Here is a 115,343-nt window from a genome sequence, read left to right on the forward strand (position 1 = left end):
CGCTTCGCCGCAGCTGTCGAAGCGGTCAACCCCGCTGCATACGTATACGGATACAGCGACATGTAGTAGTGCGGCTGACGCATCCAAGTCAGCTCAGCGCCCTCGTCCATGATGGCCGAGTCGCCCCAGAAGCCGCTTAAGATGTCCCCTTTCAAGCGGGACAGCAGCTTGGCGGTGATTGGCTCGCCCTTCGAGGCAAGATCATATACCTGGCGCTGCAGCTCGCCTTCCAGCAGATGCGTCACGAAGTTGTGGTAATACGTGTTCAACAGCTGTGAGATGACCCAGCGGCGCATGCGCGGATCTTCGGACTTGCGGAACAGATGATCAGCAAGCAGCATCTCATTCATCGTCGAAGGCGCTTCGATGAAGAACAGCGACGGACGCATGCTCGTGAGGCGCTGGTTGCGTCCAGCCAGCATGAAGTGTCCGGCATGGCCTAGCTCATGCGCTAAAGTAAACGCACCGCGCATACTGTTCGTCCATGTCATCAGGATGTAGGAATGAGAGCCAAAGATGGACGAACAGAACGCGCCTGTCGACTTGCCGACATTATCGGCATAGTCGATCCAGCGTTCACTGAACGCTTCGCGCATAATCGCCGCATATTCAGGACCCATCACCTGCAGCGATTCTTCTACGATCTTAGCTGCATCCTCAAACGAGATCTCTGGATCGTACTCCGGATCAAACGGAGCCTTCAGGTCGCTGAAGCGAAGCTCATCAAGACCGAGGACTCGCTGTTTAAGCTTGGCCCATTTTCGCATATGAGGTGCTAATTCTGTCTGAATCGTATCTAATATCGCTTCATACATCTCATGAGTAACCTGCTGCGGATGGAGCAGCATCGATGTGACATTGTCATAGCCGCGCAGCTTGGCCAGCACGACCTGCTTCTTCACTTCAGCGGCATAGGTCTCGGCAACGCCGTTTTGATGCGCCCTTAACGTATTCGCGAACGATTTGAAAGCATCTCTGCGCAAATAAGTATCCTTAGACTGTATGTATCGATTCTCGTACAGCGCAAAAGATACAGGATGCGTATTGCCTTGAAGATCGACAACAGACTGGAAGGACATATCCGCAAGCTTGGTCTGCTGATAGATCTGGTATGGCGAAGCGAGCACCCCGCCTAATGCCGCCAATGCGGCTTCCGTTTCCGAATTCAAGCGATAAGGCTTTGAACTCATAATCTGATCTAGGAATGGCTGGAATTCACGGAGCTTAGGCTCCTCTGACAGAAAATGCTGCAAATTATCGTCACTCATCAAGCTAATCTCTGCGGAAATAAAGGACAACGCCGTCGATATACTGGAAGTCATATCTAACGCGCGGCTGTTGTTCGCTTGATTGGTCGCATTGGTGCTGTCCTCAGATATCTTCAGTCTTGAGTAAGCGGAGCAGATCATAGCTCTCTGTTGTATAACTTCCATCGCTTCCAGGCAGCTGAGCAAGATGGATGGTCCTTCGTACAGCTTACCTTTATAGCTTGTAACAGTACCCAGATCAGCCAATATCGACTCCATTTCATGACGCCATGCGGTTTCATGTTCAAACAGATCCTCTAATCGCCAGGTCGCCTCAATCGGCACTTCTGAACGAAGCAAGCGTTGTGACATGTGAATATCCCCTCTCTTCCTAATTTAACCAACTTCTATCATAATCGGAAATGACCAAAAAGGACAACCTATCCTACATAAAATTGCACATGAATGACCACAATAACCATGATATTCATGCTGTCGAGACAATACAGCCCCAAGGAGTACATCAGATGAACCGAATGATTCTAACTATAATTCTCATCGTTGCGATGACGATGGTAACAGGAGTCCAGCCAACAGATGCAAACGGAGGCACTTATCACTTCGGCTTCAAGAAGAGCCGCAATGGACAGCTTCCCTCCATTGATGATGAAGGCTTTAAGCCGATCATCGAGAAATACGGCGCCATCTTTATGGGGGACAATCAGCAGAAGAAACTGTTTCTTACATTTGACAATGGATATGAAAATGGCTTCACCTCCACGATTCTGGACACGTTAAGAGACAAGAAAGTGCCTGCTATCTTCTTCGTAACAGGTCACTATGCCAAGACGCAGCATGACCTGCTGAAACGAATGAAGTCAGAGGGACACCTGATTGGCAACCATTCCTGGAGTCATCCAGATATGACGACCGTATCAGATGAGCGAATGAAAGAGGAATTGGATAAAGTAACCGTTGAAGTTTCTCAGATAACAGGGGAGAAGCAAATGAAATATTTGCGTCCGCCGAGAGGAATATTCAGTGCACGAACGCTTGATGTCAGCAGCAAGTTAGGTTATACGAATGTATTCTGGTCCTTAGCTTACAAGGATTGGGATGTTCATGATCAGAAAGGCTGGAAGTATGCGTACGACAACGTGGTGGCGCAGTTTCATCCCGGCGCGGTCATTCTGCTTCACTCGATCTCAAAGGATAATACACTCGCCCTCGGAGCCATCATTGATGAAGCGCATAAGCAGGGCTATGAGTTCGCCTCTCTAGATCAACTGACTGCCAACCAGCCTCAAACTCCATCTACTCCTTAAAATGAAGTTCAAACCAAGAAACGGATGATACCGCAGCCTTGATGGCTAGGTCAATCATCCGTTTCGTCATGTGATGCTGCTTAATACGTCTCTAATAATCGACGCTCACGTGTTCCGTCAGTCACGATGGCTTCGCTATAGGAATAACTAATCTCAAGCATATCGGATATCCGTTCAGGTTTCTGGTTAGATTGAACTGGTATGTTGACTGGAATATGCAGCCACTGATCCCCAGGCATCACTTGCTGTTGATCTAGTGTCACCTTTTCCAGGTCAGACCTCTGGGAATCCCTCGTTTGCATTACAAGCGTGATCTGCATATCGACTGGCTTGTTGCTATAGTTCTTCACACTCATTGAGCATTCTCCCAACCACGCGGAATCAGCTTCTGAATACTTATACTGACAGGAAGCAATCTGTTTTTCAAAGCTTAACGCGTTAATACCAGATGCGAAATTCGCTTGATATGCGGTCACGAGCTGTGCCGGAAGGTTCATGATGACTAGAAATGCTAGGAATGTGACCAGACCTCGACTGCGATCCAATGACTGATACAGCATGCGTAGAAACACAATGATCCCAATGAGTATGGGTAGTCCAGTCAGCATGATCTGCCCATTTCCAATATCAAATACAGTCTTTATCCCTAATACCTGATACACCATTTCCAGCCAAGAATATCCGTGCGGAAAGCGAATCATTAAGATCATCAGCACCGTAATCCCGATCAGCGCATTTCTGAACTTTCGCTTGTCGCGAATAAATGTCTGTTTACGGGGTATTAAAGATTCAGGATAATGATTCATCATATAGCGATTCTCCTTTCTTAAGGATAAAGTGCCATGTAATCAGCAAAATGTTGTATTGAATACAACAATACTTACAATGATCCGCGATAATAGGAATTATGTTGTAAGTTATACAACATAGTTGATCATATAGTATTACAATTACATACTGCTTGGAGAAACGAAAGTTATGCATTAATTAACAAATATCAATTTAATTTTTTCAAACTGTCATATGGCTGATCGATGTGAAGTTATGTTTTTTACGAAATGGCTATGTTAAATTCTAATGTTGATATTTGACCATAAGAAAACCGCCTTCGTTGAAAGGCGGTTTATTGCTATCGTGTCCCGTTAGCGCAACGACTTACTCTGTTGAATTTCGTGTTCCTCAACATAAAGCGGCATCAGAGAAGGCGGATCGTACCTTATCGCGGCCTTTAAACGACAAAATGGTGCCAATAGCCATAGCCCCATAGCCGCAACGAAATAATGAGCCTAATCCGACAGTGCCCGCATGATGTTGGATTTCGCCTCTGCCGCAATCGCTTCATTCCCGTCATCGACCGCTTGCATTAAGATCAGTACGGGGATGTATACCGCGATCAGCCGCGCCAGCAGCTTCGTTTCCTCGTCCGCTCCCCCGTACGTTTCGAAAAACACGCCGCGAGCGTAAGGTGGTAAAAAGCTATAAGCAACGCTCAAATCGCAAGCCGGATGGCCTACGCTCAGATCGCCCCAATCAATGATGCCGGAAACGATCCCGTTCTCATTCACAAGCATATTTTTGAAATGAAGATCGCCATGTAGCAGTGCATTCACCGCCTCGACACGGTCCTTTTGCAGCCTGCTAATATACGCTTCGATCACACCGGACTCCTCCGGCGACATGTGTTCAACCACCTTCGATAGAAAGCCCTCCAATTTCACTTTGCGCGATGCTATGTCCGTCAAGTTTCGATGATCTTGCTGAACTCCGCACTTCAGCGCCGCCTGCACCGGAAACTCATGCAATCTCCGCAAAAATTTCGCCAGCGTCTCTGCCGATAAAGCCCGGCGTTCTTCCGTCAAACCGATTGGGAAATCTCCTGGCACGTAGGCATAGCCAAGAAATGGTGCCGGGTATTCGTCACTTGCTTCGCCATAAAACAACGGTTTCGGATAGGGGATGGTCATATATGCCTCCAGCTTCGGCAGCAGCTTCCCTTCCATACGAATCGAGCCAACTGCAATCGTTCTTCTTGGAAACCGGAACACGTACTCGTCACCGATGAGAAAAACCGTATTGTCCCAGCCCCAGCCCAATCGCTTCACTTGCTTCGATGACAGCTGAGGGAATTGTCTGCCGATCAGCGTCCGCGCCTGCTCTTCGTTAACCTCCCACTCCGCATCCCATACATTCGTTCCTCCCATGAACTGTCTGCCTCCTCGTTCCTTACGTTATTTAGATGTTTACATTCCCTGGAAGTTACGCATAACTGCCCGTTAGCTTAACAAGAATAAGCAGAAAGCCGAAGTTTGGTGTTCGTGTCGGTCACAGTAAACAAGCACGATTTGACCAACATATTTTTCTTATTCGATGCGGTATTCTCATATTCCTTGCTGTCTAAGTAACGAAGCCACGCCAAGTAATTCTGCAAATACTTTGTTGCAACACCATTGAAGCGATCCATCCATTTCTTCAAGCGGCTGTGGTAGCTGTTTACGTTTTGGATATTGTACACGCCTTTCACACGTTGTTTTCCGTCGGATTTGAATCGGTAATGAGTCATGCCTTTTGAATTCGTATAGGAGCTAAATGCCCTCCATGAATCAGTGCATAACACGTTTGAGTCAGATAGATGACCACCAATCGCTTCGTCTAATTTTGTAGTCCGAATACGTCCACGCCCAAGTACGCCAGAGTAAGCCATTTTCTGACGGTCACGGGCAACCAGCACGCACACTTGATCTTGGCTAATACCACGATATTTCGCTTTGCCGCCACGTTTACGTGGCTTGCGTTCGGCAATATTCCGCTTACCCTTTTCCGAGTAAAGAAAGTAGGTCTCGTCCATTTCAACAATATCTTGAAATGCTTCGGTTAGAATCTGCTTCAGAGCGGAAAGAATCTTATGCCGCCAGTAAAACAAGGTGACCTGCGTGACTTCATCGTTTAACTGCTCTGCACATTTTCTCAGAGAAAAGCCCTCAATCATGCATTCGATAAAACGAAACCACATATGAGGTCGCCTCGTTCGTTGCAGAGGGGTGTTCGTAAGGTCATTGAATGTTTGGCGACAGGACTTACAACGGTAACGTTGACGTTTAACCTCCCCAGTGCGTGTTCTTACAGTGTACTTTCCAAATCGAACAACAGAATGGTTTTTGCAATGCGGGCAAACAAGTCCATCTTTATGCTTCTGCTCTTGAATTTCATCAATCGCTCGAACTGGAAGTGCCACTCCCTTGGTTCGGGACTGCAAAAAGTAGATAAGTTCTCGCTTACCATTATCGTCCAGCGTATCAGCAAGCTTTTTCAGTTCCTTTAAATCCATGGGCAAATCATCTCCGAACAGTTATATTGCCCTTATTATAGAACGCTTGTTCGTAATTATCAAATATTAAACAACAAAGTTTAACATAGCCTACGAAATAAGAGTTGTTGACACACCCAGAACGTATTACACTCGAACTTAACAGCATGTCAGTCAAGCGTTAGATACGAAGCTCTAATCTCGTAGTTCGACCACTACATAGAATTGTACTATTATTGCGAAGGGATGGTATGTTAATTGAATCAAGATGCATTAGCTTATCTCAAGCGAATTGGATATACGGGACCGGTCGACAACAGTATCGCTGCACTGCAACAACTTCAAGAACGTCATGTGCAGACCGTGCCGTATGAGAATTTTGATATCTTAAATCGTGTCCCGCTTTCACTTGAAATCACTGATCTATTGAACAAGATTGTCGTTCGCGGCCGCGGCGGATACTGCTTCGAGCTGAATGCCCTCTTTGGATGGCTGCTGCAGGAGCTTGGCTTCAAGGTAACGAATTATTTCGCGCGATTCTGGCGTGATGAACCGAATACACCTCCTAAACGTAGACACCATGTACTCCAGGTTGAAGCAGAAGGACAACTGTTTCTATGTGACGTAGGCGTAGGCGGAGTTGTTCCGCGCAGACCGATCCAATTGACCGAGCGTCTCGTTCATAAACAGGGCGATGAGCTGTACCAAATGGAACGCGATGATTACTTCGGATGGGTACTGTGTGAGTATAAACATGACGAATGGAAATGGCTCTACTCCTTTACAGAAGAGCCGCAGCTCCCGAAGGATTACATCATGGCATCCTATTGGTGCGAAAACGCGCCGGATTCGATATTTACGATGGACGCGATGACAGCGATTCGCACACCAGATGGAAGAAAGTCGTTGGCAGGACGCGAGTTTCGTCTATTTACGACTGAGGGAGTGCACGTGTTTACACCGGAGACAGAGGAAGAATACCAGGAAGCTTTACGTGAACATTTTGGCATCATTTTATAATAACGATAATAAGCCAATCTATCTGCTCTACTAACGAGATGGATTGGCTTATCTTGTGTCTAGCATATTCTAATTGCAGTTGGACACTCGTCTACCCACGATAACAAGATCACGCTCGATCCCGTCTAACACCGCTACGCGAGGCAGTAACCCCCACTGCTCGAATCCAAACTTCGCAAGCAGCGCTAAGCTCGGTTCATTATGTCCAAACACGAAGCCCAGCATCGTCTGTATACCGATTCGCGGACATTCCTCCAGAGCATGACGCATTAACATGCTGCCGATCCCTAATCCGCGATGATGTTCGCTAATGTATATGCTGATCTCCGCGGTCGCATTATAGGCTGGTCGTCCGTAAAATGGCTGATAGCTGAACCACGCCGCAATCACTCCATTCGACTCCACCACCCACAGCGGGTGCTTGTCCGGCGAATGCGCATCAAACCACGCTAAGCGATCACTCGTCGTGATCGGTTCTAGATCAGCCGTTACCATACGACTTGCAATCGTAGAATTATAGATCTCGACGATTGCAGGCAGGTCGTCAATCACAGCGTCTCGTATAACAAGCTTGTCTGTCATGTCAAGCAATCCCTTCCGATTTTTAGCATTATGCATTAGTCATTTACTCGAATCTATCGTATTCCCACTATCTCAACCTTAATCCGATCTGGATCCTCGAAGAATACAGCATAATGCCCTTCACCTCCAGCATGAGGATATCGGTCTTGATATAACAGTGTTACACCTCTAGCTTCAAGCTTCTTCGCGATAGTGTCTACCTGCTCCTTGGATTCCACTTGAAAGGCCAGATGATTGAGCCCTGCTCGTTTGCGGTGATACGGAATGTCTAGGTATTCGCTCTCGGTCTGAACAAACACAATATAGGTACTGCCGTACTTCCAGCTTACCCCTTGAGGCCACTGCTGGTAAGAGGTATAACCGAGCTCTGAAAGCAACCATCCCCAGAACTCAGTTGTACACTGCAGGTCTGATACGTTAATCTCAACATGATGTAGCATTGCTCCCCAACTTTCCTGTGTCATTCTTTTTGGTGCAATCCTATTCTCCGCGATCTTGTGAATCGCTACATCTATCTCATCGACTTCCATCACGCCCTGTATCGGGTGCTTGTCCGGCGAATGTGCGTCAAACCACGCGTTACACACTAATTAAAATACTGCATTCATCCCCTGCTTGTAGATCGATACTGAAAATTTCACCTACCGGACAGATGGTTTCATATGTACGTTCTCCAATGATCATTAACAGTTCTTCGGAGCCAAAATCGTTTTGGACTCGGAATGAACCGTCCCTCTCTGCCCGCAGTTTGATGTATTCTAGCTTATGTTCACTTACCCTAGCCGATACGAGTACACCCATCTCGCCTCTGAAATCGCGGAACTCCACTGTACGATCTGCCCATGCCGCCGGGATCGCTGGAAATACGCAGATCGTTCCGTCATCCACCTGGAGCAGCATATCTTGCAGAGCACATATAGCTGCGAAGTTGCCTTCTAGCGTAAATGGACGGTAATGGGACGCGCACACACCTGCATGCTTATAATCGCCATTTAAATGGAACCCGTTCGGTGAACATGTATATCGCCACATTTGCTGCAAATGGTAGAGTGCGGCTTCCCCATTTCCTTGCCATGCGTACATAGCTGCCGCCCATGCAAATGAATAACCTACCCATTGTCCTTTGCCGAGTTCCTCCACATTGGAGATCGTCTTATCTGCAATCTCGCGATCCCGCTTCGAACCTTTCCGATCGAACAGCTTCAACGGATAAATAGCCATCATATGTGAAAAATGACGGTGGCTTGCGCTAAGAGCTTCCTTTGGGTTAACCATCAGTACGCCATCTTTGGATACAGCGAGGTCCGGAAGCTTCTCTATCACATTCGCCCATTGCTCTGCTTCAGCTATGTATCCAAGACGTTTAGCCATATTATGCAGACGTCGGAACAGATACATAAGCAAGGACAAATCAAAGTCACTGATCGGGTCGAGCCATGCTTTCAGGCTATTATCATGGAACTCAGGCGAGCTTGAAAGCGGAAGCTTGAGCTTGCCGTCCTCCCCTGGCTTAAGCCAATGCTGAACGCATTCCGCTGTTTCCTTAAAGTATACATAAGCTTTATCACGAAGAAATTCAGGATCTCCCGTACTGAGCCAGTAATGGTCGAATGCCTGGCACAACCATATCTGATTCGTGATGCTCAAGCTGTACATCGGCCATCCACCCATGGCTCCGCCAGCAATCGTCATCACCGATGGGAGATTGATGCCTGGCGCATCATAGAAGCGTTCCGCAAAACGTTTCGCTTCAGGACGTAAATTCCAGAGGAAATCGATGAAGCTCTCCCCTTCTTCAAGATGGTTTGCTTTCGAATAATGCCAATAGCTGAGCTGGGTATTTAGGTCATGATGGTAATCACCCTTCCATGGCGGGAGCTCCCCTTCATCAGCAGTCCACACGCCTTGGAGGGGCATCGGCGGTGCTCCTTTTCGTGAACAAGAACCGAACAGATAGTTGTTCAGTACCCACATGTTCTCTGCTTCCGCATCCGGAAGCGTGATCGAGCTCTTGCTCCAGTAGCGAGCCCACCAAGCGGCATGCTCTTCGAACGCTGTGTCATACCCTGCCTCCAAGGCGGATACAACCTTCCGTTTCGCCCTCTCAAGCCAATCATCTCCATCATGATTGGCAGCAATGGTAAACACGATAGTGCGTTCCCCTGCTGTCGCGTTGCACTCAGCAACCACGATCGCATATTCAAGCTCGTGAACCGTTCGCTGATGGAACCATCGCACGTGCCCGTCAGAATGCATGGTGGCAGCCGGATAGCCCAGACGAGTGAGACTCGAATGAAATACGGGATTACCGTCGTCATCCTTCTGCTCTCCAGCATAATTCGGAGGTGTAATATCAAGCCTTCCGGCGGCATCCGAATCGCCAACAATCCGAATATAGCCAAGGCCGTTCATGGCATGCATATAGCTGAATACCTTCACATTGCGATCCCCGAACTTCAACTCGATGTGCGCACATGCTTCCTTTAGAGAAAGACGGCTTACCAACCGATCAGCGGATTGTCCAAAGTTCAGCTCTAACCTTCCAGCAGGCAGTTTAGTCGGGTATGGATATTTCTGATAGATGTCGTCAAATCGATTCAAGAGCCCTTCTTGATCGCCACGCTTCACGCAATCGATCATCTCTGCATACGTAAAACTATCATCCAGCACCTCCGGAGCTAACCGGAGATCCCATAGATCGCCGCGGTCTAGACTGAAGCGCAATGGCAAGCCGTTCCCCCATAACAGACACCCGGTGAATCCGTTTCCAAGCGGTAGTGCCTCGTCCCATCTTCCAATCGGTTGATCGAATAGAAGATCATATTTGTTGTCCATTCGTATATCCCCCGCATCCGTCTTAATAGCAGAAAAGGGCAAACCATCCCAAAAATATTAGGAGGCGCCCGTTCCGCATGTTATAGCGTTTCAATCCATAACTATCATTGTGTTATTTTATCATTCGTACAATATTCTTGTCTTCCGACAATTATATGTTCTTTATTTACAACTTCTTCGCTTTCGCCCCAGGTCGTCACTCTGACGCTGACTAGAGGCTTTGGATCACCTTCGAACTTGCAGCTGAACGATAGCTGGTGTCCACCAGTCCGCAAGATGGGTGCATCGGCAGAAGCCTGAACGGTTTTTAGTAGATTCCAGTTCTGATCGTAAATTTTACCGATGCTGCCGCTGTCACAAACGAGATACTGATTCGCAAAGACTTCCGTATCAAATGTCATATATACACCGTTCGTATAGAACGTAGGTCTTATAATTGAAGCTTCGTCGTTGCCATACGAAGGAATGACGCGCAGCGTAAACTTTAGGGGTTGATCCGCATATCGGTTAAAATACGTCCAATCTGCCCCCCCTGGTTGCCCTGGTTGCAGCTCAGCTGGGTTGCATACGAGCGGTTTAGAAATATGAACTGGATATAAGCTCCACTTATCTTCACCCGTTGATTCCAAATGCCAGTCGCCTTTCGGATCCTTAAGCTGTTCCCGCTGCTCTGGTGTGAAGGCGCCTAATTGTCTAGCTCTTTCCCACTCGCGCACGGCCGAAAATATTGACTCGATGTTTCCATTCCGCTTCAGCACAGCCATATCGGCAACTAAAGCAAAGCCTGCATTAAATCCTGCCGCTTTGGATAATACCCATTCGATTTCGTCCGGAGATGTCGCCTCGAACTGATCAGAAGCAGAACGAACAAGAAACCAACCAAGCATAGGCGGAATGAAGTTTCTGGCAAAATATCGTTGGTTACTAAGCCTCCATTCAAGCTGCCCTTCCCGTGTTGCGGCACCCCAAGGCTCACCCCAATTAAACCTTGTGAATACATGCCACAGGAAATTGGGAACAACGATACTAGCATCATTAATGACTTCTTCGCCCCAGCCGTCATAGCACATTTTCACAAAACGATTAACTCCGTAACCGTCATGCCCTGTTGCATAGCAGCCTTCTAATCCATCGAATGATATCTGCTTCAAGCCCGTTGTCGTGAACAGATCGCTAATGCGTGCACAATATTCGTCCTGCAGCTCGATGTTCGGGAAGAATACATCGTATGGGTGATCCCATAGCCGACCTATGATCGTTCCCGCTTCATGCACTGCTATGGGCGTTCCATTAACACCACGCTTAACTCCGGTCAGTATCCAAGGAGCATGATCTGTAACCGCACTATATTCAATTAGCTCACTGCCGAGTTGTGCAGTATGTCGGAATAAATTGAACTTGAACGGTGCCGGGTCGTCGACCTCAATACAATCTGCTTCTAAGTTGACTGTTGCAACTAATCGCGACGTGCCCGCAAACTGCAGTCTAGCATCCGGTTCCGGTGTTACATATAAATCATTCCGGGTCGTAAAGTTAGACAATGTATGAACACCGACATGAACGCCCTCTCTCTCTGCCATTGCCACAGAAGACTTTAACCCTTCATCCCCGTTCGGGAAGCTCTTCGGTTTTAGGGTGAAATGTCCCCAATTGCTGAAAGGATCGGGATGATACACGTATTTAAGACCAGCCATTTTTGTATAACGTATAGCTTCTGACATGGTGGCTTCGGAGAAATCCGTAATCAAATAGGATTGGTTCGCTGCAGGAGATATTTTACCCCAAATTCCTTCGATCATCGGGTGAGGCAATCCCTCTCCAAGCTCGATCGCTTCAATAGTCTCAAGCACTTGCTGAAATTCACAGCCGAACAAGGCAATGCGTGATCCAACGATATTAGCGTCTTCCCCACGAATTGGTTCTACATCCACGACCGGTAAGTTCCATACTGGACGACGTGAACTTTTCGACCGATTTCTAGCAAATGCCTGCAGCATGCTTCCTTCGCTTGTCGGCCACGCCGCACAAACATCATATTCGAACTTATTGTCGGATATTTGCTGTTTGTCAGGATCAGGTTTTACGTTCTCATTGCCTGAAAAACTTTGCTGTACACCATCCAATCGATCGAGCTCGATTGGCCAGCCTCCTATAGTCTTGATGTTCAATGCCTGAAGACCGATCGCGAACTGTCCGTTATGCACGACACCAACCGATTCGCCGACTGAACCAACAACTGATGTGAAATAAGGCCCCCATATGATCGCATCCACATGATCGCCCGCAATACTTTGAATCTCAAAAGTCGCATACTGCGACTTTTCTTTCACCAACACATCGACTATAGCACCGCTTTCAGAAAATTCGAAAGTTAATAGACCCTCAGCCGCATTGTACGATACTTTCGAAGGCTCCTCCATTCGACCTTCGATAACAGTGCGAATAAGCACTGTAGTGTATGTCGATGATGCATAATTATAGTTGCTGCTATCATTCATCCCCATGATGTGACCTTTATCGTTCAATTGTATCTTCAAGGCTCCAGCATTTATGGTATACATGGTTTTCCTCTCCCTGTCACATATTTTCTCACTAAAGTGTACCTCTATGATTGATATGCTTCTTTTCAACAAAACCACACTATTTACTAGATAAATTCAAACATCCTTTCCAATTCCAATAAAATCGGGAAGGATGTTTGCTCAAGTCAACTGATTATTACTTTAAATTTTTATCATATATTTGTTGTGCTTCGTCTAGCACTTTATCCCCGCCCATTTTCTTCCACTCTACAACAAAACTATCAAATTCGTCCAGAGGCTTGCGACCCGTAATAAAATCTATATAGTTTTGCAATGTATATTGTTTCAGCTTATCTTGTGTTTCATTGTAGATTGGTTTGTTGAATGGCGCTAAAATATCAATGTTTCTCGTTCCCTTGGCACGGGTATCTTTCGCTAACTGACGCAGGCTTCCTTCTGATGTATACGATGTTTGGAAATCGTAATCATTAAACGAGCCTGCCATCGAGTAACCGCCAATCCCCACTTTTTTGCGTTCTTTCTCGTCCGTATATGGAGGAATGAATTCAATCGTTCCTTTATCGCTCTTATTCCAATGGACACCTTTCTCTCCAAAGTTCAATTTTTCATAAAATTCAGGATCAAATTGGGTAGCTTCGAATATTTGCATGTATTTGATCATTTTGTCGTGATCCTCTTCTAATTGCTTCCCAAACATGACCCCCGAAGCATAGGCTGGGTTGTACTGCGACATTCCATATTTACCATCTGGCCCCTTTATGCCGCCTTCGATTGCAAAATTAAAGCCTGGGTGCTTCTTCGCCAGCTTGTCGTACCACTGTTCTCCACCAAGAAATGCATTACCCGGCAAGAACGCCCACCAGTAAAACTCGATAGCTCCGATTTTGTCCGTAAGTACTTTATCTTCCACGTTCGCTCCCTTATTGACGACAAATTCAGGGTCGATCAATTCGTTTTTGTACCAACGGTTCAGAACTTCAAGCGCTTGCTTCGCGCCTGGTTCAATTTCTCCACGGACGATTTTACCATCTTTCTCACGGAAAATATTCGGATAGGCGTCATATGCGCCAAACACAGAGCTGAACAAGTTTTCGATATTATCACCTGATGCAGTGATTCCATATGTATCTTTTTGACCATTACCGTCAGGATCCTCATTCCGGAATTTCGTCAAGGCAGCTTCCATCTCTTCAAGCGTTTCCGGAGTTTTGGTGATCCCTACTTTTTTCAACCAATCTTCCCGAAAAGCGAGCTGCATCCCATCGATACCGATATCCCAGATGACAGGTAAGCCGTAGATCTTCCCATCTCTTCTAATATACTTAAATGGGTCCTCGCCAAGATATCGTTTAAGCCATTCCATATATTTCGGCATATTTTGTTCAATTAACTCTTGTGGAATTTCTGCTGCAACGTCCTGTTCGAGGAATTTATTATATTCTGTGAACGATGGCTCTTTCCACCAATCTGGAATATCACCCGAGGAAATGAGAAGATTCAGTTTTTCTTTCATAGCTTCCCTGGATGTCGCGGTAAATTCCAGATCGACGCCGAACTTCTCTTTCAGTGCATTTAGCCCGACAGAGTCCTCCGTTTGATTTTCATCTAAGTTCCAAAACTTCAATTTCATTTTTGGTTTCGATGCTTTTCCATTGTCTGTCGATTGTTTCTTCCCATTCTCGGCCTGACTACTTGAGGAATTGCTGCTGCTACATCCCGCCATGATCGACATCAGCATGACTGAAGACAGCACTCCAAGCAATATACGCTTTTTCATCATTTCAACCATCCCTCTCTATTTTTGAACAATTTTCTATTATGGGGGGTTACCCTTTAATAGCACCGACCATAACACCTTTGACAAAATACTTCTGAATGAATGGATAGACGATTAACATTGGTATGATCGAGAACATGACAACCGTGGCTTGCAGCTGTCTTCCAGAAAACACTGTTTTATTGCCGATATTTTGAATGACGCTGTTGATGTCCGCCATGCTGTTCTGAATAATAATTTTGCGTAAAACAATCTGCAGTACTTGTTTATTAGGATCTGAAATGTAGATCATGCTGTCAAACCATGCGTTCCAGTGGCCCACACCTACCCATAGAGCAATCGTAGCTAGCACCGGCTTCGATATTGGAATGACGATCAACGTGAATATCCGCAAGTAACCTGCCCCATCAACCCGGGCCGAGTCTTCCAGCTCCTCAGGAATCGAACGAAAAAAGTTGCGCATAATCAATACGTTAAACGCACCAATCATACCTGGAATAACAAGTGACCACATCGTGTTTAGCATATGCAGTTCCTTAATAAGCAGATACGAAGGGATCGTCCCCCCAGCAAACAGCATCGTGAACAAAATCATGCTCGTAAACGTCCGATTGAAAGGTAAGTCTTTTTTTGATAGCGGATAGGCGGTTATTGCCGTGAAAAATATAGAAATGATAACACCAATCACCGTTCTCATAATGGTATTCCCGTATCCCGTCCATAGAGCGTCAAACTTGAAGGCCAGCTTATAGCTCTCGAACGTGAGCTGCGTTGGGAACAATATGATCCCTGATGAATAGGCAGCACTGTCAGCTCCTGCACCATCTAATGAAATAACGACCTGCGTCCAAAAGGGATACAACGTAATAACGACAACACCCAGTAGAATGAGATATAAAAAGACATCGATTATTTTGTCACCCGTTGATTTTTTTACGTTAATCATCTTTCTCACTCCTTCGTCCACCTAGGCGAATTACCATATTGCATGTTCCTTGCCGCCGATCCATTTCACAATCTGATTAACGACAACGATCAGGATCAGAGCAACCACCGATTTGAACAATCCAACAGCCGTCGCATAGCTATAGTTCATCTCAATCAAACCTTTGCGATACACATAGGTATCAATAATGTCTGCGACATTATAGACTTTAACATTGTACATATTGAATATTTGATCGAATCCCGCGTCCAATATACCGGACATTGATAGAATTAGCATAATGGCTATAACGGGGGCAAGCATCGGGATAGATATATATAACATCCGTTTAAACCTGCCCGCTCCATCGAGTACAGCGGCTTCATACAACTGCGGATCGATACTCGAAATGGCCGCAAAGTAGATAATTGAACCCCACCCGAAGCCTTGGAAAATACTCGTCACCACGAGAATGGTTCGGAAGTACCGATCGTCAGCTAGAAATAACATCGGGTCGCCGTCAAATAGTTTGACAATACCATTGATTGGACCGTCTAGAGACAATAACGTAAAGAATATCCCAGCCAAGACAACCCACGATATAAAATGCGGTAAATACGATACCGTCTGAACCATTTTCTTGAATTTCACATTCGAAATTTCGCTCAGTAACAGCGCAAAAATGATGGGTACTGGGAAACCAAACACCAGCTTGCTTAGACTGATAATTATCGTATTTTTCAATACGGTGTAGAAATATGTGTCGTTTATGATTTTTTCGAAATGATGAAGTCCAACCCAAGGACTATTGAGGATGCCCTGTGTAATTTTAAAATCTTTGAACGCCAACAGTACGCCATACATCGGGAGGTAATGAAAAATAATGTAATAAATTAATGCAGGTATTAACATAATCAGCAGCACGCGGTATTGTTTAAACTTTTTACTCCTTTCCCCTCTCAGCGCATGTTTCGTGTTAACTTCCATCATCCTATCGCTCATAGCTCCATTCCTCTCCTATCTGTAAACGCTTTCTTTCTGATATAGAAACTATATCACAGGGAACTCATGGAATAATTATCAAATATTTTAGAAATGATTCGATTTTTTACGAAGTTGAAAAAGCCCGTCCGGCTAACCGGCGGGCGAAGTTGAGCATCGGAACATAAGTTGCTTTTGATGCGAAACTATTCAAGATTCTGCGGAATAACGAGGGTCATAACCGTACCATATCCAAGTCGGCTTTGGATCGAGATGCCGTACTTAGCCCCAAACCGCAATTGCAGCCGCTCGTTGACATTTTTGAGACCATAACCGGCCGATTGCATCGTAAGGATCATATCGATTGTCTCCTGCATCATACCTGGACCATTGTCTTCGATTGCGAAATTGACCGTCCCTTTATCAAGCCAGGCGCTAACCCGCAGAAGACCCCTTCCCGCCTCCCTCTGTTTGATACCATGCTTGATTGCATTTTCTGCGAGCGGTTGAAGAATTAAATTAATGGTTGAGTAATCGTAAACCTCTTCATTGATCTGATAATCGACATCGAAGCTATACTCGTCCATAACCTGAATAATCTCAATATATGATTTAATATTCTCCAATTCCTTACGCACGGTAATAATATTATTGCCTTGATTAAGAGCCGTCCGATAAAATTTCGACATCGATGTAACCACATGACTAATTTCAAGCGCATCGTTTTTAAGTGCGTTCCAATTGATAAACGAGAGAGTATTGTATAGGAAGTGAGGATTGATCTGGGATTGCAGCGCTTTGAGCTCTGCCTCTTTCTGAATGATTTTACTGCGATAGGATTCATCAATCTGCTCATTGAGTCGATTAAGCATTTTTCCGAACCGATTGGTCAGTTCGCCGATTTCATCTCTGGACTCACTTCGAACCTGTAAATCCAACTCGCCCCTTTCAACCCGCTTCATCATTGCATTGAGTGAGTATATTCGCTTGATAAACGTTTTGGAAAAGATCGAAATAATGATCAGCAGACTGACAATACAAGCAAGGATCACGATAAACGTTGCATTAATGATTGAACCCGCGTTCGGGGATAAATGCGATGTAGGTACGAAACAGTAGATCGTCCAATTAGCCTGTGGTATCTCCTTCTTGACAAGGAACATCTTCGTCTGACCTATACGGACCGTCCCCTCATCGAATTTCATAATTTGCTTGGAGTCGAAAGCGGTCCGCATTGCACTTTGATTCGCGTATATGATCCGGTTATTTACATCCGAGATGACGACACCATACTCATGCGTGAGATCAGTAATACTATTGAAGAAACTGCTCTCATTTATTTGCAAATAGACTATATTCGTGTAGGGCTCTTTTATAAAGCTTGGAAATTTGTAAGTGACGAACAGTTTGTTGTCTTCATAGTGCCATAGCGGTTCTATCTCTTTGATCGCTTCGTTATACCATGGCTCCTCATAAACACGTTTGTATGAGACTACTGAATCGCCGAATTCCGGGACAGTGCTTTGCGTGTAGAAAGTTATTTTCTGAATTTCCTTGTCTAGGTTCCTCATCATGATGAAATACGGATCTAAGTAATCTTTCAAATCTCGTGAAAGATTGACTAAATCGATATAATCATTTCTTACGATCTTCTGGAACATCTTATTGTATACAATGGATCGAACCAAATGATTGTAGCGTTCAACCGATTGGTCAATGCTCTCAGTAACTGTATTCACATTCTTATCTATTCCCTGCAGTCCCTGCATATTGAGCATTTCCTTTGATTGATTGTACGCGTATATGCCAAGCACCATAATCGGGATGATAATAACGATTAAATAGGATAGAAATAGCTTTTGATTGAACCTCAAACGATTAAACAGTCCATAGATTAGCCGTTTCATCATTTATGTCTCTTCTCTGAATTGAGATGGCGTGCGACCGAAATGATTTTTGAATAACGAGCTGAAGTACGGAAAGTTGCTATAGCCAACATCTTGTCCGATATCGATAATTTTACGGTTTGTTTTGATAAGCAACTCCTTCGCCTTTTCCATTCGGTGCAAGGTCATGAATTTATTAATACTTATCCCTTTCTGTTTCTTGAATAGATGGCTCAAATAACTAGGAGATAAATATACCCGCTTCGCCAATATTTCCAATGACAAGTCAGTCTGATATTCATTCTCGATCATTCGGACGACTTCTTCGATAGCTCTGGGCAGCGCTTCTGTATTAGTTTCGCCGGAGGTCTCGTTAACCTTCAAAATGCTCAATACGACTGCTCGCAAATCACTCAGCTTCACAGTTTTATATATGGCTTCCAAATGCAACTTGAAGCTATCATTATCCTTTTTCTTAGAGTTATTGAATATGGATTTGACAATTTCGGTGCATACGAATTTTACATAGGTAACTGTAAAGTGCTCGTAATTTTGTAAAACGTCAAACAGTTGCTCGACATGCAGCTGCGCGATATCATATCGGTTGTGCTGGATATTCTGTGTTAGCTCCGTTAGCACCTCATTCACTGCTACAGTCTTATCACCCACAACGAAAGACGTGCGGTTCGCCAGCAGCACTGTGCCTTCATCGAAAAAAAATTTGTTTTCCAGCATCGTTTCCATCTCGTGAAATTCTCTGTAGAGCTGCTTCGCATCGTCCACCAATTTGCTGACCACAACACAGATATCACTACCGTACATTTCTTTGAATATCCGGACCAAATGCTGGCCAAGCTCATATATATCCTCCAGCGATTCGTCAGGAAAGGTTTCCAAGAGCAACAACCCTTGAAATTCATTCAAATGAATTAGATCGACGTTGCGATGAATTAATTCTCCGAGATGCTGTTCGAAGTCCAGATCAAGCCGATCGAAAAAGCGCTTGCGGGAATCCAGCATCAGCATCCGCATGTAGGGATAACTACAATATCCACTGATAGGCAACTTCTGATCTAGTTCTTCCTCCGTCACATCTGTCTTGCTGAATATGATGTCGGTCAGCTGCTTCTGCTTTTCGTATCTGACTTCCTTCAAATAGGCAGCTTTCAGCCTTTCCTGCTGAACCTTCAATTTCTGAGCTTCCTCACACAGCTGGATGACCTCGTTCATATTCTTAATAAACTCGCTAACCTGCACTGGTTTTAATATATAGTGGATCGCCTTCAAATCGATTGCCCTTTGTGCATATTCGAACTCACCATAAGCGCTCATAAACATCATTTTGATAGGCTTACCAAGCTCACGAACCTTCTCAGCGAGCTGTAATCCGTCCATTCCATTCATCCGGATGTCGGAGAGCAAGATGTCTACATCATGGTTTTTGATAAATGAGAGAGCGTTTTCACCACTGTCAGCTTCAAAGATCTCCAAATTCAATCCATATTTATCGACGAGAAACTTTACTCCATCCCGTTCGAACTTATCATCATCGACGACAAGCATTTTTAACATCGAACCTCACCGCCTTCCGCCAGAAATGTATTCATAAAGTGAGTCTATCATAAACTAAATTGTGGTAAAAAGCGTCATATCGCAATAGGAGATCGTGGAACAAGAACCCTAAGACTCCCTTCAATATGCAACAAGCCTCCTTTACATTACCACTATACGAAGACTTGGGATCCCCTAGTCCTCTTGCAGTAGCATGTTGGAGGCTTATTATTATTATGATTAGGCTATTTCTTCTGTTGAGTCAGTCCGAATCCGATTCCAACTGGATCTACCAGATAAGCTAGATAGAATGTATCGAATTCCATCTTGTCACGGACGATCATCGCCCCATTCTCCACACTCTTGTGAATCGCTGCATCCATATCATCGACTTCCATCACGACTCTTGTGCCATGCGGGAAATCATGTGGCGCTTGCGCGATACCGCCATTGATGCCGGGCTGTTCGTCTGCTCCCGTAGTCACAGGATGATAACCCCAGTTCGACTCCGCAAAGGTCCATCCAAATACCTCAGAATAGAAACTCTTAGCGCGTTCAGGATCTGAGCTGTTCATTTCAAACAATACGACTCTTCCCATCATACAGCCTCCACTAAATTTGGTATTAGTTACCTTTTTATTATAACGAATGTATGTTCCTATCGTCAACTAGCAGCTGCTTCTGTGAGTTAGGTTATTTAGCTCTGGCCTCTCCATCCCTACAGTGCCTTGTCTCTGTAACACGGTTTTTCCCCGTTATCTCACCTAAACTGCGAGTCTAGCCCGCTGTAACGGGGAAAAAACCTGTTATCTCGCTCTGGCATCTCCACCCCCGCAATGTCTCGTCTCTGTAACACGGTTTTTCCCCGTTATCTCACCTAAACTGCGTGTCTAGCCCGCTGTAACGGGGTAAAAACCTGTTATCTCGCTCTGGCATCTCCATCCCCGCAATGTCTCGTCTCTGTAACACGGTTTTTCCCCGTTATCTCACCTAAACTGCGAGTCTAGCCCGCCTTAACGGGGGGAAAACTATAAATGCTAGCTTAAAGATGTACACTGAAAGTGAATGGCGTTTGTTCGGTCAAAACTGTACATTTGGATTCAATCATTTACAATTGAGTATTGTCGATCTGGGGGGTCTTGTGCCATAAAAAAGGGACAAACTGTTAGTTTGCCCCTTTTTATATCAAATCTCTTGTAAGACGAAGAGGAGACTTCTGAAATCCCCCTCTAAATGTGGAATAGAGAGTCCGAAATACATCAATTCATCTCCTCTGTACACCTTGCCGTTATGCTGGAGACGATACGACTTATTCGGGTCGAGTCCTGTCAGACGTAATCTACGTAATGGTGCATTCGGCTCGGCAAGGACCTTAAAGTAAGCAGCGAAGGCTTCTTTTCTATCCTCAGATACAAACATCCACGCCGTCTCATTCCCTTCAAAAGGACTGAGCAACCGATAGAAATCTCCATAATGGATTAGCTTTCGGAGTTCTTTGTACTGGGCAACCTGCTGCCGCATGTCTTCTAATTCGGATTCGCTTAGCTTTGTCAGATCCAGCTGATATCCAAAATTTCCAGACATCGCGACATGACCTCGCGTTTCCAAAGGGGTATTGCGGTGTACCTGGTGATTTGGAATGGCTGAGACATTAGACCCCATTGAGCTTGCGGGATACACTATACTTGTTCCATATTGAATCTTCAATCTTTCAACCGCATCCGTATTATCGCTCGTCCAGGTCTGAGGCATATAGTACAGCATACCCGGATCAAATCGTCCGCCACCGCCGGAACAACTCTCGAATAAAATATGTGGGAAACCAGAGACAATTCGCTCCATCACTTCATAAAGTCCAAGGATGTAACGGTGCTCCGTTTCGCGTTGACGTTCTGGAGGGAGTTGGGCGGAACCAATCTCCGTCATATTCCGGTTCATATCCCATTTTACATAAGTGATTGGCGCCGATGACAGCACGGAACTGACCGAATCCACAATATAATCCTGTACATCCTGGCGCGATAAATCGAGAATCAACTGGTGCCTAGCTAATGTTCGTGTATGTCCTGGCACATGCAAACACCAGTCCGGATGTTCACGGTACAGATTACTGTCTGGAGATACCATTTCCGGCTCAAACCAGAGGCCAAATCGCATCCCCATTGCTGTGATATCCTCTCCCAGCTTACCGAGTCCTTCTGGAAGCTTGCGTTGATCCTCAACCCAATCTCCTAATGAGCAATTGTCATTGTCACGCTTCCCAAACCAGCCATCATCCAAGACAAACAGCTCCAAACCAAGTTCTTTGCCTGCATGAGCAATTTCTTTTAATTTGTCTGCGTTAAAATTAAAGTAAGTCGCTTCCCAATTATTAATGAGAATCGGTCTTTGCTGATCACGGAATTTACCTCTGCTTAAACGGGTTTGATATAGCTTGTGATAGGTTCGTGACATTCCACCTAATCCTTCAGCCGACCGTACAAGTACGGCTTCTGGAGCCTGAAATGTATCTCCAGGTTCTAACAGCCACTGAAAATTAAATGGCTGAATACCCATGCCAACTCTGGTCATCCCATATTGATCCGCTTCCGCCTGCGCTAGAAAACTACCACTGTATACAAGACTGAACCCGTATACTTCACCATGATTCTCCGTCGCATCTTTAGCCAGCAAGGCAATAAACGGATTTTGCTGATGACTGCTGGAGCCACGTTTGCTGTCAATCCGATGAATCCCAGGTACAAGCGGTCTCTTGTGCATATGGCGTTCTCTTACCCATGTACCTGACAACTGCAGCATATCATAATCAGAATGATGGAAATCAATATTAGCGCTTAATACTCGGTTCAGTATAATCTTGTCCTGTCCTAAGTTCTCGATATGTACGGAACGTGTGATTGCGTCAAATTTGTTAAATACGGAGTACAAAAGAGTCGCCTTTAGTCCACTTTTCGCATCTCGCAGAACAATTTCCAGCGTATCCGCTTCATCATCACTCTCAACATATGTGGAGGGTAGGCCCTGCAAACGCGGTTTACCTTTGCTGATCGTATAACCTTCATAACGGAAATCGGTAACTGTTGTACCATCCTGCAAGTGGACCTCAAGCGCTGGCTCCCGGAAATCACCATTGCCGTACGACGGAAATTCGTTTGGAAGAGTATCCAAAGAGTAGGCTTTATCCTCTAGCAGAAAATTTGGACTGAATGAGCATCTTTCTACTAAATCTAATGAAGGCTGAAATTGGATCCCTCCCAGTTTCGGACCCCAATAGAGATGGGCTGGAACTTCACCCTTAACGATTTGAATAATATAGCTGGAGTTACTGGATCGTAAATGAAACACTCGATTGCTATTATCATAGTAAATTGACATGATATCCTCCTAATCTATACTAGATTTACATATTTCCTCTGAACTGAGCTGACGGCTACCGATTCCAATCTTTGAGAACTATTTTAGAGGTATTTGAAAACGGATTCAATCTAAATATAACAATATCTAGTAGTAAAATAATAATTAAGACTCATCTGTGAACGTTCATTCCATTTCCAAGATCTCTGCAATGGTATTTAATGCATTATCATTATAACGAATGTATGTTCCCGTCGTTAACTAGCATCTTTTTCTCTTCTCATATGTTCTGTTAGACAGAGTTCAGCAGGTTAAAATTATATATGCTCTTCCACTTCTCTAATCAGCAGCCACTTATCGTCTCGCAGTTCCCAATTCTCAATTGTGAACATCCGCGCCAGCACTTTATCCCCTTGCTCGATGATTTGTTCAAAGTACACGATAGCGTGCTGATCATCCTTCAATCGTACGATTCGATTATCGAACCGTTTTACAGCTCCCTTGAGCTGATCAACAGACTGCTTCATACCTTCGATTGCTTCCTCATAGCTAAAGAACATCGGCTTGTCCTTACCATGCATGAAAAAGGTTACATAATATTCAGGTGCCATTACCTCCACTCCCGAAGTATCACCGGTGAGCATTGCATGCTGCCAATTGGATATATACGTGTCATGCCACTTCACAAAAGATTCCTCAGCCTGGTTTAACTGCTTATTTTGTGGTGGAACTTCTGCTCGTGCTTGCTCTTGATTTGTCATCGTTACATCGCTCCCTCATTCATGATTAACTCATATTAACACTCTCTCATTCACACGAGAGTATCATCTATTTCTCTTATCCGCTCTACGTCTCCTCATAACTAACCACAAGAGCGCACTGATAAGCAGCAGTAGAATGACCATGGCTAGAATCCAAATTGGCTCAATAAACCTCCATTCGAGGTTCACTTCTATTGTTGGAGGCTGACCTGCTCCCAGCTGCGCCAGATCTTGATCTGCCTGAGCGATCTCCGTGCTTCTTCCACAATTAAATACCTTCTGTACTCCTTTATGCTCATAGGTGTAGAGTAGGTATTGAACTCCCTGCTCGAATTCAAACATACAGCTGCTCCAGTCTGTATATACGATCATCTGTGAGCTTTCATTCCCTTTCCAAGATCTCTGCACGTCCAATAACACCGCGTTATGTGCCTCTCCAATAGGAAATGACTTTTTTATCTTCAATACAGTTCCTTGAACAACCGCACTCGCTTGCTCTTTACCCGCTATTGCATCTTCAGGCACGATACAAGAGCACGCAGCCGCTCGTTCAGACGGTACCAGCATGAATATGATGCATGCCAGCAGTACCATGCCTACTATTTTTCGCATCAGATCACCTCGAATCATTAAGATCATAGAATGCAATGGCTATAATTCACGGATCCAGAACAGCACTTCTCGGCTGCAGCGTAAATGTCGAAGTACGCTGTTCACTCGCTGAAATTTCCTGACTGACCACATAGCCTTCGCCATTGATCTTACAGCTATAGTCGATTAAGGAGCAGAGCAGCATCACATCTCGCAGTGATTTCCCTTCCATAGACGGAAGCTCCGTCTCCGATGGATTGTCTGTAAACAGATACAGCGGTTCGCCAGTATACACCTTCTCTTCATCATATGCTGGGTATTGAGACAGAACTTTATTACCGCTGCCCAATACGACATATAGCGTACCAGTTTCCGATAGTTTCGTTTTAACCTCTTGAATCGACGAGCCTACTAATTGTGGGATTCTCTGCTGAACCGTCTGCTTTTCGCTTGAGGGTTCAACATCGTGTGTCGGTACTCGCATATATTGCAGCGACTTCTTCATAATCGCTTTGAACAATTCTGAACTTAACCGGCTTCCGCCTGCATAATGCTTCGGATTGTCTATTATCACGTATGTAATCAGCTTAGGATCATCCACGGGAGCGTATCCAATGAAAGAATACATGTTAATGTCTTCATCATACTTTCCGTTAGCTGCTTTAATCGTCGTTCCTGTCTTGCCTGCTACTCGATAACCTTCCATATAGGCATATCTCCCAGTACCTATTTCCTGATCGGAAACCACTTGCTCTAGATATTCACTTACCTTTCTGGAAGTATCCTTAGATATCACTTGACGTAAACTTTCTGTTGGGGTGATGCTCTCTTCACCTGTGGCAGGATCTACTGTTTTGTGAAGCAAGTTCGCTCTGAATAGCTGGCCACCGTTCGCAACCGCCGCAACCCCTGTTGTTTGCTGTATCGGAGTAATCCATATCTGACCGTGACCATATGACGCTGCAGCGTAATCCGCAGGATATCGCAATTGGATCTGCTTTACCGTCTCTCCAGGGAGCTGAATGCCTGTTGCTTGACCGAATCCAAAGCTGCGAATATAGTTCTCCAGCCGTTCTTCTCCCAACAGCTCATATCCCAGCTTCACGAACCCTACATTGCTCGAACGCTTTAGCCCATCCAGATAAGAGATCGGACCCCATCCATCTCGCTTAATATCGTGTATCGTCTCCCCTCCAACCGTGATCTTCCCCGACTGGAAAGAATCATTCGGTTGAAACACCTGCTCTTGAACGGCAGCCGCAAGCGTGATGATCTTAAATGTAGAGCCCGGCTCATAGACAGATTTAATCGCATGATTATATAGCGCCCCTATGTCATCAATCTCCCAATAACGATTAGGATCATAGTCTGGTAGATTCGCCATCGCGAGCACATCACCAGAGTTCGGATCCATCGTAATAACGGTCATACTATCAGGTGTATACTCTTTATATACTTGCCTCATCGACTCCTCTACAATCGCTTGGAGATTCGCGTCTATGGTTAGATACACATCCTGACCATCCCTCGGCGGCTCGTATATTGGTGTGGAATTCGGCAATTTGGTGCCTTTGCGGTCTTTATCATATTGAATCCAGCCGTCACTGCCGTTAAGTAATGTATCAAAATAAGCTTCGGCCCCAGTAACAGCTTGGCCATCACGATCTATGTAGCCTAGAATATGAGATGCTAGATTGCCGTTCGGATAATACCGCTTCGTATCATCTATCAGATAGACGCCGATATCCTTCAATTCTGTCTTTGCTTTGATCCTGTTCACTAACAATTTCAATTCATCGCCAAGCTCGAAGTCTGTTTTGTACCCTTCACTTCTAACTTCGCGGTACGTATAATACTCTCCGTTGCTCCGCTTGTCCGACACGATCTTATACAGCTCGTCCTTAGGCTTCTGTAAAATAGTGGATATTCCTTCGACGATGTCCTTCTCCACATTGATTCGTTTTTCGACTAAGTCATTACTTTTTTTCAGCTGTTGAATCAACGCCGGATTAACGACAACCGTGTAGGCGGCGCCTTCTATAGCTAATAGAGTGCCATTACGGTCGTATATTTTACCTCTGCTGGCTGGGAGGTCCTTCTTAGTTGACCATGTCTTGAGCGCTTCGTTCATCCAAAATGGTTGATTGATCACCTGATACCATACGAGACGCGAGAGCAGAACGATAAATAAAAACAAGAATAGACTCATTATCGTTATCGTTCTGACTTTAATACGTTTCTCCATACTCAACCCTCTTACCTTTCAGAGATAATGGAATCCGTAGTCAAAGCTAATGTTAAATTTAAATACTAGTGAGGGTCTATGAAGTTGAGGTTCGATGCGCCTATAGAACTGTTGCTGTGAGGTTACTCTTGATGAGCTCTTAATGGGGTTATCATGAAAATTCCAAGACCTAATTTAAAAATATATAGATGATTACATAGGCATCCTACCTTTATTTCCTAGTTATGTCAATTACATCGAAAAATCAATAGTTAAATACCATCTAATGTTACATACAGAAAATGATCATTTCTTCCCTTTCTGTTTATTGATCTCATCCTTAAGGAAAAAGCACTCCTCAAGATTGATCTCATATACGTTAGCTAACGCTAAAGTATAATATAAGACGTCTGCAATCTCTTCCTCGATTGTCCCTTTAATCGTCTTGGATCTCGATAATCTCTTGTCCTTACGGACCACATCCGCCAATTCTCCAACTTCCTCCACTAATTTCAGAAAATAAGCTGTCTTCTCGTGCGGACGATAATCTGTCTGCTTAATGTAGCTCTGCAATTGCGCCAATGTTAATCCATTATTCATCTGTCTTCCCCCCGGGATGCTGACTTGTTACGCTTATGTGCTCATCTTATGCTCTAGATTGGAATGATTCAGATCCTCATTCATGCCATTATATGATGTAATCGTGAATACGACCTTAACTTGGGCGATTAATCTTCTATGGTATCGACTACTTTACCATATTTTAAAGAAATAAGTACAGGCTGCCAGAAGGCAGCCTGTACTCGGTACTCACTATCACTTATACTTATTCCAATCCATCTTGCTATTCTCAAGCAGGTACTCAAAGTCGTTTTCTCGACGCTTCTGTTCCGCTTTGCGTTCTGCCTCTGCTTGCAATCTCTCTTGTTCCTTCCGCTGATCTTCCGCAGCCTGAAGCTCATTAGCTTGAGCCTTCAGCTTGCTCAACACATCTGCACCGAGCAGATCCTTCAGCGTAGCAGGTTTATCTGTCGCAGCTTGTGGAGCAGGTGCGGAATGTCTCTTCTTCGCCATGATGATCACCTCAATTTCCCCATCATTATAGCAGGAATAGCCATTATTCGCTATATAAGCTACGTTAAATCATCCACGATAATCGCGTATACCACTCCCGGTCCGTGTACACCAATAGTAAGATCATTCTCGATATCCGCGGATCGGCTTGGACCTGAAATGAAATGTACCCCTGCAGGCAGCTGATTCAGCGGGAGCGCATCCAATGGGCGCAGCACTTCACCAAGGCGAGTCAGCAAGCGCTCAGCGGGAATCAGGATGACGAGCGCAGTCGGCAGCAAGCTGACCGTGCGACCTTGACGGGATGCAGACATCGTCACGACTGAGCCTGTATAAGCGACAGCCTGCTCAGCAACGATGAATCCGATATCAGCCCCTGCGGCCACTGCCTGGAGCTGTTCTCTGCCATATTCATCGATATCCGCCACATCCCAATATGTTGATTCCACGTCTGCACATGTTTCTACTGCTAATTGATGCAGCAATGCATGGTCATGCAGCAGCAAATGGGTCGCTTGCAGTTCCACGATCAGCTGTTGTACATATTCCTTAGCGGCCTGCATATGAGGAACTCGCACGGAATGACCGCCGGCCAGCTTCCAATTGTTCATGAACAATTCTGCTCGTTCCGCAAGCGATAAATCGAATTCATTCCAATACGCAGGAGCTCCCTTTACCGCTCTGGAAGGAGGCGCTGCAAGAGGCTCTTTCCGACCTAATCGAGCCGCAATGTTAAGCATGAACTGATCCTGCTTAGCCAAGGCTTGTCGGTGCATCTGTTCCAGATCATTCATTGTCTGCTCACTCATGCACACTGCCCCCCTTCTGCCGTCGTTCATCCAAGATCCTCTCCATTCGCCGCAGTTGCTCCGCTTGCATTGGTTTGATCTCTTGCCTTATATCCGCCATCTGTTCCTTCCACGCTTCCCTGAACGTCTGCTGCGGTAGACTCGGCAGATGGCGATAGGCGTTCCAGCCCTTTAACGGGCCGATTCTCGCCTTGATCACACCTTGGCGCACAACCACTCGCTGCCCAAGACGACCCAATCTCACGAGCTTGCTCATGCGGCCAGCGCTTCCCATCGCATATCCGAACATGGACATGCCGAGCTGCTCCAGCTTATCGGAATGTCCATGTTTCACCTTACGGTGGCGCAGATGAACGAGCATATCGTGCAGCGGTATCTTGACCGGGCACGCTTCATAGCAGGCGCCGCATAAGCTTGATGCATTGGCGATGTCGTCCCATTCCGCGACATTGCGGTTCAGCGCCGGCGTCAACACCGCGCCGATCGGGCCGCTGTACACACCGCCATACGCATGACCGCCGATGTGGCGGTACACGGGACAAGCATTCAAGCAGGCGCCGCAGCGTATGCAATTCAGCAGCTCTTGGAATTGAGGGTCGCCCAGCTGCTCGGAGCGCCCGTTGTCCAATATGATGATGTGCATCTCTTCTGGTCCATCGCCGTCCTGTGTCCGGCGTGGCCCCGAGATGATGGACATGTATACCGTCAGCTTCTGTCCGGTCGCTGACCTTGGCAGCAGCGTCGCCATCACCTCTAGATCATCCAATGTCGGGATGATTCGTTCCATTCCCATGAACGTAATCTGCGTCTTCGGAACAGTGCTGACCATACGGGCGTTGCCTTCATTTTCGAACAATACCATAGATCCTGTCTCTGCAATCGCGAAGTTGCACCCCGTCATCCCGATATCGGCCTCCAGAAACTCCTCGCGCAGCTTTCTACGCACGAAGCCAGCCAATATACCCGTATCCGGCGGCAGCGTCTCACCCGCTTCCTTCGACAGCAGCTCAGCGATCTGATGCCTATTCTTATGAATAGCCGGAATAATAATGTGCGAAGGCGCTTCCCCCGCAAGCTGAATAATATATTCGCCTAGATCCGTTTCGATCGTTTCGATATCGGCTTGTTCAAGCGCATGATTGATATGCAGCTCTTCGGACACCATCGACTTCGATTTCACTACACTCATAGCTCGCTTCTGCTCGGCTATAGACAATGCGATCTGAACCGCCTCGGCACCAGTGGCAGCAAAGTGAACATGCGTCCCATGGCTCCTCGCATTTTCAGCAAATACGCTCAAGTAATAATCCAGATGTGCAATCGTGTGAAGTCGAATCTGACGCCCCCGCTCTCTCCACTCTTCCCAATGCCCATGCTCCTCAGCTGCAGTGAGCTTCCCGTTCTTCAAGCGCTCAGTTGTGTATTTGACGGCTTGGCGAAGAAAGTCGTTATTGAGCGCGATATCCGCACGTTTCTTCACTGATTGCTTATGTTCAGACACGCTCATACTTGCCGCTCACTCCTTCCGCCAGAAGCTCTGCCAGATGCATGACGCGAAGCTTCTGTCCGCGATGCATCAGATTGCCTGAGATGTTCATCAGGCAGCCAAGATCCAAGCCAACCAGCACTTCAGCTTCTGTCTCCAGCACATGATCCGCCTTCTCCGTGACCATCGCTCCCGAGATCGCGGCCATCTTAACGGCGAACGTGCCGCCGAAGCCGCAGCAATCCTCCGCATGCGGGAGCGGCACCAGCTCTATTCCTCGCACATGCCGCAACAGCAGCTGAGGCTCCTGCTGTATGCCTACCAGCCTGCTGCCGTGGCAGGATGGATGATACGCAACTTTATGCGGAAATGTTGCTCCCATATCCGTCACGCCTAATACATGAACCATGAACTGTGTGAATTCATAGGTCTTAGATTGCAATCGTTCCGCCTTGCTCAGCCATTCAGGTTCATCCTTAAACAGCTCAGGATAATAGTGAAGAATCATCCCAGCACAAGAACCGGAAGGAGTCACGACGTAATCGCTTTCATCAAATGCCGTAAGCAGGGTCTTCGCCGACTGACGCGCCTCCTTCCAGTATCCGCTGTTGAATGCAGGCTGGCCGCAGCATGTTTGAACTTCCGGAACATCCAGTTCGATGCCGTACCGAGCTAATATACGCGCAACGGCTATCCCTACCTGCGGATACATGATGTCGCTTAGACAAGTTATAAAGTAAGAAACCTTCAACATGACACCCGCTTTCATCGTCAACTTTTCGTATGAAACATGAATTAGAACGAAGCCATACTCTCTCTTCATAAAAATAAAAGGGGCAATCGATAACTCACCACTGGGCATATATGAATCAAAATAGAGAAACAAACAATAACTTTGCACTGATGTTTAAGCACCATTAGCAAATTATGTTACTAAAATACATGATCTATCGGTAACTCTAATTCCATGCTATTTATGCACATTGTACATTCATCACCCAATATATGACAATACGCAAGATAATATTTTTGGTGTTTAGCGGCAATAAATTTGCTAATTTCTGCTCGTGAACTACTTTATTAATAAAAGGTATGGTGCTATATTCATCTACGTATAGGAATATTTAACACTTGGAGGTGCATTCCACATGAATCAAACTCAGAATAATATTGAACTAGCTCAGGTCTATCTGAATTCTGTTGTAAGCAAATTTAAGGAACTTAAGGTGCTTGCTGAGAAAGGCATGAAGCAATTAGAGCGAGACGAGGATTGGCATTGGATACCTGAACCGGAATCCAACAGTATCGCGGTTATCGTGAAGCATATGAGCGGCAATATGATCTCGAGATGGACGGACTTTCTAACTACGGACGGAGAGAAGAGCTCGCGGCAACGAGACGAAGAGTTTGAGGACAATATGAGCGCGCCTGAACACATCTGGAGCATATGGGAGCAAGGGTGGGACGTATTTCTAACTTCCTTGAATGAATTGAAGCCCGACGATCTGATGCGCACGGTTACTATTCGCCAGGAGCCGCATCTCGTGGTCGATGCTATTGAACGTCAGATGTCACATTATTCTTATCATGTCGGACAAATTGTGTATCTTGCCAAATGCATCACCTCCTCATCCTGGACGTCACTTTCGATACCAAAACGCAAATCAATCTAGTATTTGTAGCTGCATAATATAAGCCCGCCTTCCCTTGCAAGAGAAGAGCGGGCTATAGGATATGTATCTAATGTGATCATGCCCATTTGTTTTCTGAAGTCGTTACGTTTTTCGTAAAATAGAGATTCAGATCATCATCTACCCTTACCATACTGCCCGGTTCAACAGATTGGTGTTGATAGATGAGACCTTTGCCGTCTAATATATACCCTCTGCGGCAGTATATGCGCTGCGCTCGCCCATAGTCAGCATACAATCCAACGCCAATCCCGACTTCTGAACTGAATGCCGCGGCAGCTTCCTCTAACTGTCGGATTAATTCGTTGGCAATCCCTTGTCGCCGATATTGCGGGAACACGACAAGGTCGTTGATCTCCGGTATCCCTCTCTCCCGAAAATGCGGATAGTCCGATAGCAGCTTTAGATGGGTGCAGCCTGCTATTTGTTGATCCACAAGCGCTACGACTGTGATTCGAGTTCCATTTAAATTTTGTTCCAAGCAATCAGCGAAGTAGCTCTCTGCTCGAATCGACCCTTCACGCCTGTAAGTATCCTCCAACTGATGCTGGAGTTCCTTCGTCAGCAATCGCTCGTATATGACCCTCACGTGTCCGCCTCCTCTCATTTCTCACAATCAACATACAGCAAAGCATAGTTCATATCCTAGTAAATAATTGAGCCAGATCTTGCACAGTAGCCGCATAATATGTCGGTCGGCTGCTCTCCAATTCTTCCTCGCTTCCATAACCAAACCCTACTGCGATCGAGTCAATCTCATTTTTACGCGCACCAATTATATCATGCTTGCGGTCGCCTATCATAAGGACTGACGAGAGGTCACAAGGATAAGTATCTAATATATGTTTAATGACATGAGCCTTGTCTGATCGAGTACCATCGAGCTCACTGCCGACAATCTCGTCAAAGTATTGGTCAATCTGAAAATGCTTTAATATCGGTTCAGCAAATACGGTTGGCTTAGAAGTCGCTACGAATAATTTACGTTTCTGTTGTTTTAATAGAACTAGCAGCTCTCGAATTCCAGGATAGATCTCATTTTCCAACATACCGCGTTCTCTAAAATACTCACGATACGCCTCGATCGCGCGAGTACTTTCCGCTTCATTGAAATTGTAATAGATCTTAAAGGATTCCATTAGCGGTGGTCCGATAAACGGTTCAAGCTGATCGAGATCCTCGACGTGAATGTCAAACTTTCGTAATGCATGCTGTACGGACTTTGTTATTCCTATTTTAGGATCTGTTAAAGTTCCGTCTAGATCAAAGCAAATCGTTGAGTATCGCATCGTTGTCATCCTTTCTATACTTTATTATTGAACCCTTCCGGGCAAAGGAGCCGCATTCGCGAAGCGATGCATGCTGCAGCCTTGAAATGTTGAGTTAAGTATAGCATCACTCACGATCGACAAAAAGAACAATAGACCGCAGATCTCTGCACAGTCTATTGTTCTTCTAGATGTGTGTAGCATGGAATCGTTCGTCTACAAGTTACGCTTAACGGGTCACGATCTTATCGATGAGGCCGTAAGCAAGCGCATCCTCCGCGTTCATAAAGAAATCCCGGTCGCTATCCTTGGCGATGCGCTCTAGGGACTGCCCTGTGCGATCAGCTAACAACTGATTGATCTTCTCACGGGTCTTCAGAATCCACTCCGCATGTATACGGATGTCTGAAGCTTGCCCGCGCGCTCCGCCCAGAGGTTGGTGAATCATAACCTCACAATTAGGAAGCCCGAGGCGCTTCCCTTTAGCTCCACCAGCCAACAATATCGCGCCAAAGCTTGCAGCCATCCCGATGCAGATCGTGGAGATGTCCGGCTTAATATGCTGCATCGTATCGTAGATTGCGAAGCCTGCTGTTACCGAGCCGCCTGGTGAATTAATGTACATCTGTATGTCCCGTTCCGAATCGTCAGCGGCTAGAAATAGCAGCTGGGCGATAATGGAGTTGGCTAACGCATCATCAATCTCATCTCCGACCATAATGATTCGATCCTTCAATAAGCGTGAGTATATATCGTAGCTCCGCTCGCCGCCCTTCGTCTGTTCGATGACATAAGGAATAACATTCATCTCATCATTAACCTCCCTTTAAGCTGCAGCATAATGGCATTTCAGAAGTAATTGCGATGCACCTTTTGACGCTCTACGCGCTGGCGTTTGGGCAGCCAACACATGCAATTGGCTGATCGCTTGAACTTGATCGATCGAATCTGTCTGCAGTAAACGAACTACTGCTGCTGCATCGCCAATACGCAGCGCCTGCGCATATTGAAGCAGAGCATGCTTGTCGTCTTCGCTGAGCTGCTCAGAGTGACTATGCTGCTCAACAGCCCCGCTCACCGCCTTGCGCGCGCGATTTAGCACCGACTTGACTGCGCCTTCAGTCGTCTGAAGAAGCCGCGCGACATCAGCATTAGAGAAGTTAAAGCCTTCTCGCAGCAAGAACACCGTGCGTTGAAGCGGAGATAAGCATGTGATAAGCAGTCGGAGCGCTTCATCGAGCTCTACACCTTGTTCAATCGATACAGTGACTGTTTGCTGCAATTCCATCACCTTATGTCTGGCAGTTTCTTCACGCCTCTTCTGATCCAGCCACCTATTTTTGGCGATGCGGAACATGAATGCTTGTGGTGCAGGATGCTGTTCCCACTCCTGCTGCATCGGCAGCAGTCTGAGAATCGTATCCTGTGCCAAGTCTTCCGCGTCCCAACGAGTATGTGTCAAGCTTGCGCAATATTGTATGAGGTCGATGCGTACTTCTTCCCATACGAAGCCCGCTCGCCGAGATGCTGAGAGATGTTCGTTAAGCTGTTGTTTGGCCATATAGTGCCTCCTCTTGCTGATCTTTCATTAGATAAACGAATGAGCGCTCCGAAAGGATACGATGTTTCTTTACTCAAAATCGTAATTCCATGCCTTACCTGCTAGTTCATTAGTAATCTTTAATGCCTCTTCTCTATTGGTCGCAGGCGCCGAGATCATAAAGCCGTCATCACTGCCCCAGCCTCCACCGCTTCCATCGCTGTATTCCATAGGCTTTGTGATCGTGATTTTACTGAAATCATCATCAATGAAAAGTTCACCGTACACAGATCCATGAAAATCATTAGGATCAAAATAGTGATAGAATAGGACTGCACTCCATACTGAGTTATTTTTTTGAAACTTAAGCTCAACTTTCGCTCGCTCTTTTGGAATATGGAAGTCTTTATCATTTATATACACAATTCCTTCATAAGTTTTCTTTCCCAGAATATCCGTGTACAGCTTACCGTCAAAGTGAACTTCAATAGGTGCTAAAAAATCTTTATTCTTCTCGCCTAACTGATACAGTATCCCCTCAAATTTATGATTGTAATGTTTAAATCTTGGAACGCTGATGGGAGTTACCGCAACAATTAAGATAAGTATTACCATAATAACTGTTGTTACCATCCACTTTTTTTTCAACTTTTCACCGTCCTTCGTAAAAAGCCCTATATCAGATTGCAAACTTAAAACGAAAGCCGCACCTGCGTGGAAGTGCAAGATGCGGCCTGACGATAATATGTATTCTTCGCCTATTTTATGGTAATTAACGCATGATGTAAAGTTCAACTCTTCTTTCCCTCATATATAGATGAAACTCGAATCCCCTAATGAAAGCATAAGAATGCATAGGAATACAAGCTAGCTTTCAAGAAGGGATTATCGAGTTTAGATCATACGAATAGGCTCACCAAATAGACAAGGAAGCATATAGTAATAGCATATTACCAGAACTTTTTGCTAGGTGCAGGTATCATCATAGGTTTCTTGGCTTGTTGAACATTTCTTCTGTTGGGATAATCGGCCGATACCTTTCGTGGTCCATTGTTCCACCAAGTCATGTTTGGTTTTTTGGCATTAGCTTCTTTATCAGAACGGCAGAAACACATTGTACATCACCTCCTATCGAATGATCTGTTACTAGTATATGAAATAATCGCTAGTAGGATTGGACGAACATAGGGGGTGTACAAATAGGTATGCTTCTGTCATATAAAAGGAGGAATCATACAATGGAGAACTTCACTTGGCTCTACTTCATCATGCTGGCGTTTGCTAGCTTTCGCCTAACTCATTTGCTAGTCTATGACGATATCACGGATAGGCTGCGACATATCTTTATAGAAAGAACAGAACAATATGATGATGAACAGCAATTAGTCGTCATGCACGAAGCACGCGGCACTGGGCTGCGCAGATGGATCGGACTCATCTTGATGTGCCATTGGTGCACAGGTATATGGTCTTCCATATTCTTGACCGTCTTATTTCTGCTCGTTCCAGGTGCAATATGGCTTATCGTCATATTGGCAGCTGCCGGTGTGGCTGCAATAATCGAATCAATCGCACTTCGCTTATAGCCTATTTCCGATTTATGTACGCAGCAGTTCCGTTTGACGTTTGTTAATTAGATCTTCGAATACCGGTCGTTGAACGGTGCTGATGTCTTGAAGATCAATTGACATCAAGTCTTTAAATACAAGCTGCTGCGTCTCATTCTCGGATTCTTGATGAATTAAAGTAACACCATCCTGCTCAACTCTACCGTTTAGATCTGCTTCTGCTTCAAACAGAAACATGACGAACACAACTTCGTTGCCATCAGGATATTGATACTGCATCCGAGGACCCGAATAAATCGAATATAAGTGATATTGAGATACGTTTAATCCCGTCTCTTCATAGACTTCCCTCAGCATTGTCTCTTCGATCGTCTCACCGGGCTCCATGCCGCCGCCCGGAAGTCCCCAATTTCCATAATCAGATCGTTTTTGCAGCAGCACTCTGCCGCGCCTGTCCCGAATGATCGCTCCGCCTGTTACGATTATCGTTTGTTTCATTACGAGTTCTCCTTTTCTGTGGCTGCAATATCTACTCCCTTAGTTATTCAAACATCTAAATGTGCTTGGATAACCTTCGAAAGCTCCTGCTTGCAGCGATCGCGATCATATTCAGAATTATTGACTTTAACCTTAGGAATTGTCAATTGATCATAGATGTTCATTTCTACTTGATATCGTTCCTTCAAAATCTGTAAGGTACCTTCAATCCCTTCATATTTGCGGCTTTGACCATACCATTGATTCGTATAGTACTGGATGAAGCCTTCAGACCATTCCTTAGGCCGCTCTATCACAGCCTTCTTGAAAGATCCCTCCAAATCATCTTGATCGATATAAATGACTAATGGATTCAGCTTGATGATGGTGCTAGCCAATTGATTTACATACTGAGTGACGGTCTTTTCGGAAGCTCCATACTTGATCATCGCAATCGTTACCGGGTTTTGAATAAAACAGCAATCAAAAATGTACGTCTTCTGCTCCAGAAGCGCACGCTCTGCAAATTGCTGCCAACGGCTTGTTATAAGCTGCATATTCTGATATAGGAGCAGTTCGTAAACATCATACTCAGCGATCTGCTTATACAAGTCATCAGGGAAGTCGGACCCATATTTCTGGATCATTTTACGATAAGGAAGCAAATAATGCTCACCTTGTTGGATTACGCTGCTCATGATGAGTGAAAGAAGATCACTGTCCTTCACATCAAGATGAAACAACTGTTCCTTTGTAAAATAAGCAACACCATCATAGTCTGCCGGATGATCAAGGTCCCCTTCCAACACTAATTCAGGTTGCGCATTTATCTCTTCCAATACCTCGCTTACTAGCCGCGCTGCAGTAGATTTCCCGAAGCCTGGCAAGCCTTCGACTAGAATCAATTTCGAATTCATGGAGCATCCTTCCTTTATATCAAGGTTGTCATAAGCATAACATAGCACGTTTAGGAGCGTGTATCACATTTTACATACAAAATATTCGCAAAAAAACAAAAACACCATCCGATTGCTCAGACAGTGTCGTATTAGTTTAGTGATCTGCTTCCTTTACCATCTTTCGAATATCTTTTATGTAAAGCCTATGATTTCAAAGACTCCAAGAACATAGAACAGCACGATCACCCCGATTGCAAACAGCAGCAAGGCAGTTCCCCTTCCCCGTTTGTCAGGGTCATCATTAAATACGTAAATACCGCCTACGATTAAGCCAATTAGAGGGATAAAAAGGGTTACAATATACAGCAAAATGACGCCAAACCCAATTCCTTCTTCTTCAACGGGGTAGTAGTACCGAGTGTCAGTGGTTTGTTTAACCAATGTGCTGCCACAATATTTGCACTTGATCGCATCGCGGTCAGATAGCTCTTTGCAGTGCCAACAAGCGATCTTCGTTTGAGCTCCGTTAAGCAAGGTATATTCTTTGCTGTCGTTAGGTGTTCCTTCTGCCTGAACATCTCGTAATGAGCTGCTGCAAACGGTACATACAAGAGCATGCTCCGTATTGGACTCACCACAATGTTTGCATGTTTTTACCGCCATTAAGCAATAGCACCTCCGCAGGTTCACACTTAATTCGTGACGTTAATGATCATATCTATCACTTTATCGATCGCTTGATCATGATCGTTATGCGACATCTTCTCAATCATGGAGTCTTTATGCCCTTCTAGCTGTCTAATTGCTTCTAATAGAGAGGAATCCGTCAAATGTTCTTCCAGCAGCACATCACAGTAACCTGCCGCCTTGAAGGATTCAGCATTTAAGATCTGATCCCCTCTACTTGCTTCACGCGACAATGGAATGAGCAGCATCGGCTTGCGCAGTGACAGAAACTCGAAGATTGAATTGGAACCCGCTCTTGATATCACCATTTCTGTAATCGCCAGCAAGTCTGGAAGCTCATCCTGAATATACTCGACCTGCAAGTAACCATATCGTTGAATAGCTGTATCCATCTGTCCTTTTCCGCAAATGTGGATGATCTGATAATTCTGTAATAAATGATCTAGATTATTCCGAATCGCCTGATTAATGCGCTGTGCTCCCAAGCTTCCGCCCATGATGAGAATAACAGGCTTGCTGCTCGTGAATCCGCAATAAGCATATCCTCTGCTTGTTTGTCCATGACGGAGCTGCTCACGGATAATAGCCCCTACATGAACGGCCTTATTCTTATGTATAGACGCGGCAACCTCTGGAAAAGTAGCGCACACTTTGGCAGCAAACGGAATGGAGATTCGATTCGCAAGCCCCGGTGTAATATCCGACTCGTGAATAATGACAGGTATTCGGTTTAACCATGCTCCCAGCACGACAGGTACGGAGACGAATCCACCCTTTGAAAATACGACATCAGGCTGAATTGCCCTTATATGGCGATAAGCCTCCATGATCCCCTTCATGACGCGAAATGGATCTTTGATATTCTCCATATCTTTATATCTGCGCCATTTTCCTGTTGATATCCCGACATATCTAACCTGCTCCTGCTGCTTCATTAATTGAGCTTCGATCCCTTGGTGGGAACCCATATAATTGACCTGCCAGCCTCTATGTATAAAATGAGGAATGAGTGCCTGATTCACCGTCACGTGACCCGCAGATCCGCCCCCTGTAAACAGAATGCGCTTCGTCAATTCGTCTTCCTCCGTTCAAACGATTGATGTCATATTTACCTATTATATATAATAATTCATTTTTGGGTATCTATGTTAATCGCAAAAAAGAAGGAGCCTTAGCGGCTCCCCCTGAACTCAACTTCTATTCCGTCCTAATCTGAACATAATGCTCTTCAACTGGCATTGGATCATAATAATGATGCAGCAGCGCTTTCCATTCCTCATACTCCGGTGATTGCCCGAAGCCAACTTTATGATCCTTGATGGAATTCCATTTGACGAGAAGAATGTACTTTAGATCCTCCTGAACACATTTATACAGCTCGTGGTGGATATATCCCCTCATGCCGGCTAAGATCTTCGACGCCTTTCTGAAGCTGCTCTCAAATTCATTTATCGAACCGGGCTTTACCCTCAAGACAGCAACCTCAAGAATCATATACCTCAACTCCGTATTCGTTTTACTCTAATATCTATGAATATCTACTTAACAAATGCCGAGGTTGATACAAGATTCTTACTCATTAAGATGTCGTTCATCCAACCAGCAATTCGATTTAAGCGCTCTACGCGCAGTTCAGGATGACCGCTGCGAGACAGATCATGGCTAGCGCCAGGGAATCGAACGAACTGAGTTTTCTTGCCTTGACGTTTTAACGCTATAAATAATTGCTCTCCTTGCTCGATCGGACAACGCAGGTCTTCTTCTCCATGCAAGATGAGCAGCGGTGTTTCGATTTGGTTCACATAGGCCAATGGTGAATGCTTCCACAGCCTCTCTAGATCATCCCACGCATTTCCGCCGATCTGATCCTCTGTGAAGAAATAGCCGATATCGCTTACACCATAGAAAGAAATCCAGTTGCTGATCGAACGCTGCGTCACAGCCGCCTTAAAACGATTGGTATGACCAACTATCCAGTTTGTCATAAATCCGCCGTAGCTGCCGCCCGTTACGCCAAGCTTATCTGTATCTATATAATGGTAGTGAGCTGTTACATAATCCACGAGCTCCATTACATCCATGTAATCGCGACCGCCATAATCACCGCGGCATGCATTCACGAATTGTTGACCGTAGCCATGGCTGCCACGTGGATTGCAGTACATGACTGCATATCCTTGTGCCGCAAGTAATTGGAATTCGTGCATAAACGAATTCACGTACATCGCATGCGGACCGCCATGAATTTCGACTATCGCAGGCACTTTATCTCCCGGCTGCAGACCTACAGGCGGAATGATCCACCCCTGAACCTTGCCGCCATCCGAAGCTTCAAACCAGAACGATTCCGGCTTGCTGAGCTCTAGCTCATCCCATAACAGAGCATTGGCTTTCGTTAATTGAACCTCGTCCAAGCTTGCGGTATCGAGCCGATACAGTTCACCTGGCATTAGATCATTGGCTGCAACCAAGATCATTTCTTGATCATTATTTGTCTTAGCGAACTGGATGACTTCACGTCCGCCAGTTGTGATCACCTCACAGCCGCCCTCGATACTGAACTTACCTATATGTACGCTGCCTTCTGTCGTTATTAGGCTGTATATGGAAGCTCCATCGCTGCTGAACACCGGTGACGCAGAAGGACCCATCTTCATATCCGTAACAGCGGAATTGCCGAGATGCAGATCTAATTCGCCCATCAGGCATGCCACTTCACCGGTATTGCAATTTACCGTATATAGTTTGGTTGTAGTTGCATTGAAATAGCTGTGATCGCTTGCTAAGAAAGCAATCTTGCTGCCATCAGGCGAATAAACCGGCTTACCTATAGAATATTGCGAATTGGTAACTCGACGATGCTTATTACCATCACGATCAACGATGAACAGATCATTTTTCAAGGTCAAGTCCGGATCAACCGTTTCATCATCTACCAGCTTGGTTGTATATGCAATCGATGCACAGTCTGGAGACCATGCGAAGTCCGTCACATCATATTCGCCTGAAGTGATGGACGTTGTGCATCCATTACCGATCTCATATACGAACAAATGCGACCGCAGCGTGCTATCCAGTAAACCAGCTCCATCAGCCTTAGAGCGGAGACGATCCACAACTACTGCCTGTTTGCCAGGCTTAGCTGGCTGTTCTTGTTCCTCCGTGTCAGTAGCAGAGGTTGACTCGCCAAGCTTTACCTTTGAAGAATAGAGCAGCATCCCTCCATCCGGCGACCAAGCATATGAATTTACACCTTGCTCTGCAGAAGTAACCGCACAGGCCTCACCGCCGTCCGCTGGAATAAACCACACTTGATTCTTCTGATCCACTTTCCGCAGAAATGCCAGCTTGCTGCCATCTGGTGACCAGCTCGGAGCGGAATCCTGCTCACCTTGTGTAAAAGCAGTATGGCTGCTGCCGCTTACCTCCGTTACATAAATGCGAGATTGGTACCCACTCTTATCACTCTTCACTGTTCTGGATACGTAGGCAATACGATCATTAACCGGATTAACTGTTGGATCGCTAATCCAGGTGAAACGATACAGATCTTCAGCTGTGATACGTCTTTTGCTCATGCGATACTGCCTCCTAATTATGAAATGAGTTTCGTAACCCATATATTACCACGATTAATTGGACAGTGGTTAGAAGAAGTTGAGCACTGTTCATTTTCAAACGTCACATACTTGAGTTATGTCAGGATTTCTTCTCTAAGTATACTATTTCTTTTCCCATTAGATGGGCGAATTCTATTTCTCTTTGCGTACTCTCTCCTATGTATCCACCTGGATTGACTACATATATAGCATCAGACATGTTGATCTTATGAAAATGAAGTCTGCCAAATAACTCAACCTGCTCATCCGTAACCAATATACCTTCACTCTTCTCAAAGAATGCTAGACTTAATACGATATTCCCCTGCAACGTCAACATCTTATTGGCCTCCTCGAACTGAGACTTGAATCGGGTTGAGCCGCATAAGGTTATCACTTTCGGTTTAGGTCCTGCCAGCATATTGCCTTCACTCTCCTGATACATGAAATAGACCTCCAAGCTAAGTTGAAGGTCTGTTTATTCCTATTATACTAGATCCATCTTAGAAATGGTCGATTGCTTATCTTAACTTGATTCAGATTCGCCCATTGACGAAGCGCCTTTAGTGCATCATCCTCACGCTCCAAGAATCGGCAGCATTGATTGGAAGAAAGGATCTTAGTGCCTTTCAAGCGGATTCCAACCACAGGCTTCCAATATCCTTGAATGATAATCTCGTCAATATTTTCAACTGGAACGATTCTATCCATTAGTGTAATTGTGTTATGTCCTAACCTGATATCCCCAGGCTTCTTGAGGGTGCGCAATCCAGCAATGAGCAACACGATAACATTAATAATCGTTAAGCCTATGAACAAGTACGTCATGCCGCGAAATAGACCATGCAATGAGATATAGGTGTACATAATCATTAGCACGCCTAGATAAGCGAAATAGACAAGACCTGATGGACCTTTGACTTTAAATATGGATTGAGTTTTCATCAAAATGTACTCCTCTCAGTTTGATATGACCATATAGGCGGTCTCGCCATAACACTCGCCACATATTCGCCATATTTGCAATCGCTTACATGAATAACGGTTATGTATATACGTAAGTTAGAAGCTTCGCCTCCATAATTCTGCCGTGCTAAACACTTGATTTTGTACCATTATATACCATTCTATTCTTAATTGCCACATATTGTTCTTATTTTTGATGATATTTTGTCAAATTTATTATTAAAATAATATTGACTTTATACTCAATAAATGAATCTTACCGTGAATTAAACTGCAATCCTGATCAAGACCTCTTCAATGTGCGCGAACATAAAGAAGGGGCCGTCCCAGAAGTCATTTTTCACATGACTTTTGGGACAACCCCTTGATTGTTAACGGTAATAAATTGACAAACTTGAACTCGCCATCTTGGAACGGTCTATATCAGTTGAAACGTTAAAAAACTACATCTCAGCTCCAAAATCAGCCCGAAAAAGGGCTGAGATGCACAAAATTGACGTCTCAGAGGGCAGAAACGCCTCGGCGAGCCGGAAAACATAGCTGAGACGTCGAAAAACTACATCTCAGCTCCAAAATCAGCCCGAAAAAGGACTGAGATGCACAAAATTGACGTCTCAGACGGCAGAAACGCCTCAGCGAGCCGGAAAACATAGCTGAGACGTCGAAAAACTACATCTCAGCTCCAAAATCAGCCCGAAAATGGGCTGAGATGCACAAAATTGACGTCTCAGCTTTCCTAACCGTCTCCCGAGCTTAAAACAGGGGCTTTCCCATATACTAATGAGTCAGCCCCTTATATCTGAACTAAGTCTATCTGCACATCATTGGCACGAAATTCGTACATGTTGCTCAGCGGAGAGCCTTACAGCATCCAAGACCTGCTGAACTCGATGTCCATCCTCAAATGTCGCCAATCCAGGCATATTCGTTCCATTCGTGATTGACGCATGGAGTGCGTTCATCATTTGGTGGAATCCGTTGAAATAATCCTTGGCTGGAGAGTTCAATGCCGATGGCGGCTCTATATTCTCCACTTCAATAGCTTGAAACTCACCTCCATAGCTAACCTTTATCTCTCGATCATTTGTCATGATTAGCGTCCCTTGTGTTCCATAAATTTCAAGCAGCCAACCAGTTCCTCGAACCGCGGGATTATAGAGTTCAGTTGAAAACGAAGCACCCTCTGCAAAATGTCCCACTACATGAAATGCATCATCTGCATCTCTCACTTCTGCATTGAGTTCTCCTATCCGATGAGGTACTTTCGTTTCCATCAACGAGTACACATTGCGAATCGGTTGGTCCATCCACCACATCAATGAATCAAGCATATGAGATCCAACGGCGAACAGCATCCCTCCGCCTTGATCTTTCCTGCCTTCCCATCCAAGATGAGTTGACGTTAAGGCTTGATATCCCGAGAAGCTTCCTTGATAACGAATATGTTGAACGGTTCCTAGCCGCTTCTGATCTAGTATCGATCTGATCGCTTGCCTTACAGGAAGCCATCTCCATTGAAAATTAACGAAGCCAAGCTTATTGGCATGCCTCAGTGATTCAAGCATTCGACTGGATTCATCGCCATTATATGCCATCGGTTTCTCACATAGGACATGCAGCCCTTTTGATAGCGCATATAGCGCCATATCATGATGAAGCACCGGCAGAGAAGTAATCGTTACAAGGTCTAGATCTTCATGATCAAGCATCTCTTTCCAATCACTATATATGCGAGCTTCCGCGAACGTGTTTGACTCCATCAACTTATCTTTTCGATACACGCTAGCAATTGCACGTACTTCAAATCCTTCATGGTGATTGAATAGCGGAGCATGGACTGACAATCCAAACCCCGTGCCTATGATTCCAACTCGAACAATTGACATTGTGCAGCACCTCTATTAGATTAATAGGTTAAATCCGTCCATGTCGCACGCACGTATCCGATCCTCATCCCGACATGCTCCATATTGCGATGGCTCTGAGTCGAGAGAGCACATTGACTGACAACCATCACGCAATGATGTCGATAAGCCTCCTCAATTCTTCGCATTAATAACCGCCGCTGCAATCCATTATTACGGTATTGGGGCAGCGTTGCCGCAGATGTTAAGGATGCAATTCCATTGTTTATGTACATAACGCCAACCGCAGCAGGCTCACCGTTCCATTCCGCGACATAATACTTCCATTGATCTTGAAGAAACAGCACGATATTGTTCTGTGCGACGCTAGCGATACCGTCATCCCCCAGCCCGAACCCTCTGCAATGTATCGCTGCGTATAGCTCAAGCTCATCCTCTTGCAATTCTCGAACCGTAATATGTTCATTCGGCTCTAGTGAGAATTCGATTGGCTCTCTATATAAAGACGCGTGATATCCAGATTGGTAAAATCCTCGGTCCGCAAGCGACTTTAGTACATGATGATCAGCAAGACCCGGTACAAGCTCAAATTGAATCTTTCGATTACGTGAACGATAGAATTCTATGATCGAATCCAAATGCTCCAGATCCGCACTACACAGCCCTTTGACCGTATTAAATGCCGGCCAGGGCATCGTTCTACTGTATAAACAGATCGTATGCCCGAATCGTGCAACTTCAACACCTTCTGGGTTGCCATTTCGATTCATAATGGCAAGCATGCGATTGTTCATATAGTCAATCTCAGAATCTTCAATATGTTGAAGCAGTCGTATTGAAGGGATCAATTCACTCATAAAGCACCTCGATATGCTGGATGATGTTCGATCCATTTTCGTAAGATCGCGGTATGACGAGGAAATGCAAACTCCGCGAACGGGATGTGCTCCAACGAGAACCACGCTAGTTCAATCGACTCTTCAGACTTTCGAATGCTGCCGCCGACAACTCTAGCCTCATACCCTACGATACAGGCTTGCATACCCCCAAGTACATCCAGCAAAGAAATAACTTCGATCTGCAATCCTGTTTCCTCATAGACTTCACGGATGATGCATCTCTCAATCGATTCTCCTTGCTCAGCCATACCTCCCGGCAATCCCCATAAGCCATATCCCGGCTCTATGCCTCTGCGCTCTAATAAGATCTTGCCATCGTGATGTACAACTCCGACTGCACCAACTACTTGATTCGGATAATACGTATAATGACCTGAAGGACAGTGTCTGTAACTCTTTCCTATTACATAAGTGCCTATCAGCTTATCACCACACAAAGGACAGAATATATATGATTCCACAAGCGTACGCCTCCCTAGCTGCTATATGAATCTGATTGATCCTTATCGAATGTACATCGGATGATCTGCAGGCAACACATATTGAATCGCTCTTAACGCTTCAATAGAAGCGTGTACGCGGTGCCATTCGCCATCGGCACTATCCCAGTATCCTGACTCGGCTTGCATCGAAATTAATAAGTCAACAGCTCTATGTAACAATAGATCATCTGGAGGAAATCCTGCTATGATCATCGTACTCGCCATCCAAGCTAACTGATCAGCCGATAATTCATGGATCACTTTAGACATATAGTCTGTCAGCAGCCCTGCTTCCTCTTCCCAGCCGATCAGTTTAAACAGTCCAGCACTCAGCCAGTTGGTATGCATGTATGAAGATAAATATCCTTCATTATTCAGCCTATCCCGTATATATAACGCTCCTCGCTCTGCGTATACAGATTGTGGACGATACCTGCTAATCCAGAATGAACAGTTTGCAGTCAAGTACAGTTGGGCTTGAAGATTACCTGGCGCAGCCCATGGCGGGCAGCGATCTCCAACACTTCGATCTTCTTCAAACGATCCATCGGGGCTCTGTCTCAGCTCCATGAATGATATTGTCTCGTCTATTATCGGACAAGATACAACCCCAGTTTGTTCAAGTTGAGCTAATTTGAAGCATGAAGCATCCAACGAACTATAGTTCACATCCCAGAATGGCGCCCAGCCGCCATCGCTTCTTTGATTATTGAAGAAATCAGCTAGCTCCTGTTCTGAGATTGGATGATCCTGGGCTATATATTTTAAACGTGCACGCTCTATGTTATTACCGTGTGTTTCAATATAGCGTATTGCGTTCTGGTACCATTTCATAAGTACACCTCTATCCAACAGAGTAATAGCTCAGGCTTCATCGATTATACGAATCATTTAATCCTTTTCCATCGAGAATTTGTTGTAAACAATTTCCATACCTTGACTCTCGAGCTTTGGATTGTATCAACAGTCGAGTTTAACGTAGCCTTTGGAAAAAGTCATTATATATCAAAACGATTTCTCGCATAACCAGTAAGGAGTGACTGACGGTATCAACCTCCAACGCGTGTGAAGCTTCCCGAATCGGAAATACTTCAATATCCTGAAGACCCTTGATTGTACGAATGCTGTCCTCACTGAATGAGTCATCTTTCGTGCCGTAAATTACAGCCCCTCGATTGTTCTGGATGTACGGAACGGATGCATTAATCGGTGTTAAAAACAGATGACTAACGGGTACATGATCAATAGCAGCGGCAACTTCACCCGCCACAAGTGTGCCCAAGCTCTTGCTCACAAATATGAGCTGCTCATATGAGGAGGCTGTCTGCAAGATCGCCTCCTTGCATTCCTGAATGACCTGACCTAGTTGATCTTGGTTAAACGATACTCTTGCACTTTGATAGCCATACTCCAGCAATAATGCGTCGTGATTACTTTCCATTGCGCTCTTCGCAGCATAATACAATACTGGCAGATCGCATGAATAGCTAAGCCCAGGAAAACAAACCACAAGAGAAGATGAACCATTGGAAATGTGTCGATGCTTCACATCTCTCCCCCATGTTGAAGGGAGTGTAATAGAATTAATGTTCATAACTCATCATCCTTTCCTGTATACAGCAAGACCCAGCCATCGATATTTGCGATTCTAGGCCGGGTCATATGCGGTCGTTGTATTATATTTATAGGAACGGTTCCCTAGTTGTTATAAGATTTCGATGGTATGAAGTCGATCCATTAAGGAAGCTGACGCTTCCAATAAAGTCTTGCGCACACCCATCACATCGTTAAGGACATCATACCTTAAGTTATCGGGTATCATAAGCCAGGCTACAACGATCTGCTCCTGTACCGTGATGTCACTTGACAACAGCTCATGGTAACTGAACGGAAATTGGCTGGTTGCTAATAATCGTTCTACACGCAGGGCCACACATAAGGGCTTAATGACCCAATGACGCAATCTTCCATCTGTAAGCAGTCCCGCAGGTTCAATATAGGATAAGTGATTGCGGAGATTCATCACAGAATCTGCAAGCAATCTCTTACTGAAGCTCAAGAGGGCTTGGTTAGAGGGTTGTACAAGCAGCTCAAGACCATAGATGAGCTGACCTTCATAATATAATAATGGACTGATATAACGATTGAACCCAAGATTCATATACTCGTTTAACGTCAGGCACTTTAGATTCAGTTCAAATTTGCTATCAGAATCGTTTATGCCGTTAATAACCTTACCCACAATCGACAGGTTTTCGATCGACAGTGAATGAAAGAAGCAGATTACATCTACATCCGAGTCTGCTGTCTGCTCACCTCTGACAAAACTTCCAGTCAGATATATCGAGAGAAGATTATTACCGCAATGTACTACCATTTCCTCAGTGAAGCGATTCATTAACTTGCGGACCATTCACGACACGTCTCCTTAACAGCATTCTATAAGTATAACAGCGTTGCTTACTCTCAGGAGAGAAATACTGCACCCAATACTCAGCAAGCGGCATGGCTTAATGTCGGACATCTGATTGCAATAATGAATATAAACTCATTGTTACATAAGTGCTGGGCAAGTCGCAAGCTATTATCTATGAATAGCTTGACCCAGAGGATTCTGTACTGCGGACAATAAATAAGAGACATCTATATATGCTGTAACCTATGAGAACTCCCAACGTATTCAGAATGATATCGTCGATATCAAAGCTGCCTCGTCTGCTTAGCATCTGTAGTACTTCCATGATCGTAATGCTTGTCATAAACAACAGAATGAATTTCCATAGGCGTACCTTGATTATGATCGGGATCAATACACCAAACGGAACGAAGACTCCGATATTGCCAACTATATTAATGAACCAGATCATGAAGTTAAAGTTGTCCACTTGAAGAAACTGCTTGATCGTTACAAAAGGGATCAGGTTATACCTTAATTCCTCGCCTTGAATATTAGACCTTCCAAAGCCAAACAGCATCAAGTAAAGCACACATAGTGAATACAAGATGATGACTGTTGTTGCTGAATAGCGAATCCATTTTATGCCCTTCATCGCATCTGTCCCCTATACCATCTTGATTTCCTTCAGGATACTAACTGCAGCAGACTCTAATTGCGCTAACTGCTCAACGGAGCGCGGCTTAAAACCAAGATCGTTCATCGCAGCTTGTATAGAAGCAGGCAACTGTTGTATATGCTGTTCCAAGGTCATGCCTTCTTTCGCTATAGAAAGGTAGCACCAGAACGCCTCACCTGCAATTTGCCAATGGATATTGTGCCAGTCCCCATTCTGTATAAAGCGAGCGACTTTTCGTCTGACAAGAGAATCTTGGATGCTATCTAATGCGAAGTTAGTTCCATATTGATCGCGCACATGGGTACTGTACATACTCAAAGCTTCAAGCCATCGATCGATCTCTGACGGCTGTGAGCATCCTAGAAACACGAGCTGTTTCAGCAGTTCGAGAGAATCAAGTGCGCTCAGACATTTTAACAATCCCCCTGTAGACACCTCTCCCGCTGTAAAATAAGCGTATGCAAACGCCGCGTCGATGACGGCAGAATGCGCAGCCAGCCCCGCGGTTATCCACTGCTCATCTTGTATGCTGTGATGCAGCCATTGAATTCGAGACTGCACAACTTCACTAGCCTGCTTTAGTATAAGCTGACGGCCCTCACACGAGTTCAGATAAGATATCGCTTCTTCACGCAATTGTTCGAACTTGCCGGCAGGATCATATATAACCTTTGCTTCCAGCATAAATCGATAATCCCAGGGGTTCTGTTCGATATCTGATCGTTGAGGCATCGTATGAATATCCAATTGGATCGCCTGATTGTTGTATATAATATTGGTGCTGTCACTTCTATTCGATTCTAATACATAATAAATCAGATCCAGATCACTGTACTCATCCGCTTCTCCTCGGCCTACTGAACCCCCAGCAAATGCACATACTAGATCTGCCGGCATAGAATCCTGCAAGTAGTCAGCTCCTAATTGCAATAATATCTCATTATAGTTCATCGATTCACACCTTCTTCTATGTACGATTGAACGGTCTAACATATATGTAGAAGTTTAACATCTATCAATAGTTTTGTGAAATTGTAAGAAAAACCCGTCAAATAAACAAAAAAATAACCGGCCTTCGTCCTGAATTCCACAGGATTAAGGTCGGTGGGCTCAAATTTTTTATAAAATCGAACGTAATACATCTACTGCCTTAGAAATATCTACTATATGCTCACACGGATTAATGTCATACCAATGTTTACCTTTTCTTTACATGCATAGAGAAATGCGGTATTTCATTGCCGTTAGTTATTATTATTTCTTCCACTTTAGAACCCCACCCCTTCCCCGCTAAATTGCAACCCCCTCATACGATTCGCACAACAATAAATATCAATTGGTCGAACAGCTTCAAACCATGACTCCATTTTATAATTGAATGATGAACCAACATCACCTATTTCTAAGAAACACATAGTTTGTGAAAAAGACGGCGCAGCCTTTCGGCTACACCGTCCCCTGTAATCATCATATTCTACTAAGCGCCTACATCCTCGTGGCGAGCGACGCCTGAAGTGCACGCGGCATGAATGACAGCCTCTTTTACTTTTTCCGCAACATGAGGATTGAACACACTCGGAATAATATTATACTCGTTCAATTCATCTTCGGTAATGACGGATGCGATCGCTTTAGCAACTGCAAGCTTCATCTCTTCTGTAATCTGCGATGCTCGGCAATCGAGCAGGCCACGGAATAAACCCGGGAAGCAGAGTACATTGTTAATCTGGTTCGGATAGTCCGAGCGACCAGTTGCCATAACGCGTACAAGCCCTTCTGCTTCTTCTGGGAGTATCTCAGGTGTAGGATTAGCCATCGCGAACACGATAGGATCCTTCGCCATCTTGCTAATATGCTCGCGTTTCAATACGCCAGGACCGGAAACACCGATGAAGATGTCTGCACCTTCAATGACCTCGGACAATGATCCAGTCTCACGCTCCGGATTCGTATTCTCCGCATACCATTGCCAAGTTTCATTTTCATAGTTCTGACCTTGGACCAAAGCTCCCTTGCGGTCCACTCCGATAATACGCGTAACGCCCGCTGCAAGCAATATTTTGGTACAAGCTGTTCCCGCAGCGCCGATACCGCAAAGTACTACCTTGCAGTCTTCGAGACGCTTACCTACTACTTTCACCGCATTATATAATCCTGCAAGCAGGACAACCGCTGTTCCATGCTGATCATCATGGAATACAGGAATGTCAATTTCTTCACTCAGTCTCTTCTCGATTTCAAAGCATCGAGGCGATGAGATATCTTCAAGATTGATCCCGCCGAAGGCTGGAGCAATCCGTTTAATCGTTTCAATAATTTCTTCCGTATCTTGAGTATTCAAGCATATAGGGAAAGCATCAACATCAGCAAACTGCTTGAATAACATCGCCTTGCCTTCCATAACAGGCATTGCTGCAAGAGGGCCAATATCACCTAAGCCCAATACTGCTGTACCATCGGAAACGACAGCAATGGTGTTGCGCTTAATCGTTAACGTATGAGCTTTATTCGGATCTTCGTGAATAGACATGCATACGTTGGCTACACCAGGCGTGTAGACGCGTGATAGATCATCACGAGACTTAATGGCCACTTTCGGAGTAACTTCAATCTTCCCGCCTAAGTGCATAAAGAAGGTTTGATCCGACACTTGTAGAACCTTAACACCATTAAGCTTATTCAACTGCTCCGCAATGAGGTTTTTTCCATTCGCATCATTCAAATTAACCGTAATATCACGAATTGTTGTGTTCTGATCAGATTTACCGACATCTATTGCCACGATATCGCCGCCTGCTTCACCGATAGCAGTAGCTACTCGTCCAAATGCTTCTGTATCTTTGATCATTTCTACGCGAATTACAATTTTAGTTCTAGATGTTTTTGGCAACTCCACCATAGTCACTCTCCTATATTTCTCTACTTGCCAACCTTTAATATTACGGGATTATGACTCCTTTGACTATGATGGTAATCATGGGAAATTTGCTACTTTTGGTCATTTTAGTTTCTTCAATATCCAATCATCATACAATTCTGATGCAGGGTGAGCGTTATGCCCAAGCTGGTCACTTTTACAAACAATGCGTCATCTAACTCGAACAGCTCTACACCAGGATAATACGAGTAGTGGCTATGTAGAATAACCGATGCTCTCTCGGGGAAAGCGAAGGTGTATTCGTTAATATCAATAGCCATGTATTCATGGAATAGACTGGCGCGAATGTACTGCTCCCCTTCTAATAGAACCAGTGGATACTCTTTCCTATCACCCGAATACAGCTTCAGATCATTGGAGATAAATTGATATCGCGTGGAGTGCCTAATTATTGTTCTTACCTGCTGCTTACTAAGCGGCAATTCCAGTGAATGACGATTCCTCATATCTTCGAAGATATCGACAAATTGGCCTAGCGCCATCAGCACACATCCACCTAATATACTTACAATTACTGTGATGGGTTCTGCCACATTCACACCCAGCATAGTTCCCCATCCAATCATGACAATCCCAATGACTTTCAAAAACAATCCCATACCTTCACCTCTCGTTCCATTACATATTCCTTATTATTCCATTTTATTAAACGAGACAGACAGTAAGCAACAATTATACGTTTTAAAATTTAAACACTTGACTTCACCAACTAACTAATGGTAAGTTATAAACGAAATATCATTTGACCCATCTAGGAGGAAATCATCTGTGTCACATTTAGAAAAAATTATGCATGAACGTCAATCGGTTCGTGTCTACGACCCTGCATTCACAATAGATCAAGAAGAAATTAAGGATATGCTGAAGCAAGCCACTTCTGCTCCATCTTCCAGCAATCTGCAGCCATGGCGCTTTCTTGTCATTCAGGATCAAGAAGTGAAGAAGGAACTGCGCGCGATTGCTAACAATCAAGCTCAAGTAGAAACTTGTTCAGCTATTATTGCGGTAATTGGCGATTATGAAATGTATAAAAAAGTCGATCAAATCTATTCTCAAAATGTGGCGGAAGGCTTCATGGATGAGGTTAGTAAAGAGCGTATGATTACTTCTACGAACGCAATCTATCCAAATGCGCCACAAGCGGTATTGCGCAACATCGCCAGCTTTGATGCAGGATTAATCTCCATGCAGTTGATGCTGATTGCAAAAGATCGCGGCTACGATACAGTAACGATGGGCGGATTCGATAAAGTGAAGTTTGCACAGCGCTTCGAGCTGCCAGATCATCACTTCCCTGTCGTTTTAATAGCACTAGGCAAAGCAGCAGCCCCTGCATACGGTTCTTCCCGACTTCCAGTGGATGAGATAGCTTCATTTATGTAATCCACATAAACTACAAAACGTCCAAATGGTGTGCGGTAATCACAGCCATTTGGACGTTTTCATGTTAATGCTTCAGCTTCTCGGCTACAGATTGAAGCTTCTGAGCTCTAGAGCTTGGCTTATCTCGACGATCGTCAATCTTGATGGAAGTCGATACACGGCCGACTCCTTGCTCAAACGGTACTTCATGCAAGATGCGAATAACCTCAAACAGACGGTCAATCGGACCTTCTATGATCGTGCTCATTGGTGTAAGCTCATGAGTAACTCCTTCTAGTCCCGCTAACACATTTTCAATGCGAGCAACATACTCACTAACACTCGTTGAACCTGTCCCAAGTGGGATGATCGTAATCTCGGCAATCGCCATAATCGTAATCTCCTTTCAATTTGCACATATTCACTGTAACTTTCATGAGAATCGATTATACATACATCAACAGCTCGGATAGCTTGCTAATTTCGTAATTCGGAACGATTGTAGTTGGATTGGCATTCTGCTGCGGGTTATACCAGCACGTATCGATCCCATAATTGATTCCACCCTGAATATCAGAGCTAAGTGAATCGCCTACCATCAGAACCCCCTGCTTATCCCGTATACCCATTTTGTCGAACGCATAATCAAAAATGCCGGTCTGCGGCTTCTGATAACCCGTCACTTCAGAAATGATGATGTGCTCGAACGTATGTTGAAGCTGGGATCTGCCGATTCTGCCTAGTTGAACTTCCTTAATACCATTTGTAATGATCGACAGACGGTAACCAGCGCTTAATAATTGCTCGCATAGCTCAACCGCGCCGTCAATTAAGAACGCACCCTCAGCCAAATATTTAATATAAGAAGAGCTAACTCCTCCAGCATCGAACTCCGATTGCCAATTGTGGGCGGCAAACCATCTTCTGAACCTTTCCGTTCTCAACACTTGAGACGTGATAAGCCCTTTCTCCAGCTCATTCCACAACTGCTTGTTAATGCTCTTATAACTTGCTATCTGCTCTTCGTCGCATACGATTCCGATCTCTTTGCACGTCTGCGTTAAAGCGAATGATTCTGTAGCAGCGAAGTCAAACAAGGTTTCATCAGCGTCAAATAATATAATAGGGTATTTCATGTCAATCCTCCTAAGCCTCTAAACGAAAAGAAACCTCGATAAATACGTTCCCTTCTGGACTCTATTTTCAATAAACTTATTCATGTTGAGCTAAATATTGATAGATGGTCGTGAATAACAAACTCTTCTCTGTACCCCGAATATTGTGGCCCGAATGTGCAAACTCCTGTACGGTAAGGTGCTGAATCATATTCCTATACTGGCAGAGATCGGCATCGCTAATTAAGGATCCTGGCAGCAAGCCTCTCATAATAAGTACGGGAAGCTCCAGCTTGCGTGCGAGGTCAATCTGAGTGGAGTCTGCCTGTATTCCTCTGACGGCGTCCTCTCGTATATGGTGTTCACGATGAAAAGGAATTAAATAATCTAGTATATATTCATCTGCCCATTCAAGCGGCATTTGCTTATGCTCCGCCGGATAATCCTCCAGCAATAGCGATCGGATGCTGTCCGCATGCTTATGAGCGAAACCGAGAGCATACGATGCCCCTCGAGAATACCCGAGGAGATGGAATTGCTCAATTCCAATATCAGATCGCACACATTCGATATCTGTAATATGCTCCTCAAGATCGTAGCCTCTCAAAGGAGTGCTGCTATTGCCTCTTCCCCTAAATGATAGCACCACGCATCTTCTCGGCAACAAATATTCAAGTACGTCCACATATTCTTCTGCCGTTTCAGACAGGCCTGGACAGATGATTAATGGAACAAGTGCTGGATCCGCATACGTTGCGGAATCTAGGTAGTGTATGGATACACCATTATTGTTCACATACTTTGACTCGAATCTCATATCTATCACCCCTTAGCAGCAGCTCACATAGCAGATTCCCCTGGCTCTTAACTAGCATAAATTTTACACATCCAATTTACAACCCTAATATTGATTGTACGACCTATTCATACCTATGAAAAATGCACGCCACCCATCATGGGAGAGTGCATCATCACGGTTTCTTATTCGAATCTGATCGAGTTCCAGTCATTCATTTCCGAAAAAGGCAGGAGGGTACTTCAACTCGCCCGAAATTCGCTCAAGCGCGTGCTCTTGCAGTTCATACACCATAAACACCTCATCTGGCACTTGGAACTGGCGCAGCTCTAAGCCATGCGCTCTCGCCGGTACAAAGCCAAACTTCGGATAATAGGTCGGATGCCCAATCAGCAGCACGAGGGAGTATCCCAGCTCCTTGCACCTCTTCAACCCTACCTCAATCAAAAGCTTGCCGATCCCTTCTCGCTGACGGTCTGGCATAACAGCAATCGGCGCAAGCGCAATCACCTTATGATGCTGATCGCCCTCCGTCACTTCTGCTTCACTAAGCATCAAATGACCCACGATCTCCCCGTCATCTTCCGCTATGATCGACAGCATTGGCACATAGTATAAGGATTGGCGAATTCGATCCACAAGATCAGCTTCATCATTCCGGTTGTCGAAGGCTGCTATATTCACATCTCGGATTGCTTGATGATCTTCATGTTGTTCAGTACGTACACGTATTGTCATTACATCACTCCGTTCTCATTCGCTCTAGTTGCTGTGATACTTGTATGTTCATAAAGATCGTTCTTATTCCTCTCTAGATTGTGTGTCACGAGCTAAGTGATCTAACAATATTGATGACTTCATGTGGCTATTGAGTCGGCTTACCAGGCAGCTTCAATAAGAGCTGGTTGATTGATTCTTCCTCTTTCCATTCGACTCGGATAACTGAATTGCTTATGAAGTCATTCACATCATCCATATTGCTGAATGTATAGTAGCGATACATCCGGAAATTCTCACCTTGATCCAAGTATCCATGCCCTGGTCCATCCGTCCCGCTTCCGTGTGTATATCGATACGGTACTGCTTCATTAAATGTATAATGAATAGAATCCGCGCGCATCTCGCCTCTATTCATCAGATCCACCATGATATTGATCAGGATCGAGCCTGGCTCAGCCGACGGCTCTACTTGTTCAATCAGATTTTCGTCTGTAATTAACTCATAATGAATGGAGCTCCATATGTCGACCCTCTTTGCTGAATTCTCGAATGAGTCTATTAGCGGTTGGCTGATTGATTCCGAACTGCAGCCTACTAAAATGATGGCACAGATAACAGCATAAGCAAACTTACCTATCGCTTTCATCGCTATCTCCTTTTCCATGCTTAGTTCATATTTACATATGATCATCATATTGATGTCTACATGTTACCATATAATGCATTCGATTTAATACATATTTCCCTTATATTACTAATATACTCTTGAGATAATCGACTGAATGATCTATACTAAACGACTCATTTTATCTATATTAGTTATATGTTGGTAGTTTTGTTTATTGAAGCATTGCACTATTCCGTAAAGGAGCATGAATCATGGAACCGTTCTCAAACGAATTGCTGAAGGATAAAGTTGTCCTGATCACCGGAGGAGCAACTGGTCTGGGACGCGCTATGGGAGAGAAGTTTCTTAAGCTTGGCGCACGCTTAGCCATCACGAGCCGACGTGAAGAAGTGTTGAAGAAAGCTTCTGAGGAAATGAGCATCAGCGACAATACCGTGTTCTATAAGCCATGCGATGTTCGAGACCCCGTTCAGATTCAAGATCTAGTTGAAGCTGTTGAACAGCATTTCGGACGTATCGATGTGCTGATTAACAATGCGGCAGGCAATTTCATCAGCCCGACAGAGCGGCTGTCCCCGCGCGCCGTAGACGCAGTGCTCAACATCGTGCTTCATGGTACATTTTATACGACATTAGAAGTTGGCAAACGTTGGATCGAGAACGGGCATTCCGGTACGATGCTGAACATTGTGACTACATATGCATCGACAGGCTCAGGATTTGTCGTACCGTCAGCAGCAGCGAAAGCCGGTGTACTGGCGCTTACCCGATCCCTCGCAGTAGAATGGTCGAGACATGGAATACGCCAGGTTGCGATTGCACCGGGACCATTTCCGACGGATGGAGCTTGGTCGCGGCTCATGCCTACGCCAGAATTAGAGCAGCGGATGATGGACCGCATCCCGATGCGGCGTGTCGGCGATAAAGAAGAGCTGGCTAATCTTGCAGCCTACCTCATATCTGACTACGCCAGCTATATTAATGGCGAAGTGATCACGATTGACGGCGGCGAGTGGCTGCAGGGCGCCGGTCAATTCAATGACCTGCTCGAGGTTAACGACGAGCAGTGGGATATGCTGGCGCAATTGACCCGCAAGGGCAAGTAGTCGCAGCCACAACAAAACAGGCTGCCGCAGCAGCCTGTTTTGTTAGCTCGTATACGATTTCAATATTTCCTGCAGCTTTAAGGCAAGCCCTACCTTGCCATCAACCTTGAGCGTGCGCATCATGAACGCCATCGTGGTATTAAGCTCATCCTTCAACAGCTTACGCAGATTGTCAGCTGAAAGAGTCAGCGTACAATCCGCTGTCAAAGCATCCCCGTCGATAACTTCGACATTCCCTTCGCGAAACTTGACCTGATAGATCTCGCTATCTCCCAGATTGAACTGGTATACAGCATTCAGCGAACGTATGGCTTCCGGCTCCGCGTGCATCAGATCTGCTAATTGCTGCAATTCATCGAGTATGGCCATCGGTATCACCTCCGCTGTCGGATGAAGTAACCGGTCTATCGATGACTCGGAATGTTCCGGTACCGGTAGCGCACAGCTCACCGTTCTCTTTGCGCGCAGATGCCTGCGCCGTCATCATCTTCCGTGAACTATGTACCAGTTCTGCGGTTACATAGATGCGGCCCTCAGACATCGGTGCTAAATAGTTCAAATTTAAGTTTGTGGTTACTACACTTTCATTCGGACGAACAAGCATCACGATCAGCCCCATAGCGGAGTCAATCATCGTAGCATGTACGCCGCCATGCAGAATGCCGATCAAGTTCAGATGATGCTGCTTAATATCCAGAGACACGACGACATGCTTGTCACTTATTTCCTCGATATTGCAGCCAAGATATTCCCAGAACGTATTTTTAGCTGCAGATGCGAGTTTAGAATAATACGGATGGTTCATAATAGCTTCCAATTCCATGGCAGACGCTCCCCTGTTCCTGATGTGTGATATCTACCCGTATTCACTTACCGTTTACCTGTACTGGCGGGTCCGTCTTCTGCTGCTTGCTCATCTTCTCAGCATCTTCTTCGATTAGCTTGCGGCGAAGCACTTTACCAACCAAAGTCTTCGGCAGTGACTCACGGTATTCGTAGACTTGCGGTACTTTATATGCCGCTAATCTTTCCTTGCACCAGCGCTTCAATCCATCCGGATCCTGCTTACACCCATTTTTCAGCACGATATACGCCTTAACGGTCTCACCGCGATATTGATCATAGATGCCGGCAACAACAGCTTCCTCGATATCAGGATGCTCGAACAGCACCTCTTCAATTTCTCGCGGATAGATATTATAGCCGCTTGCGATGATCAGATCCTTGCGACGATCTAAAATGTACACATAGCCCTCATTATCGACTTTACCCAGATCACCCGTAAACAGCCAGCCGTCCCGCATCGCCTGAGACGTTTCTTCAGGTCTCTGCCAGTACCCCTTCATCACCTGCGGTCCGCGAATCACGAGTTCTCCTATTTCCCCAAGAGGCAATTCCTCGCCTGTTTCTGGATTCACGATGCGGGATTCGGTATCCGGAATTGGAATGCCAATCGAGCCGCTCTTTCGTTTCTCCCATATGTTATTCACATGTGTAACAGGAGACGCCTCGGTGAGTCCATAGCCTTCAATCAGCTTACCGCCAGTAATCAGTTCAAACTGCTCCTGTACCTCTAACGGCAGCGGCGCAGCTCCGCTAATACAGATATTGACTGAGGATAAATCGTACTTCTTCACATCCGGGTGATTAATTAAGCCAATGTACATGGTCGGTGCACCTGGAAATACGGACGGCTTCTGCTTATCAATAACCTTCAGCACTTGACTCGCATCAAAGCGCGGCAGCAGAATCAAGGTTCCCGCCAAGTAGACAGCTTGATTCAGCAGCACCGTCATTCCAAATACATGGAAGAAAGGAAGCGCCGCCAAATATTTTTCTTCGCCGACCCTAGCACGGTAGAACCATAGCCTTGTCTGAATCGTGTTGGCAATCATATTGTGATGCGTGAGCATGACACCCTTGGCATAGCCTGTTGTACCGCCAGTATACTGAATCAGCGCCAGATCTTCCTCTGAATCAACAGGTACGGATATCGGCTGAGCCGTTGAATCCTTGAGAAAATGGACAAAGGATCGAACTTTCTCGTCATACGAAACGGTAGCTGCCATGCCGTCTTTTTTAGCTTTGATCGGATACAGCAAGTTTTTTGGAAAAGGTAAATAATCCTGAATCGATGTAACCAAGATGTAATCCAACGGTGAGGATTCCGTCGATTTCTTCACGCGAGCGACGAGTGCGTCGAGCGTCACAATGATGCGAGCGCCGGCATCCTTCAACTGGTGCTCCAGCTCACGCGGCATGTAGAGCGGATTCGTCATCACGACTGTACAGCCTGCTAGCAGCGTGCCATAATAAGCGATCACGCACTGCGGGCTGTTCGGCAGCATGACGGCAACTCGGTCACCCTTGCGAATGCCAAGCCGAAGCAAGGCATTCGCAAAACGGTAAGCCGAATCTAGCAAGGTTTGATAGGATAACTTCTTCCCCATAAAGTCTAAAGCTGTCTTATGGGGATACTTTGTTGCTGTGTCAATTAACAGTTGCGCCAAATTATGCTTAGGATATGGATATTCCGCAGGGACCTCGACTGGATAACTCTCTAACCAAGGTTTATTGGGCATGACTACAGCTCCAATCTCGAGACATGATTTAGACTACATATTTTTCTGCTTCGATAACCTTGGCAGCGATTTGACGTTTCAAAACAATGGTATTCTCTGTTGTTCTTCTTGCAAGCTTCTTCAAGATCGAGAGTTGAGTGCGAAGTGTATCCCCTGACTCCATATGTGCAAGAACCTCTTTTGCCCATTGTTCGATCTTCTCAAACTCATCATGAATGAACACAATCGTCATATCGATCGCATTCTGCGACTTCGCTTCACCTGCACGATCAATCATCTTGCGAGTACGCAGCAAAGCGCTTTCCATCGCAAACACCGAGATCATCATATCAGCCAGATGGCTCAGCACTTCTTGTTCCTGCTCAAGCTTCATTTGATATTTCTGTACGGCTTGCGCGCCAGCCATCAAGAAGATCTTCTTCGCCATCGACAGCAGATGAGTTTCCTGTGCAAGCGTACCCTCGAATAATTGACCTGGCATGAAGCTCAGAAGCTCTGACTGCAGCGACATGGCCTTCTGCATCAATGGCAGCTCGCCCTTCATCGCGCGCTTGATCAATGAGCCCGGAATCAGCAAGCGGTTAATTTCGTTTGTGCCTTCGAATATACGGTTGATGCGAGAATCTCTATAATTGCGCTCGACGCGATACTCTTGAATGAACCCGTAACCACCGTGAATCTGTACAGCTTCGTCTACGATGAAATCTAGCGTTTCGGAGCCAAATACTTTGTTGATAGAGCATTCTAACTGGTACTCAGCTATTGCCTTGGCTGATTGATAGCCGACATTCGGACTTCCATGATCCACTTCAGCCAAGCCGACATCGAATAAACCAGCCGTACGATAAACCATGCTTTCCAGCACATATGACTTTATATTCATTTCAGCAAGCTTCTTCCCGATTAGCGGGAAGGATGAGATCTTGCGTCCGAATTGAGTGCGCTCATTCGCGTACTTAGCAGCATATTCGATCGAATCCTTGGAGCCGCCGACACAGCCTGCCGCCAGCTTAAAACGGCCGATGTTCAAGATGTTGAATGCGATCAGGTGACCCTTGCCAACCTCCCACAGCAGGTTCTCCACCGGCACCTTCACGTCTTCCAGAATCAATGGACAAGTGGATGAACCCTTGATGCCCATCTTCTTCTCTTCTGGTCCGATGCTGACACCTTCCATCGTACGCTCTACGATGAATGTGCTGAAGTCGGTTCCATTTACCTTGGCGTATACAATAAAGATGTCCGCAAATCCGGCATTCGTAATAAATTGCTTCGTGCCATTCAGCACATAATGGGAACCGTCCTCTGTAAGAACTGCAGTCGTCTTCGCGCCTTGCGCATCAGAGCCGGATGATGGCTCAGTCAAGCAGTAAGCGGCGATCTTCTCGCCTGTTACGAGCGTTGGAAGGTACTTCTGCTTCTGCTCTTCTGTACCAAAGTAGACGATTGGCAGTGTGCCGATGCCGACATGAGCGCCGACAGAAAGCGCAAAGGCAGATGCTTTGGTCAGATTCTCGTTGATCAGCGTTGAGCTGACCTTATCAAGCCCTAAGCCGCCATATGCTTCAGGAACATCGGCACCGAGCAGTCCCAATTCTCCCGCTTTACGCATCAGATCAACCGTCAATTCGTAATTCAGCTTCTCGATCGCTTCATCATGCGGAGCAACATCACCCGCAACGAAATCTGCTGTTGTCTCCGCGATCATGCGATGCTCTTCCGTGAAATCCTCTGGAGTTACTACATTTTGATATTCTACATCTTCAATAATAAAGCTCCCGCCCAACACCTTGCTCATCGTTTGACTCATACTTTTCCTCTCCTTTGTTATTAGGAATGAACCTCAAACACGCCTGCCGCACCCATACCGCCGCCGATACACATAGATACAACTCCATAGCCGCCCCCGCGTCGGCGAAGTTCGTTGATCAATGTCGTCGTAAGCTTGGTGCCTGTGCAGCCCAGCGGATGTCCTAGTGCGATCGCTCCGCCATTCACATTCACCTTCTCTTCATCAATGCCGAGCTCGCGAATGACATGCACACATTGGGAGGCGAACGCTTCATTTATTTCAAATAGGCTAACGTCATCAAGCGTGATCCCTGCCATCTGCAGCGCCTTCGGAATCGCCTTAACAGGACCAACTCCCATAATCTCAGGCTCTACGCCTGCAAGTGCAAAAGAACGGAACGTGGCAAGCGGCTTCAAGCCGAGCTCTTCGGCTTTCTCCTTGCTCATGATCACGACCGCTGCTGCGCCGTCGCTAGTCTGCGACGCGTTGCCAGCGGTCACACTGCCGCCCAGCTTAAACGCCGGCTTCAGCTTGGCAAGTCCTTCGAGCGAAGTGTCGGCGCGTACGCCTTCATCCGTGTCAAATATGAACGATTTCGTATTCACCTTGCCATCATCCGAGACGCTCTTCATCTCCACTTGGAATGGCACGATCTCATCAACGAACTTGCCTTCAGCAATGGCTTGTGCCGCTAAACGATGCGAGCGAACCGCAAAACGGTCTTGATCCTCGCGAGATACACCGAAGCGCTCAGCGACATGCTCCGCTGTATGCCCCATCCCGATGTAGACTTCCGGCATACTCTCAACGATCTTCGTATTAGGCGATATCTTAAAGCCCGTCATCGGAACGTGACTCATGCTCTCTACGCCGCCTGCGACCAGCACCTCGGCATGGCCGAGCATGATGCGCTCAGCTGCAAATGCGATCGCCTGCAATCCCGAGGAGCAGAAGCGATTAATCGTCAGCGCCGGCACTGTAACCGGGAAGCCAGCATACAGCGACATGATGCGCGCGAAGTTCAAGCCTTGCTCGCCCTCCGGCATAGCGCAGCCGATGATTATATCCTCTACATCTTCTTTTTTGAGTCCAGGCGCTCGTTCGATTACGGCTTCCAACACGATCTTGCCCAAGTCGTCGGCACGAGTCTGTGCGAGGCTGCCTTTCTTGGCTTTACCGATTGCGGTGCGCGCCATGGATACGATCACAGCTTCTTTCATTAAATCTCACTCTCCCCTGGGGTGTTAGTTTCGAAGTGGTTTGCCTTTGGACAACATATGCTGCATACGCTGCTGTGTCTTCGGCTCACCGCACAAGCTAAGGAACGCTTCGCGCTCCAGATCAAGCATATATTGCTCGCTCACAAGAGTTCCGGCTGGCACATCGCCGCCCGCCAGCACGTGAGCCAGCTTCTTCGCGATCAGCAGATCGTGATCGCTGATATATCCGCTTTCCTTCATGCCGATAGCGCCTAGCTGCAATATCGCTTTGCCTTCGGATCCAACGACGCGAATCTTCTCCTGCGGAATCGGCTCATATCCTGCATTCGCCATGCGAAGCACGGCCTGCTTAGCTTCATAGATGAGATGATCCTGATTCGCCAGAATCCGATCCGTTGGCCGCAGATAACCTAGACGCTTAGCATCATGCCCGCTCGTCGATACCTTCGCCATGCCGACCGTTTCGAATATCTGATTGATCATCGGCTGCAGATCGACTTCAGGGTGACGCAGACTTTGACTTGCGCGCAGCGTCAGCTCTTTACAGCCGCCGCCAGCCGGAATCAAGCCGACTCCAACCTCAACGAGACCATAGTAAGTCTCTGCTGACGCGATCACTTGGTCTGCAGGCATACATGCCTCAACCCCGCCGCCCAATGTCATGCGATGCGGCGCCGCTACGACTGGCTTCTCGAATCGCTTTACCTTATACATCGTGTTCTGGAACAAGCGAATGATGCCGTCGATCTCATCCCATTCTTCATCCTGCGCTTCCATCAACAGCAACATGATATTGGCGCCAACGCAGAAGTTGCGGCCTTGGTTTGCAATGACCATACCTTCGAAATTCGCGCGCACTTCATCCACACTCTGCTGAATCATCGTCAGGATGTCCGCTCCAATCGCGTTGTTCGGCGAATGGAATTCTAAACAAGCTACTCCGTCTCCGAGATCGATAAGACTCGCTCCGGTATTGGATTTAACAACCTTGTTCTGCTCCTTCAAGCTGCGCAGGTTTATAATCTCTGGAGCCTGCTCTACCTGCTTATAGCGCTGCTCACTCACATAGAAGTGCTGGCCGTTATCCTTCTGATAGAAGGACGTGTTCCCTTGAGCGATCCAATCCTTCACCCAAGCCGGAACAGTCAGGCCTTCTGCTTCCATCCGTTCCACGGAACGAACAAGACCGATCGCATCCCACGTTTCAAATGGTCCAAGCTCCCAGCTGAAGCCCCACTTCATGGCATCGTCAATCTCCACAACGGTGTCAGCGATCTCACCAACTTTTTCAGCTGAATAGATCAGCACCTGCTTCAATATGTTCCATGCTAGATCCGAATAGCGATCTCCGGCACTAAGCAGCGCTTTCGTCTTCGCACGCGCGCCCTTCGCCAGCTTGGCGGCTTCAAGTGAGCCGGAGGAAGCCTTCTTCTGGACTGCATATTCCATCGTTGATAGATCCAGTGCAAGGATCTCACTGCCGTTAGCACCTTTCTTCTTCAGATAGAAGCCCTGACCAGATTTCTCGCCGAGCCAGCCTCGTTCTACCATCGACTTCAATACATCAGGAGTATGGAAGACTGCCTTCTCCGCCTCATCATTCACTTGATGGAACACGTTGTCAGCAACGTGGACGAAGGTGTCCAGTCCTACGAGATCTAGCGTGCGAAATGTCGCGCTCTTCGGGCGACCCATAGCTGGTCCAGTAACAGCATCAACCTCTGATACGGTATAGCCTCCGGCAACCATTTCCTGCAAGGTCACAAGCAGTCCATATGTTCCAATTCGATTCGCGATGAAATTCGGCGTATCTTTCGCAAGCACAACGCCCTTACCCAACATTTTCTCGCAGAATGTCTTCATCTGTGCGATTAACTCTGGGTTCGTCATTTCACCTGGAATAATCTCTAACAGCTTCATATAGCGCGGCGGATTGAAGAAGTGCGTCCCCATAAAGTGACGTTTGAACTCCTCCCCGCACTCTGCTGACATGTCGTTGATCGAAATCCCAGAAGTGTTGGAGCTGACTACAGTTCCTGGCTTCCAGTGAAGCTCGATCTTACGAAGCAGCTCCTTCTTCACATGAAGATTCTCGACCACAACCTCGATGATCCAATCCACGTCGGGGAGTAGTGATAAATGATCCTCCAGATTGCCCGGTGTAATTCGCTGCGCGAATGAAGGGTCGTACAATGGATCAGGCTTCGTCTTCTGCAGCTTCGCAATCGCGTTAACAGCTAGACGATTTCTTACAGCAGGATGCTCAAGGGTTAAACCTTTGGCAGCTTCTTCTTCTGTTGCTTGCTTCGGAACCATATCGAGCAGCAAGCACGGTATGCCGACGTTTGCCAGATGTGCCGCAATACCGGACCCCATAATGCCAGAGCCGATGACAGCCGCTTTGCGAATCGGTTTGTTCATGATCGATTTGCCTCCATTTCATGTCGGTTATTAAAGTTGATCGAAAGGTCGCCGAATACGGATTGCTCCAATATTTCCGCGATATCCTTCGCTTTAACACGCTCTTCAACTTCCTTCATCTTCGTACCGTCCTCCATCATCGTTAGACAGTAAGGGCAAGCACTGCTGATGATTGTTGGATTCACTTCCAGCGCTTGCTCGGTTCGAGCGAGGTTTACTCGCTTGCCGGACGTTTCCTCCATCCACATCATGCCGCCGCCCGCGCCGCAGCACATCCCATTTTCACGAGTACGGGCCATCTCTGCCAATTCAACGCCTGGAATTGCCTTCAATACATTGCGCGGCTCATCATAGACGTTGTTGTAGCGCCCCAGATAGCAGGAATCGTGATACGTGATCCGCTCTTTCACCTCATGTCGCGGTGTAAGCTTGCCTTCGCGGATGAGCTGATCCAGCAGTTGAGAATGATGCAGCACCTCAACTCCTTCTAGACCAAAGTCAGGATATTCATTCTTCAAAGTATTGAAGGTATGAGGACATGCAGTAACGATCTTGCGAACGTTGTACTTCTGGAAAGTGGCGATATTCTCAGCGCACAGCTGCTGGAACAGCATCTCGTTGCCCATTCGCCGCGGCGTATCGCCAGAGTTCTTCTCCTCATTGCCGAGAATTGCAAAGCTGACACCGGATTCATTCAACAGACGGGCGAAGGCGCGTGAGATCTTACGGCTGCGCAGATCATAAGAGCCCATCGACCCTACAAAAAACAAATACTCGAAATCAAGATTATCTTTAACGGTTGGCACCTTGATCCCTTCAACTTCACCGCTCCACTTGGCGCGGTCATTGCGGTTCAAGCCCCATGGATTGCTCTGGCGCTCAATATTCTGCAGTGCGCGCTGGCCTTCGTGCGGCACACTTCCTTGCATCAGAACGAGATGTCGGCGCAAATCGATAATCTTATCGACATGTTCATTGCCGACAGGACATTGATCCTCACAGTTGCGGCACGTCGTGCATGCCCAGATCTCATCCTCTGACATGACGTCGCCGATAAGCTCCATCTCGTTTGCTTTCTTGTTGGATGTGGTCCAGGAAGCTTTATGCCAACCAAGTGTTGATCGAATATCGGTTATGCCGCTGCCGCTCCACTCCGATGAGTGAGCCGCTTCGCTGTCCAGTGCATGCGCACTGCCAACAGAGAAAGCATATTCCGGAACAAGCGGCGACTTGCCTGTTAGCGCGGTACCTTTCTCCATCAGATGATCACGAAGCTTCGTAATCATGTGCATCGGTGAGAGTACTTTGCCTGTATTCGATGCCGGACATACATTCGTACAACGCCCGCATTCGACGCATGAATAGAAGTCCAGCATTTGCTTCTGTGTAAATTCTTCGATCTTGCCGACACCGAACGTTTCAGCGGTCTCGTCTTCCAGATCGAGCTTCTTGAGTCGTCCAATCGGCTCTGAGCGTCTAAACCAGATGTTGATCGGTGCAGCCATGATGTGAAAGTGTTTGGATTGAGGCACGTATACTAGAAATGACAGCAGAATGAGCAGATGCGCCCACCAACCTATATAGAACAGTACTTGTGAAGCGGGTTCTGAGATGAAGGAAAATATGCTAGCAATACCTGAGGAGATTGGAGCGTAAGCAGATGGCTCAAGGCCGAGCCATAATCGTTCAAAGCTGAGTGAAATTAATACCGAAAGCATTAACGAGAAGATGAAGAATACGACGATGCTTGGCTTCCATCCCCGCTTCAGACGCACGAGCTTCTCACCATACCTTCGGTAAGCCGCGTAGCCCATCGCGATGAGAATCGTGATTACAGTGATTTCTTGCATCAAGCCGAACACATCGTAGCCGGGTATCGGAAGATGTTTCCCACCGAGCAGTCCCTTGACGATCAAGTCAAGCGCGCCGAACTGCAAAATAATGAAGCCGTAGAAGATAATGATGTGCATTATACCGCTCTTGGGATCCTTTAGCAGCTTCTTCTGTCCGAATATTTGCGACATAAACTCCGCTAAGCGACCTTCTCCGCGCCTCTTGAGATCTGTTAATTGCCCAAGCTTCACATAAAGGTATCGATGATATACGGCTTTATAAAACAAATAAAAGCCATACCCTGTTACCCCCAAAAATAACAGGAAATTTACGATCTGCCACAACATCTTTGATCCGCCCTTTCTGTAACTTGTTTAAGGTTATGGCGAAAACTGGCACGAAAGCGGTTACATCCGCTTCGTAAATAAAATCTTATCGTGAACTCATTGACAACAGGCAATGTTTACCATAAGATTGAGAAAAATGAATGAGCATTCATTCAGTTTAATTGAATTCTAACACCGAGGTGGCACGATGACAAGTAGGAAAATGGAAAAATATGAGATGATCTTAGAAGCAGCACTAAAAGTTATTGCAGAAAATGGATTTCACGGATCTCAGGTTTCCAAGATCGCGAAGGAAGCAGGTGTTGCCGACGGTACTATCTATCTGTATTTCAAGAACAAAGAAGATATCCTTATCTCCTTATTTCAAGTTCGTCTTGGCAATCTGGTCAACATGTTCAACGAAAGCTTGCGTGCTTCGAGTACAGCAGCGGAAGCGCTGCACAGAGTATGCGAGATCCATTTCAATGAACTTGAACAGGATGTGAATCTCGCCTATGTTACCCAGATTGAGCTTCGCCAGAGCTCAATTGAGCTGCGCAAAGCAATCGGACTTACGGTGAAGCCTTATTTCACCTTGATTGAACAGATTCTAGAGAAAGGAGTTCAAGAGAAGACCTTTCGGCAAGATCTCGATATTAAGCTGACACGTATGCTCGTTTTTGGCGCGATGGATGAAGTGGTTAGTTCCTGGTTAATCTCCGGTCGCAAGTATCCCCTGTCCGCACAAGTGGATAAGACCGTTGATTTTTTCTTAAGAGGTTTAGAGTAAACATTAGAGAGGAGCTTGTTGCATGAACATTTATGTCCTCCTGAAACAAACCTTCGACACGGAGGAGAAGATTGTTATTCGCGATGGTCAGATTACAGACGACGGTGTGAAGTACGTCATCAATCCGTACGATGAATATGCCGTTGAAGAAGCCTTGCTTCAGCGCGATCAGCATGGCGGCACTATCACAGTGGTGTCCATCGGACCAGACCGAGCTGCCGAGGCACTCCGAACTGCGCTTGCTATGGGGGCGGATGAAGCGGTGCTCATCTCAGACGATCGATTAAACGGCGACGAGTATGGTATAGCCAAGGCTCTTGCAGCTTACTTCAGCAAGCAATCCTATGACTTGATCATCGGCGGTAATTTCTCTGTCGATACGGGCGGCGGGCAGGTTGCGGTACGTGTGTCCCAACTGCTTGGCATTCCACACGCATCATCTATAACGAAGCTTGAGATCGCAGATAGCCGCGCAGTCGTCCTGCGTGATGCTGAAGGAGACAGCGAGACGTTGAGTGTGGCGCTTCCAGCGCTGTTTACTGCGCAGCAAGGCTTAAACGAGCCGCGCTACCCTTCACTTCCAGGCATAATGAAAGCAAAGAAGAAGCCGTTCCATCAGCTATCGCTTGATGATCTGGGTCTGTCTGAATCTGATATTTCGGCGAAGACGGAGCGTATCTCATTGTCACTGCCGCCAGAACGCAAGGCAGGGCAGATTCTGAAAGGCGAATTAAGTCAGCAGGCTGCCGAGCTGGTCAACCTGCTGCGCACCGAAGCTAAATTGATCTAATCCAATTAGGAGGATGACCATATGAGCAATACTTACGTAGTTGTCGCGGAAGTTCGCGGCGGTAAGCTGCGACAAGTTACTTTGGAAGCACTTCAGGCTGCTGCAATTGTGAAAGAAGACGGAGATTCCGTGTCCGCTATACTGCTGGGATCTCAGGTGGCCCCAATCGCAGAGCAATTGTCGCATTACGTGAACGGCAAAGTGTATGCAGTGGACCACGCTGATCTTGAGAGCTATAATTCAGAATCTTATTATAACGCGCTGACCCAGGCTCTGAGCCATCTGACCCCGCAAGCAATTCTATTCGGGCACACCGCTATTGGGCGCGATCTTGCTCCGATCATCGCAGCTCACCTGAATGCGGGTCAGGTGTCTGACGTTATCGCCATCGAGAAGTCGGATTCCGAAGCATGGTATACTCGACCAATCTATGCAGGCAAGGCATTCGAGAAGAAGCGATTCCTTGATGGACCGCAAGTCGTAACGATCCGCCCTAACAACATACCAGCGGCTGTTGAACTGGATGTATCCGCTGAGATCGTCGCTGTGGACTATCAATCAGCATCCACACTTCGCTCCGTTGTCCAAGATGTAGTCCGCAGAGCCTCGGGCAAAGTTGACTTAACAGAAGCTAGAATCGTTGTATCGGGCGGTAGAGGTGTGAAGAGCGCAGATGGCTTCAAGCCTTTGGAAGAGATGGCTGATGTATTGAATGGCGCGGTTGGAGCATCGCGCGGCGCTTGTGATGCCGGATACTGCGATTATGCGCTTCAGATTGGGCAGACTGGAAAAGTAGTTACACCCGAAATCTATATTGCTTGCGGTATTAGCGGAGCTATTCAGCATCTCGCTGGTATGAGTCAATCACGAGTCATTATTGCGATTAATAAGGACCCGGAAGCTCCGATCTTTAAAGTAGCAGATTACGGTATTGTCGGTGATTTGTTTGAGGTTGTTCCACTCTTAACAGAGGAGTTCAAGAAGATATTAGCTTAATTGACTGACGAAAGGACGTTAACAGCGTCCTTTTTTCTATGTTCGCACACAAGAAGCATTATTATTTCCATTCCAGCTTCTTAATCCAGTAGGTCGGTGAATCCATGGGCTCTGTCACGACGTGTATATAGAATATTTCCACATCATTGCGGTGAACATCGTTTCCGAGATTAAACGGAATCTCATATTGATCAGAGAGTTCGATCGAATAGGAACTGCAAGATGTATTCTGATTCAGGTCGCTGGACAGCAATTCTTTCTCTGCTCGTTTAAGTATCCCATCCTTTTGTGCCTCAAGGCTTGGGAGTTCTATCGAAACATAATCATCGGTTTGCTTGAAACAAAAAGTAATAATATCTTGCCCATAGGAGTAGTAATCAGATCGATTTATCCACTTGCCTGCAACCTTGTAGTGATCCCCAGTGCTTTTAACATTAATTGACAACGAATTCGGGACAGAATTATAAGAGATCCAACGAAAGATGAGGAACGGTACCAGCATCGCGATAATCGGGATTACGATTAGCATCATTGAAAGTACTTTATTCTTCTTATAGCTGAATACACCGATCATAATTGAAGTGAACAGCAGCACCATAATAAGTAATACGATAATTACTAGACTCATATCTTAATCACCCCCTCTATCAAGGAACAGTTTCTATTCTGCAACCATGTAGGTTTCTAGAGGCTTACAATATTTTGACTGAGATACTCGTTGCATATTGCTTTATCAACGGATGAATCGGATCCAGCCGCCGATATTCACTATCATAGACCGGATCATTTCAACTATTCAGTAATTAATGATGGTTCATCAATTCAGGAATTGAATTAGGGAACAAGGATTGAATATGCTCTAACACGGCTTTTGCATAATCTTGAATTTCCTTCTGGGCGTCATGCTCCAATCTTTGATTCAGAAAATGACAAACGGATTGCAAGGAAGCAGTCCAATACCATCTCACATACATGCCGTATGAAGGTAAAAACAGCCTAGCCTGCTCAGCACATACACCATCATTTAATGCGGCTTCGTATTTATGTATACCTTCTTCGATATAAGCCGACAACTCATCGGATAGCTTGGTTCCCAGTTGCTCAGGCAGAACTTCCCCGCTTCCTTGCTTCGAATTCGCAGGCTTGCTTCTCCATTCATCTGCAGATGGGATGTAGAAAGTCGGTTCCTCCGTAATATATCTGCGGCTAGATTCATTCCAGCCTTCCAGAGTATCGCCAGTGCCTTCCATATGCGCAGAGCCAATCACATACTTCCACCATTGTCTAGCGACCATTAATGGAGCATAGATCTCAAATTGAACCATCGCATGGCGAAATGGGGATGTATGCCCCTCTCTAGCAAGAAATTGAATCAACCGAATATCCTTATTGTCCAATTCAGTGGATTCCTTCGCATAGGACACTCGAGCGGCATTGACGATCGTTAAGTCTGAACCCATGTGGTTCACCAGTCTGACGTAGCCTTTATCGAGCACTTGTATAATTGCCAATCTCAACCACTCCTTGTGTATAAATCTATCGCAGCTAATACTATTCTTGAACTATTCCTTGCTCTCCTGCTGAAAATCTATATCATTCAAAATATTGTCCACCCATTCATAACATCTCTCTAAATCTTCGTCACTAATATAATCGGAACGATGCTCGAAATGGATCCGCAGATGGCTGTTCTCTTCACGTATAATCGATAAATACTGCTCAATCGGCGCCCAGCCTTCCGATGGACTGAGCTCGGGAAGCACCGGAAAATGCCGCTGCACAACCTTGTCGATAAATTGACAGTTAGACAGGTGAATAACATCCGCGTATTTCACGAACTTCCGAATCACATCAACTGCATGAAAGTGCGGATCGATTCGATCCTGGAGATATAATCGAGCCGTATCCAAGCACAGTCTAATCTTCGGGTACTTTACTAGCCATGCTTCCAGCAGATCCGTGTCATAAATGTAGCGATTCAGCGCATCGAATTCCAACACGGGGATGAAGTTAAACTCCTCACTCTTGTCGGATAACCATTGGAATAGAAATTCACTACGTTCTATAAGCACTTCAATCGCATACTCACTTTCGTATACATACTCCAATGGATCCGTGAACCGCCATGTTGTCCAATCCACTCGATCGTCTAATATGATGGGCTTCGGATAATGGAAGAGAACATATCTCGGTTTCACGCTTATTAAGTATTCTAGCTCCCGCTGAATGAGTTCTAAAGAAGCTTGATAAATGGTTTCGTCCGATGATAGAAACAGAGCATCTCTCCATTCAGATTGGCCTGCCCTCAATGGAAAATGAATGCCTATCTCAAATCCATGCTTCATCGCTTCGTTCACTAAATTTATCGTATCCTCTTCCTTCTCGAAGAGACAGGCTTCTATTCCATGAAATGACGGTTTATAGTCCCTATGAAACTTGTTGTAATCAAATGAACCATATTGACCTATCGAATACTTGTACATTGGGAGTACCTCACGTCTATTGTGTAATATAATGCAGAACCTATTTATATTAAATTGCTAATTATTGCATAAAATAGACAACAACCCACATGAAATACCGTATATTACCACATATTAACATGAATTCACCTTATAATTAAAGGAACAATTTAGTAACAAAGCAAAAGACACGACCTTTAAGGTCGTGTCTTCACAAAATATCTATACGACATCTGTCAACTGCTTGCGGCTGTGATTATCCAGCGCCGTCCAGTCGAGGATTTCACATCGTTTGCCGTTGATATCGGTGATGATGATTCGATTACCGCCAGCAAATTGCATATGATCGTGTAAATTGCGCATCACCATGCGTGTTGAGCCCAAATTCGTTTGCAGCTCCCATATCCAGAGATCCGCCTTCTGCTTCACACTGTCTACGCGCTCTACGCGCGGGAGGAAGTAGCGGAATTGCAACTCCTTCTCCAGCTCCTTATAGCTCTCCTCATCCAATTCTTCCATATCCCGAATGATGCCCAGCTCTTCATCCTTGGCGTTGCGAATGGAAATGTGCTGCGTCATATACAAGAAAGGGAATGCCCGATAAACGATCAGCTCATCATACGGCTTGCCGTCGATCACTCCTTGAAAGACTCCGCCTTGCCCGCGGCTGAAGAATACGTTGGAAGAGTCCAAGAAATGAATATCGTAAGTATCTGTCATCAGCCTTCAACCCCCTTAATCTTGGACAGCTCCTTCTGTGCCTCAACAAGCTTAAAGTAAGTACCTTCCTGCTCAAGCAGCTCCTCATGCGTACCTACCTCAACAATCTTGCCTCGATCCAGCACGACTAATCGATCCGCATTTCGCAAAGTAGATAAACGGTGAGCAATCGCAAATGTCGTGCGGCCTTGAATCAAGCGCGAGATTGCTTCTTGAATCTGACGCTCGGTCTCCGTATCCACCGACGCTGTCGCTTCATCCAGTATTAGAATACGCGGATTATGAATGATGGCGCGAGCGATAGAAACACGCTGCTTCTCACCGCCCGACAACCGATGTCCACGCTCACCTACTCGGGTATCGTAGCCATCCGGCAGTCGCACAATATAATCATGCGCATTCGCAATTTTGGCTGCTCTCATGATCTCTTCTGGTGTTGCATCAGGCTTGGAGTAGGCGATATTTTCCGCGATAGTCCCGTCAAACAAAAATGTTTCCTGAAGAACAACCCCGATTTGATTACGAAGATCCGACTGTCCGATATCACGCAGATCTATGCCGTCAATGCAGATCTTTCCTTCGTCTGGATCATAGAAGCGGCATAGCAAGTTGATAAACGTCGATTTGCCTGCGCCGGAATGTCCAACAAGTCCGATCATTTCACCTGCCTTCACCTGCAAATCAACCTTTTTCAGAACAGGATGATGCTTCTCATAACCATAGGTTATATCTTCAAATGATACCTCGCCCTTAATCTCCTTTAATTGCACAGGGTTGCGAGCATCTGGCACTTCGGATGGCGTATCCATAATTTCGAAGATACGGTCTGCTGCTGCAAGAGCGCTGCTTGCCCAGTTAATCATCTGACTCAGCCATTGCAGCGGTCCGAACAGCATGCCCAGGTAAGAGATTAAAGCCATTAATACCCCGAGCTGCAGCTCCTGCTGAATAACAGCTGAACCACCGTAGAACCAGATCATTAAAGTTCCAACACCCGCGATCAATGAAAATAACGGAAATACCCCCTGCCACAACCCCTCAATTCGAATATTGTTACGAACGAGAGATTCGTTTACTTCTGAGTAGCGTGACATTTCCGATTTTTCTTGACCAAAAGCCTTTACAACACGAATTCCTTGCAGGGAGTCGCCGACGATCACATTCAAGCGAAAGATCGATCTCCACTGCTGATACCAGCGCCGTCCGATCTTCGGCCAGATCGTCATCGATACGATGATCATGATCGGCATCGGAATTAATGCAAATAAGGTCAGTCTCCAATCAAGTCCGAACATGATGATGAAGATGGCGAACAGGCGCAGCGTTTCACCTGTAACCCAGATGACGCCATCGGTCATGAACTGCCGCATTGATTCTGAATCGCTGTTCACCCGCCCGATAAATTGCGAGGTTTGGCGTCTGTCAAAGAAAGCGAGAGATAAGCGCATCAGAGAACTGTATACATCTTTTCGCAGATCTCCCATTAGCTTGGAGCCAACCCATACGCCGAGAAGACCTCTGACGGTCTGCATGATGGACATCGTCAGCATCGTTAAGCCTAAGCCTAGCACTACTAGCAATAGGGTTGAGGTCAAGCTGTCCGGCTTCAATACATCGTCAATCATTACTTTGGTTAGATATGGCGGTATAAGCTCGATACCGGTTGAAATGACCAGCAAGATGGCCGCGATCACCATTTGCACCTTATATGGCTTGGCGTAACGCAGCATTCGACCAAGTATTTTGCCGTTATTCTTACATACCGCGCAAGTTTGCGAGCCCTCAGCCAGCGGATTGTGGCAATTCGGACAATATCGCGGGAATTCCTTCTGCGAGGCGGCAGGAAGCTCTTCCTGCTTAGCCATCGCGCTCAGCAGCTTAGCGGCAAAGCTGAATGCTGCGGTTAAAGCCGCTGTATAACGCAAGATCACGACAGGCCCCTTCTTGGTATCGGCAAGCAGTGTGCCGCCTCCGATGCCGTTGACAGCTCGCGCTTCCGTTATATCGCTAACGGCAAGCTTCAAGGTGTTAGCGCCTTCGATGTTCCATACCAAGATTTCGTGCTCCGTAAATGCGATCCATTCCTCACCGAAATTGCCATCATTCCGTAAGTCGGTCTTCGCACTGAAGATCGGCGCTTCAGTCAAATGAGCTCTTAACTGGTCTGGCAGTTGTTCGAGAATCGACATGGTTCTCCTCCATTACTCCTTTACTGTCTTCGTCATTTTTTTAATCCGTATATACGCAATACAATGTCATGCTGCCAATCTTTTCTTGCCACAACTATTATACCTCCCCCTCTATTACAAGTTATGGGATAAAATATATATAATTGTTTAGTACATGAATCATATGTATTTACCGATTATCGCTAATACTACGCTTTTCAAACATTTCGTGTTTTAACGCGGTACCAATAGGAGTAGATCTCATGGTAATTGAATTTGGAGTATAATCGAATGGCTGCTTGGTTGTTCTTTACGACCATCAAATAACTTTTCTCTGCTCCCGCAGACCTCGCCCAATTCAAGATATGCAGCAGAAGCTGTTCTCCATATCCCTGATTGCGGAAAGTTTCAGCAGTTATGATATCGTACAGTCCAACATATTCGTCTTCGATAACTCCCAATCCGCATGCTGCAGGTTCGCTTCCTTCGTATAAGATGACATACTTGCTTCTGTACGGTGATCCAGTCAGTAATCTTCTCGTAATATCCTGATGGTTCGCAGATAAGCCGCTGAGTTCCGTTTGTACAGATAACCATTTCTCGTTCATACGGTTTGAGAACTCTACATTCTGTGTGGAAGGAGCTTGGAGGTGGTCTAAAGTATCCAGTACTCTTACACTGGTGTGATCGACAATCTGATAGTTACGCTCATCGAGCTCCTGGTCTAACGTTTCTGGTACAAATGGGGTAATCTTAAACACTACATTTAATCCTGCGCTTGTATACATGTCCTCACAATGAGCGATGTTCGTGCTCACTCCCTCATTGCTGCTGTTGAATATTGCGCTTACAGAATTCGAACGCTTGGTATAGCCTTCAGAGAATCGCAGCAGCCATCCATCATGAACGTATGTTTTTAGCGCCGGCCATGCGTTTAAGGCGTATTCTTCGATCTTTCTGTTCACAACCAGCAATATCTAGCCCTCCTCTAGAAATGATGAAGTGATCACAGAATAAACCTAAAAAGAATCGTTACCTAAATAACGATTCTCTCTGTGTTGCGATAAACAAATTCTACCATATCATATTCTGGATCATTCATCCATTACATTTGTTATTTCACACGCTTAGCCATCCAAATGTCTGGTTTCCCGATTCCGTTAGCATCTGGGAGAATCCCTACAATAACATAGCCCTGTTTCTGGTAGAAGATCGCAGGATGATCATGGCTTGCAAAGTTCTGTATGAAGCCAGGTATATCTCCATATACATCCTGTCCAGATAAGCTTGTCTGATCATATTCATCATCTGTACCAAGGTATATCGTTATCCCACCGCGATTCTTAACCTGCTGTTCCAAGTCCTGAACTAGCGCCTTACCGATTCCCTGATTGCGGTACTCTTGATGGACGACCAACGGATGCAGCTCCCAGACGTTTCCGCTATATTGACTGATGCCTCCGATCCAGCCAACTACTTTCCCATCAGCATTAATCATGACTCTACTAATACGCTCTGAGTCCAATGATTTTAGAACTTCATCTTTAGCAATCTCTAATGTCGGCCATGATTCAAAGCTAGCTTGAAGGATAGCTGCGGTTTGTTGAATGTAGTCTTGATCGTGAATAGTTAAGTCAATCATTTTCATACCATTATTCATAATTTCGGCTCCTTGATAAGTCTGACTTCTGGTTATTCACATAGACTTGTAACGCTTGAATAGCTACCTTGAATAACTTAATAAGATAAAACAATGCTATGATTCCTAATACAATTAGAGCGATTTGTAGGACAAACATCAGGATTGGAACAATCGCGCTCATAAAGTAGAAAAAAGAGTTTGGGTTACTGGCAACCATATCCTAGCCTCCATTCTTGTAATTTCATGCTTCAAGATCGATTATGCTAAAGTACTTGATCTCAGGGAGTGCGCTAATCTATACAGGTCTGCGATATCGTATCTACCTACGCTCTCCAATCGGCGAACCGCTTCATCGATATCGACTAGTTCTACCGCAATTACCTGTTCACCATCAGGAGGATTCAACGGTTCACCTACGATTTGCACATCCCCATAGCCTACCAATCGGACAAACTCGGGATGAGGAATGTGAGGTCTATAGGGTGCTTCAGCAGTTGAAACACAATTGAACTGACCAAATACGCTATAGCTGATCAGTTCAGCGCCTAGCTCTTCCATCACCTCGCGCTTAAGTCCATCGAGGTAGAATTCACCTGGCTCCAACGTTCCACCTGGGAGTTCCCACTGTCCATTATCCACTTGAAAGATGACGCACTTGCTTCCGCTGAACGGGATGATCGTCACGTTGCTGACCTTGCTTTCGTCAATTGTATCCGTGAAGGTGAATCGCGCCTGAATAACTCCCCACTCTATAATGCTTGATAACGCGCGATACCCGTCCAATTTCGCTATACTCATGCCATGCCCCCAGTCCCAACATCAAAACGTTTCATCTCGATGAATTCAATCGGCTGCCCGCTAACAGGACTGAAGAAGCTTATCCCTTTCACAAATCCCGCACGTTCATACACCTTTATGGCTCGCTCATTAAACGTAGCGACAATAAGTCGAAGGTTGGATACCTTAAAATGATTCTGCATAAATGATATACCGTTCATCATGAAGTCATAGCCTTGGCCGCTGCCTGTTAACTTCGGCTTCATCCCTAATCCGAGATCCAAATAGCGATCGTCCTCATAGACGCCTTGTGCATATCCTCCCGGCGCTCTTGCCGATTCTCCCGCACATACAAACCCGATTAAGTCATCTTTTTCATTTAACACATAGAAATAGTCACCGTTCAGGAATTCATCTATACTTTCCTGATCTCCATCCATGCTGTACATGGAATAGGGAGCTTCATAAGTCCAGTTCGAGATCTCTGCAGCAATCTGTGGTGTCATTGCATGATAAGTATAGGAGAACATTATTCATTCATTTCCTTTCAACGTATGTTAGTGAGAAATTATGAGAACAACGAGGGCTTTGCAAACCATGAACGCAGATCAACAGAACCCTGTACGCCTAGAATGCGGTATAGATAGCGATACGTTCTTCGTACCTCAGAGATACTTGGTGCTTCTCTAACACTTTGATATCCCTCTATAAATGGTATTGATGCTTCATGATCCAGAACATATTCGAGTGCAATAAAATCAAGCTCTACCGGCCCCAGTACATATGCTTCAGTATCTACGATCGCTGTAATGCGATCTCCATCAGATAAGAACTGGGAAGGGTCCATATCTACCAACACAGGTGAGAATGCTTCAGGGTCCTTTAAAGTCCCCATTTCCACTAATATATGAACTAATTCCTCTCGGATCTCTGAACTTTCTGCAAAGTAACGTTCCACAATTCTACTCATGGCGGCAGCCATATGCTTGTGAAAGCTGCTCGTCGTTCCGATCCTTCGATCGACCAAGTTGCCAAACGTATTGAACCGATGGCAATGGACTTCAGCCAACCATACTCCAAGCTGATAAAGAATCGAAGCCGGTTGACCGATAAACGACTTTAACGTCTGTCCCCTCATATGTTCGACAACGATATATTCACGTCCTGACTCGTATACCTTCTTCATAATCTTAGGAGCAGGAACAGTCGATATCGGTTGAAACAACGTATTCGCCGCCTCCATATATTGAACATGTCTCGGATCAATTCCGAATAAATACTTGCATCCCCACCAAAAATTATTATCCGGCTCGGTCTGCAGTCTAGATGAACGCACGATTACCTCATCGGAAGCCGTCTTTATATACCACACGTCGCTTGCATGACCTGAATATCCGGGATCAAGAGTACGAACTTCTTCAATATGGTCTTTCAGCAAGACTTCAAAAAAGTGTTTGTCCATATCATCAGTTGCTCCATGTTTACTAATAATTGTTTCATTCGTTATCTAAACCTGCATATTCGTATCGAAATCCTCTAGAAGCTTGATCACCCTGCTCTTATCAAGATCTCGCGTAATGAGTCCAAACAACTGCGAATTAATCCCTTTCAAGATCGGATTATAGAAATTGATAACTTGAACTTCAGCATCAGCGTAATTTAAGCCAGTGCCTTTAATTAATCTTTCTTCATACTTGCGGGAAACGGGGGATGTTGTAATGGAATGAACCTCGGTATCTTCGTCGCCTTCAATTACATATTTGATGAAGTCTCTGAATAGGATGCGATCCTTTTTTATCGACCATTTGAACAGCGTAATTCGATGCTTGCCTGGTCGTGAATACTTCCACAGCCCTTCACCGTTAAGCTTAAAGATAAGCTCTGTATCCTTATCAGCGGCTTTTGAGAAAAATGAAGTTGACCAGCATCCAATCAAATCCGAGGATACGAGATAAGCGCTTCGTGATTCCAGCATCCGCTTCACCTTCTTCAGCAGTGGTCTCTACCTCTACAGTATGATTGGACTCAGAAACAAGTTACTGTCGCCTCACTTCATTCGCCAATTAGCCTTCTTTTCCCGCTTCAACCTGTTTATTAGTACTCGACCTGCATTTCCTGAACAAATACCGCAGTTCCTGCGATAAATACATCCATACTGTCTTCATGGCGCACAACCTGTACGATCACTTTACCGTCCCTTCCGATCTCTATCCCCTGCTCGACTACGCAGTCTAACGATGCTGACTCATGATCTAAGAATGTCAGAACATAAGCCCCCATCACGCCTGAAGCCGTTCCGGTTACTGGATCCTCAACTGTTCCCGAATATGGAGACGAGAAGTGCCTTGCGTGCATCAACGCATTAGGATCGTAAGTTTCGAACGTTATTGGATGGAGCGAGGCCTTAGGGACTTCACTGCATAGCTCAGGAAATACGTGATTGTTAGGCTTCATGTCAACGAAAGCGCTTAAAGTTCTAATCGGTACGATTAACGTCCAGATTCCCGTACTCCCATACACAATCGGCTTGCTCTGATCGATGTCCTCTGCTCGAAGTCCGATAGACGCTGCCAACTCATCCACATCTCCTTGAAAAGGAAGAAACTGCGGCGCATTCTGCTTCATTTTAATTGTCAACTGATCGTTCGAGCGCTCGAGCTTGATGGGCAGGATACCTGCTTTCGTTTCGATCATAATATCTTCTGCCTCAAGCAGACCTCGAGTTGATAAAGCATATAGAGCTCCAACCGTCGCGTGACCGCACAGATTCATCTCGTGGCCGGGCGTGAAGTATCTCAGTCGCAGATCGCTCTGTTCGGACTTCAGAACGAATACAGTCTCATTGAAGCCCACCTTGAATGCAATTTCCTGCATGTCTTCAGCTGATAGATGATCCGCATTCAGCACAACGCCAGCTGGATTACCTTTATTCGGTTCAGATGTAAATGCATCATATTGATAGACTTGTATAGTAGGCATAGCGTTTTCTCACTTTCATCGTAAAATTAGTATAGACTTTCTTGTGAAAATGGGGTTGTAGTATGTAATCTTCCAATCGCTTGATAACTCTCCACACCGAACGACACATTGATCTGATAGCGAAATTCGATACTATCATTCAAGAACTTCAGTGTGTGCGTCACTACATATGGAGTCTCGATATACCTCATCGTTAGCTCCAGAGTCGTTGAAGCCAGCCAAGCTGCGTATGTTACGACTTCCTGCTCGTGATAGGCTAGATCTTTAATAAAGCTTCCTCTCGTGAGAACTGGCTTCGTTAAATCATACAGAAGTCGTTCCGCTCCGCGCTCTTTATAGATGGACTCTACCTCCACAAGATTGTCTTTCAACGAAATGTTGAGCAGCTTAAGCTGATGCGGATTGTCTTCCATAATATAGCATCTACCCATTGATGAAGCTACTAGACTCGTTAAAGACTGTGATATAGATATTGGATAAGACATATTGGTCAGAAGCTGCTCTAGCTCCTTGTGATCATTTGGGTCTAGAGCATCTTTTAGATCAATCCGCTCAATGATGTACTCATATATAAGATCTAGAAGCGTCTGAAGCTGCTTCATATTCTTGAAGCTCGTCGTCGCAGCTATGACGATATTCTGCTCTGGAGCGACAAAGCACAGCTGTCCAAAGGCGCCGTTGCCCATATAGCAACCTCGCCTGCACAAAAATAGCTGATAACCGTAGCCTTGAGCCCAATCCATGCGTTCCTCGTCTCTGCGATTATCGCTTTGTTCTTGGGTTGCAAGTGTGATATACCTTTCGGAAACAATTCGTTGGCCATTGTACATGCCTTTGTCCAAAAGCATCTGACCGAATCGGGCAATGGCTTCAGTGGGCATGTTGAGTCCCATTCCTCCTGCTGTCACTCCCATTGGACAGGTCTCCCACACGGGCTTCGATATGCCTAAAGGCTCGAATAATCGCGGCGTTAAGAAGTCAACCAGGGATTCACCCGTTACCTTCTCAAGTATCGCAGAGAGCATATAGGTGGCAGGAGTGCTGTATCGATAATAAGTTCCTGGTTGATGCTGTATGTCTAAGGACAGGAATGCCTTTACCCAATTCTGATGGCTCACGACATCCCCGTAGATATTATCATGATGACCTGCGTTCATAGATAAGAGGTGGTGAATAGTCATGTCTGATAAATACGGAGAGATCGATTCTGGCAGATCATCGGGAAAGAAGGAGATTACCTTATCTTTTAGGTCCAAATAGCCTTGATCCCATGCAATCCCAACCGCTATTGAAGTAACACTTTTGCTGAGAGAAAACAATATCTGAGGACAATCCTTGCGATACGGCTGCCTCCAGAATTGTGCAGTGGCTCTTCCGTTCTGCAGCAGCATGAAGCTGTTCACTTCTAAGTTCAATCGTTCCATATGATTCATAAATTGCAGCAAGGCTTTAGATGAAAGGCCATGATGCTCCGGGATATCCTTCATGATGTTCATATGCGCACCGCCTTTTTGTTCTCTTTATTGATGACATGCGCTCACGGCCCTGGATGCAACGAGTCATAGGTTATCACGATCGGCATCTTACTAGATTCCACTTGCAATAAGATGACATCCTGACGTTGATCTTGATACAGCACCATATAGGCCCCGTGCGCAGAACTATATTCAGTTGTCATATAAGTAAAGTCTCGGTCACTATACGAGAATGTGACATGAAGGGCTGCTGTTAATCGTGCTGTTGCCCGCTGTACGGCAGTGAATTGATGCGCCAGGATAATGATCAATAACGCTGACAGCAAGTAGATTCTAGTCTTCTTATTAGACTTCACAAACCATATTGCAGCTGCAATAAGCAACACAATTACGATGACAAACATCGGACCCATTCCGCACTCTCCACATATCAAATATTTTACTTGACCGCATCCCATTCGTCATAGAATTGCTGTAAATACTGCTCCATAAACTGATGACGCGATTGCGCTAGCTGCTTGGCGTATGATGTATTCATCAGATCTTTAAGCTTTAAGAGCTTATCGTAAAAATGCTGAATGGTTGTATCCCGTTCATTACTTACTGTATCATTGTCGCTGTCGTATAGCTCTGGATTATGCATGCTTCTCCCTTTCCAGCCCGAATATTGAAAGGTTCTAGCTATACCGATAGCACCGATCGCATCCAGTCGATCAGCATCTTGAACAACCCGCCCTTCCAATGTCGTCATCGGCGGATTAGTGCCTCCGCGATAGGACATGGTCGAGATGATTAACATGATATGGTCGATCAACTGACGATCCTCAATGTGATTCAGCAGCCAATTCTCAACCTTATGCAAACCCGCTTCTTTGCTCTCATTTAGCTTCTCATCTGCCACATCATGCAATAAGGCGGCAAGCTCACATATGTAGTTGTTCGCCCCTTCACGGTTAGCGATTTCAACAGCCAGCTTACGCACTCGATCGATATGCCACCAATCATGACCGCTCGAGTCACGCTCCAATTCCCTCTTTACATATTGCTCTGCAAGGCGAATGATTTCTGCTTCTGTGTTCATCTATAAGTACCTCGTTAGGATTCATTTTTATTGGAAATGCAACATATCCAGTTTGTTCATCACTTCGTCCGTTCTCAATATCCCTTGGATTCACTTCTTTATCTCCGGCTAACATCTCGAATATATCGAGAGGATACTCCGTCGTCTCCATGTACCTTATTTCCGTTACCAATGATTTATCTCAAGACGCTTATAGTTGTTCTTGATGTAATTAACACCTGAAAACACCGTGATTGCTACTGCCGCTAGCATCAGATAATAGTCTATCGGCACAACAAGCTTAGGCAACAACATCGATTCGTTCAGCATAACTGCCAATACGGCAACAACCTGAATGACAAGCTTCCATTTTCCATATCTATCAGCAGCAAGTGCGATTCCTTTTGCGGATGCAACGGATCGAAGTGCGGTAACGACAACTTCCCTTCCAATGATGACAAATGCGATCCAAGAAGGAATATACTGATGCTGCACCAGCAGGATGAAGGCTGCTGAGATCAGCAGTTTATCCGCCAGCGGATCCAGCAGCTTGCCTAGATTCGTAATTTGATTGTATTTCCGAGCGACATATCCATCCAGCTTATCCGTGACAGAAGCAATAACAAATAAGGCTACAGCAAGGTATACTCCATATTTCTCCATGAACTCAACAATAGTGAAGCTGTTAACCATCCATGCCGGATAACTCTGATAACACAACATAAATAGCGGAATCAATCCAATTCTTGCGATTGTGATCTTATTGGCGAGATTCAACACGCTTCACTCCTTAACGAATATGATCGGAATCGTGCCTTGCGTCCACATCAGGTTCGTGGATGCATGGACAGCTTATACCTCACAGAGCCTCAATGATATCGCCCGCAAGCAGGGATGACTCCGAATATCGGGAAGCTGCTGCTCGATCCCCCGCGAGTCCATGCCAGTACACTCCTAAGGCTGCCGCTGACAATGCGCTCAATCCTTGACCCAACAGGCTGCCGATGATGCCCGCTAGCACGTCGCCTGATCCGCCAGTAGCCATGCCTGGGTTGCCTGTTGTGTTCACGTATGTTTCGCCATTCGGCGCAGCAATGATAGTCCGGGCGCCTTTCAGCACAACGATAACGTTGTGCGCCTGCGCATAGCTGCCGGCGATCCCGATGCGATCGCGCTGCACCTCAGATGTAGGCAGGCCGCAGAGCCGCGCCATCTCGCCGGGATGCGGCGTGATGACAGTAGGCGCGGTGCGCGGCGGCCATGGCGACTGCTGCGCGGCGGGCTCGGTTGCTTGCTGACGACACGTGTCGTCAGCGAGCATGTTCAGCGCATCCGCGTCCAGCACGAGCGGCGCATCGATGCGCTGCCACAGCTCGCGCAGCCAGGCTGCGTCGCCGGGCCATCGGCCTAAGCCGGGGCCGATGATAGCGGCTTGCTTGCCGGCGGCAGCAAGCGCGAGCTCCTGCGCAGAGGTGCGGCTCCACTCGCCGCTGCCGCCATCCGCCAAGCCGCGCAGCATCGCTTCCGGCAGCAAGCCGATCAGCTTGCCGGACAACTGGTCCGGCACCGCCCAGCTCACGAGCCCGCTGCCGGCCCGCAGCGCGGCTCTCGCGCATAGCAGCCCCGCCCCGCTCATAGCGGCTGAGCCCGCTGCGACTAGCACATGCCCATACGTCCCCTTGTGCGTATCGGCATGTCGTTGCGGCGGCAGCTCAAGCCCGAAGCGCTGCTTCAGCGTCTTGGCATCGAGCAGGAACGTATTCACTCCTGCTCCGCTAATGAGGTGGTCGGGGATGCCGATGGATCGAACGACCACTTCTCCCGCCGCTTCAGCACCGGGATATAGCAGCAGCCCGCGCTTATACTGTGACAGCGCCACGGTCAGAGATGCACGGACACATGCCCCTGGCATCTCACCCGTGTCAGCATTGAGCCCGCTAGGGATATCGGCTGATACGATCGGCAGTCCGCTGCTGTTCATCTCATGGATAAGGGCCGTAAACGGTTCACGCGGCTCACCCTTAGTCCCAGTTCCGAGCAGGCAATCAATTATGCCGTTCCACTTGCTCCATCGAACGGCCTCGCCTTCCGATACATCCTGATGAAAACATGAATGCGGTACACCCATTTTCCGAATAATATCACGCTGAACCGCTGCATCGCCTGTCAATTGCTCCGGTGGAACTACATATAGCACTTCGGCTTCATATCCCATCGCAACTAGATGTCTCGCACAAACTAGCCCGTCGCCGCCATTGTTTCCTTTTCCAACGATGACCAGCCACCGGAAGCCATGTACACACTCCGTCTTACCATTCTTTGCGACTAGTTCCCCTGAGAATCGTACCACTTCTTCCGCAATGGCACGCCCCGCTGTTTCCATCAACACTAACGCCGGAATTCCAATCTCCTCAATGACATGCTGCTCTATCTTTCGCATCTCTAGATTCGTTACAATATGCATATGTACCTCCCCAAGATGTAAATGTTCCAGCTGATCAACCGCTATTTTACATCTTCACTCCTCTATCCGCTCGAACCGCGTACCCTGATCATGTCGATTCGCATAGATGTCCTTTTCTCCGATGATCAACTGATCTACATTCCCCTCGTGTTCCACAAATACAACCTCTACACTCATATCATCAACATAGAAGCAGTGATTCTCGCGCCCCTTCAGCTTTCGATCGCCAAATATAAATAGCGCACCATCCCTACTATTAATATGAACGTTTATACCCATCTCATGGTTACGGTAAGTTCCTACATACCTCTGAATTTCCTCTTCAGGACATTCGTGATCCGGATAATGAACAAGATTGTATCGTTCAAGCATTTGCTGTTCATAACGATGCCAGTTCTTATTGGTGTTGTCGATCGTGAATCCGGGGAGCTTAACCTGCTGGATCAATTGATTGGAGATATCTGCATAATCTCTCAAAAAAGCGACATGCAGACTTCCTTCATGCTGAGCTCGGTTCTGATAATATTTGCTACTGCCGTACTCTTCGTCCTTATGAAGGATAAACTCAGCTCCGCCCCTGCACTCGATCATGTTATCTATAGCCGCCCAGCTATCTTCCTGGTACAAGTACAGAAGACTTGTTTCATGCTGGCTTAAGATCTCAACCTGTTCCTCGACAAATGCAATGATGCTGCTTCTATTCATGTCTTTGCTTAATAGACTTAAGATTGGCACTTGAAATAGTGCAGATTCCATAACTATTACTTTGGAAGAATCGGAGTCTTCAGCGAGAAAATGTTGCCAGTTCAGCAGATACAATCGCAGCCATTCATCAATGTTATTTTCAGACCATTTCCTGAATAATGGATGATCTGCCGTTGACTCTAGAAACAGTCTTGCCTTATATCCATTTCTTCTTAACTGTTCGTACATAAATCTCGCGCTTGTAGATTTGCCCGACCCGGGAATGCCTTCGATAAGGATAAGATTCTTCCTCATATTCGCTTAACGGAGCCCCTCTCTAACGACTTGAATGAACTCTTGTTTGTGGTCCGGGTGACATGCAATGATATATGGCTCAGCCTTCATTCCTGTAAATGGATTACCATCGAAGTCTATGACAATACCGCCCGCTTCCTTCACCATTAAAATGCCAGAATATAGATCATCACCTTCCGAGTTATAGAGGATGATTCCGTCAATGTCTCCCTTCGCCAACATGCACCATTGCAAGGTTGGTGCCCACAGCCTAAGCATCCGTTTAAAACTAACATCGATATGCTGTCTTAATTGAACAGCCTTCGCGTCATTCCGGACTTGATGACCTTGAATCCAGCCAACATTTCCTCGAAATAGATCTACGCTTCTCTTTACCTTCATAGGCTGATTGTTGCAGGCAGCGCCTTCACCATATACAGAGGCAAACAGCCTGTCCGTCAGCGGCTCGTATACCATCCCCATGACCGGCTCTTTTCTATACATCAATGTGATCGAAATTGTAAACACAGGTAATCCAATCGCGAAGTTGTTTGTGCCATCTAAAGGATCAATCATCCACAGCCAGTCGCTTTCTGACCCGATATTGCCTATTTCTTCACTATGGATCTGGTGTGTAGGGAATACCCGTTGAATCTGATTAACGATCCATGCTTCCGCCATATGGTCCGCTTCCGTCACGACATCGCCATAACGATCCTTTACCATGAGCTCACTGAAATTATCGAATTTGTCTCTAACGATTCGCCCGGTTTGACGTATAGCACTTTCCGATAACACTCTTGCTTGTTGGAGAACACTATGGTCCATATTACACCTCTATTAGGAAAATGAATTGCAAAGTAAAGATCAAGTGCTGCGAACACTCCTAGGCCCTCATTGCAACAATAGAACGCCTCAGTTAAATAGAATATTTTTACACTAACACATTCTCGGCTTGTTATCTAAACCCCTCTATTTTGAACACGTTCATTGAAATATGCTCCTACACGACTATGGCGGCGGTCACGATGTCGTAAGACGGAAATAACCCGTTATCCCATCTCGACCTGCCCTGCCACTCGCTGTAACGGGTTAAAACCCGCTTATCTCACGTGCGGAGCACCGTTCGCCTCCTCAAGCGCTCTCCTAAGACGGTTTTAACCCGTTATCTCGCTTCGCTGAGCACATCCGCTCGCTGTAACGGGTTAAAACCCAGTTATCTCGCGCACGGAATACCGTTCGCATTCTCAGGCGCTCTCCTAAGACGGTTTTAACCCGTTATCTCATTTCGTCGAGCTCATTCACTCGCTGTAACGGGGTAAAACCCAGTTATCTCACGCGCGGAACACCGCTCGCCTTCTCAGGCGCTTTCCTAAGACGGTTTTAACCCGTTATCTCATCTCGACCAGCCCTGCCACTCGCTGTAACGGGGTAAAACCCGCTTATCTTGCGTGCGGAGCACTGTTCGCCTTCTCAAGCGCTCTCCTAAGACGGTTTTAACCTGTTATCCCATCTCGACCAGCCCTGCCACTCGCTGTAACGGGGTAAAACCCAGTTATCTCGCTCGCGGCACAAGCCACACTTCCTGCAGCACGCTGGCAAGCGTGCTGCAAGCACCAAAAAGGCCAATTCGCTTAAATCAATCGAATTGGCCTTCTTATCAGCCCCTAAATGCTACGCATTCGGGCTGTCTAATGTAACCGAGCCCTTGTTACCTCGGCGCGGTTCTCTCGCCGGCAAACCCTGCGCCTTACGCAGGTACTTCTGACCGCGCCAGCGCCAGAGGCATAGCAAGCCGCGCAAATATTCATCGGATATCATACAGATATAGATGCCGATCAAGCCTAAGCCCCATTCAATACTTAACAGATAGGACATCCCAGTTGCAATTCCCCACATCGATACGAGTGAGATGATCATGACGAACTTCGTATCTCCAACAGCATTCAGCCCGCTGTTGAGCCCCATGTTCAGCATCTTGCCTGGCTGAAGCAGAACGTTAAGCGCCAGCAGCGACACACCGATCGCGATGATCTCGGTATCTGTTGTGAACAATCCCAGCATCTTGTCACCCAGCACATATATGATCAGGGCATTTACGAAAACGACTCCAAGCCCGATATACAACCCTCGATAAGCTGAGCGATACGCTTCCTTATACTTTTTGGCGCCGAACAAGTACGCGATCTTGATCTGCGAGCCCATCGCTACTGACATTCCGAGCAGCGCACAGAACGATTCGAGCGTACTCATGTAGGTTCGGGCTGCAAGCTCCTTCGGCCCGAGCATCGCAATGAAGGTAAAGATAACAAGCTGCGAGAACACCCAGTTCCCATTGCTCACCCCGAGCGGCCAGCCGATTCGCAATATTTCTTTGAACAGCGGCAAATCAAACGTTGACAACAGCTCTTTTAATTGAATTCTGCGTTCAAACGTATGGATGAACATAAACAACAGCAGCATAACTGCCAACAAACGGCTGATTACCGTGGAATACGCTACCCCATTAAGCCCTAGCTGCGGCATACCGAACTCGCCAAAAATAAATCCATAGTTCAAGATCACATGAATAACGTTCATCCCGATCGCTGTTAACATCGGTCCCTTCGTATTGCCAGTATTGCGAATAACGGTACTTAATGCGCTCATCATAGCGGTCAGAATCATACTGCCGCCAACGGTTTGGATATACACTACCGCCATAGGCATCAGATTCTCCGGCATCTGCAGCCAGCCAGCGATCGTCTCAGGCATTGTAATGAGTGTAAGACTGATAAACAGTCCAATAGCAGCTGTAACGGTAAATGCCATGATACCGATAGTCCGCGCATCCTCTTGTCGTCGAGCTCCAAGCTTCTGTGCAACCAAAATACCCGCACCGGCCGATATCGTCGCGAACAGTGTCGTCAACGCATTAAAAAGCTGGTTGGAGAATCCGACAACCGCTACAGCATCATCTGAGATTCGACTGACCATCAAGGTATCAACCGTTCCCAACAGAAACTGCAGGAACAATTCAATAAAGATCGGCCATACCAGCACCCATAATGACATATTTCTTTCCTTATTATTAAGCATTTCAACCCCCAATAATCTGTCCGAACATTTGCATGTAACCCATGAAAATGTTGCAAAGCCTTGATGTAACGAATTCATTATAGAGAATAAGCCTATGAAGGTATATCATAAAGGAAACGAATACTTTAGATATTCCAACCTATCATTCAGGAGGTACCACTTCATGACAGCTATCCGTTTCACTCTCCCACCGATGCCTAATTTTATCGTCAGCGGTCAGAGTACGATGAGCGTGGGAGATAAACATTTTGCTAGACGCGGATTAAGCTGCTTTGACTTGCTGTACGTTATTAGCGGCTGCCTATACATGGGAGAAGAAGATCGCGAATTCGAGGTACGGGAAGGTCATGCTCTAATTCTACGTCCAGATGCCTATCACTACGGCAGCAAGCCATGCACGGAAGATACGAAATATATTTGGCTTCATTTTCTCTCAACAGGTAACTGGAGTATCGTTCCGAAACAACCGGCAGAAGCTAACATTGTTCCATTGGATAAACGCGACAGCACCCTCTCTAACATCAAAACACGGTACTTTACAGCTGAAGTACCTGCTTTCTCGAAGGTTGATCAGCCTACGCTAATGACTGATATGCTCCAACAGCTTACCGAATACCAGCACCTTGAGCAAAACAATCTTATTCTCTGGAAGCAGCAGGCATTGTTTCAGGACGTATTAATGCAATTAGCCGCTTCCGACCATAGCCAGACCAAGCCGCTCGCCTCCCAATGTGCTGAGCTTGCTGCTGCCTATATGCGCCAGCACTATAAGGAAGAAATAACAGCTCAAGATTTAGGTGTAGCTGTAAATTTTCACCCTGTATACATCGCTCGCTGCATGAAGCAGGTATTCGGATGCTCACCCATGCAATATCTGCATAACTATCGTCTAGAACGCGCCAAGCTGCTGCTCATTCAGAGCGATTCAGCTATTGTACATATTGCGGAAGAAGTTGGTTTTCAATCTGCAGCCTATTTCACTGCATCATTTTCAAAATATGAGGGCATATCACCGCGGCTTTACAGACAGCGATTCCGCTAAAGGTATGATGATTTACAACTTATATAAAAAGCTATTTATCACATGTACTACCATCTCGAGGCAAAAACCGATATAATACGAGATGGACTTTATACTTGTGCCAGAATAAATATTCGGTATGGAATTGTAGGAGTGTGGATAATTTGAGTTTATGGGAAGCATTTGTAGCCCTTGTCCTGGGAATGGTTGAGGGTCTCACGGAATTTGCGCCGGTATCTTCCACCGGTCACATGATTATCGTTGATGATTTCTTTTTCCAGACGAAAGAGATGTTTACACCTGAGGTTGCTAATACGTTCAAGATTGTCATTCAGCTGGGGTCGATCTTGGCGGTTGTAGTCTTGATGTGGGATCGTTTTATGAATCTGTTAGGCTTGAAGAAGTTGAATGGACAAGCCCCTGACGGTCCGCGCTTGAATCTGCTGCAAGTCATTGTCGCGCTTATCCCAGCTGGCGTACTTGGCGTGTTGTTTAACGATTATATCGATGAGCATTTATTCTCAACCGAAACGGTTATCATCGGACTCGTTATTGGGGCAATTCTTATGATTATCGCCGATAAGTTTGGCCCGAAACAACCTAAGACTGAGACCGTCGACCAGATTACTTATAAACAAGCTATATCAGTTGGCTTATTTCAGTGCTTATCCCTGTGGCCAGGCTTCTCCCGCTCCGGATCCACGATCTCAGGCGGTGTCTTGATGGGAATGAGTCACCGTGCAGCTGCAGACTTCACGTTCATTATGGCGGTTCCGATTATGGCCGGTGCAAGCTTCTTATCCCTTTTGAAGCACTGGCAATACATCACGATGGATGTTATTCCATTTTTCATCGTCGGCTTCTTCAGCGCTTTCGTGTTCGCGTTGATCTCGCTTCGCTTCTTCCTGAAGCTGATTAACCGAATTAAGCTCGTTCCGTTCGCCATTTATCGTATCGTTCTCGCAGCAGTAATCTATTTCTTAATGTTTTAATCGTTAAACGATACTCGATCATAAGCAATATCGCAAATAGCCCCTACTCATCACATAAGATGGAGTTAAGGGCTATTTCTTTATTCAATCGTACCTACTGCAAGCTTCACTATATCCATTCATGCAACCTTTTCATCTCGATAACGTATCCTATGTAAAAACATTCTTCATTCTAGTCAAGGGGGTTGACTCCATGGACATCACGCCTATCATCATACTATCGCTTATCGTTCCCATCATCGTTCTGCTCGCCATTATCGGCTTGAAGATTATTCGAGGTAATCCGCTGCCAAGCTCAGATTATACGCCATTCGATTACATCACAGGTCATACGTCTGTAGAGTTCCAAGATCAGAAGCAGGATCAGGAAGAAGACGACGATGAAGGCGATGACAAACATAAGAACAAGCGATACCCGCTGCGCTAACAAAGACTAAGAGCCGAGTCCCGACACATACGTGTTTGATTCGGCTCTTCACATTAGTATGACAACATCCTCTTAAGCTCTACACCAGTTTTCCCGCATCATATGTCAGCTTTAACAGCAGCACACTTACTACAATTATGGCGATACCTGCCACTAAGATCAATATCATAGCAAACGATGCCGAAAGAAAAGCGAACAACAGAGCAACCAGCGCAGATGCAGCAGCCATCCAATAATACTTCCACCTGCTCATCGCCCGCTCCGCGAATTCATATTGCCCTAGTTTACGCGCGACTTCTTCAATGCCTGAACAGTGCGAATAGATCAAGATCAAGTCGACAGCTACAAATATAAATGATAACAAGATTGCGATACCGGTCAAAGTGGATGGCGACATGCCGATATCATAGTTAATTGGGAATACCCAGGTCATGATAGTGATTACCGCATACACAATGCTAATAGTACGAGCGCGTTTGAAATGCTCATTCTCACTGCTCAACTGAGTATACCCGATAATAAGCAGGATCAGTCCAATTATATCTGGCAAAATATCAAAGCCCTGTACTTTAAAATCAAGTAAGACGAACAAAAGGCCCCAAAATACGATCATAAATCTCATGGTATCCCCCCTATATGGAATGATGCAAAGAAGTGCCATTCGAAGCCTAATGACTAACATACTACATAGTTACCTGTTTATTCCACTATTATTTCTAATAGCATATACGCATAAGCCGCCAAATAGTTTGCAGTTAAATCTATTCTCCTAGGTGAAGTGCTAAACATGAGGCTATATAAAAAACGCCAAGCAGGATTTGCTCTGCTTGACGTTAATAATTGTTGGGTTTAATTAGAATTAATACGTATTAGACATCATGTGATTCATTCGATTCATATGTCCGCGATCCATCATCGCAGGGCTTTGCTCTAGATCAGAGTGGCAATCGTTATACATTTCCTCAAGCTGCTGGTTCGTGGCAGTCGGATGCATCTGCTGCATGTGAGGCTTCATGTCTTCGAACGATTGTCCCCCCCAATTCGCTGCTGCATAAGCACCGGTACCGAAAGCAAAGGTAAGTACGACTGCTGATGCTATCGCCCATTGTTTTTTCATTGCAATCACCTCCTAAATTCAAGCTTACTGCATCAAAAAAGAGAAACATAGTATTATATTTTAATAATATTTACCATGATTTACTTACGGCTTCTGTGCACCTTCTGAGCGGTGTAATTCATCTTCAATAATTGCCTGAACATCTTCATAACGCGCGCCTTCTACTTTTCGTCCATTAATGAAAACAGTAGGCACAACTTTAATGTCATAATGTTGAATACTTTCGATATCTTTTAGAACCTGCTGCTCATATCTGCGTTCTTCCAATGCCGAAGTGAAGTCTTTTACATCTACCTCTGGAAAATGCTCTTCTACAAGCTGAGATAGGAAGTTAATATTAGCCCATTCCGCATCCTTATCGCCTTGTTTTTGAAGCAGCAAATCGTGAAAACGCCAAAATGCATCTTCTCCCGCTTGATCGTACATGTATTTAGCCGCCATGGCTGCTACTTCTGAGTCCGGTCCAAGAAACGCATCGCCAACATAGTAAAACGCGGCTTTCCCCGTCTTCACATAAGCTTCATCAATCAACGGATATACCGTCTCAGTCCATTTCTTGCAGGAAGGACATTTGTAATCGCCTACCTCAACGATTTGGATCGGAGCCGAACGATCACCCTTGACGGGCTGTTCATTAAGACGAAATTGATCCATCGAATACTGATCATTTATGGCTTCTTGATCAGCCTTGTCATTTCCTGAACTTATTACCCCATATACGACCGCAACGATTAAAATGAGTACAACAGTGATGCCAATACCAAATATGTACTTTTTTTGCATGAAAGCTCTACTCCTTTAGTGCTCTACTCCATCTTCAAGGATCTGAATAATTTATTATAACGAAATGGCGCACCCTATCTCGTGATATAAATCACCATCCTATGTATAACATAACTTAAAACATAAAAAGCTATTCAATTAGTATACGCACGAGTATTAGCTTAAACCATATTAACTCGTACCATGAAACGACAAATAGCCCTCCCAGAGATCGCGGCATGCAATCTCTGGGAGGGCTTGCTATTAACGGGACATTATTCAGTTAGTTGACGGTACTGCTCAGCCGTAAGCAGCTTCTTGAAAGCTTCTTCTACACTGCCTTCTACTTCGATTTCAGCAATCCATCCGCCTTCGTACGGCGCTTCATTCACACGCTCCGGCGCATTTTCAAGCTCCGTGTTCACTCGAACGATCTTACCGGATACCGGTGTGTACAATTCGGAAACGGTCTTAACCGATTCGATAGAGCCCATGCTGTCACCAGCGGTCAATTCAGTGCCGACCGTTGGAAATTCGATGAATACAATATCCCCCAACTGACTTTGTGCATGATCTGTAATCCCGATTCGTACCGTGCGCTCATCTACAGCCAAAGCCCATTCATGCTCTTCGCTGTACACCAATTGATCTCTTACTTCGCTCATGACATAACCCTCTCTTTTCCACAGTATACATGCAGTTTGTCCAAATTAAACACTTTAATGGGATGACTTGCAGCACATGTTGAAACCGCTTACGATTGTGTTACAGGGTGCTTGCTCATGTGTACCTATAGGGTAAACACGTTTCATTTTTATGTCAATACGTTTTTGGATGAGTATCCCTGCTGGATAATTTATGTATTGACAATAACAACCAGTTCAAGGTTCAATAGGATTATATAACGAAATAGGCGAATGATGGTAAAGGGAGAGATTACCCCTAGACTTGCAATTGCGTGGTAACGCCGAAGGAGTAAGCCATACAGGTGAATCTCTCAGGCAAAAGGACTTTTACCGGACGCCACTCTGGAGAGCACCCTGCACGACAGGGTCACCCACGGGGAAACTTCTCGATGAACGTTGATGCGGGATATACTGCTCGCTCATGTGCGATTATCGGATTAGGACACTCTCAGGTACCAAGGACAGAGCATAGCGACACAGGCGGATCTATGGACCCGCTAGTGCTGCTGTGCTCTGTCCTTTTTGGCGTCGGCCAGGAATGAAGACCCGCTCCGCAATTCATATTACGATGATGAGGTGATAGAATGACAGCTTTGAAGCGCACTCCATTGTACGACGAATATGCTGCTATTCCCGGAGTTAGATGCATTGACTTCGGCGGTTGGGAATTGCCCGTACAATTCTCGGGCATCCAGAAAGAGCATGAAGCCGTTCGCACGCAAGCCGGCCTGTTTGATGTATCGCATATGGGCGAATTCCTTGTTGAGGGCGAGAGTGCGGAGACCTTTTTGCAACAGCTGACGACCAATGATGTCAGCCGCCTAGCAGACGGACAGGCTCAATACACCCTCCTCTGCTACCCGCATGGCGGTATTGTAGATGATCTGCTCGTCTATCGCATCACGGCAGATCGATACATGCTCGTTGTGAATGCTTCGAACATTGATAAAGATTATGCATGGCTCAATCAGCACCTGCCTGAGCAAGGAGTCCGATTGACAGATCAATCCGACGAAACTGCGCTAATTGCGCTGCAAGGCCCGAAGGCGGTGGCCATCTTGTCCGAGCTGACAGATGTTCAGCTGGATGAACTGAAACCGTTTCACTTTATAGATGGCGCGACAGTGGCTGGTATCTCCTTGCTTCTATCACGCACGGGCTACACTGGTGAAGACGGCTTCGAGCTGTATGTAAAGAGCTCTGACGCCTCGCTCTTGTGGCGCAAGCTCCTGGAGTCAGGACAGGCGCACGGACTGCAGCCTGCTGGGCTCGGCGCACGCGACACCCTGCGCTTCGAAGCGCGTCTGCCGCTGTATGGACAGGAATTATCCGATTCCACAAGCCCGCTCGAAGCTGGTCTTGGTTGGTTCGTGAAGCTCGATAAGAGCACTCCGTTCATCGGTCAAGACGCGTTGAAGGAACAGAAGCTGAATGGAGTTCCACGCAAATCCGTCGGGATTGAGATGATCGACAAAGGGATTCCACGCGCACATTATGCTGTATATAATGCTGAAGGCGTGCAGATTGGGGAGGTCACAACAGGTACGCAATCGCCTACTTTGAAGCGTAATCTCGGTCTGGCTCTGCTGAATGCGGATTTTACTGCGATTGGCACCGAAGTGATCGTTGATGTACGCGGCAAGAGACTTAAGGCTGAAGTAATCAAGACACCGTTCTATAAGCGATAAGCTCGCAACTGTTATCAATAAAGGAGAGAGTTCAACATGAAGCAGAAACACCGCTACATCCCGATGACCGAACAGGACCAAGCGGAAATGATGCAGGTTATCGGCATTTCTTCTGTGGAAGAGCTGTTCCAAGACATTCCTGCGGAAGTCCGCTATTCCGGTACGATGCCGATGTCCCCAGCGCTTGATGAAGCTGCGCTGCTCAAGCATATGCGTGAACTGTCTGATCGCAATGCTGACTTTGACAAATACAGCAGCTTCCTTGGCGCAGGCATATACGACCATCAGGTTCCAGTTGTTATTAATCACGTCATCTCACGTTCTGAATTCTATACCGCTTATACGCCATATCAGCCTGAAATCAGCCAAGGAGAGCTTCAAGCTATCTTCGAATTCCAGTCGTATATATGTGAACTGACGGGAATGAAGGTCGCGAACGCCAGCATGTACGACGGCGCAACTGCACTTGGCGAAGCGGCTGGGCTCGCAAGCGCGCATACAAAGCGCAAGCGAATCGTGGTGTCGCGCACCGTGCATCCGGAAGCTCGCCAGATTCTGCACACATCGGCGCACGGCCTTGGGCTCGACATCGTCGAGGTCGATTATGCAAACGGCGTCACCGATATGGAGAAGCTGCAATCCGCCGTTGACGGCGACACAGCTGCCGTAATCGTGCAGTCGCCTAACTTCTTCGGCTGCATCGAAGATGTGCGCGCAGCGGCAGATATTGTGCATGATCAGAAGGGTCTGCTCGTCATGAGCACGAATCCGTTATCTCTTGGCCTCTTGGAAACGCCAAGCAAGCTCGGCGCAGATGTTTGTGTCGGCGATGCACAGCCATTCGGCATCCCCGCTTCCTTCGGCGGGCCTACTTGCGGCTTCTTCGCCGTCTCTGAACCGCTCATGCGCCGTATGCCGGGCCGCATCGTCGGTCAAACCGTCGATCGCGACGGCAAGCGCGGCTTCGTGCTCACGCTGCAAGCCCGCGAGCAGCATATTCGCCGTGAGAAAGCCACGTCGAACATCTGCTCCAACCAAGCGCTGCTCGCGTTGTGCGCATCCGTTTACCTCTCGATTATGGGTAAACAAGGCATCCGCGATGTCGCGCATCTGAATATTCAGAAGGCGCACTTCGCATCGCGCCACCTGCAAGAACAGGCAGGTTTTGAAGTGCCGTTCCAGGCTCCGTTCTTCAATGAATTCGTGGTGAAGCTTCCGAACGGCACTTCGATCGCAGAACTGAACGAGAAGCTGCTCGCGGCCGGCTTCATCGGAGGCTACGATCTTGGACGTGATTATGAGGAGCTTGCAGGACATATGCTAATCGCCGTTACGGAGCGCCGCACTCGAGAAGATATCGAACGCTTCGCTGCACAGCTTAAGGAGGTGCTCGCATCATGAATGATCATGTACCGCATCAAGACAAGAAGCTAGTCTTTGAAATGAGCCGTCCAGGACGAGTCGCATACTCACTCCCCTCCTGCGACGTGCCTGAACAGGATCTTGGTGAACTTATTCCAGCAGTTTTATTGCGCAGCGAGCCTGCTGAGCTGCCTGAACTCTATGAAGTAGATGTTATCCGTCATTACACCGAGCTTTCGCGCCGCAACTTCGGTATCGACAACGGCTTCTATCCGCTCGGTTCCTGTACGATGAAATATAACCCTAAGATCAACGAAGATACTGCTCGATTCACAGGCTTTGCCAAGATTCATCCGTATCAGCCGGAATCCTCTATCCAAGGTGCGCTCGAGATGATGTACACGCTGCAGCAAGACTTGGCTGTGCTGACAGGTATGGACCAAGTCACCTTGCAGCCAGCAGCGGGCGCACATGGCGAATGGACTGGCTTAATGATGATTCGCGCATACCATGAGAGCCGCGGCGAAACGCGCACTAAGGTTATCGTGCCGGATACTTCGCACGGCACCAACCCTGCCAGCGCTACTGTAGCTGGCCTCGAGACGATCACCATCCAATCGAACGCGGATGGCAACGTTGATCTAGATGCACTTCGGACGGCTGTCGGACCGGATACAGCCGCACTTATGCTCACGAACCCGAGTACGCTCGGCTTGTTCGAAGAGCAGATCGTAGAGATCGCCCGGATCATTCACGAAGCCGGCGGTCTGTTATACTACGACGGCGCCAATTCCAATGCGATCATGGGCATTACCCGACCAGGCGACATGGGCTTCGACGTCGTGCATCTCAACCTGCACAAGACGATGAGTACGCCGCATGGCGGCGGCGGTCCAGGCGCTGGTCCAGTCGGTGTGAAGAGCCTGCTCACTCCGTTCCTGCCGAAACCGATCGTGGCTAAACGCGAGGACGGCTCCTTCTACCTGGATACCGATCGTCCGCAATCGATCGGTCGAGTCAAAGCTTTCTACGGCAACTTCGGCATACTCGTACGCGCATACACCTATATGCGCACATACGGTCCGGAAGGTCTCCGAACTGTATCCGAATGTGCCGTACTGAACGCCAATTACATGATGCACCGATTGGCGCCTTATTATGAAGTCCCTTTCAACCGCGTGTGCAAACACGAATTCGTGATGTCAGGCAAAGCGCTGAAAGAGTATGGCGTGCGCACGCTGGATGTCGCGAAGCGATTGCTTGACTTCGGCTTCCACCCGCCTACCATCTACTTCCCGCTTAACGTGGAAGAATGCATGATGATCGAGCCGACGGAGACCGAGAGCAAGGAGACACTTGATTCCTTCATCGATACGATGATCCGCATTGCCAAGGAGGCAGAGGAAGATCCAGAATTGCTGCTGAACGCTCCTTATCATACACATGTACGCCGCCTTGATGAGACACAAGCAGCGCGCAAGCCTGTACTGAACTGTGCCTGCGGCTCATAACTTATAATGAACACGATAAAGCGCTGTTCCCATTACTGGTGAACAGCGCTTTATTTGTGCTTATTATGAAGCTGTGCTACTCCAAAAGGCTTCTACTCTTCAACTTCCACTGTCTCATTACTTTCTATAACACGCGGTGCGATGACAGATACGAGCAAATCATCAACGTGGTTGATGAGATGTACATCTTCCGGCATCACTAGCGAGCCCGCTAGAATCTTCTCTCCGACTTCCAGCGGTGTCAGATCAACGACAATCGATGCTGGAATATCGTCTGGCAAAGCTTCAATATTCAAATTGACTTCTTGAACATGAAGCATACCGCCTGACTTCACACCTTTAGCAGTTCCCACGTACTCAATCGGAACAGGGACACGAATTCGTTGGTTAGCTCGAACTAGCTGCAGATCGATGTGCATAATCTTGCCATTGCGACGCTGTACTTCTTTGATAATAGCTTGAGCAGGTGCTTTACCAGCTACGGACAAGTTAAATATCTCTGAAATACCTCGGCTTGCGATCATGGACGCTTCTTTCGCGTCAACATGGACCGGAATACTATCGAACTGGGCGCCATACACAACTGCCGGAATTCGCCCATTGTCTCTTAGCGTTTGAAGATCGGAACGCGTAGACAACGTCCTCATCTCAGCTGCTAGATGTAATGTTTGTACTTCTCCACTCATGTTAGGTCAACCTCCTTCAATTGTGAGCACCATATCTATTACCCGATTATTTCATGACTGAAACATTTTTATTTAAACCAATTTCTAACAGGTCATTCTTGTGTTCGTTATCAGATCAATATATTATGTCTAAATTATAGCTATGGACTGTATCAGCTCAACAGTTGGAGGTACCTTATGCAGACATCGATCCCCATTATCGAGAAGCACACACAAGCCGTTATTCACCAATTCATATTTCCATTCTCAATTCGCCGCTCCGCTTACACGAAGATCAAGCGCGATCTGGTCCATATGAACTTTATCCCGTTTCATTTATCGAACATGAAGCTGGAGAATCTTTTCTATGGCACTGAGAATCGAGTATCTCATCAAGAAATGGAGCACATGTTTCTCCCATTTGCGAATCAGTTCCTGTTCCCGCAGAATCTCGATGATCCATTGGTGATGCAGCGCTATTCGCGACCTATGGACATGCAGTGCAAGCTGTATTTTGCGAATTCCGTCATCCCTTTTCGTATTCTTTCTGCCGATGTGCTGCTCTGTCCTTACGAGATTGGCATCATCACGATTCGAACCGAGCTTGATACAACATGTTCATACAGCGAGAGCATTGAATTCGCGAAACGCTTTCGGGCCTTGGAAAACATGGAATCCGCAGATGAGTATTCGTATGTAGAGAGCGAGCAGCGCATTCATCCCAAGATGGTTACCTTTTTTAATGAAGAGCTGGTACCGGGATTTTTTAATTGGTTGGAACAAGATGGGGATCAATCAATCGCGAAACTGCCATTTATCATAAATGAACGGATGTTCACGTTATCCTTCTATGGACTAGATACTGAGGATTCGATTACGAAGACGGATCTATTCCGTGCTGTCCGCTTGAATGGATTAAACGCACAGCATGTACCATACACAGCGACCAGCAATCCTGATTACTTGGTAAAATATGTTGAGAAGCGCATATTCGATCGCTGGGCGCCCAACACCTACTTTATTGCGGACGAACATTCGCTCAGCTGTATATCTAATTCGCCGAGAACTGTTCAAATGACCATCATCAACGAGATGTATGGGCGTTATTATTATGCATTCTTACTTAATCTGTTTCATAAGATTGTCCTGCTTAAGCTGTCAAGCCATTATGGTCGACTAAGACTCGACCGCAATCATGAACGTGTGGAGGATCTCATTCACGGCATTACTCTCTTCTCTTCCCGCTTCTATTACCGTGAGATGGTAGCGGAGTCTCAGCTTCACTATATCTTTCACCTGCTTCGCCGCCTGCATGGCAATGATGAGCTGCTGCAGGATGTGAAGCACACCTTGTCGGCTCTCTATGATTACCAATCCAACTCAACCGTCAAACGGTCGAATTACACTCTTCGTATATTGACTATATTCTCCGTTGTCAGCGGGATTTACGGGATGAATCTCGTGATAACCGACCTTGTAAAACCGCTGAGTTGGCAACAGATTATGAATTATTCTTTGTTTCAACAATTAGCTCTAGCTGTTACGTTTATCGGAATTGCAGCCAGCATCGTCTTAACGATTACAACCTTATGGGGACTTGCAAAGGACACGGTTCGAAACAACAGGAGACCATGACATTTTGGTCATGGTCTCCTACTGACGCATCACAGCGTGAAAAGCCTAATCGCCGAACAGGTCCATCTGACGTGGAGGGAACGACGGCACCGTCTGTCCTAACATATGCATCAATTGCTTCGCGTTCCCTGCTGCATCTCCGCCTGAATTGTTATTGAAGATCACATACAGCTGTTTGCAGTCTAGAGCTAGCTTCATTAAGCGCGCACGCCATTCATGAAGTTCATCCTCATTGTATCGATACAGATAGCGAACATCTCGCCAGTTGGCTTGTCCGCGATTTACCCATCCGCCCGCATTGCGGCCATGAAAACGAACAACCGTCTTACTGCTGTCCGTTACAACAGGTACGATTGGAATCGAACCCTCACCGGCCTGCGGCTCATCGCATACGCTATGTATCCATTTCTCTTCTTGGATGAACGTTATCGTCTTATCTATAACCTGAGGCCGATACCAGCTCTGATGGCGAAACTCCAGCGCGCAAGGAATGTCTTGCATCCATTCCTTCGTCCGACGCAGTACATCTACATGCTTGCGTTGACAATCAAACCAAGGCGGATATTGAAACAACACAGCCCCTAGTTTATCAGCTGCAATCATCGGAGCGATTGCTTCTTGCAAGGATTGAAACTGCTCGGCCGCAGACTTATAATAGCTAGTTCCGCGTTGGTGCCCTGTCATGCCTTGATATGCCTTTACGATGAATTGAAAGTGTGCTGGCGTCTCCGCTACCCATCTGGATACCGTATCCGGCTTAGGGATTGCATAGAATGAACTGTCACACTCCACGATCGGAAAATGTTGAGCATACAACGCCAGCTTGTCCACGACACGCGTTCTCGCAGGGTACAGCTCATCGTGATCTCCCCATCCTGCTAATCCAACATGTATCAAACTTCAGCCCGCCTCCCTCTGAACCTCGGAACATATATGGCATGTACAATGCTTCTATTATAACTTGATTCTGAGCTTCATGTTGAGATCGTAACATGAAGGATTGCCGTGCCTCATTCGGCACGGCAATCCGTTTGAATAGGCTATTCGCCCCAGTATAACGTGATCTCCACTTTGCAGCATGGGGCTTCAGTATCTCCTTGCCTCATGACCAAATGGAAGCCTTGTGGATTATAGTTTATCGTATACTGCCTGCTTACTCCAGCTGACTTAATGAGCCGATCGACCTCTGCTCGATTTCCGCGCTGTGCCGCGTCCATCAATTGGCTGGCGAATGGCTTCGAGTCCCGGATTCGCTGCAAGAGCAGGTTCAATTGCCTCATCATCTCTAAGGATTCTATTGTAGATGATGTTAATTTAGCAGGATCAACCTGCGGGAAGAGATCAGGCCTTTCATAGGAGCGATGAGTTCCGCGAACCTGCGGCCGCATCACGCTTAATGGTCTGGTTGACTTTTTCATATTGATGGTCCCCCATCTTGCCATATAGGTATGATGTCAGCCTATGATTTGCACCTTGTCTGTGTGACACTCTATTTAAGGATCGCATCGATCATTTAGTAAATATACCAGTCGTAAGCTCGTGACAACGTCTCCAGCAGATGAACCCCTGCGATACTATTCCCTTTATCGTCTAGTGAAGGACCAAATACACAGATGCCTGACTGACGCGGAATAACAGCCATAATCCCGCCTGAGACACCGCTCTTAGCAGGAATGCCAACATTGATAGCAAACTTTCCGGATGCGTTGTACATCCCGCAGGTTACCATGAAGGACTTCGCTATCTGTACATATCTTGGCGCAATTAACTGTTCACCGGTAATAGGATGCTTTCCTCGTTTAGCTAGTACTAGCGCCATTCGTGCAAGCTGTGTGCACGTAACCAGGATAGAGCATTGTCTGAAGTACACATCCAAAGTATCTTCTACATCTTCCTCCAGTACACCATTGCTCGCTAGAAAATAAGCCAACGATCGATTGCGATTCGCAGTCTCCCGTTCCGACACGTATACTTCCTCATCCCATACAATTGAATCATCGCCAGCTATAAGTCGAACAAAGTCAAGCATTCTCCTGCTCTTCTCCTGTGAATTTCGCCCTTTTATTAAGGAAGCAATAACAATTGCCCCGGCATTAATATAAGGATTAAAGGGGATGCCCGGTTCCACAAGCTCCAACTTTAGCATGGAGTTATAATCATCACCTGTCGGTTCCATTCCAACCTTGCTGAATACACGCTCCTCGCCGTTATCGATTAAGGCAAGCAGCAAGGAGAATACTTTGGACACGCTCTGCAGCGTAAATTCGATATTCGTGTCGCCGCCTTCAACCGTCACCCCATCGACCCCCATCATACTGATGCCAACTGCATCAATCGGAGCATTTGCAAGCCGTGGGATATAGGAAGCCGGCGCACCAGCTCGCGCTAACATTCGGCATTCTTTAATGAGATCTGGCAGAATCCTGCGATTATTTTCCCAATCCATCTAATACCACACTCCATTCTCTATCTATCGTTTGTATTCTGCCTGTACTCCATACAGGTGAACAGCAACCATTTCCAAAGGACAAATTGACCTGAATGCAAATAGTTGTGGTATGATAGAGCCTTGAGAACTGATAGAAGAACGGAGTGACACTCGTGGCACAATTATATTTCCGATACGGAGCGATGAACAGCGGCAAATCAATTGAAATTCTTAAAGTTGCCCACAATTATGAAGAGCAGCATAAACATGTGCTAATCTTTACTTCCGCACTGGATAATCGCGACAAGATCGGTTATGTATCTTCCCGTGTAGGCCTTAGCGCGCCTGCTCTGCCTATATATGATGACACTGATATCTTCTCGATAGTGAAGGATCAGACTCGCAGCATCTCGTGCGTACTTATAGATGAGGTTCAATTTTTGAACCAGCATCATATTGAGCAGTTGACTCAGATCGTCGATGAACTGGATATTCCTGTGATGGGCTTCGGGCTCAAAAATGATTTTCGTAATGAATTGTTTGAAGGCAGCAAGTATATGCTTCTCTATGCGGATAAGATCGAGGAGATGAAGGCGATCTGTTGGTTCTGCGAACGCAAAGCTACGATGAATCTTCGCATAGGTGATGATGGGAAGCCCGTTTACACAGGGGAGCAGATCCAGATTGGCGGCAACGACAGCTACTACCCCGTTTGTCGAAGATGCCACAAGAACCCGCCGTTGCAATAAAATGACTAAGTATGTGATAATGATGATATAAAAAACAAGGCTGCCTATTCCACAAACGGAAATGGCGGCCTTGTCGTCTTATAATATGGATATTGTCTCGCTAGCCAGACCCTAAACTGTTCATGTGCCAATCCGGCTTATGTGTCAGCAGAAATTCCTCAGTTGTAATATACAGAGGAATAGATGGCTTCTCCTTCAAATAATGACCGTCAATCAAGCGATCATAATGAACCTGACGATTTCTTGAACCTTCGATGATCGGCAAGTCCGGGTGCTCTTCCAAATAATCATCGACAGCTTCTTGAACCATGTCCAGAAATCGCGGGATGTCCTTGTCACATTCCTCGAATATTTGAAACGTATTACGCGACATACAGTAACATTGGGTTGATGTGCCACCTAGATAACGGCGCAATCGATGTAGATCCAAGCTGCGATCTTCTCTCATAAGAGATGTTCGTGAGAATTCCTCGCCCATATCTCGTTCCCATTCTAGTACGGCCTGTTTCACTTGCTCAAGACTTACTTGAATAGGCATGTCGTACGGTTCAGCCTTTGCAGTTGATTTCGAACCCCTGAATAATCGTTGTAAGAGTCCCATGAATGTCAACTCCTCTCGAAAAATACGGAGATAATAACGCTATCAACCTGATGTTATGTAACCGTTTACATTATTATATCACATTATTCCTTTATTGTGAGTCTTCAGGCCTAAAATGGGTGTAAAAATTTATAAATAATACCGAAAATAAATAAAGGAGACTCCTCTCTATCGGGAAAGCAATGGCATCTCGCCATCACTTCCCTGTAAAAGAGGTATCTCCTTATTGATCGATCATATGCCGTAACTTGATCAAATAGTTAATTTCTTATTCTGTTTCTGTCCCACGTAGAAACACGATCTCCTCATGCTCCTCATCGATGGTCAATTCCTTTTCATCCAGAAACCATAAGTCGTTCTGCTCCATGTAGAACGTCAATCCGCCAGTCTGTGTCATGGTTGCGGGTTCACGCGGGGAATCTTTCATAATACCGAATGAATAAGGGCCGCTCTTGCTGAATCCGCTGTAACGTACAAAGATACGGATATCATCCCCTTGTTCAAATCCCCATTCTGTCTTGAATCGTTCTGCCGCTGCAGGTGTCACTTTTAGCTGCATGTGAACATCCTCCTTTATCTTTCCGTTTGCTTATCTAGAAGTCATCTGGCGATGAACGCTGTATATAAATCATAGCATGAAATGGGAGATATGCCTACTTGGTAAGCTATAGCTTTACACGCTGCAAACGGAGCGCGTTTAGCACAACGGATACTGAGCTGAAGGCCATAGCCGCGCCGGCAATCCATGGAGCCAGCAAGCCCATCGCTGCGACTGGGATACCCAAGCTGTTATAGCCCAGCGCCCAGAACAAGTTCTGCTTAATGTTGCGCATCGTGCGGCGGCTCATTTCCAACGCGTCCGCTATGCCGTTCAGATCACCGCGCATTAAGGTGATACCCGCCGTCTCCATCGCGACATCCGTTCCTGTTCCGATTGCGAAGCCGACATCCGCCGCCGCCAGTGCAGGAGCATCATTGATACCGTCACCGACCATTGCAACAGAGTGCCCTTGCTCCTGATACTTGCGTACATATTCGGCCTTCTGCTCGGGAAGCACCTCCGCCGCGACTTCATCAACGCCTACCTGTGCCGCAATGGCTTGTGCTGTTCGCGTGTTATCGCCAGTTATCATCACTACTCGTAATCCGAGCTCATGCAGTCGCTTGATTGCCGCTTGCGATGATGACTTCACGCGGTCTGCCGCTGCCACTAGGCCTGCTGTCAGACCATCAACCGCAATCAGCATCGCTGTGCTGCCCTCAAGCTCCAGCTGCTGAAGCTGCGCTTCAAGCTCATCTGATATGTGTATCTCCTGCCGCTTCATTAAGCGACGTGTACCAATCTCGAGCACATGCCCTTCTACCTGTGCTCGTATACCATACCCAGGTATCGCTTCGAACTGCTCCGCCTCCACCTTCTCTACACCTTCAGCCGTTAAACCGTCGACGATTGCCTTCGCGAGCGGATGCTCTGAGCTGCGTTCAGCCGCAGCAACCCAGCGTTTCAAGTCAGCTTCCACGTGCTCCGATTGGTTAACGAACGCGGTCAAGGAAGGTTCGCCTTCTGTGATCGTGCCCGTCTTGTCGAGCATGATGGTCCGAACGCGATAGGCCGTCTCCAGCTGTTCTCCACCGCGGAATAGGATGCCATATTCAGCCGCGCGGCCAGTGCCTGCCATAATCGAGGTTGGTGTTGCCAATCCGAGCGCACAAGGGCAGGCTATTACGAGAACAGCAATCATCCGCTCTAACGCGATCTGAAATTCATACGGATGTACGAAGAAATAGGTAATGAGGAACGTAAGTGCGGCTATCCCGACAACAATCGGTACGAAAATACCAGATATTCGGTCCGCTACTCGCTGAATCGGCGCCTTCGAGCCTTGAGATTCTTCAACTATTCGAATAATGTGCGCTAATGCTGTCTCAGAGCCCACCTTCGTCGCGCGCATCATGAGTGATCCATGCGTATTAACTGTCGCTCCATATACAGAGTCACCTTCCGATTTATCTACGGGAATACTTTCACCAGTCAACATGGACTCGTCGACTGTAGATGTGCCGGATTCGATGATGCCGTCCACCGGAATCTTCTCACCTGGCTTCACTCGAACGAGATCCCCGACCAGAACTTGCTCAACGGGTATGACGATTTCTTCACCGTCACGAATGACCGTCGCACTTTTGGCCCGAAGTCCCATCAATGCTTTAATAGCTTGCGATGTCCGGCCTTTAGCCGCCGCTTCGAACCATTTGCCAAGCAAGATTAACGTAATCAGAATGGCACTTGTTTCAAAATACATTTCAGGGTGATGAATCGCGCCGATCTGCCACTGCCATGCCAGGTACACACTGTAGAAATAAGCCGATGATGTACCGAGAGCAATAAGCACATCCATATTGGCGCTGCCGTTGCGTAATGCTTTATAGGCGCCTCGATAGAATCTCCAACCGATAATAAACTGAACAGGCGCTGCTAAGGCCATCTGCACCCACGGATTCATGAGAATGTCAGGAAGCCACACCCATGATGTCCACGAAAAATGAGAGACCATAGACCAGAGCAACGGCGCAGATAAAATAGCCGAAATGATAAATGTCCACTTTAATTGCTTGATCGCCCGCTCCGTATGAGAATCTTCCGACCGCTCCTTCTGTGAGCGCGGTGTTGCTTCATAACCTAGCTTCCGTACTTTTTCGATCAGTACAGACTCGTCAACGCTATAGCCTTCCACTTGTGCTACTTCTGTTGCAAGGTTGACAGTCGCTCGCGATACCCCCGGTACCTTTGTCAGGCCCTTCTCAATCCGAGCAGCGCATGCCGCGCACGTCATGCCTGCGATATCGAATTCAAACTTTTTTTGCTCTACTGTGTAGCCCAATTGTTCAACTTTAGCCGCGATGGCCTCCATATTAGTCTCTAAAGGATTATAGGCGACCTTCGCCTGCTCTAATGCTAGATTGACGTTAGCCTCTGTTACACCTGGAAGCTTATTCAGTCCTTTTTCAATTCGGGTCGCGCACGCCGCACACGTCATACCACCTACTAGAAATGTCCGTTCTTCCAACTGACTTCACACCCTTCTATTCTAAAATATACCCCTATACCCTATATTATTGGTGAAAAAAATTCATCCAACGCGAGGATGAGATGAGGCATATAAAATACGAGTAGGAAGGAGCACTACTTTATGATTAAAGCTTGTGCTCCTCATTCACTTTGGATACAGCAGCTTATTGAACTACATCGTATCCTTGATCTTCGATGGCTTCACGCAATGCATCTTGCGTTGTCTTAGCTTCATCATAAGTAATCGTAACTTTCTTCTCGCTCAAGAAAACCTCAGCTTTCGCTTCCAGCGCGGCAACCGCCTTCTCAACTGAAGCCTTGCAATGTCCGCAAGACATGCCTTCTACTGTCCAAGTAATTGTATTCATGATGAATCCTCCTTCGATCTGATAGAGTATGGACTGCGATTTATTTAAGCAGCTTGTTAATGGTGACAAGCAATTCATCCACGACAGCATCATCACCTTGCTGAAGCCTGTCAACGACACAGCTTCGCATATGGCCAGCAAGCAGTAATCGTCCAACAGAATGAAGAGCTGATTCAATCGAAGCGATCTGATGGAGCACATCGTCACAATAGGTGTCTCGTTCGATCATCGATTTCACTCCACGAACCTGGCCTTCGATTCGATTAAGACGGTGAACAAGACTCTTCTTCATCTCATCGGAATGATGGCTCTTACGCACTCCTTCTTCATGGCAGCACTCTTCATGCATACATTCAGAAGACTGTTGCTTATTCTTGTGCTCATTGGATTTATCCATTGTTGTCATCACCTCTAGCACATCATAGCATACCCCCCCACCCTATGCAAGAGGGTGTTTGCGGATGCTCTGAACTCTTTCTGGGAACAGTATGTAGAATGCTGAACATTTGATGCAAACCTCAACGCAAGGAGAGTTAGTATATGAAACCAGTTGGCAAAGTATCGCGCGTAGCTCTTATTGGGTCCGGTCTCGTCGGAGCGAGCTATGCTTTTGCGATGTTGAATCAAGGAGTCGCTTCGGAGCTCGTCATAATCGACCTTAATTACAAAAAAGCAGAAGGCGATGCCATGGACCTAAACCATGGTATTCCGTTTGCCAGTAATATGCGCATCTGGGCTGGAGATTACAGTGATTGTAAGGATGCTGATATCGTCGTCATATCGGCTGGGGCCAATCAGGCTCCTGGTGAAACGCGGCTTGATCTGATCGGTAAAAATACCGCTATCTTTAAGAAGATCGTTGAATCGATTATGAACAGCGGCTTCGACGGAATCTTTATCATAGCTACGAATCCAGTCGACATCCTAACCTATGCGACATGGAAATATTCAGGGTTGCCTCCTAGCCGCGTTATCGGCTCCGGTACGATTCTGGACAGCTCTCGTCTTAGATTCTTGATTAGCGATGAGCTGGAAATCGATCCAAGAAGTGTGCATGCGTACATTATGGGTGAACATGGTGACACTGAGCTGCCGGTATGGAGCCACGTTACAATCGGCGGGCTGCGCTTGTCAGATTATCTTGCTAGACATCCCGTACCTACACCAGAACGTTTTGAAGAGATCTTTACCAACGTTCGTGATGCCGCTTATCATATTATCGAACGAAAAGGAGCTACCCACTACGGTATAGCGATGGGTCTCGCACGCTTGACAACTGCGGTACTACGTAACGAAAACAGCATCTTATCTGTCTCCGCTTATCTTAGCGGGCAATACGGCTTAAATGATCTCTATATCGGTGTACCCGCGGTTATTAACCGTAACGGAATCAAGGATGTAGTCGAGTTAGTACTCAATGGGGATGAGCTAGACAAGCTGCATCACTCCGCCAAGGTGATGAAAGAAGCGATACATTCCATTTTCCCTGATCACGAGTTGTAACGTTATTCTACATGTCAGGAGCTTACTAAGTGGTTGATTACTCGACTGCTGAGGTAAGCTCCTTTTTCAATTATTCCAGTTCGTTGAGTCTATACATAGTTCAATTGGTAACCGATCACTGCACATAGCTGTTGGAAGTTATTGCCTTATAATATAGTCTCCTTCATAATAATAGAGGTTATGATGTGATTAATATGGAGGTGCCTCAAGATGAGTATTCGCGTATCCGCTGTGCAGTATCACCTGCATACCATTCATAAGTTCGAGGACTTTGCCCATCAAGTAGAACATTATGTTCGTACCGCATCCGAGTACGAGACGGATTTCGTCCTGTTCCCCGAATTTATGACGACCCAATTGATGTCGATTGGCAGTACCGATGGAGCTGCTCTTTCGATTCAAGACTTGCCTTCCTTTACGGAAGACTATACGAATCTGTTCAGCCGACTAGCTCAACAATACGGCATGCACCTCATCGGAGGCACGCACGTTATCGAGCGAGAGGGCAAGCTGTACAATGTGGCGCATTTATTTTACCCGGACGGTTCTATTGCAGAGCAAGCCAAGCTGCATATCACTCCAACAGAGGTTACGGAATGGAACATGGCTGCCGGCGATGGGGTACAAGTATTTCACACTAGTAAAGGTACAATTGCGATGCTCACCTGCTACGATATCGAGTTTCCGGAAATCGTACGCATGGTACGTGCAAAAGGAGCCGATATCATCTTCTGTCCATCATGCACGGATGAACGCCAAGGCTTCTATCGCGTTCGGTATTGCTGCCACGCGCGCGCCATTGAGAATCAAGTCTACGTCGTCGTAACTGGAACAGTAGGTTCCCTGGATACGGTGGACTTTATGCGTTCCAATTATGGCCAGGCTGCTGTAATCTCACCGAATGATATCCCATTCCCTCCGCGCGGCATTATCGCTGAAGGCGAGATTAATAACGATATGATCATTACGGCCGATCTGAATCTAGAGCTCCTGTACCGTGTGCGCGAGAAAGGCTCGGTCACGACATGGCGCGACCGCCGCACTGATCTGTACTCCGATTGGTCGTAGCACTTAGGTATCAAAGGAGTGACCAGATGTATCAGCAGATGTATGTTTTTCATGAACATAAGCCGATTCTTATTACCATCCGTTCATACAATGAGAACGATATCGATGCTTTGATTGACATTCAACGCGAATGCTTTCCACCCCCTTTTCCTGAGGAGCTGTGGTGGAATGAAGCGCAAATTCGGAATCATGTGCGATTATTTCCCGATGGCGCGCTATGCGTCGAGTTCGATGGGACACTGATCGGGTCGATGACTGGACTGCTTATGAAGAGCGAAGGACATACTGTTCACTTGCCTTGGGCGGAGGTAACCGACAATGGCTATATCGGTACCCATCGAGTAGATGGCGATACGCTGTACGTGGTAGATATTAGTGTCAGACCACAGTACCGTGCCTGCGGCATTGGTCGCATTCTCATGCAAGCGATGTATCAGGTCGTCGTCCATCATCGCCTTACTCGCCTTCTTGGCGGCGGTCGGATGCCTGGCTATTACAAGGTTAATGATCGCATGACTCCTGAGCAATATGTTTCTGCTGTCTTGAAGGGCGAATTACGCGACCCAGTCATTACTTTTCTGCTTCGCTGTGGGAGAACTCCCGTTGAGGTGATTCATAATTATTTGGATGACGAGGAGTCCTGCAATTGCGGTCTGCTTATGGAGTGGCGAAACCCCTTCATAGTTAATGGCATTAAGGAATGAACTATACTAATGATAAAGGAGCTCTTATCATGTCCTCAACGTTGTCTTATGTACGCATCACATCAATTGAAGATCCATTATTCCGTAAAATGCACAACCTTATGGGCAGCATCTTTCCGAAAGAAGAAGTGCTTGCGTATGACCTATGGCGCGAGCCGCTTGAGGACCCCTCCATCCATGTATATGTTGCTGTGTATGAGGATGAAGTTGTAGGCGCTACGGAATACCGTTATGTGGAGCATCTGGAGGTAGCTATGACCGACTTCACCATCATTGGGCGTCCTGGACTAGGCATTGGACGTTTCCTGTTCAAGGAACGTGAACGCGATCTGGTGCGGCTCGCTGCAGCTGCCGGCACGCGTCTAATCGGGATGTTCGCTGAGATCTACGATCCTTATCACGTTCAGAACGCTGACTTCGGCGGGGTCATGACAATGAACCCTTATGTACGCCGCGAAGTGCTGTCCCATCTTGGCTATGAGAGACTAGACTTTCCTTATGTTCATCCTTCTTGGGAAAATGACGGTGCCGCTGTATCTGGGCTCGACTTCGGATTCATGCCTATGTTGGGTGAACAGGATTCTGTTCCAGCAAGCTTAGTCGTAGATTTTCTTCAGTGGTACTATAGAGTGCTTCCAAACAAGCCGCAGGCATGGCTGGATATGGTGGACGACCTCGGTCAGCGCGACCTCATTACCTTAAAACCGCTATAAAATGCACCTGATGTGACATCGGTCGCCACGTTCCTGCGGTGAAGTGGCGAAACCTGCGGTTTCCCGAGAAATAATGGGTGATTATTTCTCGGGGATAGTGCGGAGGCGAGTTTACCCCCTTTTTCACCGTTACAGCGTACGGCGAATGCAAAGCTAGCCCGTTAACGGGGAAAAACCCGCTTTCACGTGGGCGGCGATGGCTGAGCGGGGCATTGCGCGCGAGTTAACTTGGTTTTTCCCAGTTACAGCGTGTGGCGCAAGCAAAGCTAGCCCGTTAACGGGGAAAAACCCGCTTTCGCGGGAGCGCCGATACACGAGCGGGTCAGCGTGCGCGAGTTAACTTGGTTTTTCCCCGTTACAGCGTGCGGCGCACACAAATGCTAGCCCGTTAACGGGACAAACCCGCTTTCACGTGGGCGGCGATGGCTGAGCGGGGCATCGTTACAGCGTGCGGTTCGCGCGTCGGTGACCCGTAAACGGGATATCCCGTTTACGCACACGCAGCGATGTTCGAGCAGTTCAGCACACTCATTAATTAACCACATTAAATAAATTCCCCCTGCCAAATAAGGCAGTATTCCTTCGCCAGTATACATATATTTAATGTAGTTAATAATCAACCAATACTATCATTAATATCAGATCTAATCATAAAAACTAGATATCGAAGCTCTGTTCACATTTCATTTTCTAAGCATGAAGTCACCCTAACAATAAGAAAGAGAGCTGCCAGCGTCAAAAATCCCATGCTTAAGCAGCCCTCTAAGACTTACATCGTATTCAATTATCGATCGAGCAGCTTGCGGCAGCGACCGCGGCAATCTGCTTGGAAAGTCTCCACGTTGCCATTATCCGAAATGGTCACATACACCGTTCTTCCGTCAGGTCCGCCAAAAGTTAAATTCGTGCAGTCACTCCCATGTAGACGAATCTCCTCAACCAGCTCTCCATCTGAGTTAAATACGGCTACTGTACCTTTTCCGAAGCGGGTTACATACAGCTTGCCGTCAGCATCGCATCTCATTCCGTCCAATCCGTAATCCTCAAAGGACGCAAACAAGCGCTTGTTGGACAACTCGCCCTGCTCCGACAAATCGTATTTCCAGATTCGGCGCTGCACCGTTTCATTAACATAAAGCGTATCTTCAGATGGACTAACCTCAATGCCGTTCGTCGTCCCCATACCAGCTTCGATCAGCGTTACAGTCCCATCAGGAAGTATTCGCCACAACTGACCTGTCTCATTATCCCAATTCGGATCACTTGCGAATACGATGTCCGATGCCGTGATACATATATCGTTCGGTTGATTCATTGCCGGCTCATGCGCATGCAACGATAGCTCCTGCCGCTCCATGTTGTACTTCCAGATGTTATGCCCCACATAATCCGCCATCAGCATATCGCCCGCCGCATTAAAGCGAATTCCGTTCGCGATGCTGCCTTCAGGCAGCTGCAGGAACACCGAGCACTCGCCCTCCGGCGTAACTCGGCCGATCGTCCCAGCGCGCTCGTAATTAACTGCGTAGAGATTGCCTGCCCAATCGCATGCAGGACCCTCAATCCCCGCTGTAAAGCCGTTAGTCGCAGTAAACACCTTACTTGTGCGAGTTTCCCCCACTCGGACTGCTGCCGAGACTTGCTCGAACTCCTGTCCCATCATAACTCCCCCGCTCTATCATAATGGTTCACGCGACAGCGACAGCACTTATGTTAAGACAACTCCTCATCATCCGCTTCATCAGTATCGTCTTGACGCAGCGCT

At 46.3% G+C, this 115,343-nt stretch carries 114 protein-coding genes and 2 riboswitches (2 of these 116 cut by a window edge); of the genes, 21 read left to right on the forward strand and 93 right to left on the reverse strand.

Going from position 1 to position 115,343, the window contains the following annotated elements:
* On the reverse strand, window positions 1-1,619 hold the 5' portion of the coding sequence (gene pepF, locus ACXX53_RS07815) for an oligoendopeptidase F (RefSeq protein WP_458568066.1). Its footprint begins 184 nt before the window's first position; only the first 1,619 of its 1,803 coding nucleotides appear in the window; it begins with the start codon at window positions 1,617-1,619; its stop codon lies off the left edge, out of view.
* A gap of 194 nt (window positions 1,620-1,813) precedes the next feature.
* On the opposite strand from pepF, the gene pdaA reads away from it, so the two are divergent.
* Entirely contained in the window at window positions 1,814-2,572 is a 759-nt protein-coding gene (pdaA, locus tag ACXX53_RS07820) for a delta-lactam-biosynthetic de-N-acetylase (protein WP_458568369.1), read from the forward strand.
* Between the two features lie 80 nt (window positions 2,573-2,652).
* Here pdaA and ACXX53_RS07825 read toward each other — a convergent pair whose 3' ends face one another.
* From ACXX53_RS07825 to ACXX53_RS07835, 3 genes are all read right to left on the reverse strand, one after another.
* Window positions 2,653-3,381 (reverse strand): hypothetical protein, encoded by a 729-nt coding sequence (locus tag ACXX53_RS07825; RefSeq protein WP_458568067.1) that lies wholly within the window; start codon window positions 3,379-3,381, stop codon window positions 2,653-2,655.
* A 477-nt stretch (window positions 3,382-3,858) separates the two neighbouring features.
* Window positions 3,859-4,773 carry a phosphotransferase gene (locus ACXX53_RS07830; protein ID WP_458568068.1) on the reverse strand — a complete coding sequence of 305 codons (915 nt, stop codon included), beginning with the start codon at window positions 4,771-4,773 and terminating at the stop codon, window positions 3,859-3,861.
* Window positions 4,774-4,850: 77 nt separating this feature from the next.
* Complete coding sequence (locus tag ACXX53_RS07835; RefSeq protein WP_458568069.1) at window positions 4,851-5,897, reverse strand: IS1595 family transposase; 1,047 nt, start codon at window positions 5,895-5,897, stop codon at window positions 4,851-4,853.
* A gap of 237 nt (window positions 5,898-6,134) precedes the next feature.
* Here ACXX53_RS07835 and ACXX53_RS07840 point away from each other — a divergent pair, with 237 nt between their 5' ends.
* Entirely contained in the window at window positions 6,135-6,896 is a 762-nt protein-coding gene (locus tag ACXX53_RS07840) for an arylamine N-acetyltransferase family protein (RefSeq protein ID WP_458568070.1), read from the forward strand.
* 69 nt (window positions 6,897-6,965) lie between these two features.
* On the opposite strand, the gene ACXX53_RS07845 is transcribed toward ACXX53_RS07840, so the two are convergent.
* From ACXX53_RS07845 to ACXX53_RS07935, 19 genes are all read right to left on the reverse strand, one after another.
* Window positions 6,966-7,478 carry an N-acetyltransferase family protein gene (locus ACXX53_RS07845; protein WP_458568370.1) on the reverse strand — a complete coding sequence of 171 codons (513 nt, stop codon included), beginning with the start codon at window positions 7,476-7,478 and terminating at the stop codon, window positions 6,966-6,968.
* Between the two features lie 53 nt (window positions 7,479-7,531).
* Window positions 7,532-7,918, reverse strand: a complete 387-nt coding sequence (locus ACXX53_RS07850) for a VOC family protein (RefSeq protein WP_458568371.1) — start codon at window positions 7,916-7,918, stop codon at window positions 7,532-7,534.
* Window positions 7,919-8,057: 139 nt separating this feature from the next.
* Window positions 8,058-10,313, reverse strand: coding sequence for a glycosyl hydrolase family 95 catalytic domain-containing protein (locus ACXX53_RS07855; protein WP_458568071.1), 2,256 nt, complete (start codon window positions 10,311-10,313; stop codon window positions 8,058-8,060).
* Between the two features lie 104 nt (window positions 10,314-10,417).
* Window positions 10,418-12,874, reverse strand: a complete 2,457-nt coding sequence (locus ACXX53_RS07860; protein ID WP_458568072.1) for a hypothetical protein — start codon at window positions 12,872-12,874, stop codon at window positions 10,418-10,420.
* Window positions 12,875-13,031: 157 nt separating this feature from the next.
* Window positions 13,032-14,633, reverse strand: a complete 1,602-nt coding sequence (locus ACXX53_RS07865; protein ID WP_458568073.1) for an extracellular solute-binding protein — start codon at window positions 14,631-14,633, stop codon at window positions 13,032-13,034.
* Window positions 14,634-14,682: 49 nt separating this feature from the next.
* The gene (locus ACXX53_RS07870; RefSeq protein ID WP_458568074.1) at window positions 14,683-15,579 is read right to left on the reverse strand and encodes a carbohydrate ABC transporter permease; all 897 of its coding nucleotides are present in this window, start codon (window positions 15,577-15,579) and stop codon (window positions 14,683-14,685) included.
* Between the two features lie 30 nt (window positions 15,580-15,609).
* A complete protein-coding gene (locus ACXX53_RS07875) occupies window positions 15,610-16,560 on the reverse strand; it encodes an ABC transporter permease (protein ID WP_458568075.1) in 951 nt (316 codons plus the stop codon).
* 185 nt (window positions 16,561-16,745) lie between these two features.
* Entirely contained in the window at window positions 16,746-18,446 is a 1,701-nt protein-coding gene (locus ACXX53_RS07880; protein WP_458568076.1) for a sensor histidine kinase, read from the reverse strand.
* A 3-nt stretch (window positions 18,447-18,449) separates the two neighbouring features.
* Window positions 18,450-19,997, reverse strand: a complete 1,548-nt coding sequence (locus tag ACXX53_RS07885) for a response regulator transcription factor (RefSeq protein ID WP_458568077.1) — start codon at window positions 19,995-19,997, stop codon at window positions 18,450-18,452.
* A gap of 224 nt (window positions 19,998-20,221) precedes the next feature.
* A complete protein-coding gene (locus tag ACXX53_RS07890; RefSeq protein WP_458568078.1) occupies window positions 20,222-20,575 on the reverse strand; it encodes a VOC family protein in 354 nt (117 codons plus the stop codon).
* A 586-nt stretch (window positions 20,576-21,161) separates the two neighbouring features.
* A complete protein-coding gene (locus ACXX53_RS07895) occupies window positions 21,162-23,351 on the reverse strand; it encodes an alpha-galactosidase (RefSeq protein WP_458568079.1) in 2,190 nt (729 codons plus the stop codon).
* Window positions 23,352-23,647: 296 nt separating this feature from the next.
* Complete coding sequence (locus ACXX53_RS07900; protein WP_458568080.1) at window positions 23,648-24,091, reverse strand: hypothetical protein; 444 nt, start codon at window positions 24,089-24,091, stop codon at window positions 23,648-23,650.
* A 63-nt stretch (window positions 24,092-24,154) separates the two neighbouring features.
* Complete coding sequence (locus ACXX53_RS07905) at window positions 24,155-24,703, reverse strand: hypothetical protein (RefSeq protein WP_458568081.1); 549 nt, start codon at window positions 24,701-24,703, stop codon at window positions 24,155-24,157.
* A gap of 46 nt (window positions 24,704-24,749) precedes the next feature.
* Complete coding sequence (locus ACXX53_RS07910) at window positions 24,750-26,927, reverse strand: penicillin-binding transpeptidase domain-containing protein (RefSeq protein WP_458568082.1); 2,178 nt, start codon at window positions 26,925-26,927, stop codon at window positions 24,750-24,752.
* Between the two features lie 285 nt (window positions 26,928-27,212).
* Window positions 27,213-27,506, reverse strand: coding sequence for a MazG nucleotide pyrophosphohydrolase domain-containing protein (locus ACXX53_RS07915; RefSeq protein WP_458568083.1), 294 nt, complete (start codon window positions 27,504-27,506; stop codon window positions 27,213-27,215).
* A gap of 216 nt (window positions 27,507-27,722) precedes the next feature.
* A complete protein-coding gene (locus ACXX53_RS07920; RefSeq protein WP_458568084.1) occupies window positions 27,723-27,980 on the reverse strand; it encodes a YqkE family protein in 258 nt (85 codons plus the stop codon).
* 59 nt (window positions 27,981-28,039) lie between these two features.
* Window positions 28,040-28,789, reverse strand: coding sequence for a LutC/YkgG family protein (locus tag ACXX53_RS07925; RefSeq protein WP_458568085.1), 750 nt, complete (start codon window positions 28,787-28,789; stop codon window positions 28,040-28,042).
* Window positions 28,782-30,296: a LutB/LldF family L-lactate oxidation iron-sulfur protein gene (locus ACXX53_RS07930; protein WP_458568086.1), complete on the reverse strand. Its 1,515-nt coding sequence runs from the start codon at window positions 30,294-30,296 to the stop codon at window positions 28,782-28,784. Before ACXX53_RS07930 ends, ACXX53_RS07925 begins: the two co-directional genes overlap by 8 nt.
* On the reverse strand, window positions 30,283-31,026 hold the full coding sequence (locus tag ACXX53_RS07935; RefSeq protein WP_458568372.1) for a (Fe-S)-binding protein: 744 nt from the start codon (window positions 31,024-31,026) through the stop codon (window positions 30,283-30,285). Before ACXX53_RS07935 ends, ACXX53_RS07930 begins: the two co-directional genes overlap by 14 nt.
* Before the next feature lie 397 nt (window positions 31,027-31,423).
* On the opposite strand from ACXX53_RS07935, the gene ACXX53_RS07940 reads away from it, so the two are divergent.
* Entirely contained in the window at window positions 31,424-31,948 is a 525-nt protein-coding gene (locus ACXX53_RS07940; protein ID WP_458568087.1) for a DUF1572 family protein, read from the forward strand.
* A gap of 76 nt (window positions 31,949-32,024) precedes the next feature.
* On the opposite strand, the gene ACXX53_RS07945 is transcribed toward ACXX53_RS07940, so the two are convergent.
* From ACXX53_RS07945 to ACXX53_RS07965, 5 genes are all read right to left on the reverse strand, one after another.
* Window positions 32,025-32,555, reverse strand: a complete 531-nt coding sequence (locus tag ACXX53_RS07945) for a GNAT family N-acetyltransferase (protein WP_458568088.1) — start codon at window positions 32,553-32,555, stop codon at window positions 32,025-32,027.
* 49 nt (window positions 32,556-32,604) lie between these two features.
* The gene (locus ACXX53_RS07950) at window positions 32,605-33,255 is read right to left on the reverse strand and encodes an HAD family hydrolase (RefSeq protein ID WP_458568373.1); all 651 of its coding nucleotides are present in this window, start codon (window positions 33,253-33,255) and stop codon (window positions 32,605-32,607) included.
* Window positions 33,256-33,463: 208 nt separating this feature from the next.
* On the reverse strand, window positions 33,464-34,042 hold the full coding sequence (gene clpP, locus ACXX53_RS07955) for an ATP-dependent Clp endopeptidase proteolytic subunit ClpP (RefSeq protein WP_458568089.1): 579 nt from the start codon (window positions 34,040-34,042) through the stop codon (window positions 33,464-33,466).
* An 18-nt stretch (window positions 34,043-34,060) separates the two neighbouring features.
* Window positions 34,061-34,795: an RNA polymerase sigma factor gene (locus tag ACXX53_RS07960; protein ID WP_458568090.1), complete on the reverse strand. Its 735-nt coding sequence runs from the start codon at window positions 34,793-34,795 to the stop codon at window positions 34,061-34,063.
* A gap of 69 nt (window positions 34,796-34,864) precedes the next feature.
* The gene (locus tag ACXX53_RS07965) at window positions 34,865-35,569 is read right to left on the reverse strand and encodes a hypothetical protein (RefSeq protein ID WP_458568091.1); all 705 of its coding nucleotides are present in this window, start codon (window positions 35,567-35,569) and stop codon (window positions 34,865-34,867) included.
* Between the two features lie 443 nt (window positions 35,570-36,012).
* On the opposite strand from ACXX53_RS07965, the gene ACXX53_RS07970 reads away from it, so the two are divergent.
* Window positions 36,013-36,360, forward strand: a complete 348-nt coding sequence (locus tag ACXX53_RS07970) for a DUF1360 domain-containing protein (RefSeq protein WP_458568092.1) — start codon at window positions 36,013-36,015, stop codon at window positions 36,358-36,360.
* 12 nt (window positions 36,361-36,372) lie between these two features.
* Here ACXX53_RS07970 and ACXX53_RS07975 read toward each other — a convergent pair whose 3' ends face one another.
* From ACXX53_RS07975 to ACXX53_RS08060, 18 genes are all read right to left on the reverse strand, one after another.
* A complete protein-coding gene (locus ACXX53_RS07975) occupies window positions 36,373-36,840 on the reverse strand; it encodes an NUDIX domain-containing protein (RefSeq protein WP_458568093.1) in 468 nt (155 codons plus the stop codon).
* A gap of 47 nt (window positions 36,841-36,887) precedes the next feature.
* Window positions 36,888-37,736, reverse strand: coding sequence for a hypothetical protein (locus ACXX53_RS07980; protein ID WP_458568094.1), 849 nt, complete (start codon window positions 37,734-37,736; stop codon window positions 36,888-36,890).
* A 174-nt stretch (window positions 37,737-37,910) separates the two neighbouring features.
* Entirely contained in the window at window positions 37,911-38,381 is a 471-nt protein-coding gene (locus tag ACXX53_RS07985) for a double zinc ribbon domain-containing protein (RefSeq protein WP_458568095.1), read from the reverse strand.
* A gap of 29 nt (window positions 38,382-38,410) precedes the next feature.
* Entirely contained in the window at window positions 38,411-39,478 is a 1,068-nt protein-coding gene (locus tag ACXX53_RS07990) for an undecaprenyldiphospho-muramoylpentapeptide beta-N-acetylglucosaminyltransferase (protein WP_458568096.1), read from the reverse strand.
* A 124-nt stretch (window positions 39,479-39,602) separates the two neighbouring features.
* Entirely contained in the window at window positions 39,603-39,899 is a 297-nt protein-coding gene (locus tag ACXX53_RS07995) for an antibiotic biosynthesis monooxygenase family protein (RefSeq protein WP_458568097.1), read from the reverse strand.
* A 44-nt stretch (window positions 39,900-39,943) separates the two neighbouring features.
* Window positions 39,944-41,983 (reverse strand): prolyl oligopeptidase family serine peptidase, encoded by a 2,040-nt coding sequence (locus ACXX53_RS08000; protein WP_458568098.1) that lies wholly within the window; start codon window positions 41,981-41,983, stop codon window positions 39,944-39,946.
* A 121-nt stretch (window positions 41,984-42,104) separates the two neighbouring features.
* Window positions 42,105-42,449: a hypothetical protein gene (locus tag ACXX53_RS08005; RefSeq protein ID WP_458568099.1), complete on the reverse strand. Its 345-nt coding sequence runs from the start codon at window positions 42,447-42,449 to the stop codon at window positions 42,105-42,107.
* 47 nt (window positions 42,450-42,496) lie between these two features.
* On the reverse strand, window positions 42,497-42,949 hold the full coding sequence (locus ACXX53_RS08010; protein WP_458568100.1) for a hypothetical protein: 453 nt from the start codon (window positions 42,947-42,949) through the stop codon (window positions 42,497-42,499).
* An 842-nt stretch (window positions 42,950-43,791) separates the two neighbouring features.
* A complete protein-coding gene (locus ACXX53_RS08015; RefSeq protein ID WP_458568101.1) occupies window positions 43,792-44,856 on the reverse strand; it encodes a Gfo/Idh/MocA family protein in 1,065 nt (354 codons plus the stop codon).
* Between the two features lie 20 nt (window positions 44,857-44,876).
* On the reverse strand, window positions 44,877-45,692 hold the full coding sequence (locus ACXX53_RS08020; protein WP_458568102.1) for a GNAT family N-acetyltransferase: 816 nt from the start codon (window positions 45,690-45,692) through the stop codon (window positions 44,877-44,879).
* Complete coding sequence (locus tag ACXX53_RS08025) at window positions 45,689-46,195, reverse strand: NUDIX hydrolase (protein ID WP_458568103.1); 507 nt, start codon at window positions 46,193-46,195, stop codon at window positions 45,689-45,691. Before ACXX53_RS08025 ends, ACXX53_RS08020 begins: the two co-directional genes overlap by 4 nt.
* Window positions 46,196-46,237: 42 nt before the next feature.
* Window positions 46,238-47,050, reverse strand: coding sequence for a prenyltransferase/squalene oxidase repeat-containing protein (locus ACXX53_RS08030; protein WP_458568104.1), 813 nt, complete (start codon window positions 47,048-47,050; stop codon window positions 46,238-46,240).
* Between the two features lie 139 nt (window positions 47,051-47,189).
* Window positions 47,190-47,810 carry an alpha/beta hydrolase gene (locus tag ACXX53_RS08035; protein WP_458568105.1) on the reverse strand — a complete coding sequence of 207 codons (621 nt, stop codon included), beginning with the start codon at window positions 47,808-47,810 and terminating at the stop codon, window positions 47,190-47,192.
* A 111-nt stretch (window positions 47,811-47,921) separates the two neighbouring features.
* Complete coding sequence (locus ACXX53_RS08040) at window positions 47,922-48,629, reverse strand: nucleotidyltransferase domain-containing protein (protein ID WP_458568106.1); 708 nt, start codon at window positions 48,627-48,629, stop codon at window positions 47,922-47,924.
* 175 nt (window positions 48,630-48,804) lie between these two features.
* The gene (locus tag ACXX53_RS08045) at window positions 48,805-49,266 is read right to left on the reverse strand and encodes a VanZ family protein (protein ID WP_458568107.1); all 462 of its coding nucleotides are present in this window, start codon (window positions 49,264-49,266) and stop codon (window positions 48,805-48,807) included.
* A 12-nt stretch (window positions 49,267-49,278) separates the two neighbouring features.
* Window positions 49,279-50,241 carry a hypothetical protein gene (locus ACXX53_RS08050; RefSeq protein ID WP_458568108.1) on the reverse strand — a complete coding sequence of 321 codons (963 nt, stop codon included), beginning with the start codon at window positions 50,239-50,241 and terminating at the stop codon, window positions 49,279-49,281.
* A 526-nt stretch (window positions 50,242-50,767) separates the two neighbouring features.
* Entirely contained in the window at window positions 50,768-52,189 is a 1,422-nt protein-coding gene (locus ACXX53_RS08055) for a malic enzyme-like NAD(P)-binding protein (RefSeq protein WP_458568109.1), read from the reverse strand.
* Window positions 52,190-52,302: 113 nt separating this feature from the next.
* Entirely contained in the window at window positions 52,303-52,827 is a 525-nt protein-coding gene (locus ACXX53_RS08060) for a hypothetical protein (protein ID WP_458568110.1), read from the reverse strand.
* A gap of 190 nt (window positions 52,828-53,017) precedes the next feature.
* Between ACXX53_RS08060 and ACXX53_RS08065 the strand changes: the two genes are divergently transcribed.
* Window positions 53,018-53,611, forward strand: coding sequence for a nitroreductase family protein (locus tag ACXX53_RS08065; RefSeq protein ID WP_458568374.1), 594 nt, complete (start codon window positions 53,018-53,020; stop codon window positions 53,609-53,611).
* A 64-nt stretch (window positions 53,612-53,675) separates the two neighbouring features.
* Here the strand turns inward: ACXX53_RS08065 and ACXX53_RS08070 are convergent, their stop codons facing one another.
* The 5 genes from ACXX53_RS08070 to ACXX53_RS08090 form a co-directional block, all read right to left on the reverse strand.
* Window positions 53,676-53,981, reverse strand: a complete 306-nt coding sequence (locus tag ACXX53_RS08070; protein ID WP_458568111.1) for an MTH1187 family thiamine-binding protein — start codon at window positions 53,979-53,981, stop codon at window positions 53,676-53,678.
* Window positions 53,982-54,036: 55 nt separating this feature from the next.
* Window positions 54,037-54,726 (reverse strand): YjjG family noncanonical pyrimidine nucleotidase, encoded by a 690-nt coding sequence (locus ACXX53_RS08075; RefSeq protein ID WP_458568112.1) that lies wholly within the window; start codon window positions 54,724-54,726, stop codon window positions 54,037-54,039.
* A gap of 76 nt (window positions 54,727-54,802) precedes the next feature.
* Window positions 54,803-55,522 carry an alpha/beta fold hydrolase gene (locus ACXX53_RS08080; protein WP_458568113.1) on the reverse strand — a complete coding sequence of 240 codons (720 nt, stop codon included), beginning with the start codon at window positions 55,520-55,522 and terminating at the stop codon, window positions 54,803-54,805.
* A gap of 189 nt (window positions 55,523-55,711) precedes the next feature.
* A complete protein-coding gene (locus ACXX53_RS08085) occupies window positions 55,712-56,239 on the reverse strand; it encodes a GNAT family N-acetyltransferase (protein ID WP_458568114.1) in 528 nt (175 codons plus the stop codon).
* A 127-nt stretch (window positions 56,240-56,366) separates the two neighbouring features.
* Window positions 56,367-56,885, reverse strand: coding sequence for a hypothetical protein (locus ACXX53_RS08090; RefSeq protein WP_458568115.1), 519 nt, complete (start codon window positions 56,883-56,885; stop codon window positions 56,367-56,369).
* A gap of 215 nt (window positions 56,886-57,100) precedes the next feature.
* Between ACXX53_RS08090 and ACXX53_RS08095 the strand changes: the two genes are divergently transcribed.
* On the forward strand, window positions 57,101-57,955 hold the full coding sequence (locus tag ACXX53_RS08095) for an SDR family oxidoreductase (RefSeq protein ID WP_458568116.1): 855 nt from the start codon (window positions 57,101-57,103) through the stop codon (window positions 57,953-57,955).
* A gap of 42 nt (window positions 57,956-57,997) precedes the next feature.
* Here ACXX53_RS08095 and ACXX53_RS08100 read toward each other — a convergent pair whose 3' ends face one another.
* From ACXX53_RS08100 to ACXX53_RS08130, 7 genes are read right to left on the reverse strand one after another with little or no spacing between them, the layout of a single operon-like run.
* Window positions 57,998-58,324, reverse strand: a complete 327-nt coding sequence (locus ACXX53_RS08100) for an SCP2 sterol-binding domain-containing protein (protein ID WP_458568117.1) — start codon at window positions 58,322-58,324, stop codon at window positions 57,998-58,000.
* Complete coding sequence (locus ACXX53_RS08105; protein WP_458568118.1) at window positions 58,308-58,778, reverse strand: PaaI family thioesterase; 471 nt, start codon at window positions 58,776-58,778, stop codon at window positions 58,308-58,310. The genes ACXX53_RS08100 and ACXX53_RS08105 overlap by 17 nt, the downstream gene beginning before the upstream one ends.
* 43 nt (window positions 58,779-58,821) lie before the next feature.
* Complete coding sequence (locus tag ACXX53_RS08110) at window positions 58,822-60,537, reverse strand: long-chain-fatty-acid--CoA ligase (protein WP_458568119.1); 1,716 nt, start codon at window positions 60,535-60,537, stop codon at window positions 58,822-58,824.
* Window positions 60,538-60,565: 28 nt separating this feature from the next.
* Window positions 60,566-62,347, reverse strand: coding sequence for an acyl-CoA dehydrogenase family protein (locus tag ACXX53_RS08115; RefSeq protein WP_458568120.1), 1,782 nt, complete (start codon window positions 62,345-62,347; stop codon window positions 60,566-60,568).
* A 20-nt stretch (window positions 62,348-62,367) separates the two neighbouring features.
* Window positions 62,368-63,549 (reverse strand): acetyl-CoA C-acetyltransferase, encoded by a 1,182-nt coding sequence (locus tag ACXX53_RS08120; RefSeq protein ID WP_458568121.1) that lies wholly within the window; start codon window positions 63,547-63,549, stop codon window positions 62,368-62,370.
* 24 nt (window positions 63,550-63,573) lie between these two features.
* Entirely contained in the window at window positions 63,574-65,970 is a 2,397-nt protein-coding gene (locus tag ACXX53_RS08125) for a 3-hydroxyacyl-CoA dehydrogenase/enoyl-CoA hydratase family protein (protein ID WP_458568122.1), read from the reverse strand.
* Window positions 65,967-68,150 (reverse strand): (Fe-S)-binding protein, encoded by a 2,184-nt coding sequence (locus ACXX53_RS08130; protein WP_458568123.1) that lies wholly within the window; start codon window positions 68,148-68,150, stop codon window positions 65,967-65,969. Before ACXX53_RS08130 ends, ACXX53_RS08125 begins: the two co-directional genes overlap by 4 nt.
* A 187-nt stretch (window positions 68,151-68,337) precedes the next feature.
* Between ACXX53_RS08130 and ACXX53_RS08135 the strand changes: the two genes are divergently transcribed.
* From ACXX53_RS08135 to ACXX53_RS08145, 3 genes are read left to right on the forward strand one after another with little or no spacing between them, the layout of a single operon-like run.
* Window positions 68,338-68,919, forward strand: a complete 582-nt coding sequence (locus tag ACXX53_RS08135) for a TetR/AcrR family transcriptional regulator (RefSeq protein ID WP_458568124.1) — start codon at window positions 68,338-68,340, stop codon at window positions 68,917-68,919.
* A gap of 22 nt (window positions 68,920-68,941) precedes the next feature.
* Window positions 68,942-69,709, forward strand: coding sequence for an electron transfer flavoprotein subunit beta/FixA family protein (locus ACXX53_RS08140; protein WP_458568125.1), 768 nt, complete (start codon window positions 68,942-68,944; stop codon window positions 69,707-69,709).
* A 21-nt stretch (window positions 69,710-69,730) separates the two neighbouring features.
* Window positions 69,731-70,705 (forward strand): electron transfer flavoprotein subunit alpha/FixB family protein, encoded by a 975-nt coding sequence (locus ACXX53_RS08145; protein ID WP_458568126.1) that lies wholly within the window; start codon window positions 69,731-69,733, stop codon window positions 70,703-70,705.
* A 61-nt stretch (window positions 70,706-70,766) separates the two neighbouring features.
* Here the strand turns inward: ACXX53_RS08145 and ACXX53_RS08150 are convergent, their stop codons facing one another.
* From ACXX53_RS08150 to ACXX53_RS08245, 20 genes are all read right to left on the reverse strand, one after another.
* A complete protein-coding gene (locus ACXX53_RS08150) occupies window positions 70,767-71,333 on the reverse strand; it encodes a hypothetical protein (RefSeq protein ID WP_458568127.1) in 567 nt (188 codons plus the stop codon).
* Between the two features lie 175 nt (window positions 71,334-71,508).
* Window positions 71,509-72,216 carry an FAD-dependent thymidylate synthase gene (gene thyX / locus ACXX53_RS08155; protein ID WP_458568128.1) on the reverse strand — a complete coding sequence of 236 codons (708 nt, stop codon included), beginning with the start codon at window positions 72,214-72,216 and terminating at the stop codon, window positions 71,509-71,511.
* 51 nt (window positions 72,217-72,267) lie between these two features.
* The gene (locus tag ACXX53_RS08160) at window positions 72,268-73,188 is read right to left on the reverse strand and encodes a sugar phosphate isomerase/epimerase (RefSeq protein ID WP_458568129.1); all 921 of its coding nucleotides are present in this window, start codon (window positions 73,186-73,188) and stop codon (window positions 72,268-72,270) included.
* Between the two features lie 201 nt (window positions 73,189-73,389).
* Window positions 73,390-73,887, reverse strand: a complete 498-nt coding sequence (locus ACXX53_RS08165; protein WP_458568130.1) for a DUF1854 domain-containing protein — start codon at window positions 73,885-73,887, stop codon at window positions 73,390-73,392.
* Complete coding sequence (locus ACXX53_RS08170) at window positions 73,887-76,076, reverse strand: ABC transporter ATP-binding protein (RefSeq protein WP_458568131.1); 2,190 nt, start codon at window positions 76,074-76,076, stop codon at window positions 73,887-73,889. The genes ACXX53_RS08165 and ACXX53_RS08170 overlap by 1 nt, the downstream gene beginning before the upstream one ends.
* 197 nt (window positions 76,077-76,273) lie before the next feature.
* Window positions 76,274-77,020 (reverse strand): GNAT family N-acetyltransferase, encoded by a 747-nt coding sequence (locus ACXX53_RS08175; RefSeq protein ID WP_458568375.1) that lies wholly within the window; start codon window positions 77,018-77,020, stop codon window positions 76,274-76,276.
* A 149-nt stretch (window positions 77,021-77,169) separates the two neighbouring features.
* The gene (locus ACXX53_RS08180) at window positions 77,170-77,715 is read right to left on the reverse strand and encodes a GNAT family N-acetyltransferase (protein WP_458568132.1); all 546 of its coding nucleotides are present in this window, start codon (window positions 77,713-77,715) and stop codon (window positions 77,170-77,172) included.
* Window positions 77,716-77,955: 240 nt separating this feature from the next.
* Window positions 77,956-78,495 carry an NUDIX hydrolase gene (locus tag ACXX53_RS08185; RefSeq protein ID WP_458568133.1) on the reverse strand — a complete coding sequence of 180 codons (540 nt, stop codon included), beginning with the start codon at window positions 78,493-78,495 and terminating at the stop codon, window positions 77,956-77,958.
* Window positions 78,492-78,980, reverse strand: a complete 489-nt coding sequence (locus tag ACXX53_RS08190; RefSeq protein ID WP_458568134.1) for a GNAT family N-acetyltransferase — start codon at window positions 78,978-78,980, stop codon at window positions 78,492-78,494. The genes ACXX53_RS08185 and ACXX53_RS08190 overlap by 4 nt, the downstream gene beginning before the upstream one ends.
* Window positions 78,981-79,042: 62 nt before the next feature.
* Complete coding sequence (locus ACXX53_RS08195) at window positions 79,043-79,936, reverse strand: phosphotransferase (RefSeq protein ID WP_458568135.1); 894 nt, start codon at window positions 79,934-79,936, stop codon at window positions 79,043-79,045.
* Between the two features lie 45 nt (window positions 79,937-79,981).
* Window positions 79,982-80,449, reverse strand: a complete 468-nt coding sequence (locus tag ACXX53_RS08200) for a hypothetical protein (RefSeq protein WP_458568136.1) — start codon at window positions 80,447-80,449, stop codon at window positions 79,982-79,984.
* Between the two features lie 119 nt (window positions 80,450-80,568).
* Complete coding sequence (locus ACXX53_RS08205) at window positions 80,569-81,453, reverse strand: PhzF family phenazine biosynthesis protein (protein WP_458568137.1); 885 nt, start codon at window positions 81,451-81,453, stop codon at window positions 80,569-80,571.
* A 26-nt stretch (window positions 81,454-81,479) separates the two neighbouring features.
* Window positions 81,480-82,949 carry a serine hydrolase domain-containing protein gene (locus tag ACXX53_RS08210; protein WP_458568138.1) on the reverse strand — a complete coding sequence of 490 codons (1,470 nt, stop codon included), beginning with the start codon at window positions 82,947-82,949 and terminating at the stop codon, window positions 81,480-81,482.
* Between the two features lie 41 nt (window positions 82,950-82,990).
* A complete protein-coding gene (locus tag ACXX53_RS08215) occupies window positions 82,991-83,341 on the reverse strand; it encodes a hypothetical protein (RefSeq protein ID WP_458568139.1) in 351 nt (116 codons plus the stop codon).
* 26 nt (window positions 83,342-83,367) lie between these two features.
* On the reverse strand, window positions 83,368-84,009 hold the full coding sequence (locus ACXX53_RS08220; RefSeq protein ID WP_458568140.1) for an HD domain-containing protein: 642 nt from the start codon (window positions 84,007-84,009) through the stop codon (window positions 83,368-83,370).
* Window positions 84,010-84,174: 165 nt separating this feature from the next.
* Entirely contained in the window at window positions 84,175-84,765 is a 591-nt protein-coding gene (gene pgsA, locus ACXX53_RS08225; RefSeq protein ID WP_458568141.1) for a CDP-diacylglycerol--glycerol-3-phosphate 3-phosphatidyltransferase, read from the reverse strand.
* Between the two features lie 82 nt (window positions 84,766-84,847).
* Window positions 84,848-86,452, reverse strand: a complete 1,605-nt coding sequence (locus ACXX53_RS08230; protein ID WP_458568142.1) for an NAD(P)H-hydrate dehydratase — start codon at window positions 86,450-86,452, stop codon at window positions 84,848-84,850.
* A 54-nt stretch (window positions 86,453-86,506) separates the two neighbouring features.
* A complete protein-coding gene (locus tag ACXX53_RS08235; RefSeq protein ID WP_458568143.1) occupies window positions 86,507-87,385 on the reverse strand; it encodes a hypothetical protein in 879 nt (292 codons plus the stop codon).
* A gap of 72 nt (window positions 87,386-87,457) precedes the next feature.
* The gene (locus ACXX53_RS08240) at window positions 87,458-88,258 is read right to left on the reverse strand and encodes an inositol monophosphatase family protein (protein ID WP_458568144.1); all 801 of its coding nucleotides are present in this window, start codon (window positions 88,256-88,258) and stop codon (window positions 87,458-87,460) included.
* Between the two features lie 846 nt (window positions 88,259-89,104).
* Window positions 89,105-90,508 (reverse strand): MATE family efflux transporter, encoded by a 1,404-nt coding sequence (locus ACXX53_RS08245; RefSeq protein ID WP_458568145.1) that lies wholly within the window; start codon window positions 90,506-90,508, stop codon window positions 89,105-89,107.
* Between the two features lie 163 nt (window positions 90,509-90,671).
* On the opposite strand from ACXX53_RS08245, the gene ACXX53_RS08250 reads away from it, so the two are divergent.
* From ACXX53_RS08250 to ACXX53_RS08260, 3 genes are all read left to right on the forward strand, one after another.
* A complete protein-coding gene (locus ACXX53_RS08250; protein WP_458568146.1) occupies window positions 90,672-91,550 on the forward strand; it encodes a helix-turn-helix domain-containing protein in 879 nt (292 codons plus the stop codon).
* Between the two features lie 143 nt (window positions 91,551-91,693).
* Window positions 91,694-92,521, forward strand: coding sequence for an undecaprenyl-diphosphate phosphatase (locus tag ACXX53_RS08255; RefSeq protein ID WP_458568147.1), 828 nt, complete (start codon window positions 91,694-91,696; stop codon window positions 92,519-92,521).
* Window positions 92,522-92,714: 193 nt separating this feature from the next.
* Window positions 92,715-92,948, forward strand: a complete 234-nt coding sequence (locus tag ACXX53_RS08260; protein ID WP_458568148.1) for a DUF3951 domain-containing protein — start codon at window positions 92,715-92,717, stop codon at window positions 92,946-92,948.
* 79 nt (window positions 92,949-93,027) lie between these two features.
* On the opposite strand, the gene ACXX53_RS08265 is transcribed toward ACXX53_RS08260, so the two are convergent.
* The 4 genes from ACXX53_RS08265 to gcvH all read right to left on the reverse strand — a co-directional run bounded on the left by ACXX53_RS08265 (window position 93,028) and on the right by gcvH (window position 95,492).
* Entirely contained in the window at window positions 93,028-93,570 is a 543-nt protein-coding gene (locus ACXX53_RS08265) for a hypothetical protein (protein ID WP_458568149.1), read from the reverse strand.
* 237 nt (window positions 93,571-93,807) lie between these two features.
* The gene (locus tag ACXX53_RS08270) at window positions 93,808-94,065 is read right to left on the reverse strand and encodes an FAD/FMN-containing dehydrogenase (protein WP_458568150.1); all 258 of its coding nucleotides are present in this window, start codon (window positions 94,063-94,065) and stop codon (window positions 93,808-93,810) included.
* A gap of 84 nt (window positions 94,066-94,149) precedes the next feature.
* Window positions 94,150-94,848 carry a DsbA family protein gene (locus ACXX53_RS08275; RefSeq protein ID WP_458568151.1) on the reverse strand — a complete coding sequence of 233 codons (699 nt, stop codon included), beginning with the start codon at window positions 94,846-94,848 and terminating at the stop codon, window positions 94,150-94,152.
* A gap of 254 nt (window positions 94,849-95,102) precedes the next feature.
* Window positions 95,103-95,492 carry a glycine cleavage system protein GcvH gene (gcvH, locus tag ACXX53_RS08280; RefSeq protein WP_458568152.1) on the reverse strand — a complete coding sequence of 130 codons (390 nt, stop codon included), beginning with the start codon at window positions 95,490-95,492 and terminating at the stop codon, window positions 95,103-95,105.
* Between the two features lie 252 nt (window positions 95,493-95,744).
* A riboswitch (glycine riboswitch) is annotated at window positions 95,745-95,850 on the forward strand.
* Between the two features lie 3 nt (window positions 95,851-95,853).
* A riboswitch (glycine riboswitch) is annotated at window positions 95,854-95,980 on the forward strand.
* Window positions 95,981-96,097: 117 nt separating this feature from the next.
* Here gcvH and gcvT point away from each other — a divergent pair.
* The 3 genes from gcvT to gcvPB are packed head-to-tail and all read left to right on the forward strand — an operon-like array spanning window position 96,098 to window position 100,074.
* Window positions 96,098-97,201 carry a glycine cleavage system aminomethyltransferase GcvT gene (gene gcvT / locus ACXX53_RS08285; protein ID WP_458568153.1) on the forward strand — a complete coding sequence of 368 codons (1,104 nt, stop codon included), beginning with the start codon at window positions 96,098-96,100 and terminating at the stop codon, window positions 97,199-97,201.
* Window positions 97,202-97,237: 36 nt separating this feature from the next.
* Entirely contained in the window at window positions 97,238-98,602 is a 1,365-nt protein-coding gene (gene gcvPA, locus ACXX53_RS08290) for an aminomethyl-transferring glycine dehydrogenase subunit GcvPA (protein ID WP_458568154.1), read from the forward strand.
* Entirely contained in the window at window positions 98,599-100,074 is a 1,476-nt protein-coding gene (gene gcvPB / locus ACXX53_RS08295) for an aminomethyl-transferring glycine dehydrogenase subunit GcvPB (protein WP_458568155.1), read from the forward strand. Before gcvPA ends, gcvPB begins: the two co-directional genes overlap by 4 nt.
* Before the next feature lie 92 nt (window positions 100,075-100,166).
* Here the strand turns inward: gcvPB and ACXX53_RS08300 are convergent, their stop codons facing one another.
* The gene (locus ACXX53_RS08300) at window positions 100,167-100,760 is read right to left on the reverse strand and encodes a 50S ribosomal protein L25 (protein WP_458568156.1); all 594 of its coding nucleotides are present in this window, start codon (window positions 100,758-100,760) and stop codon (window positions 100,167-100,169) included.
* 177 nt (window positions 100,761-100,937) lie between these two features.
* On the opposite strand from ACXX53_RS08300, the gene ACXX53_RS08305 reads away from it, so the two are divergent.
* On the forward strand, window positions 100,938-102,374 hold the full coding sequence (locus tag ACXX53_RS08305) for a hypothetical protein (RefSeq protein WP_458568157.1): 1,437 nt from the start codon (window positions 100,938-100,940) through the stop codon (window positions 102,372-102,374).
* Window positions 102,375-102,419: 45 nt separating this feature from the next.
* On the opposite strand, the gene ACXX53_RS08310 is transcribed toward ACXX53_RS08305, so the two are convergent.
* The 3 genes from ACXX53_RS08310 to glsA form a co-directional block, all read right to left on the reverse strand.
* Complete coding sequence (locus tag ACXX53_RS08310; RefSeq protein WP_458568158.1) at window positions 102,420-103,271, reverse strand: DUF72 domain-containing protein; 852 nt, start codon at window positions 103,269-103,271, stop codon at window positions 102,420-102,422.
* 143 nt (window positions 103,272-103,414) lie between these two features.
* Window positions 103,415-103,792, reverse strand: coding sequence for a hypothetical protein (locus ACXX53_RS08315; RefSeq protein WP_458568159.1), 378 nt, complete (start codon window positions 103,790-103,792; stop codon window positions 103,415-103,417).
* A 95-nt stretch (window positions 103,793-103,887) separates the two neighbouring features.
* On the reverse strand, window positions 103,888-104,820 hold the full coding sequence (glsA, locus tag ACXX53_RS08320) for a glutaminase A (protein WP_458568160.1): 933 nt from the start codon (window positions 104,818-104,820) through the stop codon (window positions 103,888-103,890).
* A gap of 155 nt (window positions 104,821-104,975) precedes the next feature.
* On the opposite strand from glsA, the gene ACXX53_RS08325 reads away from it, so the two are divergent.
* Window positions 104,976-105,551, forward strand: coding sequence for a thymidine kinase (locus tag ACXX53_RS08325; protein WP_458568161.1), 576 nt, complete (start codon window positions 104,976-104,978; stop codon window positions 105,549-105,551).
* Between the two features lie 100 nt (window positions 105,552-105,651).
* Here the strand turns inward: ACXX53_RS08325 and ACXX53_RS08330 are convergent, their stop codons facing one another.
* The 5 genes from ACXX53_RS08330 to ACXX53_RS08350 all read right to left on the reverse strand — a co-directional run bounded on the left by ACXX53_RS08330 (window position 105,652) and on the right by ACXX53_RS08350 (window position 109,939).
* On the reverse strand, window positions 105,652-106,152 hold the full coding sequence (locus ACXX53_RS08330) for a DUF3939 domain-containing protein (protein WP_458568162.1): 501 nt from the start codon (window positions 106,150-106,152) through the stop codon (window positions 105,652-105,654).
* A gap of 268 nt (window positions 106,153-106,420) precedes the next feature.
* The gene (locus tag ACXX53_RS08335; protein ID WP_458568163.1) at window positions 106,421-106,711 is read right to left on the reverse strand and encodes a HesB/YadR/YfhF family protein; all 291 of its coding nucleotides are present in this window, start codon (window positions 106,709-106,711) and stop codon (window positions 106,421-106,423) included.
* A 106-nt stretch (window positions 106,712-106,817) separates the two neighbouring features.
* On the reverse strand, window positions 106,818-109,220 hold the full coding sequence (locus ACXX53_RS08340; RefSeq protein ID WP_458568164.1) for a heavy metal translocating P-type ATPase: 2,403 nt from the start codon (window positions 109,218-109,220) through the stop codon (window positions 106,818-106,820).
* 166 nt (window positions 109,221-109,386) lie between these two features.
* Window positions 109,387-109,590: a cation transporter gene (locus ACXX53_RS08345; protein ID WP_458568165.1), complete on the reverse strand. Its 204-nt coding sequence runs from the start codon at window positions 109,588-109,590 to the stop codon at window positions 109,387-109,389.
* Window positions 109,591-109,630: 40 nt separating this feature from the next.
* Window positions 109,631-109,939 carry a metal-sensitive transcriptional regulator gene (locus ACXX53_RS08350; protein ID WP_458568376.1) on the reverse strand — a complete coding sequence of 103 codons (309 nt, stop codon included), beginning with the start codon at window positions 109,937-109,939 and terminating at the stop codon, window positions 109,631-109,633.
* Window positions 109,940-110,130: 191 nt separating this feature from the next.
* On the opposite strand from ACXX53_RS08350, the gene ACXX53_RS08355 reads away from it, so the two are divergent.
* The 4 genes from ACXX53_RS08355 (at window position 110,131) to ACXX53_RS08370 (ending at window position 113,578) form a co-directional block, all read left to right on the forward strand.
* Window positions 110,131-111,093, forward strand: a complete 963-nt coding sequence (locus ACXX53_RS08355; RefSeq protein WP_458568166.1) for an L-lactate dehydrogenase — start codon at window positions 110,131-110,133, stop codon at window positions 111,091-111,093.
* Between the two features lie 210 nt (window positions 111,094-111,303).
* On the forward strand, window positions 111,304-112,161 hold the full coding sequence (locus ACXX53_RS08360) for a carbon-nitrogen hydrolase family protein (protein WP_458568167.1): 858 nt from the start codon (window positions 111,304-111,306) through the stop codon (window positions 112,159-112,161).
* A 26-nt stretch (window positions 112,162-112,187) separates the two neighbouring features.
* Complete coding sequence (locus ACXX53_RS08365) at window positions 112,188-112,865, forward strand: GNAT family N-acetyltransferase (protein ID WP_458568168.1); 678 nt, start codon at window positions 112,188-112,190, stop codon at window positions 112,863-112,865.
* Between the two features lie 41 nt (window positions 112,866-112,906).
* Window positions 112,907-113,578 (forward strand): GNAT family N-acetyltransferase, encoded by a 672-nt coding sequence (locus ACXX53_RS08370; protein ID WP_458568377.1) that lies wholly within the window; start codon window positions 112,907-112,909, stop codon window positions 113,576-113,578.
* A 784-nt stretch (window positions 113,579-114,362) separates the two neighbouring features.
* Here ACXX53_RS08370 and ACXX53_RS08375 read toward each other — a convergent pair.
* Both ACXX53_RS08375 and ACXX53_RS08380 read right to left on the reverse strand, forming a co-directional pair.
* A complete protein-coding gene (locus ACXX53_RS08375; protein ID WP_458568169.1) occupies window positions 114,363-115,238 on the reverse strand; it encodes an SMP-30/gluconolactonase/LRE family protein in 876 nt (291 codons plus the stop codon).
* Between the two features lie 53 nt (window positions 115,239-115,291).
* Window positions 115,292-115,343: the 3' portion of a nicotinate phosphoribosyltransferase gene (locus ACXX53_RS08380; RefSeq protein WP_458568170.1), read on the reverse strand. The gene runs 1,454 nt beyond the window's last position; only the last 52 of its 1,506 coding nucleotides appear in the window; its start codon lies beyond the right edge, outside the window; its stop codon occupies window positions 115,292-115,294.

Source organism: Paenibacillus marinisediminis, from assembly GCF_054343325.1.

Bases quoted from the DNA above. Each gene is read 5' to 3' on its own strand.
- pdaA (WP_458568369.1), top strand. From the start codon at position 1,814: ATGACGATGGTAACAGGAGTCCAGCCAACAGATGCAAACGGAGGCACT.
- ACXX53_RS07825 (WP_458568067.1), bottom strand. From the start codon at position 3,381: ATGATGAATCATTATCCTGAATCTTTAATACCCCGTAAACAGACATTT.
- ACXX53_RS07830 (WP_458568068.1), bottom strand. From the start codon at position 4,773: ATGGGAGGAACGAATGTATGGGATGCGGAGTGGGAGGTTAACGAAGAG.
- ACXX53_RS07835 (WP_458568069.1), bottom strand. From the start codon at position 5,897: ATGGATTTAAAGGAACTGAAAAAGCTTGCTGATACGCTGGACGATAAT.
- ACXX53_RS07845 (WP_458568370.1), bottom strand. From the start codon at position 7,478: ATGACAGACAAGCTTGTTATACGAGACGCTGTGATTGACGACCTGCCT.
- ACXX53_RS07850 (WP_458568371.1), bottom strand. From the start codon at position 7,918: ATGCTACATCATGTTGAGATTAACGTATCAGACCTGCAGTGTACAACT.
- ACXX53_RS07855 (WP_458568071.1), bottom strand. From the start codon at position 10,313: ATGGACAACAAATATGATCTTCTATTCGATCAACCGATTGGAAGATGG.
- ACXX53_RS07860 (WP_458568072.1), bottom strand. From the start codon at position 12,874: ATGTATACCATAAATGCTGGAGCCTTGAAGATACAATTGAACGATAAA.
- ACXX53_RS07865 (WP_458568073.1), bottom strand. From the start codon at position 14,633: ATGAAAAAGCGTATATTGCTTGGAGTGCTGTCTTCAGTCATGCTGATG.
- ACXX53_RS07870 (WP_458568074.1), bottom strand. From the start codon at position 15,579: ATGATTAACGTAAAAAAATCAACGGGTGACAAAATAATCGATGTCTTT.
- ACXX53_RS07875 (WP_458568075.1), bottom strand. From the start codon at position 16,560: ATGAGCGATAGGATGATGGAAGTTAACACGAAACATGCGCTGAGAGGG.
- ACXX53_RS07880 (WP_458568076.1), bottom strand. From the start codon at position 18,446: ATGAAACGGCTAATCTATGGACTGTTTAATCGTTTGAGGTTCAATCAA.
- ACXX53_RS07885 (WP_458568077.1), bottom strand. From the start codon at position 19,997: ATGTTAAAAATGCTTGTCGTCGATGATGATAAGTTCGAACGGGATGGA.
- ACXX53_RS07890 (WP_458568078.1), bottom strand. From the start codon at position 20,575: ATGGGAAGAGTCGTATTGTTTGAAATGAACAGCTCAGATCCTGAACGC.
- ACXX53_RS07895 (WP_458568079.1), bottom strand. From the start codon at position 23,351: ATGTCAATTTACTATGATAATAGCAATCGAGTGTTTCATTTACGATCC.
- ACXX53_RS07900 (WP_458568080.1), bottom strand. From the start codon at position 24,091: ATGACAAATCAAGAGCAAGCACGAGCAGAAGTTCCACCACAAAATAAG.
- ACXX53_RS07905 (WP_458568081.1), bottom strand. From the start codon at position 24,703: ATGCGAAAAATAGTAGGCATGGTACTGCTGGCATGCATCATATTCATG.
- ACXX53_RS07910 (WP_458568082.1), bottom strand. From the start codon at position 26,927: ATGGAGAAACGTATTAAAGTCAGAACGATAACGATAATGAGTCTATTC.
- ACXX53_RS07915 (WP_458568083.1), bottom strand. From the start codon at position 27,506: ATGAATAATGGATTAACATTGGCGCAATTGCAGAGCTACATTAAGCAG.
- ACXX53_RS07920 (WP_458568084.1), bottom strand. From the start codon at position 27,980: ATGGCGAAGAAGAGACATTCCGCACCTGCTCCACAAGCTGCGACAGAT.
- ACXX53_RS07925 (WP_458568085.1), bottom strand. From the start codon at position 28,789: ATGAGTGAGCAGACAATGAATGATCTGGAACAGATGCACCGACAAGCC.
- ACXX53_RS07930 (WP_458568086.1), bottom strand. From the start codon at position 30,296: ATGAGCGTGTCTGAACATAAGCAATCAGTGAAGAAACGTGCGGATATC.
- ACXX53_RS07940 (WP_458568087.1), top strand. From the start codon at position 31,424: ATGAATCAAACTCAGAATAATATTGAACTAGCTCAGGTCTATCTGAAT.
- ACXX53_RS07950 (WP_458568373.1), bottom strand. From the start codon at position 33,255: ATGCGATACTCAACGATTTGCTTTGATCTAGACGGAACTTTAACAGAT.
- clpP (WP_458568089.1), bottom strand. From the start codon at position 34,042: ATGAATGTTATTCCTTATGTCATCGAACAGACGAAGGGCGGCGAGCGG.
- ACXX53_RS07960 (WP_458568090.1), bottom strand. From the start codon at position 34,795: ATGGCCAAACAACAGCTTAACGAACATCTCTCAGCATCTCGGCGAGCG.
- ACXX53_RS07970 (WP_458568092.1), top strand. From the start codon at position 36,013: ATGGAGAACTTCACTTGGCTCTACTTCATCATGCTGGCGTTTGCTAGC.
- ACXX53_RS07975 (WP_458568093.1), bottom strand. From the start codon at position 36,840: ATGAAACAAACGATAATCGTAACAGGCGGAGCGATCATTCGGGACAGG.
- ACXX53_RS07980 (WP_458568094.1), bottom strand. From the start codon at position 37,736: ATGAATTCGAAATTGATTCTAGTCGAAGGCTTGCCAGGCTTCGGGAAA.
- ACXX53_RS07985 (WP_458568095.1), bottom strand. From the start codon at position 38,381: ATGGCGGTAAAAACATGCAAACATTGTGGTGAGTCCAATACGGAGCAT.
- ACXX53_RS07995 (WP_458568097.1), bottom strand. From the start codon at position 39,899: ATGATTCTTGAGGTTGCTGTCTTGAGGGTAAAGCCCGGTTCGATAAAT.
- ACXX53_RS08000 (WP_458568098.1), bottom strand. From the start codon at position 41,983: ATGAGCAAAAGACGTATCACAGCTGAAGATCTGTATCGTTTCACCTGG.
- ACXX53_RS08005 (WP_458568099.1), bottom strand. From the start codon at position 42,449: ATGTATCAGGAGAGTGAAGGCAATATGCTGGCAGGACCTAAACCGAAA.
- ACXX53_RS08010 (WP_458568100.1), bottom strand. From the start codon at position 42,949: ATGAAAACTCAATCCATATTTAAAGTCAAAGGTCCATCAGGTCTTGTC.
- ACXX53_RS08015 (WP_458568101.1), bottom strand. From the start codon at position 44,856: ATGTCAATTGTTCGAGTTGGAATCATAGGCACGGGGTTTGGATTGTCA.
- ACXX53_RS08020 (WP_458568102.1), bottom strand. From the start codon at position 45,692: ATGAGTGAATTGATCCCTTCAATACGACTGCTTCAACATATTGAAGAT.
- ACXX53_RS08030 (WP_458568104.1), bottom strand. From the start codon at position 47,050: ATGAAATGGTACCAGAACGCAATACGCTATATTGAAACACACGGTAAT.
- ACXX53_RS08035 (WP_458568105.1), bottom strand. From the start codon at position 47,810: ATGAACATTAATTCTATTACACTCCCTTCAACATGGGGGAGAGATGTG.
- ACXX53_RS08040 (WP_458568106.1), bottom strand. From the start codon at position 48,629: ATGGTCCGCAAGTTAATGAATCGCTTCACTGAGGAAATGGTAGTACAT.
- ACXX53_RS08045 (WP_458568107.1), bottom strand. From the start codon at position 49,266: ATGAAGGGCATAAAATGGATTCGCTATTCAGCAACAACAGTCATCATC.
- ACXX53_RS08050 (WP_458568108.1), bottom strand. From the start codon at position 50,241: ATGAACTATAATGAGATATTATTGCAATTAGGAGCTGACTACTTGCAG.
- ACXX53_RS08055 (WP_458568109.1), bottom strand. From the start codon at position 52,189: ATGGTGGAGTTGCCAAAAACATCTAGAACTAAAATTGTAATTCGCGTA.
- ACXX53_RS08060 (WP_458568110.1), bottom strand. From the start codon at position 52,827: ATGGGATTGTTTTTGAAAGTCATTGGGATTGTCATGATTGGATGGGGA.
- ACXX53_RS08065 (WP_458568374.1), top strand. From the start codon at position 53,018: ATGCATGAACGTCAATCGGTTCGTGTCTACGACCCTGCATTCACAATA.
- ACXX53_RS08070 (WP_458568111.1), bottom strand. From the start codon at position 53,981: ATGGCGATTGCCGAGATTACGATCATCCCACTTGGGACAGGTTCAACG.
- ACXX53_RS08075 (WP_458568112.1), bottom strand. From the start codon at position 54,726: ATGAAATACCCTATTATATTATTTGACGCTGATGAAACCTTGTTTGAC.
- ACXX53_RS08080 (WP_458568113.1), bottom strand. From the start codon at position 55,522: ATGAGATTCGAGTCAAAGTATGTGAACAATAATGGTGTATCCATACAC.
- ACXX53_RS08085 (WP_458568114.1), bottom strand. From the start codon at position 56,239: ATGACAATACGTGTACGTACTGAACAACATGAAGATCATCAAGCAATC.
- ACXX53_RS08090 (WP_458568115.1), bottom strand. From the start codon at position 56,885: ATGGAAAAGGAGATAGCGATGAAAGCGATAGGTAAGTTTGCTTATGCT.
- ACXX53_RS08095 (WP_458568116.1), top strand. From the start codon at position 57,101: ATGGAACCGTTCTCAAACGAATTGCTGAAGGATAAAGTTGTCCTGATC.
- ACXX53_RS08100 (WP_458568117.1), bottom strand. From the start codon at position 58,324: ATGGCCATACTCGATGAATTGCAGCAATTAGCAGATCTGATGCACGCG.
- ACXX53_RS08105 (WP_458568118.1), bottom strand. From the start codon at position 58,778: ATGGAATTGGAAGCTATTATGAACCATCCGTATTATTCTAAACTCGCA.
- ACXX53_RS08110 (WP_458568119.1), bottom strand. From the start codon at position 60,537: ATGCCCAATAAACCTTGGTTAGAGAGTTATCCAGTCGAGGTCCCTGCG.
- ACXX53_RS08115 (WP_458568120.1), bottom strand. From the start codon at position 62,347: ATGAGTCAAACGATGAGCAAGGTGTTGGGCGGGAGCTTTATTATTGAA.
- ACXX53_RS08120 (WP_458568121.1), bottom strand. From the start codon at position 63,549: ATGAAAGAAGCTGTGATCGTATCCATGGCGCGCACCGCAATCGGTAAA.
- ACXX53_RS08125 (WP_458568122.1), bottom strand. From the start codon at position 65,970: ATGAACAAACCGATTCGCAAAGCGGCTGTCATCGGCTCTGGCATTATG.
- ACXX53_RS08130 (WP_458568123.1), bottom strand. From the start codon at position 68,150: ATGTTGTGGCAGATCGTAAATTTCCTGTTATTTTTGGGGGTAACAGGG.
- ACXX53_RS08135 (WP_458568124.1), top strand. From the start codon at position 68,338: ATGACAAGTAGGAAAATGGAAAAATATGAGATGATCTTAGAAGCAGCA.
- ACXX53_RS08140 (WP_458568125.1), top strand. From the start codon at position 68,942: ATGAACATTTATGTCCTCCTGAAACAAACCTTCGACACGGAGGAGAAG.
- ACXX53_RS08145 (WP_458568126.1), top strand. From the start codon at position 69,731: ATGAGCAATACTTACGTAGTTGTCGCGGAAGTTCGCGGCGGTAAGCTG.
- ACXX53_RS08150 (WP_458568127.1), bottom strand. From the start codon at position 71,333: ATGAGTCTAGTAATTATCGTATTACTTATTATGGTGCTGCTGTTCACT.
- ACXX53_RS08160 (WP_458568129.1), bottom strand. From the start codon at position 73,188: ATGTACAAGTATTCGATAGGTCAATATGGTTCATTTGATTACAACAAG.
- ACXX53_RS08165 (WP_458568130.1), bottom strand. From the start codon at position 73,887: ATGACAGATACTTACGATATTCATTTCTTGGACTCTTCCAACGTATTC.
- ACXX53_RS08170 (WP_458568131.1), bottom strand. From the start codon at position 76,076: ATGTCGATTCTCGAACAACTGCCAGACCAGTTAAGAGCTCATTTGACT.
- ACXX53_RS08180 (WP_458568132.1), bottom strand. From the start codon at position 77,715: ATGAATAATGGTATGAAAATGATTGACTTAACTATTCACGATCAAGAC.
- ACXX53_RS08185 (WP_458568133.1), bottom strand. From the start codon at position 78,495: ATGAGTATAGCGAAATTGGACGGGTATCGCGCGTTATCAAGCATTATA.
- ACXX53_RS08190 (WP_458568134.1), bottom strand. From the start codon at position 78,980: ATGACACCACAGATTGCTGCAGAGATCTCGAACTGGACTTATGAAGCT.
- ACXX53_RS08195 (WP_458568135.1), bottom strand. From the start codon at position 79,936: ATGGACAAACACTTTTTTGAAGTCTTGCTGAAAGACCATATTGAAGAA.
- ACXX53_RS08200 (WP_458568136.1), bottom strand. From the start codon at position 80,449: ATGCTGGAATCACGAAGCGCTTATCTCGTATCCTCGGATTTGATTGGA.
- ACXX53_RS08205 (WP_458568137.1), bottom strand. From the start codon at position 81,453: ATGCCTACTATACAAGTCTATCAATATGATGCATTTACATCTGAACCG.
- ACXX53_RS08210 (WP_458568138.1), bottom strand. From the start codon at position 82,949: ATGAACATCATGAAGGATATCCCGGAGCATCATGGCCTTTCATCTAAA.
- ACXX53_RS08215 (WP_458568139.1), bottom strand. From the start codon at position 83,341: ATGGGTCCGATGTTTGTCATCGTAATTGTGTTGCTTATTGCAGCTGCA.
- ACXX53_RS08220 (WP_458568140.1), bottom strand. From the start codon at position 84,009: ATGAACACAGAAGCAGAAATCATTCGCCTTGCAGAGCAATATGTAAAG.
- ACXX53_RS08230 (WP_458568142.1), bottom strand. From the start codon at position 86,452: ATGCATATTGTAACGAATCTAGAGATGCGAAAGATAGAGCAGCATGTC.
- ACXX53_RS08235 (WP_458568143.1), bottom strand. From the start codon at position 87,385: ATGTACGAACAGTTAAGAAGAAATGGATATAAGGCAAGACTGTTTCTA.
- ACXX53_RS08240 (WP_458568144.1), bottom strand. From the start codon at position 88,258: ATGGACCATAGTGTTCTCCAACAAGCAAGAGTGTTATCGGAAAGTGCT.
- ACXX53_RS08245 (WP_458568145.1), bottom strand. From the start codon at position 90,508: ATGCTTAATAATAAGGAAAGAAATATGTCATTATGGGTGCTGGTATGG.
- ACXX53_RS08250 (WP_458568146.1), top strand. From the start codon at position 90,672: ATGACAGCTATCCGTTTCACTCTCCCACCGATGCCTAATTTTATCGTC.
- ACXX53_RS08260 (WP_458568148.1), top strand. From the start codon at position 92,715: ATGGACATCACGCCTATCATCATACTATCGCTTATCGTTCCCATCATC.
- ACXX53_RS08265 (WP_458568149.1), bottom strand. From the start codon at position 93,570: ATGAGATTTATGATCGTATTTTGGGGCCTTTTGTTCGTCTTACTTGAT.
- ACXX53_RS08270 (WP_458568150.1), bottom strand. From the start codon at position 94,065: ATGAAAAAACAATGGGCGATAGCATCAGCAGTCGTACTTACCTTTGCT.
- ACXX53_RS08275 (WP_458568151.1), bottom strand. From the start codon at position 94,848: ATGCAAAAAAAGTACATATTTGGTATTGGCATCACTGTTGTACTCATT.
- gcvH (WP_458568152.1), bottom strand. From the start codon at position 95,492: ATGAGCGAAGTAAGAGATCAATTGGTGTACAGCGAAGAGCATGAATGG.
- gcvT (WP_458568153.1), top strand. From the start codon at position 96,098: ATGACAGCTTTGAAGCGCACTCCATTGTACGACGAATATGCTGCTATT.
- gcvPA (WP_458568154.1), top strand. From the start codon at position 97,238: ATGAAGCAGAAACACCGCTACATCCCGATGACCGAACAGGACCAAGCG.
- gcvPB (WP_458568155.1), top strand. From the start codon at position 98,599: ATGAATGATCATGTACCGCATCAAGACAAGAAGCTAGTCTTTGAAATG.
- ACXX53_RS08300 (WP_458568156.1), bottom strand. From the start codon at position 100,760: ATGAGTGGAGAAGTACAAACATTACATCTAGCAGCTGAGATGAGGACG.
- ACXX53_RS08305 (WP_458568157.1), top strand. From the start codon at position 100,938: ATGCAGACATCGATCCCCATTATCGAGAAGCACACACAAGCCGTTATT.
- ACXX53_RS08315 (WP_458568159.1), bottom strand. From the start codon at position 103,792: ATGAAAAAGTCAACCAGACCATTAAGCGTGATGCGGCCGCAGGTTCGC.
- glsA (WP_458568160.1), bottom strand. From the start codon at position 104,820: ATGGATTGGGAAAATAATCGCAGGATTCTGCCAGATCTCATTAAAGAA.
- ACXX53_RS08330 (WP_458568162.1), bottom strand. From the start codon at position 106,152: ATGGGACTCTTACAACGATTATTCAGGGGTTCGAAATCAACTGCAAAG.
- ACXX53_RS08335 (WP_458568163.1), bottom strand. From the start codon at position 106,711: ATGCAGCTAAAAGTGACACCTGCAGCGGCAGAACGATTCAAGACAGAA.
- ACXX53_RS08345 (WP_458568165.1), bottom strand. From the start codon at position 109,590: ATGAATACAATTACTTGGACAGTAGAAGGCATGTCTTGCGGACATTGC.
- ACXX53_RS08350 (WP_458568376.1), bottom strand. From the start codon at position 109,939: ATGCATGAAGAGTGCTGCCATGAAGAAGGAGTGCGTAAGAGCCATCAT.
- ACXX53_RS08355 (WP_458568166.1), top strand. From the start codon at position 110,131: ATGAAACCAGTTGGCAAAGTATCGCGCGTAGCTCTTATTGGGTCCGGT.
- ACXX53_RS08360 (WP_458568167.1), top strand. From the start codon at position 111,304: ATGAGTATTCGCGTATCCGCTGTGCAGTATCACCTGCATACCATTCAT.
- ACXX53_RS08365 (WP_458568168.1), top strand. From the start codon at position 112,188: ATGTATCAGCAGATGTATGTTTTTCATGAACATAAGCCGATTCTTATT.
- ACXX53_RS08375 (WP_458568169.1), bottom strand. From the start codon at position 115,238: ATGGGACAGGAGTTCGAGCAAGTCTCGGCAGCAGTCCGAGTGGGGGAA.